The sequence below is a fragment of the Metabacillus herbersteinensis genome (genome assembly GCF_042433335.1).
In the GTDB taxonomy this organism is placed as follows: Bacteria; Bacillota; Bacilli; order Bacillales; family Bacillaceae; genus Metabacillus; species Metabacillus herbersteinensis.
Genome location: NZ_JBHLVO010000002.1, coordinates 173,015 through 288,357 on the forward strand (window position 1 = coordinate 173,015; position 115,343 = coordinate 288,357).

The following is a 115,343-nucleotide window of genomic DNA, read 5'->3' on the forward strand; positions in this document are numbered from 1 at the left end:
TATGTTTCTTGTGCGTCTGCTGATAGCTGTCTAAAAAATTCAAACACATCTAACCGGTACGACATAGTTGAATGAAGTGAAAACAGCGCAACTTCAATTTTACTCATTAAGTGTAGAAACATAACATCAAACGTATAATCAAATAACTTTGGAGCACCTTTGTGTATATCACCATCAGTAAAGCCAACTGGAATGACTGCTCCTGCTTGCTCGAAGAAGCTTCTAATTTGAATGACAGATTGGGCAGATAAATCATAACTTCTTTGTAACATTTGTTGTGTTTCTTCATTCTCAGTGTGTTCAAGAAAATGTTCCAGGAACTTCATTAACATGGTTTTTTCCTGATAAGCAAGCCACAGATTACCTAATTCTGACGAAACCAATTGTGTTTTGTTTGGAATTGTCATCAAATTTCCTCCTTTGAATTCCAGATACAGAATTTAAATTCACTTTTATCATTTCACGTATGTCCATTTTAGCTACCTTAATAAGCCAGTCCGGATTCTCTGGAATACTACATCCTTTAATCTATTTTTTTTTAGCTTGCGTTAAATCAAAAAAAGTATTCAAATTATGAAACTTTTTCCTATTGAAAACCGTCATACTGTGGTGATTATTCTGGCAATGAGGAATACGTATGAGGAACAGTAAAGGATTTTCGGGTATTTATTAATAGGAATTGGAGTACTCTTTTTGTTGCAATCATTAGGATTTATTGATGGTTTTTGGAGTTTTTCTTCTTTTTGGGCAGAAGTCTGATAAAAAAACAAACCGCAATATTTAAGAATGAAACGTGAGAGATAGGAAAATCTATTCTTGAAGTGGAATCCTTTCTCGAATCCTTTAGCCATTTCAACTCCCACTACTAGGAGGCAATGTAATGACACAGTCAAAGCGGCAAGAAGAACGTCAGTGGACGGTACGCAAAGAATCCCAAAATCCTCATGGTAAAGTGAAGTCATTTGATCAGTTGGCAGAGGAAGCTGGAAAAAACAAAAGCAACTCTTAAAGGACATTTAAAATCGACCGCATCTGGTCGGTTTTTTTGACATTGAGAAAGTATAAAATTTGATACTGAGTCTGCGTTTCTGAATCCAGCTCCAGCGCCTAGCCCCTCGAGGTCATAAGTCAATTCTAAATTGAAGGCAAAGAACGCCTTCAATTTAGAATCGCCTTATGCTTGTCGGGCCTGATCAAGGCGCTTGCGCTTTTTTTATATTGAAAAAAATAATGTAAAACCTACAATAGTTCTTTACCACGTTAAAGAGATTGAAGTAAAATAGAGAAAAAAGAGTGAAATGAGGAGAGAGACATGTATCGTTTTGAACCTTTTTTTAAGGAAGATGTAGGGGAACTTCTTAGCTGGATTGATTCTAAGCAACTTCTTTATCAATGGAGTGGGTCGCGTTTTCTTTATCCATTGGAGGAAAGTGTCTTTTTAAAGCATTATGCTGGATCAATTGGGGATCAGCCAGAGCGTTATCTATTTAAGGTTAACGATGGTGATGAGATGGTAGGCTACATCGAATTAAATAATGTAAATATAGCTCATCGTAATGCGATGATATCAAGGGTTTTAGTAAAGTCAACGAAACAGAACAAAGGTGTTGCTAGCTTTATGATGAAGGAACTTTTAAAGGTTGCTTTTGAAGAACTAGGAATACACCGAGTTTCATTAAACGTGTTTGATTTCAATGACTCGGCACGGAATGTCTATGACAAGCTAGGTTTTAAAGTAGAAGGGTTATTACGGGATACTTTGAAATGTGATGATGAGTATTGGAGTATTTATGTGATGAGTATGCTTGAGCATGAGTATAAAGATAGGGTAGAGGAACGTTGAGGCAGGCAATTTAGCCTTGCTCCTCTGACCCTTGTGCTTGCGCTTTTGTTCAAAGATAAGAAAGTATAAGTTTTTTGTACTTAGTTTTTGTGTCTAGCGCAAGGCGCCATCGGCTCGAGGTCATAAAATCCGTCCAAAAGGTTAAAGAACAACCTTTAGCCGGCTCGTCTTATGCTATGCCTAAGGCTGACCAAGGCGCTTGCGCTTTTTTTATTGCCTAGATCGAACAGTTCATGGTATAGTAGTTAAGTTAAAATTTTATGTAATTCTGAGCAAGCATTTAGTGTCTCAGGAGAGGTTCTAGCACAACCCTCTATAAAAAACTAAGGATATACTATATCAAATGGTATAGTTTTTTCATTAGGATTATAAACTTGCTAGACACCTCGATCTTTTTTTCGTAGGTGTCTTTTTTCGTCTATTAATTATACCTTTTATTTTTACAAGTAAGGAGATGAACGATATGAAGAATGAAAAAGCGATTGTTGTTTTCAGTGGTGGTCAAGACAGCACAACCTGTTTGTTTTGGGCGTTAAAGCAGTTTAAAGAAGTGGAGGCTGTGACCTTTAATTATAATCAGCGTCATAAGCTTGAAATAGATGTTGCAGAATCAATTGCGAAAGACCTAGGTGTTAAACATCATCTTCTTGATATGGCATTATTAAATCAGCTGGCTCCAAATGCATTAACTCGTGATGATATCGAAATTGAACAAAAGGATGGAGAGCTGCCGACTACTTTTGTTCCAGGACGAAATCTGTTGTTTTTGACATTTGCTAGTATTTTGGCGAAGCAAGTGGGGGCACGTCACGTCATAACAGGTGTGTGTGAAACCGATTTTAGTGGCTACCCTGATTGTCGTGATGTGTTCGTAAAATCATGTAATGTCACACTAAATCTAGCAATGGACGATCAATTCGTTCTGCATACGCCACTTATGTGGTTGAATAAGGCTGAAACATGGCAGCTTGCCGATGAATTGGGAGCCTTGGAATACGTTCGGAATGAGACATTAACATGCTATAACGGGATTATTGCAGAGGGCTGTGGAGATTGTCCTGCATGCGAATTAAGAAACAAAGGCCTTCATCAATACCTTGAGAGCAAAGAGGTGGGTGCTTGATGCTACAACAAATCTATCCACAGGTTCAACATGACTTTCAATATGAACTAAATAAAGACATGCATATCGCCGCTGCTCATTTTATACCAAATGATGAAGCGGGAAAATGTCGGTTTGTACACGGACATACGTATTTTGTTAACGTTACAATCGCAGGTGATGAACTAGACGACTCAGGTTTTCTCGTGAATTTTAGTAGAATTAAAAAAATCGTCCATGATCGCTTTGATCACACAGTATTAAATGATCACAAAGATTTATTTAATGAGAACGACTCGGATTTTTTTCCAACAACAGAGGTTGTCGCCCGTACGATTTGGGAAGTCGTGCAAAAGGAACTGGATGGTATGAAAAGTGCTCCGAAATGCGTTCAAGTATATGTAAGAGAAACGCCAACAAGCTATGTTGTCTTTCGTCCTAAGAAGCAGGTGGAGAAGGAATGAAAAAAATTCCGGTACTCGAGGTTTTTGGGCCTACCATTCAGGGTGAAGGAATGGTCGTGGGGCAGAAAACAATGTTTGTTCGAACCGCAGGCTGCGATTATTCATGTAGCTGGTGTGATTCTGCTTTTACGTGGGATGGATCTGCGAAAGATGATATACGCCAGTTAACTGCAAGTGAGGTTTGGAATGAGCTAAAGGAGCAAGGTGGAACCCGTTTTTCGCATGTAACGATTTCTGGTGGAAATCCCGCGCTGCTTGCTAATTTAGGCAAACTTATTGATCTCCTTAATGAAAAAAACATGAAGGTTGCCATTGAAACTCAAGGAAGTAAGTATCAGGATTGGCTAACGAAAATTGATGATTTAACGATTTCACCGAAGCCACCTAGTTCTAGAATGACGACAGACTTTGAAAAGCTTGATTTCATGATCGATACCCTGATTCAAGCGGGAAGACAGGGATCATTAAGCCTTAAAGTCGTTGTTTTCGATTCCGTGGACTTAAAATTTGCGAAAGACGTTCATAAGCGATATCCAAATGTAGCTTTTTATGTACAGGTTGGAAACGAGGATATTCATGAAAGCAATGATGCTAAATTAATCAAAGTCCTTTTAGATAAGTATGAATGGTTAATTGATCAAGTGATTGAAGAAGATGACATGAATGATGTTCGCGTATTACCTCAGCTGCATACTCTTGTCTGGGGGAATAAGCGTGGGGTTTAACTTAATTGAAGAAAGAGGTAGTAAACATGGCTGGAAGAAAAAAAGAAGAATTGAAAGATATAACATTACTTGGCAACCAAGGAACAGGCTATTTATTTACCTATTCACCAGATGTTTTAGAATCGTTTGATAACAAACATACGAATAGAGATTATTTTGTAAAGTTTAACTGTCCCGAGTTTACCTCGCTATGCCCAATCACAAATCAACCAGATTTCGCAACCATCTACATCAGCTATATCCCTGATGTAAAAATGGTTGAAAGTAAGTCACTTAAGCTTTACTTATTTAGCTTCCGCAATCATGGAGATTTCCATGAAGACTGCATGAACATTATTATGAATGATTTAATTGAGCTGATGGATCCACGCTATATTGAAGTGTGGGGTAAGTTTACGCCACGTGGTGGAATTTCGATTGATCCGTATACGAATTATGGTCGTCCGGGGACGAAATATGAGGAAATGGCTTCGTATCGTTTGATGAATCATGATTTGTATCCGGAGACTGTAACTAATCGATGAACTGATCTTCTGTTTAAAACTGTGACATTTAACAGGAGAATCCGTGGGAAATTTAGAGAAAATCGTGACATTTGGTTTTAATGATAACTAAATTAGATTTGAAAAACAGACAGGTATTTACTAAATACCTGTCTGTTTTTTTATCTTTAATTGGAGAAACCTGGAGGGTGCTGATCTAAAGCTATGCTCCTTCAGAACAGTTAACTTTGAAAGTAAGGCAAATTTATCAATGAGGAACTAGAAGTTTGTAAGGTAACAGGGGGCATTAATACTTAACACCTATAAATTTCAGGTTTTTCTTCTGATGTCTTTGTTCAGTAACTTTCATTATTAATTTTACTTGGGCAACTGCATCCAGAATACCATTGGCACTAATAATAAGTTCGCGTTGAAATTCATCAGAGTCAATAGTAAAGACATATTGTTTCAATGAATACACACCCCTTTTTAGAATTATTATAATTTCATATTAAGTTAGAAAAACAAATGACACTACTTGTTGGTTAGATTTTATTCCTTTGTTATTTTGTCGAAATTGGAAAGGGGAGTTGGAGTGGCCGATATAGTGGCAAAAGTGGCCGATATACCTCGGAAAGTCAACGCTGAAGTTGCAAAAGTGGATGATAGAACGGGATTAGGCCGATAAACATACGCTAATCGGCCTAAACAAACAAATCATTTAGCCAATTGAATGCTTTTGACTTTAGAAAACATTGTTAAATTGTAATAATGTCCGGCTACATGTTGGTAATCCTTCAATAATCCTTCATTTTCAAAACCCTGCTTCTCTAATAATTGTTGAGATGGCAAATTCTCAGGCCGTACCAAAGCACCAATTCGATGAAGATGTAGTTGCTCAAATCCATACTCACTCACAGCCTCTAATGCTTCAATTGCATACCCTTTTCGCCTATATTTAGGATGTATTTCATAACCTATTTCCGCTCGGTGGTGAGTTTTATTCCAATTGTGATAGCCAATCGTTCCGATGAACTGATCGCTTTCAGAGATGACAATTCCCCAGCGAATCGATGTACCGCTTTTAAATCCTTTTTGAAAAATCTCAACCAATGAAGTTGCTTCCTCTACCTCTTTCATCGGTAACATTCCGTAGTATTCTACAACTCTTGGATTTGAAAAATAAGAGTAAATAACTTCTGCGTCGCCACTATGGATTTCTCTTAATTGTAATCGGCTCGTTTCAAGCACTGGAAAAATCTTTTCACTCATTCTAATATCCTCCCCATATAATATTCATCAATATATGTATCTCTTATCTTCAAGGAATGCTTTTTAACTCCTTCAATTTCAAAGCCATGCTTACGGTATAAAGAGAGTGCTTTTTTATTATGTGACATGGCTGTTAGCTCGAAACGATGTAGGTCAATAATCTTTGCCCACTCATAAAGTGATGTAAAGAGTGAATGGCCAAGTCCACGGCCCTGATGCTCCTCGAGTATTCCAATCACGATTGACACAGAGTGTTTATTTCGTTGCACAGTTCCACCAAATGCAGCAATGAAACCTGCAAGTTCACCGTTTTCCACTGCTAGTAAAATCGTGGAATTCTCTTGTTGCAGTACATTTTGTATTCGTTTTTTCTGATCTTCAAACGATAGCTTTCGTTCCCCTGGCTCAAACAACATATACTCTGTTTCTGTATCTAATTTCCTGAGACAACTTAAAAAATCATGAGCATCCTCTTCCATGATCGTGCGAATAATCACCTGAAAAACTCCTCCTGAGAATATTTATTTCCTTATTCTATCATATTATGAAAATATTACTCATAACAGGTCCAAATGATGTACGACGATGGGTAAGAATTATGACATATTCTTCAAGTTTACTAGTCCTTCCGATTTGTTTTAACCTTCGTACACCTACAAAGAGCGTTATTAATCGAATGGTGTATTTGTAGCAAAAAATAAGGAGGAAAAGTATGAAGCGCAAACTATATGGCGTATTAGCCGCCGTCGTTTTATCAACAGGTGTTCTTTTTCCTGCCCAAGGAGAAGCTGCACTAGGTGATCAAACGTTAAAGACAGGGACAAGTCACCAGGATGTCAAAGAATTGCAAGACTATTTAATGGCAAAAGGGGATTTCCCATATCATGAGTCAACAGGATATTTCGGCCCAATAACAGATAAAGCTGTAGAGGATTTTCAATCTACAAATAAATTAAAGGTGGATGGAATCGCAGGTCCACAAACAAATCACAAAATTAAAGTGCTCCGCACAGGAGATATTGGAAAACCTGTTGCAGAACTACAAAGACTATTAAAGGCATGAGGAGTTTATCCTGGCACTGTTGATGGAATTTACGGTACCGGAACAAAACAATCTGTTTCAAAATTTCAACAACAAAAAGGATTGGCTGTGGATGGAATAGCAGGTCCTGGGACGAATAGCAAATTGAATGAAAAAGCAAGTGAAGTAGGCCAGAATGTTAAGGAAATCACTGTTTCTAGTACAGCTTATACAGCCAGCTGTGAAGGCTGTTCTGGTGTGACGAGAATGGGTGTGGATTTAAATAAATATGATGATGGAAAGGTGATTGCCGTTGATCCTAACGTCATACCATTAGGGTCTACTGTAGAGGTAGAAGGCTATGGAAAAGCAATTGCAGCTGATACTGGTGGGGCAATTAAAGGAAACAAAATTGATGTGTTTATCCCGGGTTTGAACGATGCAAAACAGTGGGGTAGGAAAGATGTAAAGATAACAGTTTATGAGTAACAATATAAAAGCAGTGGATTTTGTAGCTAAATCCACTGCTTTTTATATTGAAGAGGAATCTATTTAAGCCTTTTCATAATTAAGATCCCAAGTCACTCCAAACGGATCCTTTACTTTAGCAAACTTTGCTCCCCAGAACGTATCCTGAAGCTCCATTAGCACAGTACCCTTCTCACTTAAACGATCATAATAGCCCTGTATTTCTTCATCGCTTTCTAATTCTAGGACTAATGAAATGTTGTTGCCGATTTCAAATGTGTGATCACCAAATCCATCTGATACCATAAACACTAAATCTTCTTTTTTAAATTGAGCATGCATGATTCTTTCATCTGCCTCTGGAGGAGTTGGGTATTCAGCCTCTCCAAACGTTTGAATCCCAAGTACTTCACCTTGAAAAACCTCTTGATAATACTCTAAAGCTTCTCTTGCATTGCCGTTAAATGATAGATATGGTGTCGCTTGACGTTTCATCGATAACACTCCCATGTATTGTCATTTTATGGTCACTTAGTGCCTTACATCATTCATTATAATCAAATTACCTGAATTAAACAAGAACATATGTTTGTTTTTAGTGAATATTTTAAAAAGAAATTTTTCAAACTCATGATTGACCTGAAAATAGGAATATTATATAATGACAGCATCTAAGTTAACCGCTTAACCGGAGGCAGCATGAATCAGAAAATTACGATCCGTGACGTAGCAAGAATTGCTGGGGTTTCATCTGCAACTGTATCTTATGTCATTAACGGCGTAAACAAAGTGTCAGAGGAAACGAAAGCAAGAGTATTACAAACGATTGCAGAACTAAATTATCAACCAGATTTTACAGCAATCAGTTTATCTAAGAAAAAGTCGAATATGATTGGTGTTATGATACCACTAGTAGAAGGCTCACTAGCACCAATTTTTAGAGAAAATCATTATTATAGTGAGTTAATAAGTGGAATTGAGTTTGTATCTCGCAAGAATGGCTATGATTTTTTACTATCAGGGTTTGGAAAGCCAGAGGACTGCAAAAATTGGGTCATGAAAAGGAATCTTGATGGTCTTGTCTTTTTAGGTTCGTTTCCAGAATCTATTTATCAAGAATTGAAAGCGTTATCCATGCCGATTGTTTTAATTGATACGTATGAGGAATACGCAAAACATTACACGAATATTCGTATTGATGATGAGCGCGGTGGTTATTTAGCTACAAAGCACTTAATTGAATACGGTCATCGATCGATTGGATTTGTGTCACCAGGTCCTGTTAATAATCCAATTGATAGCTTGAGATTAAAAGGCTTCCAACAAGCACTAAAAGAAGCAAATCTACCATTTCAAGATGCGTTCGTTTTTGAAGGTAAAGACAGCTCATTCGAAAACGGATATCAAATCGGAAAAAACATTATCAAAGCAGAATTACCAATAACGGCTATTTTTGCAGCGGCCGATATATTGGCTCTAGGCATTATCAAGGCATTCAATGAAGCTGATAAAAAGGTGCCAATTGATTACTCGGTTATTGGCTATGACGACCTTCTTGTTAGCAGATATGCATCACCGAGCTTGACAACAATTAGTCAAGATGTGTTTAAAAAAGGTGCTATATCAGCTGAAATGCTAATTTCGACGATTGAAAAAAAAGAAACCGAATTCAAAACCTTTTGTCTACCAGTTGAGCTAGTGATAAGAGATTCTACTTCAAGAATACAATGTTAGGAGGTGAGAAAGTAATTTCCGTTAGCTATGTATAGTTAACCGGTTCACCGCTTTATTTATAAACATGACAATGAATGAACAAACTTCATGGCTAGAAAAATATAAATCTCAAACTTAAGAAAGCAAGGTGCTAGAACATGATTAAAGTAACCGTATGGAATGAAAACCGACACGAAAAGAAAAATCCAGTCGTTCGCGATCTTTACCCAGAAGGCATTCACGGCAAAATTGCAGGATTTTTGAAGAATGCAGATTATGAAGTGAAAACTGCGACACTTGATGAGGCAGAGCACGGACTTACAGAAGAAGTACTACATAATACAGACGTGCTAATCTGGTGGGGCCACATTGCACACGATGAAGTGAGCGACGAAATTGTAAAAAGAGTTCAACAGCGTGTACTTGATGGCATGGGATTAATTGTTCTTCATTCAGGCCATTTTTCAAAGATTTTCAAAGTATTAATGGGCACGAGCTGTGATTTGAAATGGCGTGAAGCAGATGAAAAAGAGCGTCTTTGGGTTGTCGATCCAAGTCATCCAATTGCAGATGGAATCGGTGAATACATCGAGCTTGAGAAAGAAGAGATGTACGGAGAGCACTTTGATATTCCGACACCTGATGAGTTAATTTTCACAAGCTGGTTTGAAGGCGGAGAAATCTTCCGAAGTGGCTGTACATTTAAACGTGGAAACGGGAAAATCTTCTACTTCCGCCCAGGTCATGAAACATATCCAACTTATGAAAATGAACAAATTCAACGTGTAATTGTAAATGGTGTAAAATGGGCCCAGCCTGCGGATCGAAAACGTCCTGTGTATGGCAATGCTCAACCATTAGAAAAAATTTCCGAGAAATCACTTTAATAATAGGGGGAAACGAACATGACTAAATTAAAAGTTGCAGTAATAGGATGCGGAAGTATTGCCCAGCATCGCCATTTACCTGAGTATGCAAGCAATAAAAATGTCCAGCTTGTTGCCGTTTGTGACATAGTCGAGGCACGTGCGAACGAAGTTGCTGAAAAGTATGGTGTGAAAGCTTTTACAGATTATAAAGAGCTTGTCAAAAGTGGAGAGATTGACGCAGTGAGTGTATGTTCACCTAACTATCTTCACGCTCCAATTTCGATTGAAGCATTAAGCAATGGTCTTCATGTGTTATGTGAAAAACCAATGGCTACTTCTCAAGAAGAAGCAGAGGCAATGATACAAGCTGCAGAAAAGAGCGGGAAAAAGCTAATGATCGCTCATAATCAACGCTTTGTTCGCTCACATCAAATTGCTAGAAAACTAATTGAAAACGGCGAAGTTGGAAAAATCTACAGCTTCCGTACAGCATTTGGACATCCAGGTCCAGAAGGCTGGAGTGTTGATGGCAAGAATAGTTGGTTTTTCGAAAAAGACAAGGCTTTCATTGGAGCAATGGGGGACTTAGGCGTTCACAAAACAGATTTATTACGCTACCTATTAGGTGAAGAAATTGTCGAGGTTGGTGCGTTTGTTGAAACAAGCTCAAAGGAATTCGCCGATGTAGACGATACAGCGGTGTGTGTGCTAAAAACAGAAAGCGGCACAATCGGTACCCTTGCTGCGAGCTGGTCTTTCACAGCAAGTGAAGATAACTCAACAATCATTTATGGCGAAAAAGCGACGCTACGTCTCGAAGATAACCCAACTTATTCATTAGTTGCTCAGTATACAAATGGAGAAGTTGTCAACTACGAACTCGGTAAAATTCAATCTAACGATAATGGTGGTCAAAAGAATACACATGTTATTGAAGAATTTGTCGGTGCAATTGTTGAGGATCGTGACGTTCCAATTTCAGGTACAGAAGGAATGAAATCGTTAGCAGTCATTCTTGCAGCATTGAAATCGAATGACACAAAAACGATTGTACGTGTTTAAGGAGGTTTTAAGTGATATGAGTAAATTACGAATAGGCATTATCGGGGTCGGCGGTATTGCACAAGATCGCCATATCCCAGCCTTTTTGCAGCTGAGTGATCAGTGTGTGATCGCGGCCATATCTGATTTAAATGCGACTCGAGCTCAAGAAGTCTCAGAAAGATTCAACATTCCAAACGTTTATGCGGATTATCGTCAACTGTTTGCTGAAGTGGATGCTGTCTGTATTTGTACACCGAATAAATTTCATGCCGAAATTACGATTGCTGCTCTAGAAGCTGGTGTACATGTACTGTGTGAAAAACCGATGGCGCTTTCAGGTGAAGAATGTGAAGCTATGGTTTCTGCTAGCAAAAAATCATCTAAAGTGCTAGCAATTGCCTATCATTATCGATTTATGAAAGAAGCACAAGCTGCTAAGAAATTGATGGAGGAAGTTGGCACACCTCTTGTTACAAGAGTGCAAGCACTGAGACGACGAAAAGTACCTGGCTGGGGAGTTTTTACAAACAAAGAGCTTCAAGGTGGAGGAAGCTTAATCGACTATGGCTGTCATCTTCTCGATCTTGCCATCTGGTTAATGGGTAATCCGAAACACGTTGAAGTATCAGGAAGCACGTACAATACATTAAGTAAAACGGCTAACTCTGTTAATCAGTGGGGAACTTTTGATCATGAAACGTTTGAAGTGGATGATCATGTGACTGCTTATATTAAGTTTGAAAATGGTGCTTCATTGTTACTAGAAACATCTTGGGCAGCCAATATTAAAGTTGACGAAGAGCATGTTAGTATTTCAGGTACCAGTGGCGGCTTAAGTGTTTTTCCTCCAGAGCTTTATACAGCGAAAAATGGGATGCTTTTTAATAGTCAAGCAGCATGGTTACCTGGTGATGACAATCCAGGGCTTGCACAAGCACAAAATTTTGTAGACGCCTGCTTAGGAAAAGCCGAACTAACTGTCAAACCTGAAGAAGCTCTACAAGTTTCACAAATTATTGATGCAATTTATTACTCTTCACAAAAAGAGGGGAGCTATACAAAATGAAATTAGGTGTATTTACGGTTCTATTCAATGATCATTCATTTGAAGAAATGCTAGACAAAGTAAAAGCTGCTGGTTTACATGCAGTGGAAATTGGTACTGGATGTTATCCGGGGAATAATCATTGTAAACTAGACGAGTTACTAGAAAATGAAGAAAAAAGAAATGTGTACGTTAAGGAAATCCAAGAACGCAACCTAACCATAAGTGCATTCAGCTGTCACGGTAACCCAATCTCACCAGAAGTTGAATTCGCGAACAATTCACATGAAACACTACTTAAAACAATTCAGCTTGCTTCTTTAATGAATGTCCCAGTCGTGAACTGTTTTTCAGGTACAGCTGGAGACCACGAAGGAGCAAAATATCCTAACTGGCCGGTTACTCCTTGGCCAAATGAATATGGGGATGTGTTGAAATGGCAGTGGGAAGAAAAACTAATTCCTTACTGGAAAGAAGTCGGTCAGTTTGCGAAAGATCATAATGTGAAAATTGGTCTTGAGTTACACGGTGGTTTTTTAGTACACACACCATATACACTTCTTAAGCTAAGAGAAGCAACGTGCGACGCAATTGGTGCCAACTTAGATCCAAGCCATCTTTGGTGGCAAGGTATTGATCCAGTAGCAGCCATCAAAATTTTAGCAAAAGAAAATGCGATTCACCATTTCCATGCAAAAGACACCTACATTGATCAAGAGAACGTGAATATGTATGGTCTAACTGACATGCAGCCATACGGAGAAGTACAGACGAGAGCATGGTCATTCCGTTCGGTAGGCTGTGGACATAGCTTAAAGGAATGGTCCGACATGATGAGTGCATTACGTACATACGGATATGACTACGTAGTTAGCATTGAACACGAAGATCCAATCATGTCCATTGAAGAAGGCTTTAAACGCGCAGTGACGAACCTGCAATCGGTATTAATTGAAGAAACACCTTCACAGATGTGGTGGGTTTAATTACTAGATAGTAACCCTTGGGTAGATTATAAATTCAAATTCCTAGTTATTAACAAAATGCTCTTTGAAATAAAGTTAAATCGAATAAAATAAGCTTGAACAAAAATCCCGTATTATTTTTTAATAGGGGTTTTTTGTTTTTGATTTTTTTAAGAATACTGTAGGGTTTTTAGAGCAAAATAAAGAAAGATAAAACTTATGGAGGAATATACAGTATGCCTGAAAAACCTGCCATCACATCGTCCGAACTCGGTGTCTTATGGCTTACTTACCAAGAAAAAACAATGATTTTGCGAATGTTAGAATATTTTATAGAAAAAGCTGACGACGATAAAGCCCTAAAAATCATGACGGATTTGTACAAAGATATCGACCTGTATGTTGGTAAAATAAAAATTATTTTCGAAGATGAAGGGGCTGCAATTCCAGTCGCATTTACCTCTCAAGATGTTAATAAAGATGTACCAAAGCTCTATGATAATGGCTTTGACATCATGTTTGTACGGTTGCTCAAAGAAATAAGTATGGGGTTGCATACACTCAATATAAACATGGCATATCGAGAAGATATCGTCATGCTCTTCAAAGATCTTACCGCCATTACCCAAGGCGCTTACAATTCTTGCACGCAATATTTGATTGAAAAAGGGCTGCTGGCACGCTCACCCTATGTTTCAATGCCAAAAACGGTTGAGTTTGTAAAAGAAAAAAACTATTTGGCAGGAATGAATCCCTTAACTAAACTTGGGAATAAACGAACATTAAACACAATAGAAGTGGCTTACATTTATCATGGAATTGAAGCAAATGTTTCTGGCTTACAAATGATTACTGGTTTTGCTCAATGTGCCAATAGTCCTGAAGTAAAGAAGTTTTTTAATAAAGGAGCAGAAATTTCAAAAAGTGTTGTAAAAGAGATGAGTGAAGTATTTCTTGAAGATGGTATTCAAATACCTACAACTTCAGGAGGAAATGCGACGCGTTCAACTGTTGCTCCGTTTTCTGACAAGCTGATGATGTACTGTACGAGTATGTTTTGCAGTTTTTCTATGGGTGGGAATGCTGTAGGAACTGCTTTTAGTTTACGGAATGACTTAGTTGCAAAAATGGGGGTTTTTACAAAAGATATCTTTGAATTTGCTCATGAAGGCGCCAAGATTATGATTAAGAACGGATGGATGGAAGAGCCACCACAGATGGCAGAACGAAAAGATATAATTGGAAAATAATACGACTGAAAATGGTGAGGAGTTATTAAACTCCTCACCGTTTTTTCAATATAATTGTTAGGGCTGAATAAGGCACTTCTGCTTTTGCTTTACTATTTAATAATTTTATAGTTTTTATGATTTACAACAGTACGTCGATCGAGATCAAGATCACCGAAATTATCCATGATCGTTAAGTCTACAATGACAGAGTTCTCATTTACTTTTTCAACAACACCTGTTAATCCATCTTTAAATTCGATAATATTCCCAACTTTTGCGATTTTCATTGCCTCTCTCCTTCTATTAAACTCGCCTTACAGAATTCTATTCTGATAGCTAATTGTAACTAGGCATTGGCCGGTGTCTTCCCGCATAGATGCGAAGGATGAAGGCGCTGTCAACAGATGTTGACAAGTTGGCGCTAACCAAGGTACATATGTACTAAAATTGGATGAAATAAGCATCCAACATAAAACAATAGATATAAAAATCTATTAGTCCCATTTTGCACTATTTATGTGATTAAGTAAAGACTTTCAGAAAAATCTGTGCTTTAGATTGGCTTCTTTTTAATTAGCGCTGAACCACTTTATAAATTTAAGATTTATTCAAAAAAACCGAATTGATTTAGTCAATTCGATTCTCTCATTTACCAAATGAAATAACTATCGGTAAAGCGATAAGGCTTCCACCAATCGTCAACATTATAAACACACTGACAAAAATTGATTCGTCGTTTTATGAGGTCTGATCGCGTAGTTTTGTTTAAAGAAGTCCTCGATATTTTTCGGTTCGCTAGTACTAGCATCCTTCATTAAATGAGTAACAATCTGCTTTTCAATCGTCTCTTCTTTTACTGATTGGGTGACACCATATTTTCACCTCATGAACGAAATAGGATCCTTAGGTTAATTTTCCCTTGAATAATGAAATACATGTATGAGTTTCCATGAAAGTAGCGAGTTAATCACATATGAGTGGGAGTTTAAGGTGTGTTATATTTAAATAAATAATAGATATAGAGGAGAGAAGGAATTGAACCAAGCTGGGTTAGTTTTAGAAGGTGGAGGGATGAGAGGTCTCTACACTGCAGGCGTATTAGAATATTTCATGGAAAAAGAATTATATTTTCCTTATGTGATCGGAGTATCTGCTGGTGCGTGTTTCGGAGCTTCCTATGTTTCAAGACAAAAGGGACGAAACCGAAAAGTAAACATCGATTATGTCACACACCCCAATTATTTGTCTTTTCGAAATGTGATTAAACATCGCCAGCTTTTTGGAATGGACTTTTTATTCGATGAAATACCAAATAAAATTGTTCCATTTGATTTTCAAGCATTTAATGAAGCACCTGAGAAATTCCTTGTTGCGACAACCGATTGCGAAACAGGAGAGCCAATTTACTATGATAAAAAAACCTATGGAAAGGATATTTTAACGATTATAAGAGCGTCAAGTTCTTTACCATTTATTGCGCCATTTGTTCAATATGATGGTAAAACCCTCCTCGATGGCGGAATCGTTGACTCGATTCCATTAAAAAAATCGGAAGCAGATGGAAATAAGAGAAATGTCGTTATCCTTACTAAGAACCTCGAATACCGTAAGAAAAAACCAAGTATGCAATGGCTAGTCCAAAGATCCTTTCAAAAGTACCCAAATCTTGTAAAAGCGATTCTTACGAGATATGAAATGTATAACTCTATTCAAGCATACTTAGAAGAGCGGGAAAAGAACGGAGATATCTTTGTGATTCGACCAAGTATGCCATTAGAGGTTGCGAGGATTGAACGAAATCCTATCAAGCTCGAACGTCTCTATCAACTAGGGATAGAAGATGCGAGGAATACCTTTTTGGATCTGCAAGATTGGCTTGCAAAAGAAGAAAATCCAAAAATTACGAGCTAGCAACAAATGCTCAAAGCGGACGCCTTAATCATAGGGAGAAAGGCAAAGTTCTCGGACGTCATGTCTTTAGGAGCCTTTCTGAGCTACATCCTGTCAAGTTCCACCTTTATGAGTCATCCTTTTTGGTATACATTCCTTTTTTTCTTAATAAATAGCAGTGTGACGATTAACACTCCAGCAACCAGTTAGGATAAATGGAAGAATGAGAAGGATAAGAACAACGATTAAGCCTTTTAATAGTAAACGTTTAATTTTGGTCACCATGATCTCCCTCACGATTTGATCTTAGAATTTTCACCTGCGCGAACCTCATTTTTCACACCTAAACCAGGTGTGCGCGTTTCCATTGCCCACCATGGTGCCCGAATAAATACATCCTTCCATCCTTCTTTTATTGCTGGAGAAACAGGAGAAAAATAGGGAACACCGAAAGATCGTAAGCTTACTAAATGAGTTAAACCAAACATCAAACCAACAAGTATTCCCATAAATCCAAAAAGACCAGCAAGTAAAAGCAATGGAAATCCACAAAGGCGAATGATTTGATAAAATGCATAATTAGGCAAAATAAACGATGTCAGAGCTGTAACTGAAATGACAACTGTCATAACGGGCCCAATAATTCCAGCCTGAACAGCCGCTTGTCCAATTAACACGAGACCAAAAATAGTAATCGCAGCATTCCCAAAGGTTTTAGGCATTCGCAAGCCTGCTTCGCGAACGAGCTCGTAAGTGATTACCATGAAAATGGCTTCGACAAGTACTGGGTATGGCAAACCTTCGCGACCGGCAGCTAATCTAATTAATAAAGGTGTTTGTAATAAGTCTTGATGAAATGTTGTCATCGCAACAAAAAAGGCAGGAAGAATGAGCGTGATGAACAATCCTAAAAATCTTACCCATCTTATTGTTGTCGCTACGATAGAGCTATTATAGTAATCATCGCTTGAGTGAAGAAACTCAACAAACAATGTGGGTGCCGTTAAGGCGTAGGGTGTTCCATCTGTAATAATCGCCACCTTACCATCTAAAAGACTTGCACATATTCGATCAGGACGTTCAGTACTATAAACAGTTGGAAATGGGGATAACCGGTTATCGTCAATCATTGATTCAAGATAATGACTATCTAAAATTCCATCTATTTGAATCTTAGCTAAACGGGAATTGAGCTCTTTTACAATTTCATCGTTGGCGATCCCTTTTATGTAAATTAGTGCAACCTCTGTTTTTGTTTGCTTTCCTATTTTTAAACTCTCTACTTTTAATGAAGGGGTTTTTATCCTTTTGCGTATTAAAGCAAGGTTAATGTCAATGTCCTCAACAAATCCGTCCTGTGGACCCCGCGCCGTTCGTTCAGTTGTTGGTTCACCAACTGATCTACCAGCTGAATTCGAGGATAAGCGTAGATTGATCTTCTAGCATGTGTAACACCTCCATATGGATAGTGTTACAAATAGTATCCTAATTATTTCTGATTAGAGCTATTTTGCATGATTAATGTTTTCTGCTTTTCAAAATAGGGAACATAAATAATAGACAAGCATTAGAAAGGTGATGGAACATGAATGTATTAATTGCAGGGGCAAATGGGAAAACAGGACCCAAAAAAACAATCGGGTCGACGAGGCAAAAAAACATGCTGTTAAACATTTTGTCATGCTGAGTTCAATGGAGCGGATATTCCAGAAGTGGCACCTGAAAGCATGATGATGTACTTACGAGCAAAAGCGATTGCTGATGAATACTTAAGCATGTCGGAAATTCCATTTACGATTGTTCGACCTGGTGCTTTAACAGATGATGAAGGTACAGGTAGCGTTCAAGCGTCAAAGTCCATAAAAGACAAAAGCCAAAGCATACTGAGAGAAGATGTAGCATCTGTGCTTATCGCCTCTTTAACATTACAAGAAGCAAAAAATCAAACCTTTGAGATCGTATCAGGCGATAAAAGGATAGAAGAGGCCTTAAACTTTATTCAATAGAATAAACTAAAAAGAACGTGCAGATTCCACTTGGGAAAATGCACGTTCTTAAAATACTAGCTTCTAGCTTCTTGGCTCTTTCATAAACTGATAAACTGTACTGCCACCTTGTTCTGCAATGCCTCGGAAATGCTTAAAATCTTCTCTTTTCACAAGAACTTGGCGAAAGGCTATAAATTGTTCATTGCTAACATGAAAGGAATCCAATTCACCATCACGTAGCTGATCCAAAATTTCTGTTACTGTTTGCTCATCCATTCCCATTCCTCCAATAGTATCTTTTCGTATCTCTTAGTCTACAAATGAGTAAGACGCCTGTCCACAACTATTAGTAACTTCATTAAAACTATCGTACGTGGTAATCAAAATGTACAGCTCTGATCCGTTTAATCGCTTCACGACGCCACGACTTTACTGCTGATACTGTAACATTTTCCTCTACTGCAATCTCACTAGGTGTTTTTCCATAAAGACAATAACCAATAAACCACTTTTTTTGTAATGGTGACAGAGTACGAGTTAAGTCCTCTACGATGCTCTTCATTTCAATATCATAGAAATCATTAACCATTATGGTTTCATCAATGGTGTCCGAAGAATCGAGAAGATCTTCCGTCCGCTTCGTGTGTTCACTAAGCTCTGACAGCATTCTCCCCTTCATGAATGGATAGAGATAAGCTGGGAATTGACCTTTATCTTCTATATAACTAAACATCGCTTCCCAAATTGCAATACAACCAACTTGATAAAATGCTTGATGATTTTCATAAATATTTAATCGTTTCATCATGTGATAAATCATTGGTTCAAATTGCTGTAGTAATTCTTCAAACGTTTTTTTGCTCACTTTTAAAGTACCCTTCAAAGAGCGCGCCCTTGCATATTCCGCGGTACCTTGATCGTATAAGGTTTTACTAAAAAGGTAAAAACGAGAAAAGCTACTTACTAGAGTGAGAGAGATCGGATAAATGAAGGTATATCAATGAGTTATCAAGGTTAATAGTTAGTTAGATGTGGATATAAGTGAAATAACGTAGTTTTTGAATAAATAAGAAAGCATATAAAATTTGATACTAAGTCTGCGTTTCTGAATCCAGCTCCAGCGCCTAGCCCCTCGAGGTCATAAGTCAATTCTAAATTGAAGGCAAAGAACACCTTCTATTTAGAATCGCCTTATGCTTGTCAGGGCTGACCAAGGCGCTTGCGCTTTTTTAATACGCTTAACTAAATTCTTTTTGACCGTACTTTGAAGCTTTTAAATCTGGTAATCTTGCCAAATATTGCAGGGTGTAATAGCTCTATGAAACTGTTAGGCTTGTTCTTGTAGGCAAAACAAACACTCTGGAAATGTTACTTACAAAAAATACGAACCGAATTCACAGGAGGTTACGTCGATGAGAAAAATGATTACAAAACTTGTTGCTGTTTCAACATTAGCTGTTTCACTTGTAGCCATACAAGGACCAGTTTCAGAAGCTAGTGCTGCAACAACACATCAAGTTAAAGCAGGAGATACTCTGTGGTTATTAGGAAAAAAATATGGTGTTTCTGCACAGGAATTACAATCTACTAACAAAAAAAGTTCACACTTATTATTTGTTGGTGAAAAATTAACGATTCCGGAAACGATTACAAATGCTGAAAAAGATTTACTTGCACGCATTGTTCATGCTGAAGCAGTTGGTGAACCATATGCAGGGAAAGTAGCGGTTGCAACTGTTATTTTAAACCGCGTTGATAGCAAGTTATTCCCTAATGACATCAAAAGTGTTATTTATCAAAAAGACCAAGGCTACTATGCCTTTACACCGGTTCAAAACGGAACAATTAATCAGCCTGCAGACGGTGAAGCTAAAGCAGCAGTTCAAGAAGCACTTGCATTCCGCGGCATGGGCAATGAATCGTTATACTTCTACAATCCGAAAACAGCAAAAGGTGATTGGATTCGCGCTCGTGAAGTAACGATAAACATTGGAAATCACCGTTTTGCGAAATAATAATAAATTTCTTATTTAATAGATAGAAACACACAAAAATGACGTGAGCTTTTTCACGTCATTTTTGTGTGGGAAGACTATTTTTTTCGAAATGGAACTGCTTAGAGTTAAAAATGATAGGTATGACGGTTAATGGTAAAATGAAATTCAAGTATAAAAAGAGGAGGAATATAATGACTCATCAAATACATGCAGATACTGAAATAGGGGAAGTGAAATTAAAGGTAAGCAATTTAGAGCAATCTCTAACTTTTTATCAAGATGTAATAGGATTCTCCCTTCTAAAAAGAAAAAATAAAGTGGTTGAGCTTACAACAGACGGTAAGAAACGTAGATTGCCCAACTTCGTCTGGAATGCCCACCTCCTATACTAGTCAAAAAAAGAGCCAATCCAAAAGAAAATCATGCTGATTATCACAATGACAGGACCAATTACAACCACACCGAACATTAAAGATCCTCCAGCCTCAAGAATGGTTCGGAAAAACCCGCTTTTTTTCGTCTCTCTTTCAGTAGCTGATTCCTTTTCAATTCTTTCCAGCGCCTCACGGATTCCTCGAAGTTCTTTTAATATTTCCTTATGAACATCTTCTGATTCCATTTAGTTTCCCCTTTTCATTTCCTTACTGCTTTAACCTTATCCAATTCTATAAACAAAGTACACCCCGTTTTTCAGGCTTTTCCGTAAATGGTGCATAATCCCAAATATGTGTTGGCACAATAAATGGAAGAGCTAACGGAATGTGTGGTGATGATATGCATAAAATGTACAAGGAAAATGGGGAATCAAAAGATTCGGTTCCTGAAATTTTTGCTGTGTTAAGAAAATCGTCGGACTTTATGCAGTACGAGTCAAGAACAAAGGACCATCCGATTTGGATTGCTTATTTCCGGACGCTCGTGGATATGAAAATACTTCATCAAAGCATCCTTCCGCAAGTGCAGGGAGATTGGAAGACTCTTGATGAATTGATAGGTCTTGTACCTATTGAAAATATCATCATTACAATTGATACAGATGTTATTAAGGAAAAGTTACTTGATGGTTATGTCTTAATAAACCTAGCTGAATATGGTTCAAATGTTGCACTCTTTCGGGCAACCTTAAATAAAGCACGAGAAGTATCTCTACCAGAAGTAGAATTTAGTGTAGTTGGACCAAAGGAAGCCTTTGTCGAGTCGATTGAATCAAACATCAATTTAATTCGGAAAAGAATTCCGATCGATAAGCTCCGAGTAAAAGAAATGAAAATTGGCGATCTCTCTCAGAGCAAGGTTGCCGTTTTATATGTGGATGGTGTCGCAAATGAAGAAAATGTCCACACCATTTGGGAACGGATGAAGGACATTCATTTTGATCAAATTTGTGATAGCTCCTACATTACTCAAATGATTTCTGATAATCATAACTCACCATTTCCGCAATTACTTGATACCGAGCGTCCCGATCGGGTGGCTGCCATTTTAGCTGAAGGTAAGGTTGCCATTATGGTCGATGGCTCACCACATGTGTTAATTGGACCAACGACTTTGGTTGAATTTTTCTCAGCTTTCGAGGATTACTCCCTAAATTGGATTTTGGCATCTTTTTTTCGACTTGTTCGCTTGTTTGCTGTAGCGTTTTCTATTTTGATAACACCAATATATGTAGCAGCATTAACGTATCATTATGAATTAATTCCTAAGGATTTATTAAACACACTCGTCTCGTCACGTAGGGAAATTCCGTTACCTCCAATTTTAGAGGCATTATTTTTAGAGTTAACGATTGAACTTTTGCGAGAAGCGGGAGCAAGATTGCCTACTAAGGTAGGCCAAACAATTGGTATCGTAGGCGGGATCGTTATCGGAACTGCATCTGTTGAAGCAGGCTTAACAAGTAACGTTCTGCTCATTATTGTAGCACTTGCTGCTCTAGGTTCCTTTACAACTCCAGTTTATGTAATGGGTAACACGATTCGTTTGCTACGATTCCCGTTTTTAATATTTGCGCAGATGTATGGATTATTAGGGATTGTTTTTTGTTTCTGCTTCCTGATTGCTCATTTACTTAAATTAACCTCTTTAGGAAGACCGTTCTTAGAACCAATTTTCCCACCACGTGTTGCTGATATGAAGGATGCGCTAATTCGATTGCCATTTTCAGTCATGTCAAAACGGCCATATGAAGTAAGAGCGAAAGAACCAAAACGCTTTTCAGGTAAAAAGGCTAAGCAAAATAAAGACATTGACGAGTAAACCAAATGTGAGGTGAATGTGCTTTGATAAAAATTCCAGAACGGTTTCAGGTATCACCTTTCTTAGTTTTTTACTTAATACATTCACTTCAGTTTGGAGTGGGTGTTTTAGGGTTTCAACGGGTAGTCGCAGAAAAGTCTGGCCATGACGCTTGGATTGCGGTAATTCTAGCGGGGGTACTTGTTCATGCAGCATTGTGGATGATTTATAGAATCCTCAAAGGTGCAAATGGAAACGTCATTACCGTTCATAAAGAGATATTTGGAAAATGGCTTGGAGGTTTACTAAGCATGGTCTTGACGAGTTATTTCTTACTGCTCGCAATCACCGTGTTAAGATCGTATTTAGAAATTGTCCAGGTCTGGATGTTTCCTGATATTAATCAAATGTTATTTACTTTCCTTTTTCTTCTACTTGTTTATTATATTATTTCGGGTGGCTTTCGAGTCGTAACAGGTGTTAGTTTTTTTGGTGTAATTTTGCCAAGCTATTTAATTTTTGCGTTTTTTTTTCCTCTTGAGTTCGCAGATTATCGAAGCATATTACCAGTCTTTGACCATTCAATTAAAGATATTGTAATCTCGACAAAAGATATGTCATTGACCATATTAGGAGTCGAAGCACTTCTTATTTATTACCCATTCTTGAAAAATGTTGAGAAGTCTCAAAAGTGGGCGCATTTTGGTGTAGCGTTTACGACAGTCCTTTATACGTTTATTTGTCTCGTCTCACTGGTTTATTTTAGTGAAGAGCAGCTTCAAAAAAATGTATGGGCTACTTTGACATTGTGGAAGATTGTAGAAATGCCTTTTGTTGAGCGGTTTGAATACATAGGAATTGCCAATTGGAATTTAGTCATTTTGCCAAACATCTGTTTAACGCTGTGGTGTGCGAGTCGAATCATTAAAGATGTTACAAAAATCAAGCAAAAATATACAGTCATTTTTGTATGTTTACTTGCTTTTATTAGCGTTAATTTTTTTCAGACGCGGGAGCAGGTAAATATGTTAAATGATATCGCCGGAAAAATCGGATTTGGGGTGTTATATATTTATATACCTGCTTTGTTTGCATTAACATTTGTTTTTAGAAAAATAAAGGAGAAGAAAAAATGAAAAAACTCTGTCTCATCTTTTTTTCACTTTTTTTTAGTACAGGTTGTGTGCAAGAAGAAATTCTTGATGATGTAAGTATTATAACAGTCGCAGGTTTTGATCAAGCGAAGGATGAGCAAGTCGAAGGAACGATTGTCATTCCAGAATACTTACAAGATCAGCCAGTAACAGGAAGAGTTCTTTCAGATACATCAATTCTAAGTAGAGATATTATTACTGATATGCAAAAAAAGGCATCAGATCCATTAGTACTTGGGAAAATTCAAATGGTACTGTTTGGTGAGGAACTTGCCAAAGGAACTGGAATCAATGATTTAGTTGACGCTCTTCAAAGAGATGCGTCGATCGGGTCAAGAGTTATTTTAGCTGTAACAAGAGGAGATTCAAAATCAATGCTAGAAGGAGATTATAGTAACGATGGAACAGCAACTTATCTTTCTAACCTGATCCTTCATAACCAGAAAGATCGTGATTTACCTAAAACAAATCTCCACTTATTTCTTCACCAATTTTTTTCAAAAGGCAAAGATTCATACTTACCAATTATTAAAGTAACTGAGAGTGGAAAAGATGTGGAGATTGATGGATTAGCAGTCTTTGACAAAGAAAGAGTAGCTAGTGAGCTTACGAATGAGCAGTTGTTTTTCTTTAAATTACTCACAGATGGGTACACAAAAGGTTCCTATATAGTCAAAATGCCTGATACTAAGGAAATAGTATCAATTAAAAGTATTGAATCATCTACAAAATTCACTTTAGTATCTGAAGATCCTTTGGAAGTTTTGTTTGAACTAAAAGTAGATGGAACCATTCGAGAGTTTACAGGTGACAAAATAACCCAAGAGAAAATAAATAAGTTTGAAAAGCACTTTGAAAAAATAATGGAAGATCGTTCGGTTGAAATGTTGGAACAATTTAAGGAGTTAAATATTGATCCAGTCGGTGTAGGAGACCAAATTAGCAGAAGATCACGGAAGTTTAAGGTTGAGGAATGGGACAAATATAAATCCAATTACAGTCTAAAAGTAAAAGCTGATGTGACGATTTCTGAAACAGGTGTTATTGACTAGATGCACTTTTAGGATAATAAAGGAGCATTAGGAATAGGTATAATGTAAGACGTTCAAAGAGGTGATGGCGTGAAAAAAGAAAAGGTTCTTCTTTTCTGTGATCCCGGCATTGATGATTCTGTTGCGATTATTTATGCCCTTTTGAATCCTAAGTTAGATTTAGTTGGCATTGTAACTGGCTACGGCAATGTTGACCAAGAACAAGCGACCAATAATGCTGCCTATTTGCTTGATTTGGCAGGAAGGAAGGATATCCCGCTTATAGATGGAGCAAAGGGTCCACTTTCCGGGGAAGTGAGCGTTTTCTATCCGGAAATCCATGGCGAAGAAGGACTCGGTCCAATTAGTCCTCCAGATACCATTGTTGGTGAACTCTTGAACTTTGATGAAATTTTTAAAATCGTTGAAAAATATGGGAACGATTTAGTTATTGTCGATGTTGGGAGATCCACTTCTCTCGCCATTAGTTTTATCCTAGGCGGAGAAGAGGTTATGAATTCTGCTAAAAGCTATCATGTGATGGGTGGTGCTTTCCTAATTCCAGGTAATGTTACCTCAGAAGCCGAGGCTAACTTTAATGGAGATCCCATTGCCGCAGATATTATTGTAACAAAAGCTGAAAAGCTCACTTTATATCCTTTAAACATTACGAATGAAGCGATCGTAACCGAAGAAGCGGTCAAGTATATAACCGACAATAGTCAGAACAACTTTGGTCCGTTATTTCAAGGGATTTATGACTACTACTATGATGCTTATAAAAAGCTAGTTCCTGGAATTGAGGGGGCACCCTTTCATGACGTTGTTGCACTAAGCGGTCTCGTCAATCCTGAAATTGTGCGAAATTCCGTTCGGAAAAAAGTACAAATTGAACGCTATGGAATTTCTGTTGGTGAAAGCATTGCAGACTTCAGGCCAATTCCCAAAGAAGATCAACCAGGCGTTAAATCGACGATACAGTTGAAATTAAATTATGAAGCGTTTATCAAGGATTTTATGAGAGTGATGACGTTACCTCAACAAAACAGTGGCTGATTGAGCCACTGTTTTGTTTTCCCCCTTGATTATTACCTTTCTTCTTAACCTGCAAAACGATAATAGATTAAAACCGTTGTTGCCAAGACGAAAATAAAATTTAAGAACACGAAAATCATTTGATCGGTTCGGCTTTTGTGAATTTTAATTGGTGGCTTATAGAACCCAACTCCTTCGATTACAAAGATGATCAAAACAACATGAATCATAAAGTGTCCGATCATTTCTGTAAAACCAAAAATCATGGTTGTCATGATAAATACCCCCGTTAATACCACAGATAGGAAGCGATTTAAGATTCCAACAACCAATGCATAACCTACCACAAATTCAATAAATGCACTGAGAATCACAAACATTTCAGGTGAAACACCAAACATTGGAACATGGTGTGTCTGAATAATCTCAATTGATAATGCTGGATAAACCCACTTTTCGACAGCAACCCAGCATAATGAAAGGCCAGTACCTAAATATAAAAATGGAAATCCTAAATTTTCAAATTTGGTTTTTCCTATTAAGAGAACACCTATAATAGCGAGATAAAAACCGTAATCAAGCATATGAAAAACGCCAACTGTTTGCATGACATCGATGAACAATCCAACTAAGAGTAATGCAGCTAATTTTGTTGCTAAATGATGTGGAACTAGCAATAATCCAATTGCCAGCCATATAAAAATGAGCTGAAATGTTGAATTTAGATGAAATTCAGGTGCAAAAAGAGTCCCAGATGTTACTTGAATCATCAAAGCAGCTGCCGTTCCATATTTGAGTATATATCGAGAATACTTACGCCAGCCGTCTAACGTTCCATCAAGGATTTTGGTTAGCTTGAAGTTTGCAAAGTAAGGAACAATTTGTGGCACAATGCTCAGGAATATCGCGATAAGGACTGAGAGTAAAATGAATAAAGGAGAAATTATCTCTTCTAAAGGTATTTTTATCGGTTCTTGCTCTGTGAACCATTTTACATGAGCATTTGCAAAAAAAGGTGTAAACAGAATGGTGATCAGTAAAAGACTAAATGAAGCTGTTTTCTTAAGAGTTGTCATCTGAATTTCCTCCAGGATAAATATGTGATGTATTTCACAATCTTTATACTTTTATCATACAGTATATTTGTTTTAATGAAAAGAGTTTGTGAAGCACTTCACATAAAGTTCATAATATCAGTAGTTATATAATTTCAGACTTAGTAAGCGTTTCTGAATCCAGCACCAACGCACAGGACGTGCTAGTGCAGTCAATGCGACAGGGAAGTCACTGCCTCGAGGTCATAAGTCAATTATAAATAGAAGGCATAGAACGCATAGAACGCCTACTATTTATAATCGCCTTATGCTATGCCTAAGGCTGATTAAGGCGCTTGCGCTTTTTTAATAATCAAAGCACGAACGCAGGTAACATGAGCACCGCTATTAATATTTTAACTACTTGTCTCATATATTGTTAGAAAGGTAGGTTGAATACGTTTAGTGGTGAGGAGAATATAGGGTGAATTCATTTTATAAGGGCACGGTGCTGTTGGTGGTTGCAGCTTTTTTTAGTGAGTGTTTAGAATTTTTTGTGAATATGATTTTAGCGAGGGAGCTTGGAGAGGAAGGAATGGGCTTGTACATGTCTATTCTTCCTGTCATTTTTTTAATTGTCGTTTTTGCTAGTTTGGAGCTACCAATCTCGATCTCTAAGTTTGTTGCTGAGAAAAAAAGAGAATTGCACTTTCATATGTTAAAACATACGTTGTTTTTGACGGTTTTATTTACGTTTGCCTTTGTCGCGGTTGCAATGGTTGTATTGCCATATTTTCCAGTGTTCCAAGATTATCACCCTCTTGTGATGTGGTTGTTTGTTTTACTGATTCCAATCGTTTCATTTTCATCAATTGCCCGAGGCTATTTTATGGGCGTGCAGCATATGGGGAAAATTGCTTTTTCTAATTTCATTCGAAAAGTGGTACAACTTGTTCTTTTGTTTTTCGTTTATCAGTCATTTCAATTTGATTTACAAATGGCACTTTTAATTGCTCTAGCAACATTAGTTGGGAGTGAACTGCTCGTCTGTGCTTATCTCGTTAGTGCCTACTTTATCCAGTTTCAAGTATTAAGTCGGGAGCCGAAGCATCATATTAAAGGGAAAACAATTCGTCAAAATTTAATATCTGTTTCGTTGCCAACAACAGGTTTGCGTTTATTTCACGCACTTACAAATGCTATTCAGCCCTTCTTAGTAAAAGGAGCCCTTATTGCTTCAGGATTTACAGGGACTATGGCAACCGAAAACTATGGGATGCTAGCTGGGGTAGCCATGTCGATTGGATTTTTTCCAGCGTTCATCGCTCATTCGCTCATGATTATGTTGATCCCTACAGTTTCAGAGGCCTATGCAAAAAATGATAATGAAAAAATGGTCAAGCTTCTTCAGCAAGCCATGTGGATTACGATGATTTATGGTGTTCCGAGTATGTTCATTATGTACATCTTCGCTGAACCGTTAACCCATTTGTTTTTTGACTCATCTGCCGCGGCTTTTTACTTAAAGATGCTATGGCCATACTTTTTATTTCACTTTTTCGTTGTACCAATGCAAGCCTATTTAATTGGACTGGGCTTAATGAAGGATGCTTTCTTTCATACAATCTGGTCACACGTTATCTCATTTGGAATGATGTATGTACTTGGTTCAATGGAGTCATTGCAAATGGAAGGAATTATTCTAGGCATGAACATGGGTGCTGTTTTGTTAGCGCTAATGCACTATTTTACGATATGCAAGAAAATCGGTGTGACTGTTTTTCTTGTGAGGGTGAGGACAGCTTGAATACTGGATTGTATGCGGAAGGAAGGGTTGGCGAATAGAGTAAAAGTCTTTATAAATAATATGAAAAGAGATGCTGAATTCAAATCAGCATCTCTTATTATACATTTAAATCTGACAAATAAGGAAAACTGTACTGGAATTGAGATAATTGCACGAGAATTAGATTAATTGCACGAGAGTTGAGATAATTGCACGAGAATTAGATTATATGCACGAAAATCAAATTACCTACCAAAAATCAAACTTTATCTTCATTACTAGCTGTTTTATCCTCAATCTCTTCTACAATTGGTTCCTCTTCTTTTTCCTGAATAAGCTGCTTAACTAATTCGCGATTTTTCTTTGATACCAACATATACAGGGTATCACCTGCAAAGATTTTCGTGTCGCCTCGTGGTGTTATCAATTTTTCATCTCGAATGACAGCGGTAATTAAGGAATCGGTAGGGAGTGAGATCTCAGTAAGTTCTTTACCTGATAGAGCTGCATTTTTACTTACGACTAACTCAATCATTTCATTATGCGTTTTTCCGATTGAGATAAGTTCAAGACTGTGTGGAACGATTTTCGTCTCTCCTTCTGATAATTTTAAATAGTTAGCCAGGGGAGTGATGGTTGCTCCCTGTAGCAAGGCAGAAGTAAGCACGACGAAGAAAACAACGTTAAAAATGAGACCATCATTTTCTATGCCTGCCATCATCGGATAGGTGGCAAGAACAATCGGTACAGCACCTCTTAGGCCAGCCCATGAGATAAAAAGCTTTTCATTGAAAGTGAATTTAGAGTTCAACAAACTCAAATAAACACCAATAGGTCTTGCCACTAACATTAGTAAAAAGGACAATGCAATTCCTTGCCATGCAATATGAACGAGTTCATTTGGGAACACGAGTAATCCTAATAAAATAAACATGAGGATTTGTGCCATCCATGCAAACCCTTCATTGAATCTTACTATAGCGTGTCGATAGGTTAAATCAGCATTTCCAATTAAAACAGCCATCACATACACAGCAAGTAGTCCGCTAGCATTTAGTAATGTTGTTGAACTATAGGCGAAAATCGCCAAAGCAAGTGATAGTACTGGGTACAAGCCTGATGAATCTAAATTGATTTTGTTGATAAACCAAACCGAACCCTTACCAATAAGTATTCCCATCAGTAGACCTAAGCCCATTTGCCAGAAAAAGCCAAGAATTAAGTTCATCAATTGAGCTTCGGGGTTTTGTATTAATTGGATAATGGCAACTGTCAAAAAAATGGCCATTGGATCATTGGATCCAGACTCAGCTTCTAAAGTAGTCGTAAGTTTCTGGCGGATGTTCTTTGTTCCGATAACCGCAAATACTGCAGCTGCATCGGTAGAGCCAACAATTGCTCCGAAAAGGAAACCTTCGAGCCAGGAAAGACCCAAAATGTACTTTGAAAAAATGCCAATGATGACGGTTGTCACAAGAACTCCGATTGTAGCTAGAGAAGCGGATGGAAGTAAAACCTTGCGAACGTTTTTCCATTTTGTTTGTACACCACCATCAAACAAAATAATAATGAGAGCAAGTATTCCGAAGGCTTGAGTTAGCTCTGCATTATCATAATAAATATAATGGCTTGCGATCATACCTACTGCAATGAACAAAACAAGTGAAGGTAAACCGAGTCTAGAGGAGAATTTGGCAGTGAGAACACCGATGATTAAAAGGATTGATAAGATAAAGATTGAACTGTCGATCGAAAATGTCACGAAACGTACCCCTCATTCTATTTTATTTTTTATAAAACATCTCCTTCCATCTACAGTTAATTATATCACTAAATGCATGTTTTCATGGGTTGTGGTGCCTTGAATGATTAGCGTTCTATTTTATAAAGAGACATAGGCAAGTATGTTTACTAAGGTAATAGCAAATTATATCAAAAAGGAGGTGTTTTATGAGCGGCTCAACAACTGCAAAACTTACAGCATCAGAAATAGCTTCTCTTTGGACAAGTTATTTAAACGACAGTATGGCAAAGTGCGTGCTGGGTCAATTTTTACAGCATATTGAAGATGAAGCGATTCGGTCGGTCGTTCAATTTTCATATGATTTGTCTGTAAATCATTTAGAAAGACTTAAAGTAATTTTTCATGAGGGAGATCTCCCACAGCCTATTGGCTTTACTGAGGAAGATGTTAATCTTGGGGCATCGCGATTATTTACAGAGATCTTTTGCTTGACCTATGTTTGTCATATGTCAAAGGTGGGTATGCTTGCCTATAGTGGATTTGTGTCAATGAGTGCAAGGGAGGATCTACGAGAATATTACATAGCTGGACTAATAGAATCGGCTAAGCTCTATAACGAGAGTACCGAAGTAGCTCTTTCTAAAGGAGTATTTGTCCGGTCACCATTTGTCGAGGTGGCAAAGCATATCGAATTTATTGAGGATAAGGGGTATATGAGTGGGTATAGTTTGTTAAAAAAACAACGGACACTGAATGCAGTGGAAACATCTCATTTATGGATTAACATTCAAACAAATTTAATGGGAATGAAGCTTGCTCTAGCATTTGCCCAGACTTCCACTAGTAAGAATATTCAAAATTACATGTTGAAAGGTAAAGATATATCTAAAAAACATATGAAGATTTTTTCATCGACTCTTCTTGATAGCAATATACAACCACCCATGCCTGCTGATATATCAATAACAAACTCAACAACCCAGACATTTTCGGATAAATTAATGATGTTTCACATGACATTGTTAAGTGCTGCTGGAACAGGGAATTACTCAACAGCTGCTGTTGCAAGTCAACGAAGTGACCTCGTCATAAACTATGAGCGATTAAGTGTTGAGGTTGCCCAATTCGCAGCAAGTGGAGCTAATATAATGATTAAAGAGAAATGGCTGGAACAACCACCAGGAATGTATGACAAAGAAAAAATGGCACAGTTGAAATATGACCCAGAGTGAGAATTCGTTCATTTGAAAGGGGAAGAGAATGAAAAAAATGTATCGTATCTTCTTATTTTTATTTGGCTTAGGTATCCTAATGTCAACGTTTGTTTCAGAGGTGAGTGCTGAAGTTACCGGTTCTGCAGAGGGAGATCTTGCACCAGAAATCGAGCTAAATACTCTGACTGGGGAACAAATAAAGCTTTCCTCTCTAAAGGGGAAAACAGTAATCGTGAACTTCTGGACAAGCTGGTGTACCTATTGTCAAAGTGAAGTCTCGGAGCTGAATTCTTTTTATGAGTCGACAAATCATCAAGAACTGGAAGTCCTAGGGGTGAACATTACCTCTTCTGAAAAAAGTATCCAGCAAGTTGATCAATTTGTGAAACAGTATAAAATGAACTTTCCTATTCTACTTGATAAACAAGGAGAAGTAGCAAAATCGTATCGAATTATAGGCATTCCTACGACCTTTGTCATTGATGGGAATGGTAGGATAAAACGAAAGCTCGTCGGTCCAATTACTAAAGAAATGCTTCAAACACTCTGACTCGCTGATAAGGGTCAGAGTTATTCTGTTTTAAAAATGGATTCGTTTTGCTTTCCAGTCCCTTTGCATGTGAAACATTTGAGGTTAACGGGGAATAGAGGAAGAGCTTTTATCTTTCCGGTTCCATTACACGACTTACAAATCACAACGATTGCCAAATCGCCCCCTCCTTTCTGATCATAAACGTTCTTCTGTTTATTTTCGGAAAGATTCCAATGTTTCATACCTATGTGGTTAGAAAAAGATAACGTACTTTGCTTTCTATCTATTTATGTCGGTTTTCGTGATTAGATGCACTTTTTTGGGTGAAATATTGTAGGGGCTTTTTCAAATAAAAAAGCGACGCTCGAAAGATGTGCACCACTTTTTACGCACTGTCGAGTATTTGCAATAAGTCCTCACATTTTGTCGAAACGTCGATAAAATGAAAATTTCGTAGATAAAACATCTTCACATCAAAAAAACGACATTCTAGCAATGGAAATTTCCACACAATGAGGAATAATCATGTGTAAAACCACGATCAGAGTGAAGAATTAGTATTTTTAAAAAAAACCGTTACTATCCTTTAAACGACAGCATTATTGGCTTTATCAACTACTTATGTACAACATTTTAAAAGGCAAAGAACACCTTCTATTTATAAGCGCATATGCTATGCCTAAGGCATTTCAAGGCGCCCTGGGCTTTTGTTATATCCCGAAATTTAACTAAGTGTTCTTTTAATGGAATCTGGTTTGCGTTACAGGTTCTTTTTTGTCGTTATCATGTTTATCCAGCCTCATTAAAAGGGAAGTCACTGTATAGAATGATTTTCATTATTAATAATAATAATTATCATTTACAAATTATAATTATTATTATTTGAAAATATACATGGATTTGGTATACTAATACATATAGTAATAGATATAGTGCTTGTGATAACGGATATAAAGGGGTTTGTGCTGCTTGTGAGTCGGATTTTTATAGTTTAGTAACCGTTTTGAATATGATTATAATTCTCAGTTAAGAGGTGGATAATGTGGGAGCTAATGTTAAAGTTATCAACGAAAATGAAATACATTCTCAACAGAGAAGTGCTTTTTTTGAAAAATTGAAAGAGCATGCAGAACTAATAGGAGCTCTGCTTTCTGGAGTTCTAATTTTGATCGGATGGGTTATACAGCGAGATGGAAGCGACATGTTATCCGTAGCTTTATTTATCACCGCTTTTCTAATCGGAGGCTATGCGAAAGCAAAGGAAGGCATAGAAGAGACGATATCTGAAAAAAAATTAAACGTCGAATTGCTGATGATTTTTGCAGCAATAGGTTCTGCAATGATTGGATACTGGGTGGAAGGGGCGATTTTAATTTTTATCTTTGCTTTAAGTGGTGCCCTTGAAACCTTTACAATGAACAAAAGTCAGCGGGAGCTTTCGGCGCTAATGAGCATTCAGCCTGAGGAAGCACTGCTTTTAGAAAATGGAAAAGAACGAATGATTTCTGTATCAGAACTACAAGTAGGTGATGTAATCTTAGTGAAGCCAGGAGAGCGGATCCCAACGGATAGTGTCCTTTTAACAGGACATACAAGTATAGATCAGTCCGCTATTACAGGGGAATCAATGCCTGTTGAGAAAAAAGTAGATGATCACGTTTTCGCAGGAACCGTCAATGGGAACGGTTCAATTACGTTAAATGTGACAAAGCTGAGCACCGAAACGCTATTTCAAAAAATTCTAGACCTTGTTCAATCCGCACAATCTGAAAAGTCTCCCTCGCAACAGTTTATCGAAAAATTCGAAGGAACGTATGTAAAAGGTGTCTTGGTCACAGTAGCTGTTATGATGGTTTTACCACACTTTGCACTAGGGTGGAGCTGGAGTGAAACCATTTATCGAGCAATGGTTTTAATGGTTGTTGCCTCACCATGTGCGCTAGTTGCGTCGATTATGCCAGCAACTTTGTCTGCTATTTCCAACGGTGCACGAAACGGACTGCTTTTTAAAGGTGGAGTTCACTTAGAACGTTTAAGTAAAACAAAGGTTGTTGCTTTTGATAAAACAGGGACCTTAACAAAAGGGGAGCCCGTAGTAACAGATGTCCTCATTGCAGATCGTGTTAATGAGAGTGAGTTTTTTGGGAATATTCTTTCCATTGAAAAGCAATCCAATCATCCGTTAGCAAAAGCCATCGTACAGGACATCGAAAAAAAACATCCAGATTTGACAGCTAAAATGATTTCTGTTAACGAAAAATCAGGATTCGGAGTAATTGCACGATTAAATGGAGAAGAATGGACGTTAGGTAAGGCAGATTTAATTGGACGGGATTTAACAGAATCTTTCCAAGAAAACATTGGCAACACGCTTGCTCAGCAAGGAAAAACGATCGTATATGTGAAGGATGAACAAGGAATTGTCGGCTTACTTGCTTTAAAAGATGTAGTACGCGAGGACACAATCAAGGCAATTCAAGAGCTTAAAGCTGCTGGAATTCGAACGGTCATGCTCACAGGTGATAGTGAGACAACAGCAACGGCAATCGCGATCGAATCTGGGATTGATGATTATGTGGCGGAATGTTTACCCGAGGATAAGGTAAAGCAAATTCAAGCACTTGAAAAAAAATACGGATCCGTCACGATGATCGGCGATGGAATTAACGATGCACCAGCACTAGCAACAGCAAACGTCGGAATTGCTATGGGTGAAGGTACAGATGTTGCACTTGAAACAGCTGATATTGTCTTGATGAAAAACGAACTAACAAAACTAACAAAAGCGGTGGAATTATCAAGAAAAATGAACAAAATTGTCAAACAGAACATCATCTTTTCAATGATCGTCATCTGTTTGTTAATTTGCTCAAACTTCTTACAAATCGTCGACCTCCCATTAGGAGTTATCGGACATGAAGGAAGCACGATTTTAGTCATTCTAAATGGATTACGGTTGTTGAAAGCTTAATTTTTTCTGTGGAGTTGTGATATTTTGGATAAAGTCAAAATTTAGCGTTTTTGTCAAGAAATCGATATAATACTAAATTCGAAGATAAAAGTGCTTAACCCGAAGAAAAAAGCCGTTTGATTTCAGGTTAGAAATCAAACGGCTTTAAATAATTTAGCCTTTTCTCACAAACCCTGGCAATTTTGTATGTCCCATTTCCCTTACATAGACAAAAAGACTACCTTTGTGGTGAATTTCGTGATCCATCGCTACTTGTAGTAAACCTCGGCCAGAAATTTTCATGCCAAAGATTGCTGTTAGATCAATGACTCTATCTAACTCTTCAACGGTTAAAGATTCTAGCAGATTTCTAGTTTCGCTCGTATAAAGCTCTGCCACAGCATTCAAGTCCGTCTCATCCACCTCAAGCTTTTCTCTCATAGGTGATGCGTCTCCTCGTTTTACAACCGCCACAAATTTTTGGAATGAAGACAACATATGTGTAACTAAAGCACGTGCTGGCATTGAAGTTTCAGTTGGTTTGTATTCAATATGTTCCTCTCCAATTTTTGAGATTAGTTCAATGGTTACGCTACGATGTGCCATAAAATAGTTAATGAATTTGCTTGTCTGACTCATTTTGATTCCTCCTTTTTGTACAGCCCTTATCATTAGTATTATTGATGTAGTTGCAAAATACCTTTAATTTAAAAAATCCCATCAACATAAACGGATGGGATTTCCTAAATTTCAGTTAATGGCTTGATTCTGGATGAGTATGTGTGTCATCGTCTTCATCGGGACGTCTACTTACGATAATGTACGCACTTATGAAACAGCAAAAACCAAGAATCCATCCGCATACTGAACTAAAGTAGAAATAATTGATTAAAGACATCCCTATAAAGGGCGAAATAATACCAAGTATGCAAAGTACGGCGATTGATTGCCGTTTAAACCAATGAAGCACGAAAAACACTCCTTAGCAAGTAGACAGAATATGTATGATTTTATTATACAAGAAAAAGTTCAATTGTCGAAAGAATGACTCGTATTTAACAAGAATTTAACAAGAATTTAAAACATTCCTCAGTTAAAGAGAGCCTTTTTAAATAAAATACGATCCGTCCATTTGCAAAATATCTTTTTCCATACTTCTCATTCTCAAAGAACAGAGATAGAATAATAGAAAGAATTAATTTTAAGTGGAGGGGTGGTTAAGTTGAAAAAGCTTTTTCCATTAGGCTATTTACTATCAATCGTTTTTATTATGATTGGCATTTTTTATTTTTTCGCATCCAATTGGCCGGGGTTTGATCGAATCGAACGGGTAGGTCTTTCAATTGGTTTGCTCTTATTCATTTATTTTATGAGCCTGATTTCGGGTAAATATTTAACCAATGAACCAAAGTTCCCTCGGTGGCTGTTAGTGGGTGCTGCTCTATCATTTGGAATTAGTGTTGCACTGATTGGGCAAATTTATAATTCACATGCTGACAGTTATATGCTATTTGCGATATGGTTACTTCCAACGCTTTGTTTAGCACTCATCACGACTTATACCCCATTTTTTCTACTCAGTTACGCTTTATTTCTCCTGACCTATTGGTTTTATATGAACCCCTCAACTGTGTTTATTTATCGAACAGAGCTTGAAGAGTGGGGAATTTATCTGGGAATGGTTTTAATCAATGGTGTCCTTTTTGCGTTAACCTATATAAAAGGATTTCAAATTAACACACTTCGCTACGTTTCATATGTAGTTATGCACGTTTTTTTAATTGTGTCGACGGGCTACAAGTTATTTGAACCTTATAGCTTTTGGATGAACTTTGTTTATTTGCTCTTCTTCGTTATCCTATTTGGCTGGCTCTTAAATAAATGCAGTGATCGCATCATTAGTCTTTTGACGTTTACAATGGCTGGTGTCTTTTTACTAGTCAAATATTTTGAGCTTGGCTATCGCGTCACAGAATTAATCGGCGAGCTTGGCTTTTATTTATTTTCAGCAGTAGGTGGGTTCCTCGTCTTAATCGGCGGAATATTCCTTGCGATCAAAATTTCAAAACAAAAAACGAATGAAAATTCTACGGCTGTCAAAGTGTTTAAACATAGCTTAATTGTGATTGTCACGTTAACGACTTCGATCATTTTCACGACCAGTATTGGTGGATTTCTGTATTTAGTGACTCAGTCAGCGTATAGTATCGTTTGGTTGAGTACGACGTTTTTAGTAGTCGGAGTGCTTTTGAAAAAACTGCCGCTTGCAGCCAGATATACATTATTGATAACAGGTTTCTTTTCTTCACTAGCAGGCGCTTTTTTCATAAACGAAGGGATCACACTTTTTTATGCAATTCTCTCGTTGGTTATTTTGGTTCGTGTAAAAGAAAGATTGCTGCAATTTTTCAGCTATACGTTGTTTATGCTCTGTACACTCGTTTTATTATTTGTACACTTAGAATTTAATGAGAACTTTCGACTAATCTTACTAGGAGTTTCGCTTTCCCAATTCATTGTTGTTTCGTTTGGGAAAGGATGGGTTTTGACCAGAAGCATTAAGCCTTTCGCATTTCTGTACGGATATTTATGTTTATATCCTACCGCATTTCTTGGTGGAACATGGCAAGAAACGATAGGTTTTCAAGTAATTTATCTCGTCATCGCAAGTCTTTATCTACTTGTATATACGAAAGAAAGCAATCGTTTGTATGGAGGGATAAGTTGGCTGTTTCTTGGCTTATTCTTTATTGGACTTTATTATGATTACGCATGGAAGCTACTCCATAAATCGCTGACTTTTGCCCTAGTTGGAATGCTCCTCTTTGTGATTGTAAAAGTGTTTGACCGTGATAAATTGGTCTCTGAAGCTATTTTTTCAAAAAAGAAATCGCTGTTAATCGGACTTGTTGCATGTTGTCAACTTCTTTTGCTCGGAGTACAAACGTATACGAATGAACAACATTTAAAAAATGGCAAAGAAATTGTTTTAGAGCTAGAACCGATTGACCCGCGCTCGGTCCTACAGGGAGATTATGTAAGACTAAACTATGACATCAGTAGTATACCTGAGCAAAAAGATATTCATAAAAACGGTTCGCGACTGACGCTGCTCCTAAAGAAAAACGATGAGGGAATTTATCAAAGCACCGGAAAAATCTTCGATGGTACTGTTGATGTAGAAAAATTAAATGTAGCAGACGATGAAGCGCTGATCACAGGCAAATATGATGGCTATCAGCAGCTGAACTTTGGGATTGAAAACTTCTTTGTAGAAGAGGGGACAGGAACTAAGCTTGAGCAGAATGCCAAATTGGCAACAGTGAAGGTATCGAAAAAGGGAGATGCGCTATTAGTGGATGTAGAATAGAGAAAAAGAAGCCCCTGTTACGATTAATTAGCGTAACGGGGGTTTTCTTATGGTTTCAAAATCACTTTAATACATTCATCCTCATGATCATTAAACATTTGATAAGCTTCACTCGCTTTATCGAGCGGTAGTTTATGAGTAATGATTTCGGTCGGATCGATCTCACCTTCAACAATTTTATCAAAAAGAAATGGCATATAGTGGATTACTGGTGCTTGACCCATTTTTATAGTAATGTTTCGTTCGAAAAAATAACCGAGTGGAAATCTGTTATACATGGAGCCGTATACCCCGGTTAGTTGAAGTGTACCAAATTTCCGGACTGCCTTTGTCGCAATTTGAATAGCACTTAATGTTCCACCTTGAAGTTTTAGCTTTTGCTCGATCGCTTCTGTGGTTGATTTCTTTCCGTCCATTCCAACGCAGTCGATGACAATATCCGTTCCACCGTTTGTTATTTCTTTAATATGTGCACCTGTATCATCTAGCTCAGCGAGGTTCAGTGTTTCAACATTGTTGATTTTTTTTGCATGATTGAGTCGGTAGGGAAGATAATCAACCGCGATGACTCGTTTGGCACCTTTCATCCATGCAAATTTTTGTGCCATCAAACCAACAGGACCGCAACCAAGAACAGTAACTGTATCGCCAGCCTTCACACCAGCATTGTCGACGCTCCAATAAGCGGTAGGAAGAACATCAGACATTAAAAGAAGTGCGTCATCCTCTAGTTCACATGATTCAGGAACGACAAATGGAACGAAATTACCGAATGGTACTCTTAAGTACTCTGCTTGACCACCAACGTATCCACCGTAGCGTTCAGTAAAACCTAGATATCCACCCATATCAACATGTGGGTTAGGGTTGGAATTATCGCATTGACTTTCTAAATCATGTTCACAATAAAAGCAATGACCACATGATATGTTAAAAGGAAGAACAACTCTGTCACCTTTTTTAACCTTTGTCACCTCAGGTCCAACCTCTTCGACGATTCCCATTGGTTCATGCCCAATCACATAATCCTTTGTCGCCTGTAATGCTCCTAGATAGATATGAAGGTCAGAACCACAAATTGCTGTTGAGGTAATTTTAACAATAATGTCATCTTTATTTTGAAGGGTTGGATCCTCTACTTGTTTGACTTGAATATTCTTTGCTCCCTGGTATGTAACAGCTTTCATACCGAACCTCCTAATGACTATGGAATTGTACCCATATACCCATTATTCTCTTTAAAATCTTCCTTTATTAAAATTGTTTTTCACCTGATCTTCATTTGTAGGTTCGTCCTTTCCATTCATACCCTGTTTTCTTTAGCGAGGCGAGCATGGAGGCGAACATAATTGCAATGAATGCTCCTGCGGAAAAAGAAATTGCCAGAGACACGAACAGGCTTTGCTTTGTTTGAAAATCAATATAGGCCTTTTGTAAAATGATAAGTAGCAATGACGAGAAAAATATCACGTTAAATGTTCCAAAAAAAAAGAAGAATAAGTGCACCATACAGAAAAAAGAAAACAGGAAGAATATAAAAGTTGACATAAAAGATGCAAAGAAAGACTGCAAAAAAAATCGGCCTCCCAAAACCAGGAAACACATTTTTCTTAAATCTATTCCAAACTTCGTGATTACTTTTGTAATTAAGCACCCTTTATAAATGAGGCAACTCAGCATGTGTCCTCAATCCACGTAAAAAAAGAAGTGGAATGAGTTTCTCCTAAAGTCGCCTCAATCAATTACCCAATGTTTCGCTTGAACTTCAATTCGTTTTCGAGAATTAAATCTGCTGTTAGCTGTCCTGATAACGTGACCATTGGGACGCCACCACCTGGATGTGTTGAGCCACCGACAAAGTATAGGTTTTGTAGAACACGACTTTTACTTGGGATTTTAAATCCACCATTTTTCTTGCGATCAGTGACAACTCCGTATATCGAGCCCCCGTTTGAACCATAAAGTTCCTTTATATCATTCGGTGTAAAGCTGTATTCGAACTCAATATTCTCTTTTAGATCTTTAAGTCCCATGCGTTCTAACTTATTTAGAATCACTTCTCTGTAGTCGTCCTTTTTCAACTCCCAAGATTCCCCTTCTTTAAGCGGAGGAACATGAGTTAAAACAAATAAGTTTTCTTTTCCATCAGGTGCTTGAGTGGCATCTGACTTCGAGGAGATTCCAACATATACAGTTGGATCATCAGCTGAAACGCCTTCGTTAAAAATTTGCTGAAATTCCTTTTTGGAATCTTCTGAAAAGAAAAAGTTATGATGTGTTAAATGGTGATATTTTTTATTCACACCTAGAAGCAAAACAAGACCAGAAACCGTTGGCGAGAATTTTTCAAGCTCTTTTTTACCTTGATTGATGTAGGAATACTCATTTAATAGTGTCTCATACGTTGGAATTGCTTCCAAATTAGAGACAACTAAATCAGCTTCAATTACGCGACCGTTTTCAAGCTCAACTCCAGTTGCTCTTGAGCCAATCGTGACAATTTTTTCAACCTTTGCACCAAGCTTAACGTCGACGCCTAATTCATGTAAAACCTTTGACATAGCTTCAGCGATTTTGTACATACCACCCTCAACGTAATAAATACCTAGCCCAAGCTGAACATGTGTTAATTGTGATAAAACGGCTGGTGCATGATAAGGGGAAGACCCAATGTACATGATTAGAAAGTTGAATAGCTGTTGGATTTTTTTATTTTTAAAATATTTTTTCGTGGATTGATCCATCGTTTTCATAGGATCCATGGCTAACAATTCTTTTACCGAATGCATTGGGCGCAAATCTTGAATCCCTGAAATGCTTGTTTTATAAACACTCTTGAGACTATATTCATACATTTTACTGCAATATTGCAAATAACTAAGCAATTCATTTGCGTCTTCAGGTGAAATGGCCTCTAACTGCTTGAGCATTTCAGGTAAATCACTCGTTAAATCAATTGTTGTTCCATCTTCAAAAAAAGTTCTCCAGCCTGGCTCAACTCGGACAATGCTCAGGTAGTCTGAGAGATTACGATTCGCACTTTGAAACAGCTTTTCTAGCACCCATGGCATTGTTAAAATCGATGGACCTGTATCAAAGGAAAATCCTTTGCCACCTCGTTTGTTAAGTTTTCCACCTAAGCGTTCACCTTTTTCTAAAAGGGTTACTTCGTAATTATCAGCTGCAAGCCGAATTGCAGCCGACATTCCACCTAGTCCTCCACCAATCACGACGACTTTTTTATTCATACTAAACTCCTCCTCTTATGAGATTTGCATTTTTTGACTAAACTGAGTTGTAAAAGTAGGGAGTGACTGAATGGAATTGTCCTACTTCAGCATTCCATTGTTCCCATCCTTTATCTTTCATAAAAGGAAACGCGATAATTATTGAAACGATCTAGAATGGTAAAAAAAGTGAAATGAATGGGTATTTTTATCGACAGGATGCGGAAAACACGCTAGATAACTTTATTGATAAAGGGGTTAAGAAAATGTATGTAATTATGGTCGGATTGTTAGTGGGAATCGGCTTAGTCTGGTATATTCCAACTTTAAATAAGTACCCACATCGAGAATTAATCGATCGATTACAAGAGGTATCGATAATCATCCCGGCAAGAAATGAAGAGAAGAATTTGGAGCAATTATTACCTTCAATTCTCCGCCAAAATGAAAAAATAAAAGAAATCTTAGTTGTAAATGATGACTCTACAGACTTAACTAGGGAAATTGCGATCAAGTATGGCGCCACGATCATTGATACTCCTACACTTCCAAAAGAATGGCTCGGAAAGTCTTGGGCTTGTTGGACAGGGGCTCAGCAGGCTAAGGGAGAGCTGCTTCTTTTTCTAGATGCAGATGTGACGTTAGAAAAAAATGGCTTAGTCCGGCTTGTTGATGCATTTGATCGCCAATATGAGCGTGGAATTCTTTCGATACACCCCTTTCATAAAATCGAACATTGGTATGAATCGCTATCGGCTTTATTTCATTTAGTTGTGTTTGCTTCGATTGGTGCCTTTCAAGTTTTTTCATCACAAATGAAGTCAAATGGTGGCTTTGGGCAGGTTTTACTCTGTAAAAAACGTGACTACGAAGCCTGGGGTGGACATGAAAGAATCAAGCAGGAAGTGGTTGAAAACATGGCTTTTGCACAACATGTCTCAGAGCAAGGTGAGCTAGTACGGTGCATGAGTGGTAAAGGCGCTGTATCGATGCGAATGTACCCAGACGGCTTTCAATCGTTAGTTGACGGGTGGAGCAAGAGCTTTGCATCTGGTGCAAACTTGACACACCGATCTTTCCTTCTTTTAATTGGTATTTGGATGATCGCATTGTTCTCATTCATCTCGAAAGTAGGAACTTTACTCACGCAGGAATGGTGGATTTATTGCGCGCTATATTTAGTTGCAGCTCTTTTGCTGTATCTAGATTTGAGAAGAATTGGGACCTTTAGATTTCTTGATACGCTAATTTTTCCAGTACATTTAGTCTTCTTTTTATATGTTTTTGTAAAATCATTGCACAGAACATTTTTCCAAAACAGAGTCGTATGGAAAGGCCGAGACATCACGATTCATGCTACACAGGAAGGAAAGGCAGATGATTGAGCTTAGCCCATCTCTCACAATTGCGTTGAATTTTTACGCGTGGTTGTTTATCCATCTTTTTGTTTCATACGGTTGTTTTCTAGCAAAATCAGTAAGGCTGTTTATTTTTATTCAGCGCTACAATCGAATTCGGTTAAAGAGAGTTGTTTTCAAGGAGAAGTTTAGCTGAGGATGGATTTGTTATCGAAGGCAGGTCTTTTCAAGTCGATTAACGATCGTGTGTAAAGGATTTGTGCTTATCGTCTTCGCTTGCTATCATTAAAGAAACAGCAACGAAGGACGTGACGAAAATGGAAAAACGTTTAGAACAGGTAACAAGCTGGCTTAAAGATCAAAATATTAATATGGCATTTATAAATTCAACTGAAAACGTATTTTACTTAACCAATTTTTATACAGATCCGCACGAACGGTTAATGGGTTTGTTTATATTTCAAGACAAAGAACCGCTATTTGTAGTCCCTAGTATGGAAGTTTCTCAAGCAAAAGAAGCGGGCTGGCACTCCGATATTTTGGGCTATGGTGATCACGAAAATCCATAGGAGCTTATCGCGAACGCCTTAGTAAAAAGACAAATAGGTAAGCTAGAAAAAGTGGCAATTGAAAAAGATACTTTATCTTATAGTCGGGCTGAAAGTTTGCTAGATTTATCAAAAGAAATTGAGCTAGTATCGCTTCAAGAAAAAATGAACGAATTGCGACTGATTAAAGATGACAGGGAAATTGCCATTTTAAAACAAGCAGCAGAGCTTGCCGACCTCGGTGTTCAAATTGGAGTGGAAGCATTAAAACAAGGTGTTTCGGAAATGGAAGTCCTTGCGACAATTGAGTATGAGCTGAAGAAAAAAGGGATCCGTGAAATGTCTTTCTCGACAATGGTTTTATTCGGCACTAAATCAGGTCAACCACACGGTAATCCAGGTTTAACTGAATTGAGTTCTGGTGATTTTGTCCTGTTCGATTTAGGTGTCGTCCTTGATGGATATTGCTCAGATATTACCAGAACGTTCGCTTATCAATCATGCTCTGACAAACAACGTGAAATGTATGAAACTGTCCTGCAGGCCGAACTAGCAGCTTTAGAAGCAAGTAAACCTGGAATTAGAATTGGTGACCTGGATTTAACCGCAAGAAAGATTATTACGGATGCGGGCTATGGTGAATTTTTCCCACACAGACTAGGACATGGACTTGGCATTAACGTCCACGAATTTCCTTCTATGAGTCACACAAATAATGGACTGCTAAAAGAAGGAATGGTCTATACAATCGAACCAGGAATCTACGTCCCAACTATCGGTGGAGTTCGAATTGAAGACGATGTCGTTATTACAAAAGAAGGTTATGAAACATTAACAAAGTATCCAAAGGAATTGCAAGTAATTAAATGATCACAATTAGGCGCCTGTTTTCCACCGCTTTAGCGAAGTGGGGAACAGGCATTTTGTTTGTTCTATTTTTATAATAAATTCAAAATTTAAAATAAAAGCGTTTACAAAAATAAGATTACTCGATATACTATGAATACGTATTCAAAAGAGGGGTGATATGTTGGAGAAATTAGCGGTAATAGGTTGTGGAACGATGGGGTATTCAATTACCTTATGCGCTGCTTGGGCAGGTATAAACGTCAAAATGCAAGGAATTAATGACGCTGACATTGACCGCGGGTTGTCAAATATCGATGGAAAATTAAAGGTACTCGTGAAGAATGGAATTGTTTCAGAAGCAGAAGTTGAAACGATTACCGAAAGAATATCAGTTACAACTTCACTTGAAGAAGCAGTTAACGAAACAACATTTATTATTGAAGCTGTCCCAGAAGACCTTAACTTAAAAAGAGATTTATTTAAAAGGCTAGATGGTTTATGTGAAAAAGATGTTATATTAGCAAGCAACACATCTGGACTAAGTCCTTCAGAGATTGCTGAAGAAACGAGTTTCCCAGAACGAACAGTTGTTACCCACTTTTGGAATCCTGCTCATCTTGTGCATCTTGTAGAAGTGGTGCGTGGGGAAAAAACGAATGATTCGACAGTCAAGCGTTCAATGGATTTAATGATTCAAATGAGGAAAAAACCGATAGAAGTAAAAAAAGAATCGCTAGGTTTTGTTGGTAACCGTCTGCAATATGCCCTTTTTCGAGAAGCACAATTTATTTTAGAAGAAGGAATTGCATCAAAAGAAGACATTGATGCAGCTGTAACATATGGAATTGGACGAAGACTTCCAGTAACGGGTCCACTTGCATCAGCCGACATGGGTGGTCTTGACGTGTTCAGTGCAATCTCTAATTATTTGTTTGAGGATCTTTGTAACGCTGACAAGTCTCTTCCTATTTTAGAGCAACTCGTAAAAGACGGAAGGCTAGGAGACAAAACGGGAGCGGGATTCTATTCTTGGGATGCTACTTTTTCTAAAAAAATGAATCATAAAAGAGAACAAGAGCTCATTCACTATTTAAAGCAAGATTTAGAACTTGAGAATTGATAGATTTTAAGGAAAAGAGGTTCACAGGTGAAGTACTTTCCAGACCTTGAAAATAAAAAAGTCATTGTTACTGGTGGAAGTAAAGGAATAGGGAAGGATATTGCTTTATCTTTTGCTGAACACGGTGCACAAGTAATCATTACTGGTAGAGATATAGACTCCCTTGAGCAAGCAACTCATGAACTCAGGAGATATCAACCAACATGCAAGTATGTTGCGGCGGATATCTCTAAAACAAAAGAAGTTTTCGAAATGATTGATACGGCTGCCGAGCACTTGGGGACAATTGATATTCTCGTGAACAATGCAGGATTGAATATTGCAAAACCCGCACTGGAGGTTACCGAAGAAGATTGGGATAAAGTACTTGATACGAATTTAAAAGGTGCTTTTTTTGCTTCACAACGTGCTGCTAAATATATGATTCATAATAAAGCAGGAAAGATTATTAATATCGCTTCACAGATGGCTTTTGTTGGCTACTTGAACAGAGCAGCCTATTGTTCGAGTAAAGGGGGAATCGTCCAGCAAACGAAAGCACTTGCCATTGAGTGGGCACCTTACAATATAAATGTTAATGCAGTAGCACCTACCTTTATAAAAACAGATTTTACCGAGAAAATGTTTGAAGATAAAGCATTTGAAAAGGATGTATATCAGCGCATACCACTGGGTAGATTAGCAAGCCCGCAAGATGTAACAGGTGCTGTTTTATATCTTTCTTCTAATCTAGCCAATTTTGTAACAGGCGAGACGATTAAGGTTGATGGCGGCTGGACCGCAATATAGTTTTTTTACCTATTTTTGAATACGTATTCAAAACCAAACTATAAAAACTAGGAGTGAACGACTATGGCTACATTTTTGAAAAAAGGCAAAAGTGAAATGGAAATTCAGGAAAATGATTCAAAGATTCAGCAAACAGTAAGCCAAATTATTAAGGATATTGAAGAAAAGGGCGATGAAGCAGTACGAGTGCTTTCCGAAAAGTTCGATAAGTGGTCACCAGAAAAATTTCGGTTAACTGAAGAAGAAATCCAAGAAATAGTAAGCTCAGTTCCAGAAAAAACGATTGAAGATATAAAATTTGCTCAACAGCAAGTGCGAAATTTCGCGACTCTTCAAAGAGAATCGATTCGTGATATTGAGGTAGAAACATTACCTGGAGTTTTCTTAGGACATAAAAACATTCCAGTGAATAGTGTAGGCTGCTATATTCCGGGTGGGCGCTATCCAATGGTTGCATCCTCACATATGAGTATACTGACCGCGAAAGTAGCTGGAGTAAAACGTGTAATTGCATGCACACCTCCAATTAATGGAGAAATCCCAGCAGCCTCTGTAACAGCTATGTATCTTGCAGGTGCAGATGAGATCTACCTTTTAGGTGGCGTTCAAGCAATGACGGCTATGGCAGTTGGAACTGAAACGATTGAACCCGTTGACATGCTTGTAGGTCCAGGGAATGCGTTTGTGGCTGAGGCGAAGCGCCAACTATTCGGAAGAGTGGGGATTGACCTATTTGCAGGACCAACAGAAACGCTAGTAATTGCTGACGAAACTTCGGATGCTGAAATGGTTGCGACTGATATTCTTGGACAAGCAGAACATGGACCAACATCTCCAGGTGCACTTATTACGACTTCAGAAGCACTAGCACATGAAACAATTAAGGAAATTGAACGCCAACTAGAAACGTTACCAACTGCTGATATTGCGCGCGTTGCTTGGGAAGATAACGGTTCAATCATTATCGTTGCCGATGAGGAGGAAGCGGTAATCGAAGCAAATAAACTAGCTTATGAACATGTTGAAATTCTTACGAAAGACCCTGATTATTTCCTTGAAAATATGACGAATTTCGGTGCTCTGTTCTTAGGACCTGAAACAAATGTTGCCTATGGGGACAAGGTAATCGGTACAAATCATACTCTTCCAACGAAGAAGGCTGCAAGATACACAGGTGGATTATGGGTAGGGAAATTCCTTAAAAACTGTACGTATCAAAGATGTACACCTGAAGCTAGTGTCATGATTGGTGAGTATGCAGAACGCCTTTGTGAACTAGAAGGGTTCATGGGTCACAAGGAACAGGCATCTTTACGCGTGAGACGTTACGGTAAAAAGGATCAATAATATGATATAATTTTCTTTTGCTTACGTAAGGTAGGAGGAATGTATCGTGGATAAGAAAAAGGTTACAGCACTGGATGTTGCTAAGATGGCAGGTGTATCACAGCCTACCGTATCTAGAGTGTTTGGAACAGGTGCAAATGTATCAGAGAAGAAACGAAAAAGTATCCTGGAAGCAGCTAAAGAATTAGGGTATCAGCCTAATGCAATTGCTCGAGGTTTAATTACAAATAAAACGAAGATCATTGGGATTGTTATGCGGAATGTTCAGAATCCGTTTTATCCTGAGGTTCTTGATCGATTTTATACTCAGTTAGCGAATAAAGGCTATTACTTACTTTTTATTAACTCGGAGAACGAGCAGATTCAAGAAAAAGAAATAAGCCAATTGATCGAATATAACGTTGAAGGTGTTATCATCACCGATGCTTCGTTATCATCTACAGCTGCTGATCGATTTGCGCGAAATGGAAAATCGGTTGTGCTTTTTAACCGGTATATAAAGGACACTCAATACAGTGCTGTATTCTGTGATAATTATTCTGCTGGATATGATATAGGGACGATGTTGGTTGAAAAAGGACATAAAAATTTAGCCTTTATATCAGGTCCACCGAATACATCAACAACTATTGATCGAAAAAAGGGGTTTGAAAAAGCTCTTTTAGCAGCAGGTATTACTAGCTTTCCGGTTGTAAATGGTGAATACAGCTATGAAGGTGGATTTAAAGCAGCTCAGAAGTTACTGCTCGAGCATAAAAACATAGATGGCATCTTTTGCGGAAACGATATATCTGCATTCGGGGTAGTAGATGCTGTTCGAAAATTAGGGTTTAAAATTCCTGAAGATCTCTCAATCGTAGGTTTCGATGATGTTAAGATGTCTAGTTGGTCTAGCTATTCGTTAACGACTTGGAAACAACCTATAAAAGAAATGGTTGAGGCAGCAGTCAGTATTTTACTGAACTCTATTAATAGTGGCCACGAAACACCTACTATTCAATCCTTAAAAGGCGAGCTTATCTTAAGAGATTCTGTTAGTGATCGAAGATAGAGATATGAGTTAGTTCGTGTAAAAACAGACGACTATCGTAACAAATGTCGTCTGTTTTATCACAATAGGGAGGGGAAAGAAATGATTAGCATGATTGGTCTAATTGGAGGTTTGGCGCTTCTTATTATCCTTACGATGCGAGGGATGAATCTTCTAATTGTCGCACCTTTATCGGCAATGTTTGTTGCTGTATTAAACGGTTTACCTTTATTCCCTCAGTTAGCAGCTGAAGGAGAGGCGAACTTTCTTACGAATTATATGGAAGGCTTTTCGGGATTTATTGCTTCGTGGTATTTAATGTTTTTAATTGGCGCAATATTCGGTAAGCTAATGGAAGATAGTGGATCAGCCGATAGTGTATCTAAGTGGATTACTGGTAAAATTGGAATCAAAAATGCCGCCTTAGCAATTGTTATTGCTTGTGCTGTGTTAACTTACGGTGGAGTTAGCTTGTTCGTAGTAGCTTTCTCGGTTTATCCAATGGCAATCAGCTTATTTAAAGAAGCAAACCTGCCAAGAAGATTTATTCCAGCAGCTCTTGGGTTTGGTTCGACTACATTCACAATGACATCGGCTGGATCACCTGAAATTCAGAACTGGATTCCAATTCAGTATTTAGGTACATCTCCATACGCTGCTTGGGAAGTTAGTATACTTGTTGCGGTATTCATGATGGTTTTTGGCTACTGGTGGTTAAAGCGAATGATTATGAAAGCGGTTAATAAGGGAGAACACTTTATAGCGCGAGAAAATGATCCGGAAAATAATCGAAAAGAATTACCTAACCCTTTCTTGAGTTTAGTTCCGCTATTAGTCGTATTAGTTCTATCATTTATATTTCACGATTCCCTGGCACAATCTGCATTGATTATTGCCCTATTAGGGGGAGTGATCTCAACTTATGTTCTTAATCGAAAATATTTTATCAATTTCTGGGATGCCGTTTCTGCGGGGACAATTGGAGCGCTAATTGCGATTGCTAATACTGCAGCTGTTGTAGGGTTTGGTGGGGTAGCTAAAGCAACTCCAGCATTTTCAGATACAGTTAACCTCGTAACAAGTATTCCAGGAAGCCCTTTAATTGGTGGTGCTATAGCCGTTTGTGTTATTGCGGGCCTTACAGGTTCAGCGTCTGGCGGTCAATCTATTGCGCTACCATTACTTGCGCCACACTATCTTGATATGGGAGTAAATCCTGATGCCTTACACAGAGTCGTTTCAATATCTTCAGGTGGTTTGGACTCACTACCACATGGTGGCTATGTTGTCACGACGATTCGAGCAATAGCTGGTGAAACACACAAAGATGCCTATCCGGCCTTTGGTGCTTTAACCGTTGTTGTTCCTATACTGGGAGTAATTGTGGCGATCATACTATTCTCACTTGGGCTATAAACTAAACTTTTGGTGCCTGTCTTCCTGCGTTTAAGAGCAGTGGGGACAGGCACCATTTATTTTTTTATGAGAAGTAAATATGCTATAACTTAGAAGCGGACAAAAATCAACTTTTCTGATAGGATGTAGAACAGAGAAAGAGATAGGATTGAAGGAGAGAGAAAAGTAGTGAAGGCAACTAAGTGGTTTACAGCCATTTTCTTTTGCATGCTCTTAACAGGGTGTGCTGAATTAGAAAATATTGAGACAACACAAGAAGATACAGAACGGAACCATAATCAAACAGAGGTTATACAATCACAGCTAGCTGAAAGTCTTAAATTAGAACTTATTACAGTGGGAAGAGTAATTGACGGAGATACATTCGAAACTTCGGATGGTAGGAAAGTTCGTTTGGTTGGTGTAAATACTCCTGAGTCCACATCTAAGGTTGAGGAATACGGAAAAAATGCTAGTAATTATACAGTTTCAAAACTAAACGAAAAACAGGTATGGATACAAAAAGATGTATCCGATACAGATAGATATAATCGTTCCTTACGTATTGTTTGGTTGGAAATTCCAACGGATGATATGGATGAAAATGAAATTCGAACCAAAATGTTTAATGCGGATTTAGTACTGAATGGCTATGCTGAACCTTCTTCGTATCCTCCTGATATAAAGTATAGTGATTATTTTGTAAAATTCGCAAGGGAAGCTAGACATGAAAACACTGGACTATGGGCTTTCGGAGAAGAGGGAACAACGAAGGGCGATTTGGATACTAAATTAGTAGATAGTAGCAATAATTCTAGCTCTTCTTCAGATTCAAATAGTGACTCTACTACAACTTCTAGCAAAACATATGTGTTTTACAAAAACTGCACTGCATTACGTGAAGTTTATCCTGATGGCGTCCCATCTTGGCATCCTGCGTACGCTTCTAAACACGATAGAGACAAAGATAATTGGGCTTGTGAACGCTAGGCTGCGTTTAAGTCAACTATTGATATAAGTGCTACATGATCTGCTATAAATAGTTGTAGTTGGAGCGTCGTATGCGATGAAGTCACACGTACGTTGCGAGCAGGGGAAAAAGGGGGAGATAACTTCAAACCCTTACCTATCTGTCATCAAGAAGAAAAAAGACAGAGAGTGTGTTTACACTCTCTAACTCAAATTATGACCCGTTTTTTAGATTCTTTAAAACCACAGGCATTTTCTTTTCCCCTGTTTTTTCCCTGTTTTGACCTTTGTTTTTATTAGTGTAACTTGATCTAAATCTTGCTTCATCCATTCCATCGATAATATTTGTCAATATATACACCTCCTTTCCGACGTTAGTATCCCTTTATTTAAATGATAATAAAATTCAATTTTGAATTTATAAAAAGTTTTTTGAAATAAATTAACGTACAGAACATGAAAATTAAAATCATTTCGCTTTTATGTTTAAAATGAATGGAAAGTAACAAAATAATAAATATAGGATATAGAAGATAAGGAGGTTTACAATGGAGAAAACTGAAATCATGGAGAAAATAAATAAAGTTAAAAACAAAGAATCTGATCACGAAACCTTTTATAAAGTAAGACCACCAGAGGAATTTGGTGATGCAGTGAAACTTTTTTTAAACAATGAGGAAAACACATATAGAGCTGTGGTTTTTGATCCAGATACACTTACTGAATTTTACGAAAAGACTTTAACAGACGAAAATCGTGCCTGTTCATTTATCTCACATACATTAGAAGGAAAAAGGGATGAAGCTGAAATAGAACATGAGTCAAGTCAACCAGAGTATGTCAATATTTACTGGGACGAATGGAAAGAGTAAATAAAAGTCTCGGGTGCGTCGCCTAAATATAGTGTTAGCACCTTTAATTAAAGCTGTAGCCGAAAACGTTGATCCATCAACCCTGTATAAAACTATCCATAAATGATAAAGAACGAACAAACGCCAAACCTATGTGTATCAAGGGTTTGGCGTTAGTGGTTACTTCCTAAAATTAGCTTTATGTTAATTGGCAATGAATATGGTATACATAGAGAAATAATCTAACCCCAACTTTACAGGGGAGCTTTTAATGATCGCCCTCTTACTTTTTGTTTGAGCCAAATAATGAGCAACAAGAGACAAGGAATAATAACCTGTAAAACTGGATGAATATAAACGTTCATAATTTCAAAACCTAACCAACGCTGAACCACGATATTTGGAAAAATAGTCATACTAAACCCTAATATACATATCCCAGCAGGCAGGATAATCCATTTGAGATTTTGAATACTAAATAATGATTGAATCAATAATACGGATGCATAAAAATTGAGCGTCATTTTGAAAAAACCCCCAATAAAGAAGGATATAACTACTAGTGCATCGATACGTAAATTCTCTGCCATTATTAATTCGCGAAGGGGAATGGTGGTAAAGGAGGTTAACTCCACTCCTAGTGTTGTGATCATCATGATTGATGCAATCATTAAAATGGTGCCTGAAATACTAACGGCTATTAGAGACGTTTTAAATATTCCTCTTTTAACATCTACATACTTCCAATAGACAAGAAAGACAATCACCTCACCAAAAGGAAAGCTTACAATTTGAGGAATAGCTGCATGAATAACAGGCATCATACCATTTTCTACTATCGGTTGTAAGCGACTAAATTCCGGTCGGCCCGATAGGATGACCAACACAAAAATTGAAACTAACAAAAAGAGGACGTAAGGAATGAAGATTTCACCTGTTCTCGCTATTACTTCGATTCCTAAAAAAACTGCATACATCATTACAATCAGGGTCACAACAAGGATCGGTGATAGAGGCGTTCCATCTAAAACCAGAAGAACTGTGGTATCCCCAAATTCCCAAAAATTAAACGAAGCATCAACAAAAAAATAAAGAGCATAAAGAAGGACTAAAGAACTCCCGATCCATTTTCCGCATACAGGCACAAAAATATTACCTAAATGTTGGTCTGGGTATGCTTGTTGAATTTGAGTATATATCCAAAGTAATCCCCATCCTACTATCATCGCTATTAAAATAGCAAGCCATGCATCTTGTTTGGCTTCGATCCCTAATGCATATAAAGTAGTACTGCCGATTTCATATAAAATAATAAGCGCTAATAATTGCCCTTTGCTGATTTTAACCATAGGAAGTAGTTCCTTTGTTGGGGAATTTATATATTTAACTATATATTTAGTTTGTATTATAACCTGATAATAGGAACTATATGATTTTCCAATGATTTGGATACGACAACTTCCTTATCGGATTTTACGTAAACATTTCGTAAAGGTAGATTGACTGTGAAAAACTGGAGATGATAATCGTGGTAACAATTGAGGTTTTTTTGAAGTTGGATATCCGTGTTGGTACTGTAACTAAAGCAGACAAGTGATTGATCCAGTCTCAGGAAACGCAGTTCACAATGGAGTACAAGTAGTTATTGAAAAAGTGATGTAAATATAAAAGAACAAGATGCTACAAAAAAACAGCCGTTTCTAATTAGGAAGCAGGCTGTTTTTTGTCGCTCGGGTTTAAGAAAAATATATTCCCCTTATTTCACACCATATTTTTTTAATCGATATTGTAAACTTTGTCGGCTCATTCCTAACGATTTGGCGGCTTTTGAAATATTTGAGTCATGTTGCTTCAAAGCTTTAACTAAGTATGCTTTTTCAGCTTCCTCCATATGTGATTCAAATGATTGAAAGTTGTCGTCTATTTTTTGTTCAACAAGTTGATTTTGACTTGAAGAGAATCCAGTTTCTTTAAAATGTGTCTTTTTTCTAAAGGGAATTGGTAGATGGGAAAACGTAATGGTATCCTCATAATCTAATAGGTTCATTGCGCCTTCAATAATGTGTTCAAGTTCCCTCACATTTCCAGGCCAGTCATATTCAAAAAACAATTCAAGCACATCTGTACTAATCCCTCTTATATTCATCTCAAATAAATCATTGTATTTCTCAATAAATGAGTCAACGAGTAAAGGGATATCCTCTTTTCTTTCTTGAAGAGGGGGAATAAAGATCGAAACAACCCCCAATCGATAATAGAGGTCTTTGCGTAAATTTCCATTTGCAATCGCATCTACTGGATCTTCATTAATTGTAGCAATAATACGGACATCGATTTTTTTATCTTGGATATCTCCAACTCTACGAATCGTTTTCTCTTGAATTGCACGTAAAAGCTTTGCTTGTAAAGCAGGGTTTAACGAGTTGATCTCATCAAGTAAAAGTGTTCCACCATGTGCTTGCTCGAATAAACCAGGTCGCTCAATTGATCCAGTAAAAGCACCTTTTTTCGTACCAAATAACAATCCTTCTATTAAATTGTCTGGAAGTGCTGCGCAATTTTGGCTGATAAATGGTTTGGATGAACGCTGACTTCCGTTATGGATACTTTGAGCGAATAGTTCTTTACCAGTTCCTGTTTCTCCGATGATCAATACTGATGAAGAAGTTCTTGTTGCTCGCTTACTATTTTCAATCACTTCAAAAAGAGCTTCGCTATGACCAATTATGCTATCAAATGTGTACTTGGTATCTCCTTTTAGGAGGATATTTTCACGAATAATCCGTTCAAGCTTTGTAATATCCTTCGCAATTTCTATCGCACCAATTACTTGATTTTCATCATTATAAATAGGAAATGTTTCATTAATAGTCGTTATCTCTTGTCCTTTATTATTAAAATACGTTTGTTTTGTATTTTTTGTAACAGTACCATGGAGAAGTGCTTGTAAGAGCGTACTATCTTTCTCTTCTGGAAACATAAAGACTTCTAGCAAAGACTTATTAATCACATCTGCCTCACACATTTCCTCAATTTCCGTCATTTTCCGATTATAGATCATTGTTTTTCCACTCGTATCTATGGCATGTACACCGACGTCAATAACATCTAATAGTGTTTGATACATAGGTTCGTTATCATGTTTTAGAGCTTTTTTCTGTTTACTCAATGTAAAAGCACCTCTATTCGAACAAGTTAACTTCTAGTGTAGGATATTGAGTAAAAAGGTGCAATGTATTTTTGCACATTTGACTTATTAAAATAAAATAAGTGCAAAATATCCTTGCTTCATCTTGGTTGGATTCCCATAAAAGCTTTATTTAATAGTTGGCATGGATCTTGCTTATATATAGATGTAAACAATTTTAAAAGGGGTTGAATAGTTTGGTCCAATCATATAAACATGAACCATTTTGCGATTTTTCAAATCAGAGGAATCAAAAAGAATTCGAAGCAGCACTACAAAAAGTAGAAACTGAATTAGGGAAGAATTATCCCCTTATTATTGGTGGAGAAAGAATATTTACTGAAGACTCAATTATATCTGTTAATCCTGCAAATAGAGAAGAAGTGGTTGGCCGTGTTTCAAAAGCTACACAAGAGCTTGCTGAAAAAGCGATGAAAGTTGCAGATCGCACATTTCAAACTTGGCGAAAATCTAGGCCGGAAATGCGAGCAGATATTTTATTCAGAGCTTCTGCTATCGTACGTCGTCGGAAGCACGAGTTCTCTGCGATTTTAGTGAAAGAAGCAGGTAAACCTTGGAATGAAGCAGATGCTGATACGGCTGAAGCCATTGACTTTATGGAGTATTACGCTCGTCAAATGCTGAAACTTAAAGATGGTATTCCTGTTGAGAGTCGTTCAATGGAATACAATCGTTTTAATTATATCCCACTCGGAGTTGGGGTCATTATCTCTCCATGGAACTTTGCGTTTGCTATCATGGCTGGTATGACAACTGCAGCATTAGTTACCGGAAATACAGTGTTACTTAAACCCGCAAGTACAACACCTGTGATTGCTGCGAAACTTATGGAAGTATTAGAAGAAGCGGGATTGCCTGCGGGTGTTGTGAATTATATTCCTGGAAGTGGTGCCGAAGTAGGAGACTATTTGGTCGACCATCCACGAACACGTTTTATTAGTTTTACTGGGTCTCGTGATGTTGGATTGCGAATTTATGAGAGAGCATCTAAATTAAGTACTGGTCAAATTTGGTTAAAACGAGTGGTTGCTGAAATGGGTGGAAAAGACACAATCGTCGTGGATAAAGAAGCTGATTTAGAGTTAGCATCGCAATCAATCGTTGCATCAGCCTTTGGTTTCTCAGGACAAAAATGTTCTGCCTGCTCAAGAGCGGTTATTCTAGAAGATGTTTATGATCAAGTGTTAGATCGTGTTGTTGAGTTAACAAGAGAGTTAACAGTGGGAGATCCTTCAAAACAATCGATTAAGATGGGTCCTGTAAATGACCAAGGTGCCTTTGATAAAATCATGAGCTATATTGCGATTGGAAAAGAAGAAGGAAAGTTAATGTTCGGTGGTGAAGGTGAAGACGGAAAAGGCTGGTTTATCCAACCAACAATCTTTGCTGATGTAGATGAAAATGCACGAATAATGAAAGAAGAAATTTTTGGACCTGTTGTTGCGTTTTGTAAAGCAAAAGATTTTAACCATGCTATTGATATTGCAAACAACACAGAATATGGGTTAACAGGAGCTGTGATCACAAATAATCGTGAAAACATAGAGAAGGCTCGTGAAGATTTCCACGTTGGTAATCTTTACTTTAACCGTGGCTGCACAGGAGCAATCGTAGGGTATCAACCATTTGGTGGATTTAATATGTCTGGAACAGACTCTAAAGCCGGAGGACCAGACTACTTATTACTTCATTTGCAAGGAAAAACAACGTCTGAAACGCTTTAAATAAGAAACGGTATATATAGGAGGAATAATAAATGACAACAATGACAGAAGGTCTAATTGAGCAAACAGAAAAGTACGGTGCAAAGAATTATCATCCCCTACCAATTGTCATTTCAAAAGCAGAAGGTGTATGGGTAGAAGATCCTGAAGGGAACAAATACATGGATATGTTAAGTGCATATTCAGCAGTAAATCAAGGACATAGACATCCCAAGATCATCAAAGCCCTAAAAGATCAAGCAGATCGAGTAACTCTTACGTCAAGAGCATTTCATAACGATCAATTAGGTCCATGGTATGAAAAATTAGCAAGGATTACAAAAAAGGAAATGGCACTTCCGATGAACACTGGGGCAGAGGCCGTGGAAACAGCAATTAAAACGGTTAGACGTTGGGGCTATAATGTAAAGGGAATTGCTGAAAATCAAGCAGAGATTATCGCATGTACTGGAAACTTTCATGGCAGAACAATGTCAGCGGTATCACTTTCTTCAGAGACAGAATATAAGAAAGGCTTTGGTCCAATGTTACCGGGAATTAAACTAATTCCCTATGGTGATATCGAGGCATTACGCGTGGCAATTACTCCTAATACTGCGGCATTTTTGTTAGAACCTATTCAAGGTGAGGCAGGAATTGTTATTCCACCAGCTGGTTATCTAAAAGAAGCAGCTCGTTTATGTAAAGAACAAAATGTTTTATTTGTGGCAGATGAGATTCAAGCAGGACTTGGACGATCAGGTAAAATGTTTGCATGTGATTGGGAAAATGTCATACCGGATATGTATATATTAGGGAAAGCACTTGGCGGCGGTGTATTCCCAATATCATGTGTTGTTGCAGACAAAGAGATTTTAGGTGTATTTAATCCTGGATCCCATGGTTCTACTTTTGGAGGAAATCCAATGGCTTGTGCTGTTTCGATCGCTTCGCTTGATGTGCTTGAAGAAGAAAAACTTGCTGAGCGTTCATTGGAACTCGGAAACTATTTCGTTGAACGTTTAAAAGAGATTAATAACCCGATGATCAAGGATATTCGTGGAAGAGGTTTATTTATTGGTGTTGAACTTCATGAAGAGGCGAGACCATATTGTGAAGCATTGAAAGAAACTGGTCTTTTATGTAAAGAAACCCATGATACTGTCATTCGGTTTGCACCACCACTCGTTATCACAAATGAGGAGCTAGATTGGGCAATCGAACGTATTCAACGCGTGTTATCTAACTAATGGTCAAGGGGGCCAATCATGAGTGCAGTTGTTAAAAATGTCCAGGAAGAATCTTTAAATTTATTTACTTCAACTCAGATCGTCATTAAAGAAGCATTAGAAAAACTTGGGTATTCGGATGAACTATTTGAACTATTAAAAGAACCTCTTAGAATGATGACGGTACGAATTCCTGTCAGAATGGATGATGGGTCAACAACAGTATTTACTGGATATCGCGCTCAGCATAATGATTCGGTTGGTCCGACGAAGGGTGGAATTCGCTTCCATCCTGAGGTAGATGAGGAGGAAGTAAAGGCACTTTCTATGTGGATGAGTCTAAAATGCGGCATCGCTGATTTACCATATGGTGGAGGTAAAGGGGGAATCATTTGCGATCCAAGGAAGATGTCCCTAAACGAATTGGAACGACTTAGTCGGGGGTATGTTAGAGCCATTAGTCAGATTGTAGGACCATCAAAAGATATCCCAGCACCTGATGTATACACAAATTCACAAATCATGGCTTGGATGATGGATGAATATAGCCGGTTACGTGAATTCGATTCACCTGGATTTATTACTGGTAAGCCTCTCGTACTCGGGGGATCACATGGTAGAGAAAAAGCGACTGCACTTGGTGTAACCATATGTATTGAAGAGGCAGCTGCAAAAAAGGCAATTCAATTAAAGGGTGCACGCGTCGTCATTCAGGGGTTTGGTAACGCTGGTAGCTTTTTAGCGAAATTCATGCATGATGCAGGAGCAAAAGTAATTGGGGTATCTGATGCTTATGGTGCTTTGTATGATCCAGCTGGATTAGATATCGACTATCTACTTGATAGAAGAGATAGCTTTGGAACAATTACGACACTTTTTGAACATACGATTTCAAATGAACAATTATTAGAACTTGATTGTGAGATCTTAGTTCCTGCGGCAATCTCAAACCAAATCACAGCTCAAAATGCCCATAATATTAAAGCATCAATTGTAGTTGAAGCAGCAAATGGTCCAACAACTTTGGAAGCAACCAAGGTTTTAACAGAACGTGGCGTACTTCTTGTACCCGATGTACTTGCTAGTGCTGGTGGTGTTACCGTTTCTTATTTTGAGTGGGTGCAAAATAATCAAGGTTATTATTGGCCTGAAAAAGAAGTTATTGAAAAACTTAACAAGGTTATCGTTGAATCTTTTAATCAAGTTTATCGTGTTTCACAAGACAGAGACGTCAATATGCGCTTAGCTGCTTATATGGTCGGTGTTCGAAAAATGGCAGAAGCATCACAATTCCGAGGATGGATTTAATTTAATCCAGTGGTTTCATAGAATTTACAAGGGGTGAAGAATGTGATTCAACGATATCATACAATTGAGAGTCCATATGATGGAATAATTGATAAGGTGTACATTAGCGAAAATTGCCATGTCTATGAATGGGAAAATCTTTTCTTAATCAAAACAGCTTCAGGAAAGATAGAGGAAATTTCAGTTGGTGCAAGTGGACACATAACCTCCCTCGAAGTAAACCAAGGGGATCATGTAAAGCGGGATATGTTATTAGCTTCTCTAAAGGATGATTTTAGTATTACAGGGTCTGATTGATTTGAATGTTTACTAGTAAACAGGCTTGGCAAAATCCAAGCCTGTTTTTCTATATTATCATTCCTAATCTAACAAAAAAGAAAGCTATAAAACAATCGCAATTGCTCCACAGTCCTTCCTCCTTCAACCGTTACCTTGATGTTTCCATTTTTTTAGTTCTTCATTCTATAGATCTAGAAATAGATGAGCTCAATAAAAATAGGCTGCCGAGTACTCTCCGGCAGCCTGAGGTAGGGAGATCCTGATGAACCCCTTATAATAAATAAGTTAAAAAATAATATGAGCCATTAAAACAATTATAGGTAATGTAATAATTGTGCGCTGTAGGAAAATGATAACTAATTCAAAGAAATGAACAGGAAGTTTTGAACCTAATAACAGTCCACCTACTTCTGACATATAAATTAATTGTGTGACAGATACACAGCCAATAACAAAGCGGGTTAGTTCGCTTTCAATTGAACTGCCAATAATAGCTGGTAAAAACATATCAGCAAAACCTACAACCATCGTTTGAGAAGCTGCTGCTGCTTCTGGCACCTGCATGAGGGTGAGAATTGGAATAAATGGCATTCCTAGGTACTTAAAGACTGGAGTGAATTCGGCAATGATTAGTGCTACGGTTCCGATTGCCATGACGATCGGAATAACTCCCATCCACATATCTAGTACGTTTTGGATTCCTCCTTTTAAAACAGTCGCATAACTTTTATTTTTCTTGGCTTGTTGAATCGCTTGGTCCATACCCCAAGCAAAAGGTGTCGTGTTTTTTGGTAAATTTTCATCTATCCTTTTTTCAGCATGTTCATAGTAAGTGTCTGGCTTTCTAGATAATGGTGGAATTCTTGGACATATAAATGCTGCTACAAGGCCAGCTATTACGATCGTAAGATAAAATGGTCCAAAGACATTTTGAAGATTTAAGTACGAGATGACGACGATTGTAAAAGTAATCGAAACGACAGAAAAGGTGGTTCCGATAATAACTGCTTCTCTCTTTGTATAATATCCATCTTCATATTGTTTATTGGTTAATAGAACGCCAATCGTACCATCACCTAACCACGATGCTAAACAGTCAATGGATGAACGACCAGGCAATTTAAAGAGTGGTCTCATTACTTTTGTTAACATGGCACCACATAATTCAAGTAGTCCAAAGTCCAGTAACAGCGGTAAAAGTAAACCTGCGAAGAGGAAAACTGAAAATAATACGGGAATTAAGTCATATAGTAACAATCCACCAGTATTTTCAGACCAGATCCAGCTTGGACCCATCTGAAAAAAAGTCATAATAGCAAAGATCATCCCTAGTACTCTTGCGATAAGCCATACGGTAGATACATTAAATAACTTTGTTAGAAAGGGAGACCGTTCAACAAGAGTAGGTTTTGAGAACTTAACAATTAAAGAGATTATTGCTGTCAGAACAATAATACCTGTCACAATATCAGGAAGAACACTTGCGAAATTGGTTTGTACTAATTTTGCTAATATTGCAACAGAAATCGTAATTTCACCATTGAATGGAAAAGGAATGACAAATAGAAGAATACCAATAAAACTAGGAAGGAAAAACTGTAAATATTCTTGCATGCTATACGATCGTTTTGGTACCGGTATCTCTGATTCTTGAATCTTTTTTTGACGAAGCTGGTTTTCCAAAGAATTCACCTCAATTATTTCATTGTTTTCATTTCCAAGTATTTGAAAGCGCTTTCCGATATTGTAAAAAAAATAGGCTCCTCTCTTTTCTTGTTTACAGTAGAAACTTTTTAAATAGACTAATAATTACTGCACAACTACAATTAATGCAACTTTTGTGCCAACATAAAATTAATGAAGTCCTTATTTTATCACACTTAATTAAGGTTTTTCGCAAAGGAATTTTGCACTACATGCAAATAATTCGTATTTGTGCAAAAACCTCAAACCCTTACCTATCTGTGTGGAGAAGGAAGTTCTCCACTATAGGCTAATTTTCTCTATTTTCATTAAATATTTAATACTATATGCTATGATATAAGCAAATTTAGATATTTAAGAGGGATACAATGAATAAATCGGGACAAATAATTCTGGTGTTAATATCGATCTTATTTACCACCTACCAAAAGATTGTGAATCATGAGTCTTTTTTTACGATAGACTTTTTTATATTTACACTTATTGCTTGGCTTGTTGGAAGGCAATATGATAAAGCTCGATACTATGAAAAAAAGGCACGTGCTAGCGAAGAAAGCTATAAGCAATTGATTGATTCATTGCCTGAATCGGTTATTATCCACCGGGATTATAAGATGGTTTATGTAAATAAAGCTACTGTTTCTATGATTGGAGCAGCCAGTAAGGAAGAAATGATCGGTAAATCCATATTTGATTTTATTGATCCTGAGTATGAAGATCGTATACTGGAACGCATAAAGCAGGTAAAGAAAGAGAAACGGCCGTTAAACAGTATCGAACACAGAATAAAACGTTTGGATGGATCGATGTTTTTCTTTGAAGTATCTTCTTTGTATATCGTATTTGGTGAAAAAGAAGCTGTGCTTTCAATTGGAAAGGATATCACTGTTAGAAAAGCACAAACCGATCGTCTGCTCCAAAAGTCTGAAAAACTGGCTCTGTTGGGCCAAATGGCAGCAGGTATTGCCCATGAAATCCGTAATCCTCTAACTTCAATCAAAGGATTTATACAGCTATTGAAGTCCAACGATCTAAAAGAAGAATACTTTGATATTATATTTTCAGAGCTTGAACGGATAAATTCAATCGTAGGGGAATTCCTCGTTCTTGCCAAACCAAGCGCTTCTATTTTTGTCGAACAAGATGTTAAAGTATTGATAAAAGATGTAGTAACCTTAATTAATACCCAGTCAATTTTAAACAATGTTCAGATATTCGTTGAGTTTGACAGTGATTTGCCGATGGTCAGCTGCGAGAGAAACCAGTTAAAGCAGGTTTTTCTAAATCTTCTTAAGAATTCAATCGAAGCCATGCCTAAAGGTGGAAGTATTGATGTTAAGGTTAAGGAAAAAGAAGAAGGTAAGATTTCTATCCAAATTATTGATCAGGGTGTCGGAATTCCGAAAGAACGTATACCTACACTTGGAGAGCCTTTTTATACAACAAAGGAAAAGGGAACTGGTCTGGGACTAATGACCTGCTTTAAAATTATCGAAAGTCATAACGGTAAGTTAACAATTCAAAGTAAATTAAATGAGGGAACCACTATAGAAATTATTTTGCCTACCATCACCCAATCGTTATTGAAGATGGACCGGGTGCGTTAGTGGAAGGTGGAAATGCCTAATTTCAGTACCAATATAAAAGAAAACCATTAAAAAACTCGCCAAAATGGACGGGTTTTTTTGTGTTTTGATATACTTAGAAATTTATATTGAACTCTATAGTAAGAATGCGTATAATTCAACTTATGATAATGATTATCAATGTCGCTGAAAATGGGCGACCTGATATAGAAATAGAAAATAAGAAAAAGGCATCTCGTCCTTTAGTTGCTTCACTTGTTTTCGTACTAAGTCTTGTCAGTCTATTTTTTTCATTAGGAGCTTCGGTGCAAGGGATGACACGTAATCCACTTGCAGAACCTTCTATCCTTGGGGTGACGTCTGGTTCTTCGTTTATGATTGCAATTGCGTGTGCTTTTTTTCCTGGAGTTACTTATTTAGGGATCATGATTATTCTATTGCCGCTTGCGATCTACAAAGCGAGATTCTTGAATGTTCTAAATCTGGGTGACAATGTCGCAACAGGGCTTGGAACAGCTGTCGAAAAGGAACGGAGAATTCTTCTTTTCCTCGCGGTTGCACTTGCTGGTGCATGTGTCTCGGTTGCAGGAGGAATTGCGTTTCTAGGCTTAGTTGCTCCACATTTGGCGAGACGAATTGTTGGACCAAAGCATCAAATTCTGATTCCAACTACTGCACTTATGGGTGCGTTGCTTCTATTAGTCTCAGACACTATTGGGCGGAACTTGCTATCTCCATCTGAAATCCCAGTTGGTATCGTCGTTTCAGCTTTAGGTTCACCATACTTTATTTATCTATTAATCAAATCAAATTAAGAGGTGATTAAATGAATAATTTTTTATCTACAGAAAATTTAGCGATTGGCTACAATGATCGAGAAATTGTTAAAGGTCTAAATTTAGAAATTCCAAAGGGGAAGGTTACGACAATCATCGGCCCTAATGGATGTGGGAAATCAACGATTCTAAAAACATTGGCACGAATATTACAGCCTAAAGCAGGGGTTGTCCATTTAGATGGTAAGATTATTCACTCTCAAACGACAAAAGAAATCGCAAAAAAAATGGCTGTTTTGCCTCAAACACCTGAAGCACCTAGTGGATTAACAGTCTCTGAACTAGTAAGCTACGGCAGATTTCCTCATCAAAGAGGATTTGGAAGATTAACAGAAGAAGATAAGAAAATTGTCAGATGGGCTCTAAAGGTAACAGGATTGAGTGAATTCGAACATCGTCCAATTGATGCATTATCAGGTGGACAAAGACAACGAGTCTGGATTGCGATGGCGTTAGCACAAGAAACGGATTTATTATTACTTGATGAACCTACAACATACCTGGACTTAGCTCATCAGCTTGAAATTCTTCAGCTGCTGCAATCGCTAAATAAGGAGCAGGGACGAACGGTTGCGATGGTGATTCATGACTTGAATCATGCTGCCCGTTTTGCCGATTACATGGTTGCGGTTCGTGATGGAGCGATTGTTAAGGAAGGAACCCCTTACGAAGTCATGACAAGGGACGTCTTGCATGAAGTATTTCGAATTGATGCAGAAATTGTCACCGATCCTCGTACAGGTAAGCCGGTTTGTCTGACATATGACTTAGAGAATACAAAGCAACTCAAAGAAGCTAAATTGGTGTTAGTTTAGAAGAATCAATGAAAAAAGGTAAACGGGAGTGATCCTGTTTACCTTTTTTTTGTTAAAATTTGGCTCATAAAAAACCAAAAAACAGGTTTCAATAAAGTGAAATAGAAGTGGGTTTTTCTAAGTATGTAGGACTCTTGCTTGGCTGCTCAATAAAATAACCTTGTGCTAAATGGATACCGATTGATTGAAGATAATCATATTCCTCTTTTTCTTCTATTCCTTTAGCTATCACTTTAATGTTTAAGGCTTTTGCTAGTAAAATACATTGCTCTAAAAAACGTTGGTTTTCTGGATTTATGTGACAGTTCTGAATGTAGTTACTGTTGATTTTGATGATGTTAGGTTGAAGTTTGCTAAGAACATCCATTGTGGCATACTTTGGCCCAACATCGTCCAATGCTACGATCATTCCACATTCACGATAAGACTGCAACAAAGAGCTCAGTTGCAGGAGTTCTGTAACTTTTTCAGTATCCACTACTTCAATCACTACATCATTTGGGGCTATATTATTATTTTTTAGTAACTTCAAGGTATGTTTTAAGCCAAATTCAGAGTTTGTAATGGTAGCAGGGGAGAAGTTGATAAAGGTTTTAATGCCTGCTGGAATTCTGTTAATTCTTGCATTTATTGCTTCCGTACGAGCCCGTTTATCAAGTATGTAATGTAGATCTGTTTTTTTTGCCACTTCAAATAATTGACTCGGTAAAATAGTTTGATTTTCAATGTGTAATAAAGATACATAACCATACACTTCTTTGTTTTTTAGATCAATAATAGGTTGTAGAAAACTGATGAGCGGTGCGTTAATAATCATATCGATAATTTCTTCATGGAAGGTGTGTTCATAAATCGTGTTAAGAGAGCATAGCTCATGGAGTGAGGGGATGTCACATTTATGAAGACACCCTTCGAAGCAGTGGAATTCTAGGAGTTCACTATGTAAATAGGATAGAAGTTCTTTCAACTGAGCTTTATTTTCATAATAAGTCCGATAATGATTCGTAGAAATTGCAGAAAAATGTAAGTTGTTTAGAACCTCTATCATTCTGTTTCCTGCATCACAGCTGGTAATAAAAATAGATAAGTAGCCTTTATTTTCTATTTTTAACGGTTGAAAACAAGACTTGTATGAGTGATTCATCATATCCCTCATTTCTTTTTTATTGGCGCTGTATGACCATGGTAGTGAGATGCAGTTTTAAATCATATAATAATATAAATGTTAACAGCTCTTGTAAATTTACGCAACATTTACAATTTTCACGCTTTGTATAAGTGTGTTTTTTTGAAGCTTTGTTGGAATTCGATTTCTTTTGACCAAAAGTAGGGAAATATGGTGTACAATGAAATTTTTTTTATACGTTTGCTTTGTTGTTCATTCGGTTATGCATTAAATTTACCATATGATGAGAAAATAGAAAGTGAATTGCTTTAAAATTTAATCTCACTTACATACGGATAGACAAGTAATGTGCTCATAATGCGAACATTTTAGGAGGGTTTTCTATTAAAAAAATAGCTGTTTTAACAAGTGGTGGAGATTCACCTGGAATGAATGCTGCAGTTCGCGCGGTTGTGAGAAAAGGAATTTTTCATGAGATGGATGTATACGGTGTTTATCAAGGATATGCCGGGTTAATGGAAGGAAATATGAAAAAATTAGAGCTTGGTTCTGTAGGTGATATTATTCATCGAGGTGGCACAATCCTCTACACAGCAAGATCTGAAGAGTTTAAAACAGACGAAGGACAAAACAAGGCGCTCACCCATCTACGTAACAATGGAATAGAAGGGCTTGTTGTCATTGGGGGAGACGGCTCGTATCGCGGTGCAGGCAAGTTAACGGAAAAAGGATTTCCTTGTATCGGTCTTCCTGGCACGATTGACAATGACATCCCTGGTACCGATTTTACAATCGGCTTTGATACAGCATTAAATACAGTAGTGAGCGCTATTGATAAAATTCGAGACACAGCTACATCTCATGATCGAACGTTTATTATAGAAGTGATGGGCCGTCATGCAGGAGATATTGCCCTATGGTCTGGTCTTGCTGGTGGTGCGGAAACCATTTTGATTCCTGAACGAAAGCATGACTTAAGTGATGTGATGGTTCGCTTAAAAAAGGGAATTGAAAGAGGAAAAAAGCATTCAATTATCGTGCTTGCAGAAGGTGTCGGGAGTGCGGATGAATTAGCAAGTAAGTTAAAAGATCAATTTAGCTTAGAAACGCGCATCTCGGTGTTAGGTCACATTCAAAGAGGAGGAACTCCAACAGGTCTGGATCGTGTTTTAGCTTCAAGACTTGGAGCCAGAGCCGTTGAACTTTTATTTGATGGCAAAGGTGGTCGAGCAGTAGGTATGCAAAATCAGAAAATTATTGATCACGACATTATTGAAATTTTAAAACACAAAGACCAAGTTGTTGAGGGACTTTATACGTTGTCACAGCAATTGTCAATATAAAGACTAAAGGGGTAACTCAATGGCTGAGTTACCCCTTTAACGCGAATTTCTATCTCGAATTGAGCAATACGGTTGTATTTGAGGAACTATAAACATATTTTTCGAGGTAGGAATTCTTCTATGATGCTTTTTTCGTTTGAAAATAAATAATTACGATTCGGAGCATAAAACCTACAGCTAGTCCTGGTAGTAACGATAACATAGGAAAAAAAACAGGACCGAGTAACACATTGAATAGTTTAATTTTCGAGGAGAGCATCAACCCAACTGTGACAAAATAAGCTCCAAACACGAAAGGCAGAAATGCGTAATCATGAGTTTTTCCTTGACCAAATTTATAGGCATCATACATTGCGTACATATATACACATGGATAAAACATTAGCCATTCATAATCGAGGACTTTCATTGCATTAAGGATGTCACCATTAAAGCTATACATAATAGAAGTGTTAAACTGACTGAATACATTAATTAGAAATTCCAGTATGATAAAAACGATACCCTTTACGATCTGGCCATTAAGTAGTTGACCAAAACCAGGTAAAGCAATGCTCCATAATACTGCTTCAAGTTTTGTTGTTTTCACAATTGACCAATTCCATTTCTCTACTTATGTCTTTAAGTGGCTTTTGTTATTTTCTGTCATCATCATCGAATTCATACAAAGAATTTTTTTAAAAAGGAAAATTGTATAGAAACAAAAACCTTTTGACCATCCTATACAGATAGAATATAAAAACATTTACATACCATTAGAGTAGAATTCATAGGGGATAGGGGAGCGTACAGTGGATATTTACAGTGATCTTAAGCAAGGTGAACGTGGAGCATGGCTAAGTATTGGTGCTTATCTAATACTCTCAAGCTTAAAGCTAACAGTTGGATACATGTATTCCTCTCAAGCTCTTCTAGCCGATGGGCTTAACAACAGTACAGACGTCGTTGCTTCTGTAGCGGTGTTACTAGGCTTAAAAATATCTCAAAAACCACCAGATCATGATCATCCATATGGACATTTACGTGCAGAGACAATTTCAGCACTCGTCGCTTCTTTTATTATCATGACAGTTGGAGTACAGGTCTTATTCGAAGGCTTCAAATCAATCCTAGAAACGAAGGAAGAGTCACCAAACATCATTACTGCATGGGTTGCGCTGGCCTCTGCAATTGTCATGCTAGGTGTCCATCTTTACAATCGACGGTTAGCAAAAAAAACCAATAGCAAAGCATTGTTTGCCGCATCCCAAGATAATCGTTCAGACGCCTTTATAAGTTTAGGGGCATTTATCGGAATTCTGGCGTCACAATTTGGATTTGCATGGGTTGATACAGTCACAGCCATTACAATTGGTCTAATCATTTGTAAAACAGCATGGGATATTTTCAAAGATGCAACCCATTCCTTAACAGATGGCTTTGATATGAAGATACTAAAAGAGTTTCAAGAAACCATAGAAACAACCCCTGGTGTAGAAACACTAAAGGATATAAAAGCGAGGTATCTAGGAAGCTCTGTTTTAGTTGACGTCGTGATTGAAGTTGACTCAGGGTTAAGTGTCACTGATAGTCATGACATTACCGATCAAGTGGAGGAAAGAATGAAAAGTGAGCACAATATCTCACATGTGCATGTTCATATTGAGCCAGTATAGAAATATAAAATAGAAAAAGAGGCAAATTCAACGATTATATTCGCTGAGTTTGCCTCTTTTGGCTAACTATCTTTTTTTATATTAAGAACTCTTAATCCGTTCATTTTTTACTTGCTTGAAGAAAAAGAGTTTTTAAACAACTGGGATAATGATTAACGTTAATAATGTAGAAGATGTTAATCCTCCAATAACTGTGATTGCTAAACCTTTTGAGATAAGTGTTCCAGATGATGTGGTCAATGCTAAAGGAATTAATGCTGCAATTGTCGCTAATGCCGTCATCAAAATTGGACGTAATCTTGTTTTACCAGCCTCAATTAGTGACTCCCGTATGGCCATTCCTTTTTGCTCACGGTTCTGGCCAATTCGGGTCAACAAGCACAATTGCATTAGTCGTGACAATTCCAATTAACATAAGCAATCCAATCATTACACTAACACTCATTGGCTCCCCAGATAATAAACAAAGTATGAGCATTAATTCATTTATAGTCGTGTATCTTCATACAGATATTGTATCGAAATATGGCTAAAGATCTTCGTAATAAAAACAAGGTGAAGCGTACAAAAAAAGAGAATATAACAGTAAGAGCATATAATCATGCTAAATTCTTTTATACTTCATACGTTATACAAAGGGGGAATGTTTTGTGGCGGAGAGAGACCAAGTCCAGAGAATTAAGGATATTTCTGAGGATATTGTTCGGAAAGTATTAAGAGATGATTACATTGAAAGTCAACAAGATATGAAAAAGACGATAGAACTACTTGCCAGGTCAGTTTATGATTTTTCGGTTATTCACTTAGACCCAGCTTGTAATAAGGAAGAAACACTAAAAGGAACACTATCAAAGGTGAAGATATCTCATAATACGGTATCTAAAATAAATAAACAGCAAGTTTTGCCGAACACTTAATTGTGTTCTTTTTTTATATCACCAGAATTTATATAATTCTAAGACACAGTAAGCGTTTCGCAAGTCCAGCTCCAGGCGCCATCGGCTCGATGTCATAAGCCAATCCGTCCAAAAGGTTAAAGAACAACCTTCCAGCCGGCTCGTCTTATGCTTGTCGCCGATAAGCGGGCGCCTTGCGCTTTTCTTATTTTTTAGGAAATTATAAAATTCTTGTACTATGGATAACGTTTCTGCATCCAGCTCAAGCGACTAGCCCCTCGAGGTCATAAGTCAATTCTAAACTGAAGGCAAAGAACGCCTTCTATTTAGAATCGCCTTATGCTATGCCTAAGGCTGTTCAAGGCGCTTGCGCTTTTGTTCTTATATAGGATTATATAACCAAAACGCAAACACACGTTCCGTTTTGTGAGCTTTTTATGATATACTAGACATGCAGTCGTAAGTTCTAAAAAGTGATGATCGGATACTCCCGTAGCGAAAGGGGGTGGAGCATTGCTGTCAGTTTTTGAAAGTTTTATTATTATGTTTACGTTTGCGTCGTTAGTAATCGCGATTTTGACTTTTAATCAAAAAAAATAGTCCTTCACTATACAAGGACTAAGTCGAATTCTTATTTAACAATCGATTTCACTTTGAATGGAACGGCTGTTGGCTGTGGATGCGGCAACATCCACGGTCGTTAACCACTATTATTATACCATAACAAGAATATTTAGAGTGTGAAACTAAAAAGTTGATTGAAAAAAGCTCAGGCAACCCTGAGCTTTTGTTACTATGTAAAACTATTTTTGATTATCTTGATTTTTCTTTGCTTTTGGAGCATTCATTTCTTGTGCAAATTCAGCATCTTGTTGTTGGTTTTGTTGATTTTGCTGATTTTGCATTTGTTGTGCTCTACTGTCGTTGTTTTTGTTTGGCATTTTTTTCACCACCTGTTTCTTTTTTTCACTACGAAAGTTAGTTTAACCATTCCATTCTGTTCTATACATGAAATCACTCGATTTTTGTCATAATTTATACAATACTCTTGTTTAGTTCAAGTACTTTTTCTATTGCTTCAGAGACAGAGCTTACAACATAGGCTGCTTCTTTTTTTACTTGAGGTAAAGCAATATCCATCGCAAAACTATGCGGTGTTAATTGAAACATCGGAATATCGTTAAATGAGTCTCCGATACAAGCAATTTCATCTGTCTTAATTCCTAAGTGTTCCATCAACACCATCAGGGCATTACCTTTGCTTATATTTTTCGGTAGAACGTCCAAACAATGTTCGTCAGATATATATGTTTCAACTTCATCAGAACGGCATTCGACTAACTGCTTTTGAAATGCTGATAGATCTTCATATTCTCCTAAAATTGAGATCTTTGAAGGGATAATGGACTGACCTAATGCAGTTAACAGCTCGATATTTTCTTCGATCGGTGCGAACATTCGCGATTCTAACTGTACGATGAGTTCGTCACGCTTTTCTGTATAATTTTTTTCGTAATCTGCAATTAGTGTAATAAAAGGCATATTTCGAACTTTTTCAAAGATTTCTTTTGCAAGCTGATATTCAAATGTAAAGGAATGAAGAGACTGATGATCTTTCGTCCGAACAAATGCACCATTTTGGCTAATTCGATGATACGTTTCGCCAATCATTTTTAGAACTTCTGCAATCTCAATGTCCATTCTCCCTGTAGCTAAACAAATATCAACGTCACTTTCCTTGAGCTTTTTTAAAGATTGTATATCAGTTGGTGATACCTCTTTTTTTAGATTTAATAATGTACCGTCTAAGTCACTAACAAAAAGTTTTATCATGAACAGTTCCTCCTCAGGTGATCCCATGTCCATGGTAAGTCAATTTCAATAGACAATCAAATGATTTGAAGAGGCTATCATTTAGTCAATTAAGATGAAAACGGTTGCAAATGAAGAGCCGAGCCAACGTTGAAGGTCAGCCTACAACTCTAAGGTTTCTATTCATCTGCAGGATCAGTAACCTCAAGTTCTTTTAATAATTGTGTAAGATCATTCTTAACATCAAAAAACATCGGTTTATTTTCATCTGTGAACAGGATGATTTTCTGTGGGACGTTGGTTGCAGGACTGTACACAATAATCACTTCATTTACGATTTCATCAAACCATTTATTTTTTACTTTGAAAGATTTTGTTAAAGGTACCTTTACAAGATAGCCTTTTTTAGGTACTGGATTTGCTTCAATCGTGATGGTAGTGATTGATTTAATAATGGATAACACTTCTTTTTCAAGTGTTTCTGTCATTGCCTTTTCCTTTATGATTTCACCAGACTCTATATCCATGACCTTAATTGGTTCAGTTGCCTGTACGGAAATAGAAACTAATAATGATAGGGAAAGCGAAAATATAAAAAATAATTTTGTCGTAGAAATTGTCATTAATAATCACCTCATCTATAACTTTCCCCAAAGATTCAATGTTAAAAATAGAACTAATAACCAATTGCATTAGAATAAAGTGCAGCCCCGAAGGCATTCTAATCGGTAAATAGGGGGCGGCATTAGTGATAAAACGAGTAGCACTTTTACTATTTTCAACTCTTCTTTTCGGTTGTCAGCAGGATGAAAGAGTTGTCTCCGTTTGGTGGCAATTCTTTTCTAGTCTTTAGGACTTACCTTGATTTTTTTAGACAGTATTCGACATTTGTCATTGACGTAGAGGCATTTCGTTATGTACGATATGAGAGGATGCGATTACAAAGGAGTTGTGGATTTCGTGAAGGAGTCCTTTATTATAAAAAAAGTACTAAATAACAATGTGTTAATTGTTCAACATCAGTCATTTGGAGAACTTGTTTTAATAGGAAAAGGGATAGGGTTTGGTAAACAATCAGGAATGCCTATTCAAAAAAATTCTTATGAAAAAATGTTTGTGCTTACAAATGAAAAGGAGCAAGAGCAATATAAAACGCTACTTAGACATATTGATGAAGATAAAGTGGAAGTTGTTCAGGACGTGATTCATTATATATCCGAACGTGTCGAGCTCCCTTTAAACGAGCATATTCATATTGCATTAACCGATCATATTACATTTGCATTAAAGCGTTTACAACAAGGAATGGATATTAAAAACCCTTTTTTAATTGAAACAAAATCTCTTTATCCTAGTGAATATGAAGTAGCAACAGAAGTTGTTGACCTCTTAAACAAACGATTAAATGTGGCGCTTCCAGAGGGTGAAATTGGATTTATTGCCTTACATATTCATAGTTCGTTGACAAATAAACCTATTTCAGAGGTTAATCAGCATTCTCAGCTAATTAATAAGTTAATGAATATAGTCGAGGACTCATTGAAGGTAACGATCGATCGAGAAAGCATTAATTATCTACGATTGATTCGTCACTTAAGATACACGATAGACCGGGTTCGCGTAGGTGAATCTGTTAATGAGCCAGAGAAGTTAGCATTACTGTTGAAAAATGAATATCCTCTATGCTATAATACTGCTTGGAAAATGATAAAAGTGATGCAACAGGCATTGAAGAAACCTGTTTATGATGCAGAAGCCGTTTACTTGACGATGCATTTATATCGATTAACTAACAAATAACGTAACTTTCACGTGTTACTGATTCGATCAGGCATGAGTGAACAAGTTGTTTTAAAAGCTTTCTTAAGGGTAGTATACCTAGTAGAAGTTTTTAAAGTCTTGTTTCACCATGCCTTTTTTGTTGTTCATTAACTGATTGATACATCCTAAATAAATAGTCAAATTGTAAACGTTTTACAGGCTATGAAATGTGAATTTTGTTAGAAGATCATTTAATTGGGTCTTATGGGTTGAAATCATAGGCAATGATTTTTTTGCTAGTTGTATACACACACTATTCTTAAGGAGGTTTTATACATGTTCAAGAGTTTATTTGGAGTTCTCCAAAAAGTTGGACGAGCGCTTATGTTACCGGTAGCACTTTTACCAGCAGCAGGTCTATTATTAGCAATAGGCAACGCTTTGCAAAACCCTACTTTAACTGATATCGCACCATTTTTAACAAATGAATGGGTTGCTTTAATTGCAAGTGTAATGGAGCAGGCTGGTAACATTGTATTCTCAAACTTACCTGTATTATTTGCGGTTGGAGTTGCCATTGGGTTAGCGAATGGTGATGGGGTTGCAGGAATTGCGGCACTTATTGGATATTTAATTATGAACGTCACAATAAGTGGAATATTAAAAGGTGTAGGAACACTACCTACTGAGGCACATGAACTTGCTGACTTTTTACAAGCTAATGGAGCCGCTTACGGAAATGTTCTAGGAATACCTACTCTTCAAACTGGAGTTTTTGGCGGGATAATCGTAGGTATCCTGGCTGCAACAATGTACAACAAGTTCTTTAGAATTGAATTACCACAATACTTAGGCTTCTTTGCAGGAAAACGCTTTGTTCCAATCGCAACAGCAGCGTCTGCATTAATTTTAGGAATTGTAATGTATTTTATCTGGCCGCCAATTCAAGTTGGGTTGAATGCATTCTCAACAAACTTATTAGATGCTAACAGAACGATGGCAGCATTTATTTTCGGAGTTATTGAACGTTCTCTAATTCCGTTTGGACTACATCATATCTTCTATTCACCATTTTGGTTTGAATTTGGAAGCTATGTAGATGCGGCTGGAAATACTGTCCGCGGTGACCAAACGATTTTCTTTGCACAAATTAGAGATGGTGTAGAAAACTTAACTGCTGGAACGTTCATGACAGGAAAATACCCGTTCATGATGTTCGGATTACCGGCTGCAGCATTAGCGATTTACCATGAAGCACGCCCGGAAAACAAAAAGCTTGTTGCTGGTTTAATGGGTTCAGCTGCTTTAACTTCTTTTCTAACAGGTATTACAGAACCGCTTGAGTTCTCATTCCTTTTTGTAGCACCTGTATTATTTGGTATCCATGCCTTTTTTGCTGGTCTATCTTTCATGACCATGCATTTATTAGATGTAAAAATTGGGATGACCTTCTCAGGTGGCTTGATTGACTTCTTACTGTTTGGGGTTTTAAATCAACAAACTAACTGGTGGCTAGTAATTCCAGTTGGCTTAGTATTTGCAGTGATTTATTATTTCGGATTCCGTTTTGCGATTCGTAAATTCAATTTGAAAACACCAGGCCGTGAGGATGCTGATGTGGAAACAGATGATGATACGAATGGCAATCCACAGGTTGTTGGGGATCTTCCATTTAACATCTTAGAAGCTTTAGGTGGTAAAGAAAATATAAAGCATCTAGATGCTTGTATAACTCGACTCCGCGTAACAGTAAATGACAATAAAGAAGTAAATAAAGATCGTCTAAAAAAATTAGGTGCTTCTGGGGTACTTGAAATAGGAAATAACATTCAAGCGATCTTTGGACCTAAATCAGACAACTTGAAAACACAAATTCAAGATGTAATGGCAGGTAAACGTCCAATAGCTACGAAGCCTCACTCTACCGATCAAGAAATTAAAGAACAAGTAGAAGACGTCGTATCAGATGGTTTAAAAAATGATGTAAGTGAAGAATCGTTCATTTCACCGATCACAGGTGAGTTGAAAAGCATAACAGATGTTCCAGACCAAGTGTTTTCAGGAAAAATGATGGGTGATGGATTCGCAATTTTACCAAGCAATGGGACAGTCGTTTCTCCTGTTAATGGAAAAATACTCAATGTTTTCCCAACTAAGCATGCAATCGGCCTTGAATCTGACAATGGAAGAGAAATTCTTATCCATTTTGGTATTGATACCGTAAACTTAAAAGGTGAAGGCTTTGAAGCGTTTGTTAAAGAAGGCGATGTTGTTGAGCAGGGTCAAAAGCTTCTCGAAGTGAATCTTGACTTTGTGAAAGCAAACGCTCCGTCTATCATTACACCAATCGTTTTCACTAATTTAAAAGAAGGCCAAGAAGTGAAAATTGAAAAGCTTGGTAACGTTAGTGCAAAAGATGTGAACATCATTTCTATTGGTTAAAATATACATTTCCTAAAGAAGATACGTTCCGCTTGTCTTATGATTAGCGGGACTGTTATCATTACGTATTGTGTTTAAATTCATTTAAAAAAGAGGAGTTTGATTAATTATGGCAGAGAAAACGTTTAAAGTAACAGCAGATTCAGGTATTCATGCACGTCCAGCGACAGTATTGGTACAAGCTGCAAGTAAATTTGATGCAGATGTTAACTTAGAATATAACGGAAAAACGGTAAACTTAAAGTCAATTATGGGCGTAATGAGTCTTGGAATTGCTAAAGGATCTCAAATTAAAATTAGCGCATCTGGTTCTGATGAAAACGAAGCGATCACAGCAATCGAAGAAACACTGAAAAATGAGGAGCTAGGCGAATAATGCAAAACCTTAAGGGAATTGGAGCATCCGCGGGGATCGCGATTGCTAAATCATATCGACTAGAAGAACCAGAACTTAAAATAGAAAAAAGAGAAGTTGCAGATAAGGAAGCTGAAAAGCTTCGACTTGACGACGCACTGCAAACATCGAAGGCAGAATTAGAAAAAATTAAGGAACACGCTAATCGAGAATTAGGTGCAGATAAAGCAGATATTTTTGCGGCTCACTTGCTCGTGTTAAGTGACCCAGAACTAATAAAACCCATTAAAGATAAAATTGAGCAAGAAGCGACAAATGCTGAATTTGCTTTAAAGGAAACAGCCGATATGTTCGTGTCTATGTTTGAAGCAATGGACAATGAATATATGAGAGAACGAGCGGCAGACATCCGTGATGTAACTAAACGAGTAATTGCTCACTTACTTGGCGTGCAAATTCCTAACCCGAGTTTAATCTCAGAAGAAGTTATTATCATTGCAGAAGATTTAACTCCTTCAGATACAGCTCAATTGAACCGTCAGTATGTAAAAGGTTTTACAACCAATATCGGAGGCCGTACATCTCACTCAGCAATCATGGCTCGTTCTATGGAAATTCCTGCAGTAGTAGGAACAAAACAAGCTACATCTTCGATTGAAAATGGAGTAACTGTTATTGTTGATGGTATTGATGGAGATGTTATCATTGATCCTTCTGAAGAGGTAATTGCTAGGTACAAAGCGAAGCAGGAAAATTATGAAGTTCAAAAAACCGAATGGGCCAAGCTTGTAAATGAGCCAACTGTCTCAAAAGATGGTCATCATGTTGAGTTAGCCGCAAATATCGGAACACCAGAAGATGTTAAGGGTGTGCTTGAAAACGGTGGAGAAGGTGTAGGACTTTATCGAACAGAGTTTTTATACATGGGACGAGATCAGCTTCCAACAGAAGAAGAACAATTCCAGTCATATAAAGCTGTTCTCGAGCGCATGGAAGGAAAACCTGTCGTTGTTCGTACCTTAGATATTGGTGGCGACAAAGAATTACCTTACTTAAACCTACCAAAAGAAATGAACCCATTCTTAGGTTTTAGAGCGATCCGATTATGCCTTGAGGAGCAAGAGATTTTCCGTACACAGCTACGTGCTTTATTAAAAGCAAGTCCCTACGGTAACTTAAAAATCATGTTCCCAATGATTGCAACGCTTCAAGAATTCAGAGAAGCTAAAGCCGTTCTTCTCGAAGAAAAAGAAAAATTAACTTCAGCTGGTGTACAAGTATCAGATAAAATTGAAATCGGAATTATGGTTGAAATTCCATCAACAGCTGTTTTAGCTGATCAGTTTGCAAAAGAAGTTGATTTCTTTAGCATTGGAACGAACGACTTAATTCAGTACACAATGGCAGCGGATCGAATGAATGAACGTGTGTCATACTTATATCAACCATACAACCCTGCAATCTTACGTTTAATTACACTAGTAATTGAAGCGGCTCATAAAGAAGGTAAATGGGCTGGTATGTGTGGTGAAATGGCTGGAGACTCTATCGCGATCCCAATCCTACTCGGACTAGGACTGGATGAGTTCTCCATGAGCGCAACATCGATCTTACCTGCTCGAACTCAAATAAAAGGGTTATCTAAAGAAGAAGCACAAAGCTTTAAAGAAACAATTCTCTCAATGAGCACAACGGAAGAAGTTGTATCGTTTGTGAAAGAGACTTTTTCGATTAACTAAATAGGATATATTAGAACGACGTTGCTAGATTGGACGTCGTTTTATTTCATATGACGTGTAAAACAGTAATAAAAGGACAAATTACGACAAAAAACACTAGATAATAGGACTATATTCCTGTATATTTCATAATAAGGATTTATGAAGGGATGCCTCACTATGAATGTGTTTCAAGGAATGTTTGCAAATATAGCAATCGTTATTGCTTTCATTTTTTTAGGAAATCAGTTTGTTAGAGAAAAAAGTCTGTCACCACGAACCGATCTGAAAACAAAAATTGCCCTCGGTCTACTTCTTGGAATTTTGGGATTAATATTGATGACCTACCAAGTTCCGATTACAGATGTAATGTTTATCGATTTACGTTACTTACCCATTGTCATTGCAGCAATTTATACAGGATTTCTATCTTCAGTACTTTCTTCACTTTGCATTGCTTTTGGCCGGTTATTTATGTTCGGAGTTTCAGATACATCGATTAAATCATTTGTCTTTTTATTACTGTTAGGACTATTAATAGGAATTCTTTCAAAGATGATACAAAATCAGTCTTTTTTCAGAAAATGGTTTCTATTAAATGTAATTAGCCTTGTCTTTGCAATTCTTAACTTTTGTATTCTCCAAATTACTTGGGTTTTTTTAGCGTATTATTTAATTGCTTATATAATTGCCGCAAGTCTGATCTATTATTGTTTAGTGTATGTTAGTCAGCTTAACGGACAATATCGCTATTTTAAAACACAATCAATGAAGGATCATTTAACAGGCTTATACAATCATCGCAAATTTGCTGAGCTCATTGCAGAGGAAAAGGCAAATGCACTAGAACAATCAGACCAGCCGTTATCTCTACTTGTTATCGATATTGATCATTTTAAAAAAGTGAATGACACTTACGGACACTTATTTGGAGATCAAGTTCTTCATAACCTAAGTAAATTGCTCGTTTCTTCCATCCGAAAAGAAGATAAAGTTTCTCGGTATGGAGGAGAAGAATTTACGGTAATTTTGCCAAATACTACAATCGGTGAAGCAAGCTCTGTTGCAGAAAGTATTAGAAGGTTCATTGAAACAGAAATCTTTTTCATCGAGCAAAAAGAACTATCCATAACCGTGTCAATAGGTGTAGCTTCTTATCCTGAAACGGTGACAGACGTTCATACATTATTTGAAAAAGCAGATGAAAATCTATATAAATCAAAAACAAGTGGTCGTAATAAAGTATCTATTTAAGAAAAGACTTGATAGTAAAAAACAATACACTGGGCACGATAAAAATGGATCAACAAGAGAAAGGTCGTGCTAAAAGTGGATTTTAAACTTGGTGAAACTGTGTATGTTATCTATCGAAATCCTCACGCTGCCATTGTAGCAAATATCCTTTCTGCTGAGATTGTTCAGCATCCAATAAATGAAAATGAATTTGCCCTTTTTTTGCATGACTCCTATCACCCTTTATCTGATGATGACGCTGTATTTTCGTCCTTCGACGAGGCGGAAAGATTGTATAATGAATTATTTGATTATGGACAATATCATTAGAATCATAATAAAAATAAAAACAGCAACGACTGAGACATGGTCGTTGCTTTTTTTATTTTTTAACACATTAATAAGTAGGATAACCATTAGTGCAAATGCAGACTCTAAGAAAGCAAAGTGCTAATGAGGATGTGATTGTTATGATAAAACCTTTCGTACCTCAGCTCGTTTACATTGAACCAAGAGCATTAGAATATCCTCTTGGAGTTGAGTTGAAAAATAAATTTGAAAAAATGGGGCTTGAAATAAGAGAAACAACTTCTCACAATCAGGTTCGTAATATTCCCGGTAAAAATCATCTCCAGCAATATCGTACCGCAAAGTCAACACTTGTTGTCGGTGTAAGGAAAACATTGAAATTTGATACATCGAAACCATCTGCTGAGTACGCAATACCCCTAGCAACAGGATGTATGGGTCATTGTCATTATTGTTACTTACAAACCACGATGGGAAGCAAACCTTACATTCGTACCTATGTAAATGTGGAAGAGATACTTGGGCAAGCCGGGGAATATATGGAGGAAAGAGCCCCACAAATAACAAGATTTGAAGCTTCCTGTACTTCAGATATTGTCGGAATTGATCACCTGACACACTCCTTAAAAAGAGCGATCGAATTTTTCGGTGATAAAGAAATGGGCAGACTTCGGTTTGTTACAAAGTTTCATCACGTTGATCATCTGTTGGATGCTAAACACAATGGGAAAACACGATTTCGCTTTAGTATCAATGCTGATTTTGTAATCCGCAATTTTGAACCAGGAACATCAGCTCTTGATCAACGAATTGAAGCTGCTGTAAAAGTTGCAAAAGCAGGGTACCCGTTAGGCTTCATTGTCGCACCCATTTACATTCATGACGGATGGCAGGAAGGTTACAAGGAATTATTTGAAAAACTCGACCATTACCTGCCCGAAGAAGTGAGAAGGGATATTACCTTTGAAATGATTCAACATCGATTTACAAAACCAGCAAAACGAGTAATCGAAAAGAATTATCCCAAATCAAAACTAGAATTAAACGAAGAAGAAAGACGCTATAAATGGGGCCGTTATGGCATAGGTAAATACATTTATCCAAAAGATCAAGAACAAGAACTGCGAGATACATTGGAAGACTATATTGATCACTATTTCCCTAATGCAAAAGTTGAATATTTTACATAGAGCTGATCTTTTACAGCTCTGTTATTTTTTAAAAAAAGCACTATACCTATTATCTAAGTTATAGTGCTTTTTTAGTAATATCAGAAAGAATAAAATTTGATACTAAGTCTTCGTTTCGCAAGTCCAGCTCCGACGCACAGGAAGTGCTAGTGCGGTCGAAGAGACAGGACGTTGCGAACTTAGCCTTTCTTCCTCTAACAAGGCGCTTGCGTTTTTAATGTTAGTCCACTTCCACTAAGTCTTCAACTGCCACTTGCGTTCTTTCTTCAAGTGGACCTCTTAAATGGACGGTAACCAATTTTCCACTTTCGTGTAGTTCATCTATCCAAACAGAAGCCCCATTGTACAACACATTAATGTCTGCAGAAGAAGATAATATTTGCTTTACTCGGTTTACGTCCATGTTGTTTCCTCCCTAAAAATAATCGCTTTAGTATGTGAAAGAAAGCGAGTAGATATACCCCTAATTCTACTTCTTTTGAATTTTTTGCACTTTTAAGCTTTTATGGCCTAAAGATTTGTCGTTTCTTGACGATAATACCTGTATACAAAGAGAATTCGTGGGGGAATTAATTATGTTTAAAAAACTGCAATTTAAAATCACATTTTTCCTAGCATTAATTATTATTTTATCAATGATTTCAGTTCAACTTTTTTCATCGCTCTATCTTCAGAGTGCAATGAAGGGTGATGCTGAGATAAGCGGAGCAAGCATTGTTACACAACTAGAAGGTAACATTGAACTCAGCTTAAAGGATTATGAGAAAAGCTTACTCAGATTTGGTGCAAACAATCAAGTTGTCGGGTTGTTGAATGATCAAAGCGAGCAAAACAGTTCAAACGTTGTCCAAGAGTTTAAAACATTTCTAGAAACAAATGATCGAGTAAGCTTGATTTATGTTGGAAGTGAAAATAAACAGCTATTCATTGAACCAGAGGTTGAATTACCTGCTGATTTTGACCCAACTTCTCGACCTTGGTACGAGCTTGCGAAGCAAACTCCAGACGAGGTTGTTTGGACGGAGCCATACGAAGATGCAACAAGTGGAAGTTACACGGTTACTGGAGCTAAAGCAGTGACTGAAAATGGACAAGTAGTCGGTGTTGTTGCTTTTGATCTCTCTCTTGAAGCGATTAATGAAATAGTCAATGATGTTACAGTAGGCTATGGTGGATATTCATTTTTAATGGATCAAAAGGGAATTGCCCTTTCACATCCAACAGAGCATGGAAATGACTTATCAAAACTATCTTTCATGAAACCTGTCCTAAAAGAGAGAAATGGGTTAATTGAATATAGCTATGAAGGTGAAGATCGAATGCTTCATTTTGAAACAATTGATGGGTTAGATTGGAAAATTGGAGCTGTTTACAAAAATTCAGACCTAATGGCTACAGCGAATACAGTGACACTTATTAGTATCGTTGTTTCAGGTATTGCTTTAATTATCGCAATAATTGTTGGTATTTTTGTTTCAAGATCGATTGCTCGACCAATTATCCACATTGGTGAAAAGGCAAAAGCAGTCGCCAGCGGAGATTTATCAGTTCAAGCAATAGTTAAATCGAAGGATGAAGTTGGTCTATTAGCAGAAAACTTTAATTCGATGGTTGAAGAAATGAATAAAATGATTCAGCAAGTTAATCACTCTGTTGTGAAATTATCCGATTCAGCAGAAAGTTTAAGTGCAGTTTCAGAAGAAACGATGGCAGCTAGTGAGCAAGTAGCCAATGCAATTGAAGACATTGCTAGAGGAGCGACTGAGCAAACAAATGATGTTGAAAGTATGAATGATCGAACTAGGCAACTATCTGAAAAAATTAGCAAAGTCAATGATTCGATCACACATATTCAATCACTGTCAACCGGGTCTGAAGATGCAAGCTATCAAGGACTTGATAAATTAAATATCTTACAACTAAAATCGACTGAAGCAAATAGTGAACTAGGATCTGTAGAACAAGTATTAACAGGTCTTGCAGTAAAAATTAAAAAAATAGAAGAGGTTGTTACGGCCATTTCAGCAATTTCAGATCAAACCAATTTACTTGCTCTAAATGCAAGCATCGAAGCAGCGCGTGCTGGTGAAAGTGGAAAAGGATTCGCTGTGGTTGCCGATGAAGTCAGAAAACTAGCTGAGCAGTCTGCTAGAGCAACTGGTCAAATCAGTGAAACAATCCACGGTATTCAAAAAGAGTCTGAAAAAGCGGTTGAAGCTATGGGCCGTACGAAGGAAATGAACGACGAGCAAAACGTTGCGGTCCAAAATACAGGTGAAGCATTCCAGATTATCGCTGGCATGATGGGAGACTTAGCAAAGTCGATTTCAACTGTGACAAGAGATATGGAGGTAATGAATCAACAAAAAGACAGTGTTATGGAATCAATCCAAAGTATCTCTGCCATATCAGAGCAATCTGCTGCAGCAGCAGAGGAAGTCAATGCATCTACAGATGAACAGCTCAGAGCACTTGAAACAGTTGCACATTCAGCTGAAGAATTAAACGATGCGAGTAAAGAGCTTCAAGTACTTGTTAGTAAATTTAAGATTTAAATAAAAACACGTATTATCCCACTGTGCATTTGTGCGGTGGTTTTTTTTACAAAAAAAATAACATTGAAACGTTCTTTAACTTGTTTTAAGCTTATTAGTTACATTAACCGAATCTGACATGCTACAATAATAGCAAAATCATGTACTTGGGAGAGGATGTAACTCAATGCAATTAGGCTTAAACGGAAAATCGGCTCTTGTTATTGCATCAAGTCAAGGCTTGGGCAAAGCAATTGCACGAAAGCTTGTAGAAGAAGGTACGAACGTGATGCTTACGAGTCGTGACCCAGAAAAACTATTTAGAGTGAAAGATGAACTAATGCAGCTAGGTGGTGGCATCGTTGAATGTAAGCGTTGTGATATCACAAACAAGCAAGATATTATCGATCTAGTAAATGCAACGGTTGAGCGGTTTGGGACAATTGATCTGCTGGTTAATAATGCCGGGGGACCTCCTGCGGGTAGCTTTGAACAAATGACAGATGAAGATTGGCAAAAAGCATTTGAATTGAATTTATTAAGCTATATCCGAGTCATTCGTGAAGTGTTACCACTAATGAGGGGGAAAGGTGGAAAAATAGTCAATATCGCCTCCTCATCTGTGAAAGAGCCGATACCTGGACTCATTCTCTCAAATACATTTCGAACAGGAATTGTTGGCTTAACGAAAACTCTCGCTACAGAGTTTGCACCTTATCGTATTTTAATTAACACTGTCGCTCCCGGACGAATCGCAACAGATCGAGTGGCATTTCTTGATACAGTCAATGCAGATAAACAAGGTATTTCAAAAGAAGAAATGGAAGAAAAGGTAAAATTATCAATTCCACTAGGTCGATACGGAGAACCAGAGGAATTTGCAAATTATGTCACGTTTCTTCTTTCAAATGCGAATAGCTATATGAGTGGACAAACGTTTTTAGTAGATGGTGGACTTGTGAAGTCGATTTAATTAAATCATTTTTTTACAGAACCGAGGGCAGACTCCCGGTTCTTTTTTTTGAGAAAAATAAACTAAGATTGACGATCATTGTGCACATATTCCTCTAATGCTACCTACAACTATCGTTCTTTTTCGCATAAATCTAATAAAATAGATAAACAATAGAAGATAGAATCTATGAAGGTGGCATTACATAATGGCAATCATTCTCGCTGTAGTTTTTACTTGGCTTTTTATAGGGTTAATGGTGTTGATTCCTAAAGGCATGAACATTCTTGAATCGCTGTTTGTCTTTTTCATAGTTTCAATCGCAAATAATCTCTTTTGTTCTTATATGATGGCGAATTTAGAATGGGTAGAGGTCTTTGAAACGCCTACTGCAAAAACTGTCATTATGATGTGAATGATAAGCCTGAAAATGAAGTGATGGATATCGTTTATTATTGTATGTACGGCTTTTCAGGTTACTTTTTTCTCTATTTTTATGTGCATTGGAAATTGAGCGGGATTCTAACGTTAGTTTATATTGTTCTGTGGTCATTGTTTGCTTATTTATATGAGTTGGCTGCCCAGGCTGTAGATATTTTTGATTTTAGTAAAGGCTATGATAGGATTTATTCTTTTCCTATTTACCTGTATATTCAGTCCTTTTTTATCCTCTTTTTTCATTTCATCACAAAAGAATATGGTAAACTTAAACAAAAGTTTTAGGGGGATGGGAGATGTGAATATGGAGAAAGTGATTGGGTTTATTGGGATTGGTGTTATGGGCAAAAGCATGGCATCAAACTTACTAAAAGCTGGGTATACGGTGAATGTATATACAAGAACAAAGTCGAAAGCTGATGAACTAGTGGGCCTCGGTGCCAGTTGCTACAGTTCTATTAAGGATCTTGCAGTTGCATCGAATATCATTATCACAATGGTTGGGTATCCAAAGGATGTTGAAGAAGTGTATCTGAGTGAGAGTGGGGTCTTGGGTCATGCAAAGGCTGGTACATATGTAATTGATATGACAACTTCAAAGCCATCTTTAGCTGAAAAGATTTATAAAGTTGCTAAGGAAAAAGGAATTTTTGCACTCGATGCTCCGGTTTCAGGTGGAGACGTTGGTGCGAAAGAGGCACGATTAGCAATTATGGTTGGTGGCGATGAGGAATCGTTTAATGCCTGTCTACCTATTTTTGAAGTGATGGGTCAAAACATTGTTCTACAAGGAAAAGCAGGAGCAGGACAGCATACAAAAATGTGCAATCAAATTGCGATTGCATCGGGAATGGTTGGCGTTTGTGAAGCAGTAGCTTATGCAGCTAAATCTGGATTGGATCCCGAAAATGTAATAAAAAGTATTAGTTCTGGTGCAGCGGGAAGCTGGTCATTAAATAATCTTGCGCCAAGAATGTTAGCAGAAAATTTTGATCCAGGATTCTTTGTCAAGCATTTCATTAAAGATATGAGCATTGCATTAGAAGAAGCAGAAAACATGGGACTCACAACACCGGGCTTAGAACTAACAAAGAAATTATATGATCAACTAGCTGCCGAAGGTGAAGAAAATAGTGGCACTCAAGCACTATATAAGCTATGGAACTAAAAGGGCTTGAGATTAAGCCACTTGACTGGAATGGAGCCGTTCCTTACTCTTTACTCTTAGAAGCAGATCCTTCACGTGAAAAAGTCGATTCCAATCTTCAAAAAGGGGATTGCTATGTTGCGGTTATCGAAGAAAGAACAGTAGGAGTGGCTGTTTTAGTTCCAATTAATGAAAACGAAACGGAACTGGTCAATCTAGCAGTTTCTGAAGAATTTAGAGGTAAAGGAATTGCCAAAAAGTTGATCTTCTTTTGTTTGGATGTTTGTAAGAATAAGCAGATAGCTGAGGTTTTTGTAGGTACAGGAAACTCGAGTCTTTCACAGCTCGGATTATACCAGAAATGTGGTTTTCGAATGGATCATATTTTAAAAGACTATTTCATTGAGCATTATCAAGATGAAATAGTTGAAAACGGCATACAGTGTCGAGACATGATTGTGTTAAAACAAAGCATTAAAATGCCTGTTCCCACAGCGTTTAGGCGGTGGGAACAGGTATAAACAAATTATTTACCAATAAACATTTGAGTCCAATAGTTTCCTTGTGCTACATGTCCTACACCGATGTGTGTGAAGTCGCTGCTCATAATGTTTTTGCGGTGACCTTCACTGTTCATCCAAGCTTTGACAACTTCCTCAGGCGAACGTTGCCCCATGGCAATATTTTCACCAGCTGCTCGATAATCGATGCCGTACTTTTTCATCATGTCAAAAGGTGAACCGTACGTTGGGCTCGTATGTGAGAAATAATTATTACGTTGCATATCACTCGATTTTTCACGTGCTACTTTACTTAATTCTGTATCTAGTTGAAGCGGTTTAAGACCTTGCTTCTGACGTTCAACATTTGTTAATTCAACGACTTTCTGCTCAAATGCACTCACACTTGATTGTACTTGGTCAGTACTTGGCTTTTCAGCCGGCGGTGTTGATGGCTGCTGGGCTGGTTTTGGTGCCGGAGCAGGTGCTTCAGCTTTTGGTTGTTCTGGTGCATGCGTAGCTTCCTCTTGCTTTGGTGTTGCTTGCTTAGGTTCTTCATATTTATATGCATTAAACTGTGAGTTCGCTTGGTCAAAATGTTGACCAAATAATTGTTGAAGTTGGTTTGAATCAACCTGTTTTAAGATATTGTTCATGTCTTCATTAGAGAAAGTAAAGCTTTTCCCTGTAGCTTGTTCAATTTTATTTTGCAGATCCTCTTTTGTTAGTTGCGTGGCATCAGCAGATTGTCCATTAAAAGTAAAGATTGTAGCGGCTGCTGCTACTGATAATAGAATTGATTTTTTCATAAATAGTTGCCCCCTATAAGGAATTATTTGGCTAACATCGCATAGCCGTCCTTCGCAATTTCATCGTATCACACGTTTTTTGTCATAATCCCTCCATCGTTTACCATTGACAAATCTGTTAATATATCATTTTCGCTTTTTCTTTTAAAAGTATTATGAGAATAGGTTTTTTCTCACTATAAAAATACTTTTCTAGGGAAATAGTTCCCTGTTTATTTTTCCACTATTATCCTTAAATTCTAAATATTTCACTGGATTTTATCTTGACAGTGTTTTTAAGCATAGAAGTATATAACATCTGTTACATAAGTGTTACAATATTATCAGAAAATGTAATTGAAAAGTCGAATGTACGTTAAGTGAAAGGGGAAAACGCGGTGACAGAGCAAGGTTCAAGCAGAGAAGAGCAGCGCAAGCTAAAAAAACCCGGCATATTCGGATTAATGTGTTCTTTTTCTTTGTATTTATGCTGTTTGTAACGTTGATTGTTCGTTTAGGTGTTGTCCAAATTGTTCAAGGGGAAGAATTTTCAAAGGAAGTTTCTAAAACCGAATCCGATTATGCGTCATTTCCTGCACCACGAGGGAAAATGGTCGACCGTTATGGCAGGGTGTTAGTTGACAACAAGGATGTTCCTGCTATTACTTATACAGTTGATAAAACAACAAAGGCATCAGAAAAAATAGATACGGCCCAAAAGCTAGCGAATCTTATTAAGGTTCCGACCGATTTTCTACTCGAAAAAGATCGTGATCTACAAGACTATTGGTTGGCGGCAAATCCGGAGGAAGCAAAGGAACTGCTTAGTGAGAAAGAAATAGAGGATTTAAAGCCAGCTGATACCTATAAACTCCAGATAAAAAGAGTACCTAAAAAGGAACTAACAAAAATTAGGAACGACGAATATGAACTAGAAGTCGCAGCGATTTATACACGATTCTCATCTGGTTATTCATATGAGCCACAGATTGTAAAATCAACAGAATTAACCGATAAAGAAGTATCAATCGTAGCTGAAAATCTCGAATCTTTACCTGGTATTGATGTTATCACTGACTGGGACAGAGTCTACCCATATGAGGCAACATTACGACCACTATTTGGAAGTGTAACAACACCAGAACAAGGAATTCTTCAGGAGCGTAGTGAGTACTATACTTCAAGAGGATATGCAAGAAATGATCGTGTTGGGAAGAGTTATTTAGAGTATCAATATGAAGATTATTTAAACCCTCGTAAAGCCAGAGTTGAATATATCTCGGATAATAGTGGTAATATTATCTCTGAAAAGGTCATTGATGAGGGAGAACGTGGACATGATTTAAAGCTTTCTTTTGATGTTGAGCTTCAAAAAAGAGTTGACGAAATTGTTGAAGGTGAGCTTCGGTCTGCACGTAGCAGAAGTACTTTATCTGATCGCGCTTTTGCCGTTATGATGGATCCGAATGAGGGCGACGTGCTCGCAATGGCGGGGAAGCAAATCAATTATGATGATCCCTCAGGTGAAATGCTTGATTTTTCTTATGGAGCTTTTGCAACACAGTATGAAATGGGCTCATCGGTAAAGGGTGCTACTGTTTTAGCAGGGTATCAGAATGGGATGCCACATGGACAAGGATACTATGATAGGAAGCTAAACTTTAAAGACACTCCAGAAAAGGGTTCCTATAAAAATTTAGGCTATGTAAGCGATTATACAGCTCTTCAAAAAAGTTCAAACGTGTATATGTTCTTCGTTGCAATGAGAATTGCGGACTTTAACTATGTGGAAAACGGTCCAATAAATATTAGTGACGATGATTTTCGGCGCTTGAGAAATTATTACAGCCAGTTTGGATTAGGTGTTAAAACTGGTATTGATTTACCTCAAGAATCAGCAGGTCTCATTAATGATCCTGATCAAGGTGGTAAAATCCTTGATATTGCGATTGGACAGTTTGATACCTACACAACCTTACAACTAGCACAATATGTATCAACTATTGCAAATGGTGGCTATCGGGTTGAGCCACGTGTTGTAACAAGTGTTCATGCACCTGTTGAGGAAAGTAGCTTAGGCCCAGTAGTTAAAGAACACACATCTAAAGTATTAAATCGTGTGAATAACACTCCTGAGGATATCGAGAGAGTACAACATGGATTTAAACTAGTTACTTCAAGTGGAACGGCAAAGAATATATTTAACCATGATGTTTCTGGAAAGACGGGAACAGCTCAAGCACTCTACTATGGACCTAATAAAAATCAATGGGGGAGAGAAGTCAATAACCTAACATTTGTTGGCTATTACCCTTCAACAAACCCAGAGATAGCTTTTAGTGTAGCTGTACCTTGGGCAATTAACGACCAAGAACCTTACGCAAAAAACATCGCAAGTAAAATCGTCGATGCATATGTAGATCTTCAAAATCAATACAAAAATGGCACTGATTTAAAAGCAACCACTACAGACCAAGAATCTACAGAAGAAAAATCCGAAGCAGAAGAGCAATAACGCTCTCCTGCTTTTTTTGTTTAACCAAACCTCTAAACGAGAATAATAAGGTAGATACATGAAAGCGAGGGGTTTAATTTGGCTGACAATCTCTACCCAAAAGATAATATCTATCTGATGAAAAAATTTCCAGACCTTGCACCAGAGATTTATGCTTCATATGTAGCATTCAGCAAAGCAATTCTTCAAGACGGACACTTAACAAGAAAAGAAAAAGAAATCATTGCGGTTGCTGTCTCACATTCAACAGAGTGTCCATATTGCATAGATTTTCACACGAAAAAAGCGAAGAAGCATGGAGCATCGCTTGAAGAGCTTTTTGAAGCAGTGATGGTAACAGCGGCACTGGAAGCTGGAGGAGCATATGCTCATCGAATTCATATGCATAACAGCTATGAAGACAAAAACAATGAAGCCCTTTACAGCCGGGTCAATCTCCACAACCTAAACGAACTAACCGACTTGAGTACAGAGGTTTTACATACAACAAAAGCATTCTTTGCAGCTGCGGCCAAAGCGGGTAAACTAACCGCTAAGCTCAAACAATTAATTTCCGTTGCAGTTGCACATACAACTGAATGTCCCTATTGTATTGAAAGTCATACGAAAAAAGCAAAAAATGAAGGAAGTTCAAAAGAAGAACTAGCAGAAGCAATTATGGTCGCTGCACTCCTTCGATCTGGTGGAGCTGTCACACATGCTACCAATATGGTCAAAGCTTATCAGGAAGAATAATGCATTCATATAAATTAAGTTTCCTCCACAAACTAATGTTGACTATTCTTAAGGAGTGAAACAACATGGCAAAACGTACAAAGAAAAATGATGCAGAACAAAAAAACAAAAAGGGCTTTAACTCGAGCGTAACCGACGCTGAATTCAGTCAAGAATTAGGAAGTGCGGCGGCAAACAAAGTTCATAAAGATAAAGCGAAGAAAGAAAAAGCTTCAAAAAATAATGGGCAATATAAAGGAAACGAATAACAGAATATCGCTTTAGTAAAGAAGGACGAGCTCAACAATAGGCTTGTTCTTCTTTTTTATTGCTATAGAACGTAAATGAAGTGCTTAGAGACCAATAATTATGCGATATCGCATTATCGGCAGGGAAGTTTAATATATAGGCCAAAACACGCGTTTTATCGGCGAAACCAAGAAATGGGTGGTCTGCCCAAATTCAGGTGAACCAAGAATTATTTAGAAAAATCTTTTTTACTATTTTTAGAATTTTTTGAAAAATAGTTGAATAATTCCTTCGAAACGTTATATGATAGAGGTAGATTTACATACTAACCGGTTAGTTTGTGTGGGCGGTATATTTAACAACAAAAAAAGGGAGTGGAGAATATGAATTTTTCTTATTCAGAAAAGGTAGTGGCTCTACAGAAAGAACTAACAGAGTTTATGGAAGAACATGTTTACCCAAGTGAAAAAACATACAAACAGCAGTTAAACGAACAAGAAACAAGATGGTCTGATATTCCGCCTATTATGGAGGAATTAAAGGAAAAGGCAAAGAAAGCGGGACTATGGAATTTATTTTTACCAGAAAGTGAATTGGGTGCAGGTCTTACCAATTTAGAGTATGCTCCACTTTGTGAAATTATGGGACGTTCCGCCATTGGTCCTGAAGTATTTAACTGTGCAGCACCAGATACAGGAAATATGGAAGTATTAGTTCGTTATGGAAAAGAAGAACATAAGGAAGAGTGGCTGAGACCATTACTTGACGGCAGAATTCGTTCTTGTTTTTCAATGACTGAGCCCGATGTAGCTTCATCAGATGCAACGAATATCTCTGCGAGTATCGTAAGAGATGGTGATGAATATGTAATTAATGGACGTAAATGGTGGTCTTCAGGAGCAGGTGATCCTCGTTGTAAAATTTCAATCGTCATGGGGAAATCTGATCCAAATGCGCCCCGTTATGAGCAGCAATCTATGATTCTAGTTCCATTAGACACTCCGGGTGTGAAAATTGAGCGTATGCTACCTGTATTTGGCTATGATGACGCACCACACGGACATGCAGAGATTACGTTTGAAAATGTACGCGTTCGGGCTTCTAATATTCTTTTAGGAGAAGGAAAGGGATTTGCTATCGCTCAAGGTCGGTTAGGGCCAGGCAGAATTCATCACTGTATGCGTCTAATCGGAGCTGCAGAACGAGCGCTTGAGTATTTATGTAAGCGTGTTCAAGAACGTAGTACATTTGGAAAACCATTATCAAATCAAGGTGTTATTCAAGAGTGGATTGCCGATTCACGAATTGAAATCGAACAAGCAAGGCTTTTAACGTTAAAAGCAGCTTATATGATGGATACAGTTGGAAACAAAGCAGCAAAAGCAGAAATTGCGATGATCAAAGTAGTCGCACCAAATATGGCACTGAAAGTAATTGATCGCGCTATCCAAGCATTTGGTGCTGCAGGTGTTAGTGACGATTTCCCATTAGCTTCTTCATGGGCAAGTGCAAGAACGTTACGACTAGCAGATGGACCTGACGAAGTACATCGCGCACAAATCGCTCGGTTAGAACTGAAAAAACATGATGTATCATTACAAACGGTTTAAGAGGAGGGAATTAACATGCATGTAAAAGAACTATTCGACTTAAGAGGACAAACTGCCATTATTACTGGTGGCGGTCGTGGTTTAGGTGAGCAAATTGCTGAAGGTTTTGCAGAAGCGGGTGCAAATGTTGTGCTGTGCTCTAGAAAAGTTGAGGCTTGCGTTGAAGTTGCAGAACGGTTAAAAGCTCTCGGAGTAGAAACACTTGCATTGCAATGTGACGTGACAAATCAAGAGGACGTGCGAAAGGTAGTAGAAGAAACGATGAATCGATTCGGGAGAATTGATATTTTAGTAAACAACAGTGGCGCAACTTGGGGGGCACCAGCTGTTGATATGCCTTTAGAAGCATGGAATAAGGTTATGAATGTGAACGTAACAGGAACTTTCCTTATGAGCCAAGAAGTAGGAAGAAAGATGATTGCCCAAAATAGTGGAAATATCATTAATATTGCGTCTGTAGCAGGTCTTGGTGGATCAGATCCACGCTTTATGGATACGATTGGCTACAACACAAGTAAAGCGGCAGTGATCAACTTTACAAAGGATTTAGCGGTTAAATGGGGACAACACAATATTCGGGTCAATGCAATTGCACCAGGATTCTTTCCAACAAAAATGTCAAAAGGACTTATCGCGCATGGAAAGGATCGCTTCTTAGAAAACACACCACTTCGTCGATTTGGTAGTGACAGTGATTTAAAGGGTGTTGCTTTATTTTTAGCAGCGAGAGCTTCTAACTTTGTTACTGGAGATATTCTCATCGTTGATGGTGGCTCCCACGCATCTTAATTGAATGTAAAAAATAAGATTACTATTCTAGGAGGAAACAATCATGAACCGAGATGCTGTCATCGTATCAGCTGTTCGAACACCCATTGCACGCCAAGGTGGATCATTATCAAGCCTAGACGCACATGAATACGGTGCAGAGGTTATCAAGGAAGCATTAAAGCGAGCAAAAGTAGACGCTGACTCAGTTGAGGATGTCTTTTTTGGAAATGTGCTGAGTGGTGGAGGGAACATCGCTCGATTAACCGCCTTACAAACTGGGTTATCACTCTCGATTCCAGGATTAACAATAGATCGTCAATGTGGATCTGGTTTAAATGCCATTAATCTTGCAGCGATGGCAATCGCTGCGGGTGAAGGGGATATTTATGTAGCTGGCGGGACGGAAAGTATGTCACGTGCCCCGTATTTAATGGATAAGCCTGGTAAGCCATTTAGCCCAGCACCACCTAAATTTCGATCGTCAAAGCTTTCACCTAAACAAATCGGCGATCCTCCAATGGGAATCACGGCAGAAAATCTTGTTAAAAAATACGAGATTAGTAGAGCAGAACAAGATGAGTATGCTCTAGAAAGTCAAAAACGAATGGCTGTAGCGGTTGCAGAGGGACGTTTTGAAGAACAAATCCTTCCGATTTCAGTTCCGCAAAGAAAGGGAGAACCTTATCTGTTTGCTGCAGATGAGCACCCTCGCCCGAACACAACGCTAGAAGGGTTAGAAAAATTACATCCAGCATTTTTAGAAAATGGTACTGTAACTGCTGGAAGTAGCTCAGGACTTAATGATGCGGCAAGTGCCGTTGTTGTGATGTCTAGAGAAAAGGCAACTGAGTTAGGCTTACAGCCGCTTGCGACGATCAAAGCGTATGCAGTTGCAGGTGTTGATCCGAACATCATGGGAATAGGACCTGTACCAGCAACGAAAAAAGTTCTTGAAAAGGCAAAACTATCATTAGATGAAATTGATATTATCGAATTAAACGAAGCCTTTGCATCACAGGTACTCGCATGTGATCGTGAACTTCAATTTGATCATAGTAAGTTAAACGTCAATGGTGGAGCAATTGCTCATGGTCATCCACTTGGAGCTACTGGAGCCATTTTGATGACAAAAGCTGTGTATGAGTTACAAAGAAGTGGTGGCCGTTATGCATTGATTACTGCTTGTATCGGTGGCGGTCAAGGGATTGCAACGATTATCGAGCGGGAGGCATAAGCATGAAGCTGCAAGATAAAGTTTGCATCATTACAGGTGGTGCAGGGGGAATTGGGCGAGCGACTTCCATTCTTTTTGCAAAAGAAGGAGCGAAAGTCATCGTTTCCGATGTTGAAGAAGAAAAGGGCTTGGAAACCGTTTCCCTGATCAAAGACAATGGCGGAGAGGCTCACTATATTCACGCAAATGTATCCGATGCACAGCAGGTTGAAAACCTAGTCAATGAAACGATTTCCCACTATGGGAAGCTTGATATTTTGTTTAATAATGCTGGAGTCGGCAATTCTGAATTAAAGCTAGCAGATCTGAGCGTCGAAGAATGGGACCGAGTGATTGATATTAATCTCAAAGGTGTGTTTTTAGGAATGAAATATGCCATTCCTAAAATGATTGAAAACGGTGGCGGCGTGATTGTAAATACGTCAAGTATGTTAGGTTTCAAAGGTAAAAAGTATGTTGGACCCTATAATGCGTCAAAAAGTGGCGTTATCTTATTAACTCAAAATGCGGCCCTCGAGTATGGGAGACAAAACATTCGAGTGAACGGAATTGCACCAGGTGTCATTGACACCGCGATCATTGAAGGCTGGAAACAAGATGATCGAAAATGGGGCATTATTAGCCAAGCAAATGCGCTTGGTAGGATCGGGAAACCGGAAGAAGTAGCAAAAGCTGTTCTCTTTTTAGCAAGTGAAGATGCTTCTTTTGTTACTGCTACAACACTGTTAGTTGATGGTGGAACGCTGGCTTATTAAAGGATGTTCAAAGAACTACAATTTTAACATTCTTAGTCACATAAATTAGTTTAGGCGACAATATTAGGGGGATTTAAATGGAGAATACTAGTCAATGGTATGCAAAGTATCCAGAACATATTTCACATGATCTTGAAATACCGAATATATCGCTTCCTGAGATGCTACAACAAACCGTTAAAACCTATGGTACACATGAGGCTATTTCATTTTATGGAAAAACCTTTTCGTATGAACATGTAGCAAAAATGGTTTTCGCTTTTGCATCCTCCCTGCAACAAATTAACGTTCAAAAAGGTGACCGTGTCGCAATTATGCTTCCGAACTGTCCTCAATATGTGGTCGCTTATTATGGATCACTTACTACTGGAAGTATTGTCACTCAAATTAACCCTATGCTTGTTGAAAGAGAACTTGAGTACATCCTGAACGACTCAGGTGCAGAAACAATTGTTGTCTTTGATGCTTTATATCCTCGGGTAAAAGCGGTTCAAGCAAAAACAAAACTAAAAAATGTGATATCGGTGAGCTTGCAGACTGGTGTTGCTCCGGCGGAACCAGACTCTACATTTGAAAGTTTCTTAGCAAAACAAACTGGAAATGTAGCACCTGTTTTAATTGACCCAGAACACGATGTTGCTGTTTTACAATATACAGGTGGCACAACAGGTCGTTCAAAAGGAGCAATGTTAACGCATCGTAACTTAGTAGCAAATGTTGTTCAGTCCTATGAGTTTTTCAAGGAAGATCTAAAGCTTGGAGAGGACAGATGTTTAACTGTTATTCCATTGTTCCATGTTTTCGGGATGACATCATGTATGAACTTTGCTGTGTTATGTGGAAACGCTATGGTCATGTTGCCGAGATTCGATTTAGAGGAAGTTTTACAAACAATTAAACGTGAACAGCCTTCGATTTTTCCAGGGGTTCCAACGATGTATGTTGCTCTTACGAATCATCCAAAAGCAGATGAATATGGTCTAGATTCGATTCGTACATGTAATAGTGGAAGTGCGCCAATGCCTGTTGAATTACTAAAGGAATTTGAAGGGAAAACAGGTGCAAATATTTTAGAAGGCTATGGTCTATCAGAGGCGGCTCCAACGACACATTGCAACCCGGCATTCGCTGAAAGGAAACCAGGAACTGTTGGACTTGGATTTCCGCAAACTGCATATAAAATTGTCGATGTCGCAACAGGAACAATTGAACAAAAACCAGGTGAGCTTGGAGAAATTATCGTCAAAGGCCCTCAGGTGATGAAAGGGTATTGGAATATGCCTGAAGAAACGGCCGTTACTCTTCGTGATGGTTGGTTGTATACAGGTGATATTGCACGTGTTGATGAAGAGGGATATTTATCAATTGTGGATCGTAAAAAAGATATGATCATCGCAAGTGGATTTAATGTATATCCACGTGACATTGAAGAAGTCCTTTATGAACATCCTTCAGTCCAAGAAGCAGTTGTAATTGGTGTTCCTGATCAGTATCGTGGTGAAACTGTTAAGGCATTTGTTGTAAAAAAAGCAAACAAAACTGCAACAGGTGAAGAAATAATCACGTATTGTCGCGGGCAATTATCTTCCTACAAAATCCCAACTCAAATTGAGTTTAGAGACGAATTACCGAAAACAAATGTAGGGAAAATCTTAAGACGTGCACTACGTGAAGAAGTGGTTCCTAAACAATAATTCCTCACTCTTATGCTATAATTTGATAATAGAATGAAGAATAGATTGAGAGGAATTCACAAATGAAAGAGAGAATTAGAGAGCAGAGCATCCAACTGTTTGCCAAAAAAGGCTTCAAAGAAACGTCCATCCAAGATATCGTCGATGCTCTCAAAGTGACAAAAGGTACATTTTACTACTACTTTTCTACAAAAGAACAGCTTTTAAACGATATCCATCTACAATATATTGACGACTTGTTGAATAAGCAGGAAGACATTATTAATCATCCTTCAAAAAACAGTAAAATGAAGCTTCACGAAATTGTTTATATGCTCATTTCTGATATTGAAAAGCAAGGTCAAAGTGCATTGGTATTTTTTAGAGAAATGCGAAATTTAAGTGAAGAAAACTTAAAATTAATTGTTCCTAAACGAGATCAATTTCGCTTAAATATTCAACAGCTTATTGAACATGGAATTGAAAAAGAAGAGCTTCGCAGTGACCTGCCAGTGGATATTGTGACGCTTAGCATTTTAGGAATGACGAACTGGAGTTATTTCTGGTTTGATCCGAACGGTCGTGTGAACGATAAAGAAGTTTCAGAAATCTTTTTGAAGATTGTGTTAGAGGGGTTAGAAAAGTAGTTAGGTGTTAATCTAACGTGTTAAACCTAGTAACTTGGGAAATAAAGTTGTAGGTCTGGCACAATGATTCACCTTTTCTTTTCAAGCTCTAACATACTGACTGGTTAGTTAGCGATAAACAAAGGAGGAATACATATGTCAAATCAAGAGATTCAAAGAATTAGTGTCATCGGTGCAGGGCAAATGGGGCATCAAATTGCCATGCTAAGTGCTTTAGGTGGCTTTACGACTGCAATTCAAGATGTAAATGAAGCTTCATTAGAAAAAGCTAAATCAACGCTTGAAGGAATAATGAACAAATGGGTAGCAAAGGGAAAACTCACTGAGGATGCAAAAGAAGCTGCTTTTCATCGCCTAACCTTTACTACGGATTTAGAGAAAGCAGTAAAGGATACGGATTTTGTAATTGAGGCAATCGTTGAAAAGCTAGAAGTGAAAAGAGCGGTGTTTCAAGAACTTGATAAACTTGCTCCTGATCATGCCATTTTAGCATCGAATAGCTCGACGATCGTCAACTCTTTAATTGCAGAAGTCACAAATCGCCCTGAAAAGATTGTCAACATGCACTTCTTTTTCCCACCACTTGTCATGGATTGTGTTGAAGTCGTTGTTAGTGAACAAACATCAGAAGAAACAGCGGAGCTAACGATGCAGGTAAGTAAAAAGATGAACCGAACAGCTGTGTTATTAAAAAGAGAGATTTCTGGTTTTATCGCAAACCGAATTTTAGGAGCATTGCAACGTGAAGCGGTTTACCTTTATGAAAACGGCTACGCAGATTATCAGGACATTGACATCATTTGCAAAAAAGCATTAAACCATCCAATTGGGCCGTTCGAGCTCATGGATCTCTCAGGACTTGATGTTGGGTATTATGTAATGCAGCAGCGCTATGCCGAATCAGGTGATCCAGCCGACAAACCATATGCATGTGTAGAGGAAAAAGTCCTTGCAGGTGACTTAGGTAGAAAAACGGGCCGTGGTTGGTATGAGTATACAAAAAAAGCGTAAGCGCCTTGTTCAGCCTTAGGCATAGCATAAGGCGATTCTAAATAGAAGGCGTTCTTTGCCTTCAATTTAGAATTGACTTATGACCTCGAGGCAGTCAAGAACGCGACGTCCTGTCGCATTGTCTGCACTAGCACGTCCTGTGCGTCGGGGCTAGGCGCTGGAGCTGGATTCAGAAACTGGGACTTAGTAACAAATTATATACTTTCTATTTTTTACAAAAAAAGGAGTGAAGAGCTAATGGGAATTTTTTTAAAAGTTGAGAGAAAAGAAAAGGTTGCGGTTGTTACAATCAATAACCCACCATTAAATGTCATGAATCACCAAGTGGTGAAAGAGTTAAAGGAAGTGTTTGAAGAACTTGAACATGACCAAAGCATTGTGTCAATAATTTTAACTGGTTCAGGAGATCGTGCATTTATGGCTGGAGCTGACATCAAGGAGTTTCCACAGTTAATCGGTCAACAAGGAATCAAATCAAATTTTATGGAAAACCATCAGATCTTTAATGCAATCGATGACTGTTCAAAGCCAACGATCGCGGTATTAAATGGAATTACGTTCGGCGGCGGGTGTGAGCTTGCTTTAACATGTGATCTCCGAATTGCTGAGGATCATATTCAAATTGGCTTGCCTGAGATTAAGCTAGGCTTGTTCCCAGGTGGAGGTGGAACACAACGCTTACCACGAGCAATTGGTGAGGCGAAGGCAAAAGAACTAATGTTTACAGGAGACCCTATTGATGCAGAAAGAGCAGAGAGAATAGGCCTTGTTAATTATGTCGTACCAAAAGGTGAAGGCTTGGAAAAAGCACTTCAACTTGCTGTAAGAATTAGTCGTCATTCCTTGCCTGCTCTTTCTCGCATCAAAAAAGCAGTAGATGAGGGTCTAAACAAATCCCTATATGATGGCGTTGAACTAGAGGCAGAGCTTTTTGAAGAAGTGTTTCAAACAGATGATATAAAAGAAGGCGTCCAAGCGTTTATTGAAAAAAGAAAACCTGCCTTTACTCATAAATAAGGAGGCTTCCTAACGTGATGTATGAAACAAGTGTGAGAGTGCGTTTTGGTGAAACCGATGCATTGGGCCATGTAAATAATACGAGTTACTTTATTTATCTAGAGGATGCAAGGGTGCAATTTTTTGAAAAGCTAGGCTATAGCATGGACTCAAATAATTGGCAGTTCATCCTCGCATCAACGAAATGTGATTTTGTCGGTCAAGCGTACTTTAATCAAAGATTGCGGACGACCACATCAGTTTCTAAGATTGGGACAAAGAGTTTTACACTCGAACATTCCATTATTGATGAAAAAACTGAAAACATCATCGCAACAGCAAATGCAGTGATTGTTTATTTTAATTTCGAGACACAAAAAAGTGAGGCCATTCCTGAAACACTGCGAGAATCCCTGGAAAGCCACTTTTGTAAAGTTTAATTTTTTTAAAAAAGGGGGATTTAGTATGAGTCTTACAATTCCTGTTCGCAAGGGTGAAGAGCTCAATCAAGCAAAGCTTCATTCTTTTTTAACCGAACACTTCCCAAATTTACCTGAATGGGGGCCGTTATCGATCAGCCAGTTTGGCACAGGTGCTTCCAACTTAACTTATGAGCTCAAAGTTGGTGAATGGGAGGCAGTTCTAAGAAGACCTCCTCTTGGACCTGTTGCACCTAAAGCACACGATATGGAGAGGGAACATGCTATTTTGGCTGATTTGAACCCGTTATTCCCATTAGCACCAAAGCCGCTCGTTTTCTCAAAGAATGAAGACATTGTTGGAAGTCCATTTTTTATTATGGAACGTAAGCATGGAGTCCTTCTTGATACTGATTTTCCAGAAGGGATTACAGCTACGGAAGAGCTAGGTAAGCAAGTTTCTGAAGTAATGGTCGATACTCTTGTTGCTCTTCATAATGTGCCGTACCAGGGTACAGCACTTGAAAAATTGAGCAAGCCTGAAGGATTTATGGAGCGACAAGTGACAGGATGGATTGGGCGTTACCACCGTGCAAAAACTGACGAAATAGGCGAAGTGGATTTACTGACAAAGTGGCTAGAAACACACATCCCACATTCTGGTGCACCAACGGTCATTCATTATGATTTTAAGCTGAACAATGCCTTATTCACTCCTGAATTAACTGAAATTTCTGGTTTGTTTGATTGGGAAATGACAACTGTCGGAGATCCTCTAGCCGACCTGGGTGCTGCAATGGGTTATTGGACAGAAAGTGATGATCCAGAATTGTTTCGACGTGGTTTTGGAAAACCTTCAGTTACGACAAAGCCAGGTTTTTATACAAGAAAACAATTTATTGAAAGCTATGCGAAGAAGAGTGGTCGCGATGTATCGGATATGCATTTTTACCTTACATTTGCCTATTTTAAGCTTGCAGTTATCTGTCAGCAAATTTATTACCGTTTTCGCAAAGGGCAAACGAATGATCAGCGTTTTTTAAGATATGGTGCATTTGTCGAAATACTCATCCAACATGCACTCACGGTAGCAAATGAAAAATGAGGTGTTGTAAGTGACTAAGCTTCATGTGCTAATGAAAAAAGAAGAAATTGATGAAGAAAAAATAATTGATAAAGTAGCCGTCGTTTTTGACGTATTGCTTGCAACCTCGACAATTACAACAGCTCTTCATTATGGAGCAGCAGCGGTCATTCCTGTTTTAAATGGTGAAGAGGCGAGAAAAGTTTCAGGCGATTATCCAAATGAAGAGACTTTGTTAGTAGGCGAGTATGAGGGGAAAACAATTGAAGGCTTTCTTGACCCTAATCCGACTGCGCTAAAAGAAGTAGTCGACGGAAAAACGATGATTCTGTCAACAACAAATGGCACGGTTGCAATAAAAAAGTCGAGTGAAGCAAAAAAAATTTATATTTGCACGCTCCTTAATGGTGAGGCAGTTGCAAATAAAATTGCCACCGAGCATCAAGATGAGACAATTGTCGTCGTTTGTTCCGGGTCATCTAATCAATTTTGCCTGGAGGATTTTTACGGAGCGGGTCATTTAATTGACTCTCTTACGAAGAAACTAGTTCTCGATCTTACTGATTCTGCTCGTGCTGCACTGCTTTTTTATCAAGGTCATCGTGAAACAGGAGAAGACTTACTTTCACTTTCGAGAGTAGGGCAAATGCTCACCACTTACGGCTTTAGTGAAGAAGTATCATTTATCAGTCAAAAAGATTGTTTTTCGATTGTGCCTTATTTTGACGGTGAGAAGGTCTTGATCTAGTAGTTGTACAATACGTTAGTTAGAGGAGGTCTAAGGTTTTGAGCAAAACACAAACAGTTGTAAAAGGTGGTAGCTTCATGCATCAAGCACTGTCTTCCACAACTTTTACTCCAGAAGATTTTACTGATGAACATAAAATGATTGCCGCAACAGCGAAACAATTCATTGAAAAGGAAGTTGATCAGTTTTCTGAGGAAATTGAACAACAGAACTTTGATATAGTCGTAAATTTGTTAAAAAAAGCTGGAGATCTTGGTCTTTTAGCCCATAGTGTTCCCGAAGCGTACGGCGGTTTAGGCCTTGATAAGGTTAGCAAAGGCTTAGTCGGTGAAATTATCGGCAGAACTAGCGGCTATGGGGTTGCACATTCTAATCACACGTGCATTGCTACACTGCCGATTACGTATTTCGGAACAAAGGAACAAAAGGAAAAATACTTACCAAAGCTTGCAAGTGGCGAATATCTCGGAGCGTATTGTTTAACAGAACCTGGCTCAGGATCTGATGCACTTGCCGCGAAAACAAACGCAAAGCTTAACGCTGACGAAACACATTATCTATTAAACGGTACAAAGCTTTATATAACAAATGCTGTATTTTCTGATACCTTTATTGTTTACGCAAAAGTTGATGGAGTTAAGTTCACAGCGTTTATCGTTGAAAAGGATTTTCCTGGTCTAACACTCGGGCCTGAAGAAAAGAAAATGGGGATTAAAGGATCTTCGACGAGATCTGTTATTTTAGAAGATTGTCTTGTACCTATTGAAAATCTCCTTGGAGAAGTCGGAAAAGGACATGTAATCGCCTTAAACGTCTTAAACCTTGGCCGCTTTAATCTTGGATCTGCTTGTATGGGCGGAGCTAAATTCGCTTATAAGCTTGCGTTAACGTATACGAAAGAACGAAGTCAATTTAATCGAAGAATTGCAGATTTTCCAGCAACTAAGGAGAAAATTGCCAAGATGGCAGCAAGACTGTATGCAGCCGAGTCCATTCAGTATCGAACAGCAGGACTTTTGGAAGGTGCGTTAGGGGATCTTTACGGATGTGAAGACCACAAATTAATTGGCAGGCAGATGATGGAATTTGCAATTGAGTGTGCAATTTGTAAGGTTTATGGCTCAGAAACACTCGATGAAATTGCAGATGAAGCGCTTCAGTTACATGGAGGAGCAGGTTTTATAAGCGAATACAAAGTGGAACAAATTTACCGTGATTCACGAATTAATCGAATTTTTGAAGGAACAAATGAAATTAATCGCTTACTGCTACCGACTCACTTTTTCCGGAGAGCATTAAAAGGGGAATTTTCCTTAGAAGAAATTGTCCAAAAAGCTCTACATGATCTGACTCTTAAGCCCCGACACTTCGAGAGTTTACTAGATAAAGAGAAAGCAACAACACAGGCAATCCGGAATGTGCTGCTTGCATGTATGGGTGTTGCGTATGAAACATGTGGTGAAAAGCTAGTCGAAGAACAAGAAACGCTCATGAAACTATCCGATTTAGCGATGAATTTGTTTGCAGTAGAATCTTGTGTGGCGAGAACAGATCAGGCACTAGCTCGTAATGAAAGAAGCAATTTACGTGAACAGTTAACGAGTGCAGTTGTCAATAATGCCCTACTAGAGTGTGAATATATAGCTAAGAAGCTAGTAAATGGGATTCTTTCAGGCGAAAAGAGAAAACAATTGCTAACGTTGTTCTCAAATCACCTTCAAGCCTTTGAACAAGAAGGTACAGTCGAACGCAATCGTTCCATTGCAGATGCACAGTTAGAAGAAGAACAATATATCTGTTCATAAAGGAGGGGAAAAAGATGAGGTTTCAAAGTAAAATTGCGGTAATCACTGGTGCAGGAAGTGGAATTGGCGAAGCGACTGCACATAAGCTTGCAAGTGAAGGTGCAAAAGTGATTTTGGTTGGTCGGTCCTTAGAAAAATTAGAAAAGGTAGCAGCTGCTATTAATGAAAACTGTTCAAATGAAGTAGCTTTTCCGTTTTCAGCGGATGTGACCAAAGAAGGAGATGTGATTAATCTAGCTAGCTATGTTCGAGAAACACATGGAGATCTGCATGTTTTAGTGAACAATGCTGGTGGGTCAGTTAAATCACAAATATTTGAAACAACATTAGAACAGTGGGACTACGTCCAAGATGTGAACTTGAAAAGTGTGTTCTTAGTTTCAAAGTTACTCGGTGAAGTGATGAAGGAAAGAGTTGACGCCCAAAGTCGGGCGATTGTAAATGTTGCCTCATTATCGGGACACAAAGCGGGTGCACAAATTCCACATTATAGTTCAGCAAAAGCCGGCGTTATTAATTTTTCAAGAGCATTAGCATTGGAGCTGGCACCATCTGGCGTTCGCGTAAACTCCGTATCACCGGGATTTGTTGAAACACCTTTAACCGAAAAGGGCTTAGAAAATGAATCCTTTGTTAAAGCAATCGAACGAAACACCGCACTAAACCGTGTCGGTCGACCAGAAGAGATTGCGAGTGTCATTGCTTTTGCTGCCTCTGAGGATGCATCTTACATGACGGGTTCTGATTTATTGATCGATGGTGGTTGGTTAATTAAATAATGGGAGGTAGTAAAAATGAGTGATTTGCTAATTGAAAGAAACGGTCCGGTATTGTCTTTGGTATTAAATCGTCCAGAAAGCCTGAATTCGTTTAGTCCTGAAATGATTTTAAATTTGACAAAAGCTGTCAAAGACGCCCAACATGATGAAGAAGTTCGCGTTGTTGTCTTAAGTGGGGCAGGACGTTCGTTTAGTGCTGGTGGAGATGTAAAAACAATGGGGCAAGCAAATGGTACTCAAGTTTATGAGCATATTGGCCGTTTAAATGAGCTAATCAAAGCGATGAGTACACTCGAAAAACCAATTATTGCCGCAGTGCATGGGTTTGCTGCAGGAGCTGCGTTCAATCTAGCACTCGCATGTGACCAAATTTTCGCATCAGAAGATAGCAAATTTGTAATGAGCTTTTCACAAGTAGGTCTTATATCTGATGGGGGTGGTCTATACTTCTTACCTCGCATTATCGGTCCTTATCGAGCGAAAGAGTTGTTTTTTAACGCTGAACCAATTACTGCTGTGGAGGCGCATAAATATGGGATCGTAAATCGCCTTGTCGCTGTAGATCAGTTAAGGGATGAAGTGATGAGCTATGCAATGAAGTTATCACAAGGTCCAATTAAATCCTATGGAATGATGAAAAAAATTATCAATCAATCTCAGAACTTCTCGCTGGAGGATGTGTTAGAAGAAGAACGAATTACGCAAACATACATGATTTCTACAGAAGATCATTTAGAAGGTGTAAGTGCATTTAAAGAGAAGCGCCGTCCAGTCTTTGGAGGGAATTGAGAGGAGTGCCTGATCATGAAAGCTATTCAATTTAAAGAGTATGGCGGACCAGAGGTATTACAGGTCGTGAGTTTAGAAAAACCAGTTCCAGGCAAAAACGAGGTCATCATCAAGATTGAGGCGATCGGAGTAAACTATGCTGACACTGCTAGGCGTGAAGGCAATTATGTAGTGCCTACCCCACTACCTTATGTTCCAGGTGCAGAGGTCGCTGGAACGATTGAGGAAGTTGGTGAGGATGTACTTCATGTTCAAAAAGGAGACCGCGTTGTCACCCTTCTTGGTTCAAAAAGAGCCACTGGGTACGCGGAATTCACAGCAGCAGACAGCCGTGCGCTTATACCATTGCCTGCAGGAATTGAAGCGGAGGTAGCAGTAGCTCTTCCATTACAAGGATTAAGTGCCTATCATATCTTGAAGACAATGGGACGTATAGAACCAGGTGAAACAGTACTCGTCCATGCTGCAGCAGGCGGAGTAGGAACGATTGCTGTTCAACTCGCAAAGCTATTTGGGGCAGGAAAAGTCATTGCAACAGCAAGCTCTGATGAAAAACTAGCTCTAGCAAGTGAAATGGGAGCAGATGTGTGTATCAATTACACGCTAGAAGGTTGGGAAAAACAAGTCCTAGAAGCAACAGATGGAAAAGGTGTAGATGTTGCACTTGAGATGGTTGGGGGGGGATATATTCCGAAAAACAGTCGAGTTTTTAGCACCATTTGGGAGACTCGTCATCTATGGCGTGGCAAGTGGAGAGCAAGCCCGCATGTATCCTTCCTCACTTATGGGTCAAAATCTAACAGTGACTGGATTTTTCCTACCAGGAATTATGAGAAAAAGAGAGTTATTTATGAATAGCTTGCAAGAACTACTAACCTATGTTGAAAAAGGTCAACTTAAACTAACTGTCGGCGGCGTTTACCCTCTGGAGCAAGCAGCAGAAGTGCACCGACTTCTGCAAGGGAGAAAAACAACAGGGAAAATCGTACTTGTTCCTTGATTTAAATGGATTTAGATGTGCAAATGTAAGGAAAAGCGGAGAGAATTCATTCTTTCTGCTTTTCTAAAATGTTCTTGATAGTGGGATTGCTCGAGAATTGGGATATATGCACGAGAACCGGGATAATTGCACGAGAACCAGGATATATGCACGAGAATCACACCATCTGCCTAAGCTCCAAACCTATTCCCACCAACACAACCATAGAAGTTTGTCGGACTTTCGCGAACGATATATTGCATCTTTTAGCAGGGTTTAGCATCTGATTCTAGAAAGGTAACTGTAAGCGTTTTCAAATATAAGCAGAAGAGGTGTTAGTAGTTGCTCACAAAACATTTTGATCATTGGCCAACAAGAGTTTCCACTTCGTTAACTGTTCCTGAAACCACTTTATTTGACAATTTAGCTGTAACCGCAAAGCGTTACCCAGGTAAAAAAGCGATTACTTATTATGGAGCAAGTTTAACGTATGCTCAGCTGCTTGAAGAAGTTAATCAGCTTGCTGGGTTTTTACAAGAAAAATTAGCAGTTAACAAAGGCGAACGCGTGATGCTTTATATGCAAAACTCTCCACAATTTGTGATTGGCTATTATGCAATTTTAAGAGCAAATGCGATTGTCGTGCCAATTAATCCAATGACCACAATGGAAGAAATGCGGTTTTATGTAAACGACTGTGAAATAAGAAATGCACTAGTAAGTCAGGAACTTTATAGCAAGATTGAACCACTCCTTACCACAACTTCTCTTGAGCAACTAGTTGTCGCTGCCTATTCGGATTATCTTGAATCTTCAAATCTAGAAAGAATTCCAGATGAAGTAAAACAACCAAGAATGGTTATTACAAAAGAAAATCACTATCTATGGAAAGAAGCAGTAAGCGCAAACTATTCTCCAAAACCAGATGAAGGTCTTGCTGACGATCTAGCTGTAATGCCCTATACATCAGGAACAACTGGTTTACCTAAAGGGTGTATGCATACCCACCGCACTGTCCAAGCCAATACATATGGGGGCTATCATTGGCATAATGCGACCTCAGATGCAAACTGCTTAGCAACACTACCGTTATTTCATGTAACTGGGATGGTCCATAGTATGCATATTCCAATCTTGTCTGGTGCAACGATTGTGATGATGACGAGATGGGATCGTGAATATGCTAGACAAATAATTGCAGAGTCTGGCATTACTCATTGGGTCAATATTAGTACAATGCTGATTGATTTTCTAGCAAATCCTCTCCTACAAAAAGAACACCTTTCAACGCTTATGAGTATTTCAGGCGGCGGGGCACCACTTCCGGCAGCAGTCGGTGAAAAACTATTCAATTTTACAGGATTGCGCTTTGTGGAGGGCTATGGGTTAACCGAAACAATCGCACAAACTCATTTCAATCCGCCAGATCGTCCAAAACTACAATGCTTAGGTGTTCCTTCATTTGATGTTGATGCAAGAATCATTGATCCAAACACAGGACACCAACTTGGCTTGGGCCAAGAAGGCGAAATCGTCGTGAATGGCCCACAGGTATTTGTCGGCTACTACAATCGGGATGAAGACAATCAGCAATCGTTTATAGAAATAGAAGGGAAACAATTTTTCAGAACAGGTGATATTGGTCGTTATGATGATGAAGGCTATTTCTTTATAGTTGATCGTGTAAAACGAATGATTAATGCTTCGGGTTATAAAGTATGGCCAACAGAAGTAGAGAGCTTGCTATACAAGCACCCTGCTGTTCTCCAAGCATGCGTTGTCGGTGTCCCAGACGTCAGAAGAGGCGAAACAGTTAAGGCCTTCATTATCCTGAGCGGAGAACATATCGAGAAAACTAGTGCGGAAGAGATTATTGAGTGGTCGAAGGAACAAATGGCTGCGTACAAATATCCGAGACAAATCGAATTTAGAGAAAGCTTCCCAACAACCATGAGCGGGAAAATTCTTTGGAGAAAATTGCAGGAAGAAGAGCGCCAAAAGGCGTCGGAGGTGAGCAAATGAGTTCATTCGTAGAAACGGTTACTGGCCCAGTTGCAACAGACCAGTTAGGAAAAACACTAATTCATGAACACTTTTTATTTGGATACCCAGGTTTTCAAGGTGACGAAACACTTGGTCCATTAGATTCGAAGGAAGCAATTGAAATAGGTGTGACGATTGCTTTAGGACTTATGAGTTACGGTGTTCAAACCGTGGTTGATCCAACTCCAAATGAATGTGGAAGAAATCCTGAAATTTTAAAAGAGATCTCCGAACGAACAGGATTGCAAATCATCTGTGCAACCGGTTATTACTATGAAGGAGAGGGTGCTCCTCCGTATTTTAAATTCCGTCAAGCGTTAGGAACTGCTGAAGAAGAGATTTATGAGATGTTTATGAAGGAATTAACAGAAGGTATTAGAGACACCGGGATAAAGCCAGGAATTATCAAAGTCGCTTCAAGTAAAGGTAGAATTACTCCTTATGAGATCATGTTCTTTAAAGCGGCAGCAAGAGCTCAAAAAGAAACAGGCGCTGTTATTCTTACACATACTCAAGAAGGGACAATGGGGAAAGAGCAAGCAGAATTGCTGATCACATACGGAGTTGATCCAAAAAAATCGTGATTGGACATATGTGTGGTAATACAGACCCTCTCTATCATAAAAAGGTATTAGATACAGGTGTGTTTATTGCCTTTGATCGCTTTGGTATTCAAGGGATGGTTGGAACGCCAACAGATGAAGAGAGAATTAGTACACTTCTACATCTACTAAAGCAGGGATATGAACATCAAATTATGCTATCACATGACACGGTTAATATTTGGCTTGGAAGACCACTTGTGCTCCCAAAACCCGTACAGGAAATGATGAAAAACTGGCACCCAACCCATATCTTTGAAAATATTATACCGATGCTACGTGAAAATGGTGTGTCAGAAGACATTTTTGAAACAGCCTTTATATGTAATCCGCAACACTTATTCAAGGCTCGTAAAAATGTGAACGTTTCACATTCACACTAAAGTAGTAGAGTGGGACTTTTCCAAATGCATTAGCCTTTGGAAAAGTCCCTTTATTTGTATGATGGTTTAATAATAAAATTAAAGAAAAAAATGGATAAAAAAAGGAGGTTTTTTAACTAATTGCTCGAATACGTAAAAGAGGAATCCATATTTTTATTAGAATTAAACTCACTTTTAAGATTTACTAATTTATAGTTGAAAGCACACTCAAAGATTGTCTTTCCACTATTGTTCTCTTAAGATAATTCTAGGTTAATAAGACGGAGATGAAAGGCCGAGATTAGTACAAGCCACTTTACTCGTTTTGTAAAAAAAGGGGGGGAAGCTATGTTTCATAAAACAGATAATGGAGAAAAACAGAGTGTAGAAATCGATATGTATGCCGTCATTTCATCGAATGGACGCTTCCAGTATATTTCTTCTAATTCCATAGAATATCTCGGTTTTACCAATACAGAGTTAATCGGAAAGTATTTTAAAGATTACATACATACAGAAGAGCTATTTTTAGTCGAAAGTTATTTTTATAATGAGCATCATTTATATCCTTGTAGCTTTCGTTTTCAAAGTAAATCTGGAGCTTACATATGGCTAGAAACAACTGTTGATTTTATCAAAAATAAAATCAATAAAGAAGAACAAGAAGTTATCCTTAAAATGAAGACTTGTGATGTCCCAAACATTCAGAGAGAGAAAGATGATTTTTTTGTGAATGAGCCGATCGAGCAATTCAAATTTTCTTCGATCGAGTACGATGCAAGTCACTTGATTGAAGATTTACCCTGCCCAGTATTTATCTCGATTTCAGGTAAAGTTCGCTATGCAAATACAGCGTTTAAAGAACTGATCGGAGCAGAATCAGAATACGAATTAATTGGAAAACATTCATATGAATTTGTGAATGAGGATTACCATGATATTTTAAAAAACAGAATACAGCGGATGCAAAATGGTTCGCACGTAGGAATGATTGAACAAACTTGGAAACGATTAGATGGATCGACTTTTGATGTTGAAGTAAAATCTGCACCGACAACCTATAACGGTGAAAAAGCAGAACTTGTCGCACTTATTGATATTTCATCAAGGAAAAAATTCCAAAAAATTCTCCAAAAGAGTCGAGAAAGATATCAGCGTTTAATACAAAATTCTATTGATACAATAGCTGTTATTCACCAAGATAAATGGGTATTTATGAACGAATCAGGAATTAAACTTTTTGTAGCATTAGACTATCCAGACATGCTCGGGAAAAATATTTATGGATTATTGGATTCTAAAGACCATGATCGTATGAAAGAATCATTACGGAAAGTTTTATCAGGTCAATCAGAAGTGGAGATTACGAAACAAACCTGGTTTACCTCAGAAGATAAAAGAATCTTTACAGAAATGGTTTGCATTCCGACAACGTATTTCGGGGATCCTGCTGTACAAGTTATTTTACGTAATATTTCAGATCGTAAACGAGCAGAAGAACTAATGATCCAATCTGAAAAATTGTCTGTTGCTGGACAGCTAGCCGCCGGAATTGCTCATGAAATTCGTAATCCCTTAACAGCTATTAAAGGATTCTTGCAAATAATGCAGCCAGAACGTGAAGAAAAAGGGCACTATTTTGAAATAATCTTTTCAGAGTTAAACAGAATTGAATTGATTCTTAGTGAATTGTTAATGTTAGCAAAGCCTCAAGAAATCATGTTCAAGACAGCGAACATTATCTCACTCCTCCAAGATGTTGCAACCCTTCTTGAAACACAAGCGAACTTAAATAATATTCTCGTTGAACAACAGCATGAAGAGAGTGAGCTGCTTGTTAACTGTGACCAAAACCAGATTAAACAAGTATTTATCAACTTTGTTAAAAATGCTATTGATGCGATGCCAAAGGGTGGTAAAGTTACAATTTCCTCCAAAAAGGAACAAAACTCCGTTAAGATCATTGTAAAGGACGAAGGAGAAGGAATCCCAGAAGAATTGTTAAAACGCATTGGTGAACCTTTCCTTACAACAAAGGAAAATGGCACAGGTCTAGGATTAATGATTACATATAATATTATCGAAAATCATAACGGCACAGTTCAAGTTCATAGTGAAGTTGGCAAGGGTACAACATTCACTGTTTTATTTCCATGTATCTAAAGCTCCACAAAAAGACAACGACGATATAAACACCGCCGTTGTTTTTTTTATTCAACATTCTTAACATATTTTTCAATCCGGTCCATGGCTACTTCTAATTGCTCAAGTGAATAAGCAAAGGAAAGTCTTACATATCCTTCTCCATGGGAAGAAAATGCGCTACCAGGAACGAGGGCTACCTTTGCATGCTCCAATAGAGATAAGGCAAAATCAAAAGAGCTTTGATTGAACTGTTTAATGGACGGAAATAAATAAAATGCTCCGTCTGGTTTTACGACATCAAAGCCCATATTGGTTAATCGTTGATAAACAAAATTCATTCTCTTCTCATACTCATTCCTCATGACAATCGCATCATCAATTCCATTTGCTAATGCTTCATAAGCCGCTTTTTGAGAAATAGATGAAGCACATGAAACATTGTATTGATGAACTTTTATGATGTGTTTTGCAATTACTTCCGGTGCGAATAGTAAGCCAACTCTCCACCCCGTCATGCTATGTGATTTAGACAAACCATTGATAACGATGGTGTTTTGTGGAGCAAACTCTGCAATTGAGCAATGCTCACCGCTAAAATTCAGCTCACTATATATTTCATCTGATAGCACAAAGAGATTTTTTTCCTTCGCTAATTCAGCAATTTCTCTTAGTTCTGTTCTTGTTAGAGAAACGCCAGTTGGGTTAGAAGGATAAGGTAATACAATACATCTTGTTTTTTCAGTCAAATGCGGTCGAATTAAATCAGCTGTTAACCGGAATCCATTCTTTGTTGTATCAATATGGATTGGGGTAGCACCGACCAATTGGATTAACGGCTCATAGCCAGGATAAATAGGACCAGGCAGAAGAACCTCGCTCCCTTCTTCAAGAATGGTTCGAAACGTACAATCAATCGCTTGACTCGCTCCCACGGTAACGATTACTTCAGTTTCAGGTGAGTATGTGAGCCCATATTTACTTTTTAGAAAGTTTGCTGCAGCGACTCTGAGCTCATAAAACCCTGCATTATGTGTGTAAGAGGTGAAATTCTCATCAATTGCTTGAGATCCAGCACCTTTGACATGCTCAGGAGTTGTAAAATCGGGCTGTCCAATTGTTAAAGAAACGACATCGTCGTATTGTGCGACCCTATTAAAAAACTGGCGAATACCAGAGAGTTCAATTTTTTTTACACGAGAATTTACTAAATGTTCCATTCGATTATCTTGTCCTTTCTAAAGGAAGAATTAACAATTAGTTTACCATTTAAAGGGTCACAATTGGTATTTTTTTAAGCCGAGGTTTATCACCGTAGGTATCAGGGAATAGTTGAAAGGATAAAGAGATAGAAAGTAGTGGGAAAATGATTCGAACAGTTGCAGTTACAACAGAAAATGAGGTTGTTTATGATCTTCCTTTAAAGCATTTAAAAAAACAAGACATCCAATGGTATTGGGTCGATTTTGCCGAACCTACAAAGGAAGAAATTAATCTGTTAGGTCGTTTTTTTCACTTTCATCCTTTAGCGATTGAAGATTGTATTGAGTTTGTTCAAAGACCAAAGATGGATTTCTATGACTCTTATTTTTTTGTAGTCCTTCACTCGATTCATCAAAAAACCAATGAAGTTGACGAAGTAGATTTATTTTTAGGCAGTAATTTTATCGTGTCATTTCACGAAAAGCCAATTAGAGATTTAAACAATTTATGGCTTCAAATGAAAAAAAGTGAGGCATTAGCAGCCAGTCCATTGCAGGTCATGTATCAATTAATGGATCATCTAGTGGATGCCTATTTCCCACCTGTTTATAAATTAGAGGATTTAATAAATGAAGTTGAGGATAACACAAAAGACCAAACAATTAGCGAGCTTATGGAGCAAGTATTTGATATAAGGTCGGATTTAAATCAATTAAGAAGAACGATTATTCCCATGCGTGATTTATTGTATCGAATTATTTCTTCATCAAAGCTCAATCAATTAAAAGAAAAAGAAGTATATTTTCATGACATTTATGATCATCTTCTAAAATTGGTTGAAATGATTGATGCTAACCGTGAGTTAACAGCTGATATTCGAGATAGCTATTTGTCGATAAGCTCTGATCGTATGAATAGGGTCATGATGACCTTGACTGTCATGTCATCAATTTTTTTACCCTTAACCTTTATCGCAGGATTATATGGGATGAACTTTCAGTACATGCCAGAATTAGCAGGAAGATATAGCTACTTTATTGTACTTGGTGTCATGAGTGGAATTGTATTTACTATGGTGTACTTTTTTCACAAGCTGGGCTGGTTTAGGTATCATAAAGGAACAAAATTATAACGAACCCACATAAATAATTAGTTCAATGCGAACTATATCATAGTGAATCTAAGAAACGATTATCATTTCAAAAGAAGGTGAAGTGAAAAGATGAAAGTGGATGAATCCATACTAACCGATGAAGAAGTCGTACTAGTTCAAAAGCTTAAGAATGAAATGTTTTCTGCACTTACATTAGATCACATGCACTTTTATAAAAAAGAATTGAATCAAATCATCTCACAAGCAAAAAGAAGAAATCACTTTATACATACACATACACAAGTTAACTAGGCAACCTCTTAAATGAAGGTTGTTTTTTGTTTTCTACAGTTACAGAGAGTTTACAAAAAAAATACAGCTTAGACGCAAAATTCCTCTCATTACAATGTAAAGTCATCGTAATTCCACTAATGAGCTGACAAAAGATCACTAAAGCGAGAAAAACCCGCTACAATACTTAATAACGGGCTTTTTATCAGACCAAGAACTATTAAGTTCTAGGCTTTGTTTTCTCTGCTTTTGGATTGTTATTGTGTGAAAGCTCTTTTGACATTTCGGGATCTGTTACTGCTTTGGCTGTCTGTAGTCCGGATTTAGTTTTTCGATTTCTTTTTGTCATTATGGTCCCTCCGAGTATGAAAAAATTTGTTTCCCCTGTATTATTTGCAAATTGATTCATTTCTATTTAGAGAGTGCACGAATCTCCATGTATAATAAAGGAAAGTGATTTAATTTGGGAGGGCCTTTATGAAACGCATCGCCGTTATTGGTCAATCAGGTGACATATCAGAGGAAGTTCGAATTGTCGCGGAAGAAGTTGGAGCAGAAATTGCAAAACGTGGAGCTGTTCTTTTAACTGGAGGTGGAAGTGGTGTAATGGAAGCTGCTTCAAAAGGTGCGAAAGAAGCAGGAGGACTTGTTATTGGCATTTTAGCAGGTGATGAGACAAATGTTTCGAATGATTATCTTGACGTTCCAATTACAACTGGATTGACGTTTGATTATCGCAGTTTAGTTCTTGTTCACTCATCTGATTCAATTATTATGATATGTGGTGGAAACGGAACACTTGGTGAATTATCTGCAGCATATATGAACAAAAAGCCCGTAGTGGTTATTGAAACGACAGGAGGATGGGCAACAAAGGTAAAAGAAATTGCCTTTGAAGGCAGCTATCTTGATGAAAGAAGAACGGTTGAAATCCATTTTGCGGATACGGCAAGAAATGCTGTGGAACGTGCATTTGATCGAATTCAACAACCATTAGACTTTACCAAGAATACTGGTGAAGTGGGAGATTAATGAAATAAATACATGCGCCTTGAGGCATATGAGGAATTCTGTAACTAGATCTTCCTATTGATCAAGGCGCATCCGCTTTTGTTCTACACCAGAATTTATTTAATTCTAAGATTCAGTATGCGTTTCGCAAATCCAGCTCCAGCACCTAGCCCCGACGCACAGGACGTGCTAGTGCAGTCAATGCGACAGGATGTCGCGTTTTTGACTGCCTCGAGGTCATAAGTCAATTCTAAATTTAAGGCAAAGAACACCTTCTACCCTAGAATCGCCTTATGCTATGCCTAAGGCTGACCAAGGCGCCACGCACTTTTTTATTACCTACAACTAAACGAACGAATGCTATCTAAGTCAATTCCAAAGTAAACCCAACGGAATTGGCGTGGGCGCCAGCGATATCCAGCGATTGAATTACGTCCTACAAATGTTGGAAAATACCAAAATGATCTTCCGTTGTTTAGGCGAATAAACGTGAAGTTGTATAAGCAACCACGAATTCCTCCTGGATCTACTGCATACGCACCAAAGCCTTGTTGTTCTGGTGGAATGGTACTTGGTGGTGGTCCAATAGGTGGTTGGCCTTGACCAAAACCGCCTGGCCCTTGTGGTGTTCCACCTGGTATAAAGGGTGGAAATCCTCCTGGTTGCTGAAATTGCCCACCTCCGAATGGTGGAAACCCGGGAAATTGACCGGTAAATTGACGATAATAAGGGTCCATGTAAAATCTCTCCTCCTCATAAGCCTACTACATTGCTACGATATGCAATTTGCTTTGTCTAGGTGAATAGGATAGGAAAGCGGTCGAAAAAATGATCTTTCAGCTTTATTAGAGAAAAGGTCTATTCGATGCTTTACTTATTTAGTAAAATAGTGAAGGTGTAAAATATTGGTGATAAATGTAAAGAGGAGGTACTGCATGGAAACAAATATAATTGAACAAAAAGAAGTTGTAGAAAAGAAACAGTCTCTTGCTGGGGTTGGCACTCGTTTTTTGGCGTATTTACTTGATAGTTTGTTTATAGGAATCCCATTAAATGTCTTGGTTGTTGTCCTTATGTTTTTAATTTTTGGAACCTCAGAATCAATGGAAATGCTTTTATATTCGGAAACAGCTGAGACCGAGTTAACAGATGCACAAGCTGCAGAATTTTTAGGTCGTATAGTATTATTCGTAGGATTAACCTTTATAATTGGATTCGCCGGTGCCATTGCCTATTACGCAGGTATGCATAGTAGCAAATGGC

The 115,343-nt window shown here is 37.9% G+C and carries 109 protein-coding genes, 8 pseudogenes and 1 riboswitch (2 of these 118 running past the window's edge); of the genes and pseudogenes, 87 read left to right on the forward strand and 30 right to left on the reverse strand.

All coding sequences use genetic code 11. The features are described from left to right. Positions 1 to 407, reverse strand: partial view of a DUF3231 family protein gene (locus ACFFIX_RS03850; protein ID WP_378930713.1) — the start only. 601 nt of this gene lie to the left of the window's left edge; the window shows 407 of its 1,008 coding nt (coding positions 1-407); the start codon lies at positions 405 to 407; the stop codon falls past the left edge of the window. 247 nt (positions 408 to 654) lie between these two features. Between ACFFIX_RS03850 and ACFFIX_RS03855 the strand changes: the two genes are divergently transcribed. From ACFFIX_RS03855 to queF, 7 genes are all read left to right on the forward strand, one after another. Further along, positions 655 to 759 (forward strand): hypothetical protein, encoded by a 105-nt coding sequence (locus tag ACFFIX_RS03855; RefSeq protein WP_378931158.1) that lies wholly within the window; start codon positions 655 to 657, stop codon positions 757 to 759. Between the two features lie 121 nt (positions 760 to 880). After that, complete coding sequence (locus tag ACFFIX_RS03860) at positions 881 to 1,009, forward strand: DUF6254 family protein (RefSeq protein ID WP_378930715.1); 129 nt, start codon at positions 881 to 883, stop codon at positions 1,007 to 1,009. A gap of 303 nt (positions 1,010 to 1,312) precedes the next feature. Beyond that, positions 1,313 to 1,843 carry a GNAT family N-acetyltransferase gene (locus ACFFIX_RS03865; protein WP_378930717.1) on the forward strand — a complete coding sequence of 177 codons (531 nt, stop codon included), beginning with the start codon at positions 1,313 to 1,315 and terminating at the stop codon, positions 1,841 to 1,843. A gap of 288 nt (positions 1,844 to 2,131) precedes the next feature. Beyond that, positions 2,132 to 2,176, forward strand: a riboswitch (PreQ1 riboswitch). Between the two features lie 130 nt (positions 2,177 to 2,306). Beyond that, complete coding sequence (queC, locus tag ACFFIX_RS03870; protein WP_378930720.1) at positions 2,307 to 2,966, forward strand: 7-cyano-7-deazaguanine synthase QueC; 660 nt, start codon at positions 2,307 to 2,309, stop codon at positions 2,964 to 2,966. Continuing rightward, a complete protein-coding gene (gene queD / locus ACFFIX_RS03875) occupies positions 2,966 to 3,409 on the forward strand; it encodes a 6-carboxytetrahydropterin synthase QueD (RefSeq protein WP_378930722.1) in 444 nt (147 codons plus the stop codon). The genes queC and queD overlap by 1 nt, the downstream gene beginning before the upstream one ends. Next, a complete protein-coding gene (gene queE, locus ACFFIX_RS03880) occupies positions 3,406 to 4,134 on the forward strand; it encodes a 7-carboxy-7-deazaguanine synthase QueE (RefSeq protein WP_378930724.1) in 729 nt (242 codons plus the stop codon). Before queD ends, queE begins: the two co-directional genes overlap by 4 nt. 26 nt (positions 4,135 to 4,160) lie before the next feature. Then, positions 4,161 to 4,658, forward strand: a complete 498-nt coding sequence (gene queF / locus ACFFIX_RS03885; protein WP_378930725.1) for a preQ(1) synthase — start codon at positions 4,161 to 4,163, stop codon at positions 4,656 to 4,658. 265 nt (positions 4,659 to 4,923) lie between these two features. Here queF and ACFFIX_RS03890 read toward each other — a convergent pair whose 3' ends face one another. From ACFFIX_RS03890 to ACFFIX_RS03900, 3 genes are all read right to left on the reverse strand, one after another. After that, complete coding sequence (locus ACFFIX_RS03890) at positions 4,924 to 5,088, reverse strand: hypothetical protein (RefSeq protein WP_378930726.1); 165 nt, start codon at positions 5,086 to 5,088, stop codon at positions 4,924 to 4,926. Positions 5,089 to 5,333: 245 nt separating this feature from the next. Continuing rightward, positions 5,334 to 5,888 (reverse strand): GNAT family N-acetyltransferase, encoded by a 555-nt coding sequence (locus tag ACFFIX_RS03895; protein ID WP_378930727.1) that lies wholly within the window; start codon positions 5,886 to 5,888, stop codon positions 5,334 to 5,336. Further along, positions 5,885 to 6,385, reverse strand: coding sequence for a GNAT family N-acetyltransferase (locus ACFFIX_RS03900; RefSeq protein WP_378930729.1), 501 nt, complete (start codon positions 6,383 to 6,385; stop codon positions 5,885 to 5,887). The genes ACFFIX_RS03895 and ACFFIX_RS03900 overlap by 4 nt, the downstream gene beginning before the upstream one ends. Positions 6,386 to 6,600: 215 nt before the next feature. Here ACFFIX_RS03900 and ACFFIX_RS03905 point away from each other — a divergent pair, with 215 nt between their 5' ends. From ACFFIX_RS03905 to ACFFIX_RS03915, 3 genes and pseudogenes are all read left to right on the forward strand, one after another. Continuing rightward, entirely contained in the window at positions 6,601 to 6,951 is a 351-nt protein-coding gene (locus ACFFIX_RS03905) for a peptidoglycan-binding domain-containing protein (RefSeq protein ID WP_378930731.1), read from the forward strand. A gap of 12 nt (positions 6,952 to 6,963) precedes the next feature. Then, a pseudogene (locus ACFFIX_RS03910) lies at positions 6,964 to 7,065 on the forward strand (peptidoglycan-binding domain-containing protein); the annotation flags it as partial. Positions 7,066 to 7,110: 45 nt separating this feature from the next. After that, positions 7,111 to 7,398, forward strand: a pseudogene (locus ACFFIX_RS03915) (3D domain-containing protein); the annotation flags it as partial. Positions 7,399 to 7,461: 63 nt separating this feature from the next. Here the strand turns inward: ACFFIX_RS03915 and ACFFIX_RS03920 are convergent. After that, positions 7,462 to 7,872 carry a VOC family protein gene (locus ACFFIX_RS03920; RefSeq protein WP_378930733.1) on the reverse strand — a complete coding sequence of 137 codons (411 nt, stop codon included), beginning with the start codon at positions 7,870 to 7,872 and terminating at the stop codon, positions 7,462 to 7,464. 204 nt (positions 7,873 to 8,076) lie between these two features. Between ACFFIX_RS03920 and ACFFIX_RS03925 the strand changes: the two genes are divergently transcribed. From ACFFIX_RS03925 to ACFFIX_RS03950, 6 genes are all read left to right on the forward strand, one after another. Next, a complete protein-coding gene (locus tag ACFFIX_RS03925; protein WP_378930735.1) occupies positions 8,077 to 9,111 on the forward strand; it encodes a LacI family DNA-binding transcriptional regulator in 1,035 nt (344 codons plus the stop codon). Positions 9,112 to 9,248: 137 nt separating this feature from the next. Beyond that, positions 9,249 to 9,977, forward strand: a complete 729-nt coding sequence (locus ACFFIX_RS03930; RefSeq protein ID WP_378930737.1) for a ThuA domain-containing protein — start codon at positions 9,249 to 9,251, stop codon at positions 9,975 to 9,977. An 18-nt stretch (positions 9,978 to 9,995) separates the two neighbouring features. After that, positions 9,996 to 11,021, forward strand: a complete 1,026-nt coding sequence (locus ACFFIX_RS03935) for a Gfo/Idh/MocA family protein (protein WP_378930739.1) — start codon at positions 9,996 to 9,998, stop codon at positions 11,019 to 11,021. A gap of 16 nt (positions 11,022 to 11,037) precedes the next feature. After that, positions 11,038 to 12,069, forward strand: coding sequence for a Gfo/Idh/MocA family protein (locus ACFFIX_RS03940; protein ID WP_378930741.1), 1,032 nt, complete (start codon positions 11,038 to 11,040; stop codon positions 12,067 to 12,069). Further along, positions 12,066 to 13,034, forward strand: coding sequence for a sugar phosphate isomerase/epimerase family protein (locus ACFFIX_RS03945; protein WP_378930743.1), 969 nt, complete (start codon positions 12,066 to 12,068; stop codon positions 13,032 to 13,034). The genes ACFFIX_RS03940 and ACFFIX_RS03945 overlap by 4 nt, the downstream gene beginning before the upstream one ends. 215 nt (positions 13,035 to 13,249) lie before the next feature. Beyond that, complete coding sequence (locus ACFFIX_RS03950) at positions 13,250 to 14,263, forward strand: DUF3231 family protein (RefSeq protein WP_378930745.1); 1,014 nt, start codon at positions 13,250 to 13,252, stop codon at positions 14,261 to 14,263. A gap of 92 nt (positions 14,264 to 14,355) precedes the next feature. Here the strand turns inward: ACFFIX_RS03950 and ACFFIX_RS03955 are convergent, their stop codons facing one another. Beyond that, positions 14,356 to 14,532 carry a YkvS family protein gene (locus ACFFIX_RS03955; RefSeq protein WP_378930748.1) on the reverse strand — a complete coding sequence of 59 codons (177 nt, stop codon included), beginning with the start codon at positions 14,530 to 14,532 and terminating at the stop codon, positions 14,356 to 14,358. A 748-nt stretch (positions 14,533 to 15,280) separates the two neighbouring features. On the opposite strand from ACFFIX_RS03955, the gene ACFFIX_RS03960 reads away from it, so the two are divergent. Continuing rightward, positions 15,281 to 16,156 carry a patatin-like phospholipase family protein gene (locus ACFFIX_RS03960; protein WP_378930751.1) on the forward strand — a complete coding sequence of 292 codons (876 nt, stop codon included), beginning with the start codon at positions 15,281 to 15,283 and terminating at the stop codon, positions 16,154 to 16,156. A gap of 272 nt (positions 16,157 to 16,428) precedes the next feature. On the opposite strand, the gene ACFFIX_RS03965 is transcribed toward ACFFIX_RS03960, so the two are convergent. Next, positions 16,429 to 17,571 carry a spore germination protein gene (locus ACFFIX_RS03965; RefSeq protein WP_378931160.1) on the reverse strand — a complete coding sequence of 381 codons (1,143 nt, stop codon included), beginning with the start codon at positions 17,569 to 17,571 and terminating at the stop codon, positions 16,429 to 16,431. A 276-nt stretch (positions 17,572 to 17,847) separates the two neighbouring features. Between ACFFIX_RS03965 and ACFFIX_RS03970 the strand changes: the two genes are divergently transcribed. After that, positions 17,848 to 18,141, forward strand: a complete 294-nt coding sequence (locus tag ACFFIX_RS03970) for an NAD(P)H-binding protein (protein ID WP_378930752.1) — start codon at positions 17,848 to 17,850, stop codon at positions 18,139 to 18,141. 63 nt (positions 18,142 to 18,204) lie between these two features. Here ACFFIX_RS03970 and ykzS read toward each other — a convergent pair whose 3' ends face one another. Beyond that, positions 18,205 to 18,399, reverse strand: a complete 195-nt coding sequence (gene ykzS, locus ACFFIX_RS03975; protein ID WP_378930754.1) for a protein YkzS — start codon at positions 18,397 to 18,399, stop codon at positions 18,205 to 18,207. A gap of 88 nt (positions 18,400 to 18,487) precedes the next feature. Then, entirely contained in the window at positions 18,488 to 18,988 is a 501-nt protein-coding gene (locus tag ACFFIX_RS03980; RefSeq protein WP_378930756.1) for a sigma-70 family RNA polymerase sigma factor, read from the reverse strand. 547 nt (positions 18,989 to 19,535) lie between these two features. On the opposite strand from ACFFIX_RS03980, the gene ACFFIX_RS03985 reads away from it, so the two are divergent. Next, positions 19,536 to 20,138, forward strand: a complete 603-nt coding sequence (locus tag ACFFIX_RS03985) for a cell wall hydrolase (RefSeq protein WP_378930758.1) — start codon at positions 19,536 to 19,538, stop codon at positions 20,136 to 20,138. Between the two features lie 173 nt (positions 20,139 to 20,311). Beyond that, complete coding sequence (locus ACFFIX_RS03990; RefSeq protein ID WP_378930760.1) at positions 20,312 to 20,512, forward strand: VOC family protein; 201 nt, start codon at positions 20,312 to 20,314, stop codon at positions 20,510 to 20,512. Here the strand turns inward: ACFFIX_RS03990 and ACFFIX_RS03995 are convergent. After that, positions 20,509 to 20,739 (reverse strand): hypothetical protein, encoded by a 231-nt coding sequence (locus ACFFIX_RS03995; protein WP_378930763.1) that lies wholly within the window; start codon positions 20,737 to 20,739, stop codon positions 20,509 to 20,511. The two genes, ACFFIX_RS03990 and ACFFIX_RS03995, sit on opposite strands and share 4 nt — an antisense overlap. Before the next feature lie 164 nt (positions 20,740 to 20,903). On the opposite strand from ACFFIX_RS03995, the gene ACFFIX_RS04000 reads away from it, so the two are divergent. From ACFFIX_RS04000 to ACFFIX_RS04015, 4 genes are all read left to right on the forward strand, one after another. Continuing rightward, complete coding sequence (locus ACFFIX_RS04000) at positions 20,904 to 22,376, forward strand: spore germination protein (RefSeq protein ID WP_378931162.1); 1,473 nt, start codon at positions 20,904 to 20,906, stop codon at positions 22,374 to 22,376. A 23-nt stretch (positions 22,377 to 22,399) separates the two neighbouring features. Continuing rightward, complete coding sequence (locus ACFFIX_RS04005) at positions 22,400 to 23,491, forward strand: GerAB/ArcD/ProY family transporter (RefSeq protein ID WP_378930765.1); 1,092 nt, start codon at positions 22,400 to 22,402, stop codon at positions 23,489 to 23,491. After that, complete coding sequence (locus ACFFIX_RS04010) at positions 23,488 to 24,561, forward strand: Ger(x)C family spore germination protein (protein WP_378930767.1); 1,074 nt, start codon at positions 23,488 to 23,490, stop codon at positions 24,559 to 24,561. Before ACFFIX_RS04005 ends, ACFFIX_RS04010 begins: the two co-directional genes overlap by 4 nt. Positions 24,562 to 24,630: 69 nt before the next feature. Further along, positions 24,631 to 25,596 (forward strand): nucleoside hydrolase, encoded by a 966-nt coding sequence (locus tag ACFFIX_RS04015; RefSeq protein ID WP_378930769.1) that lies wholly within the window; start codon positions 24,631 to 24,633, stop codon positions 25,594 to 25,596. Between the two features lie 44 nt (positions 25,597 to 25,640). On the opposite strand, the gene ACFFIX_RS04020 is transcribed toward ACFFIX_RS04015, so the two are convergent. Continuing rightward, positions 25,641 to 26,651: a DoxX family membrane protein gene (locus tag ACFFIX_RS04020; protein ID WP_378930771.1), complete on the reverse strand. Its 1,011-nt coding sequence runs from the start codon at positions 26,649 to 26,651 to the stop codon at positions 25,641 to 25,643. A gap of 442 nt (positions 26,652 to 27,093) precedes the next feature. On the opposite strand from ACFFIX_RS04020, the gene ACFFIX_RS04025 reads away from it, so the two are divergent. Further along, the gene (locus ACFFIX_RS04025; protein WP_378930773.1) at positions 27,094 to 28,416 is read left to right on the forward strand and encodes a polysaccharide biosynthesis protein; all 1,323 of its coding nucleotides are present in this window, start codon (positions 27,094 to 27,096) and stop codon (positions 28,414 to 28,416) included. A 238-nt stretch (positions 28,417 to 28,654) separates the two neighbouring features. Here ACFFIX_RS04025 and ACFFIX_RS04030 read toward each other — a convergent pair whose 3' ends face one another. Further along, entirely contained in the window at positions 28,655 to 30,157 is a 1,503-nt protein-coding gene (locus tag ACFFIX_RS04030; protein WP_378930776.1) for a potassium/proton antiporter, read from the reverse strand. A gap of 188 nt (positions 30,158 to 30,345) precedes the next feature. Between ACFFIX_RS04030 and ACFFIX_RS04035 the strand changes: the two genes are divergently transcribed. The 3 genes from ACFFIX_RS04035 (at position 30,346) to ACFFIX_RS04045 (ending at position 34,856) form a co-directional block, all read left to right on the forward strand. Then, on the forward strand, positions 30,346 to 31,371 hold the full coding sequence (locus ACFFIX_RS04035) for a DUF3231 family protein (RefSeq protein ID WP_378930779.1): 1,026 nt from the start codon (positions 30,346 to 30,348) through the stop codon (positions 31,369 to 31,371). A 28-nt stretch (positions 31,372 to 31,399) separates the two neighbouring features. Continuing rightward, positions 31,400 to 31,903: a TlpA family protein disulfide reductase gene (locus ACFFIX_RS04040; protein WP_378930781.1), complete on the forward strand. Its 504-nt coding sequence runs from the start codon at positions 31,400 to 31,402 to the stop codon at positions 31,901 to 31,903. Positions 31,904 to 32,927: 1,024 nt separating this feature from the next. After that, complete coding sequence (locus ACFFIX_RS04045; RefSeq protein ID WP_378930783.1) at positions 32,928 to 34,856, forward strand: heavy metal translocating P-type ATPase; 1,929 nt, start codon at positions 32,928 to 32,930, stop codon at positions 34,854 to 34,856. 153 nt (positions 34,857 to 35,009) lie between these two features. Here the strand turns inward: ACFFIX_RS04045 and ACFFIX_RS04050 are convergent, their stop codons facing one another. Next, positions 35,010 to 35,474, reverse strand: a complete 465-nt coding sequence (locus ACFFIX_RS04050; protein ID WP_378930785.1) for a DinB family protein — start codon at positions 35,472 to 35,474, stop codon at positions 35,010 to 35,012. A gap of 583 nt (positions 35,475 to 36,057) precedes the next feature. Here ACFFIX_RS04050 and ACFFIX_RS04055 point away from each other — a divergent pair. Beyond that, positions 36,058 to 38,205 (forward strand): GDYXXLXY domain-containing protein, encoded by a 2,148-nt coding sequence (locus ACFFIX_RS04055; RefSeq protein ID WP_378930787.1) that lies wholly within the window; start codon positions 36,058 to 36,060, stop codon positions 38,203 to 38,205. Positions 38,206 to 38,252: 47 nt separating this feature from the next. On the opposite strand, the gene ACFFIX_RS04060 is transcribed toward ACFFIX_RS04055, so the two are convergent. After that, positions 38,253 to 39,392 carry a zinc-dependent alcohol dehydrogenase gene (locus ACFFIX_RS04060; protein ID WP_378930788.1) on the reverse strand — a complete coding sequence of 380 codons (1,140 nt, stop codon included), beginning with the start codon at positions 39,390 to 39,392 and terminating at the stop codon, positions 38,253 to 38,255. Between the two features lie 555 nt (positions 39,393 to 39,947). Continuing rightward, positions 39,948 to 41,453 carry a phytoene desaturase family protein gene (locus ACFFIX_RS04065; RefSeq protein ID WP_378930790.1) on the reverse strand — a complete coding sequence of 502 codons (1,506 nt, stop codon included), beginning with the start codon at positions 41,451 to 41,453 and terminating at the stop codon, positions 39,948 to 39,950. A 173-nt stretch (positions 41,454 to 41,626) separates the two neighbouring features. On the opposite strand from ACFFIX_RS04065, the gene ACFFIX_RS04070 reads away from it, so the two are divergent. The 8 genes and pseudogenes from ACFFIX_RS04070 to ACFFIX_RS04105 all read left to right on the forward strand — a co-directional run bounded on the left by ACFFIX_RS04070 (position 41,627) and on the right by ACFFIX_RS04105 (position 50,858). Next, entirely contained in the window at positions 41,627 to 42,817 is a 1,191-nt protein-coding gene (locus ACFFIX_RS04070; RefSeq protein WP_378930792.1) for a glycosyltransferase family 2 protein, read from the forward strand. A 290-nt stretch (positions 42,818 to 43,107) separates the two neighbouring features. Next, a pseudogene (locus tag ACFFIX_RS04075) lies at positions 43,108 to 44,208 on the forward strand (M24 family metallopeptidase). 157 nt (positions 44,209 to 44,365) lie between these two features. Then, positions 44,366 to 45,307, forward strand: coding sequence for a 3-hydroxyacyl-CoA dehydrogenase family protein (locus ACFFIX_RS04080; RefSeq protein WP_378930795.1), 942 nt, complete (start codon positions 44,366 to 44,368; stop codon positions 45,305 to 45,307). A gap of 27 nt (positions 45,308 to 45,334) precedes the next feature. Then, on the forward strand, positions 45,335 to 46,096 hold the full coding sequence (locus ACFFIX_RS04085; RefSeq protein WP_378930797.1) for an SDR family NAD(P)-dependent oxidoreductase: 762 nt from the start codon (positions 45,335 to 45,337) through the stop codon (positions 46,094 to 46,096). A 63-nt stretch (positions 46,097 to 46,159) separates the two neighbouring features. Beyond that, positions 46,160 to 47,443, forward strand: coding sequence for a histidinol dehydrogenase (gene hisD, locus ACFFIX_RS04090; RefSeq protein ID WP_378930799.1), 1,284 nt, complete (start codon positions 46,160 to 46,162; stop codon positions 47,441 to 47,443). A 46-nt stretch (positions 47,444 to 47,489) separates the two neighbouring features. Beyond that, on the forward strand, positions 47,490 to 48,494 hold the full coding sequence (locus ACFFIX_RS04095; RefSeq protein ID WP_378930802.1) for a LacI family DNA-binding transcriptional regulator: 1,005 nt from the start codon (positions 47,490 to 47,492) through the stop codon (positions 48,492 to 48,494). Between the two features lie 81 nt (positions 48,495 to 48,575). After that, complete coding sequence (locus ACFFIX_RS04100; RefSeq protein WP_378930804.1) at positions 48,576 to 49,889, forward strand: GntP family permease; 1,314 nt, start codon at positions 48,576 to 48,578, stop codon at positions 49,887 to 49,889. Positions 49,890 to 50,057: 168 nt separating this feature from the next. Continuing rightward, a complete protein-coding gene (locus ACFFIX_RS04105; protein ID WP_378930806.1) occupies positions 50,058 to 50,858 on the forward strand; it encodes a thermonuclease family protein in 801 nt (266 codons plus the stop codon). Between the two features lie 193 nt (positions 50,859 to 51,051). On the opposite strand, the gene ACFFIX_RS04110 is transcribed toward ACFFIX_RS04105, so the two are convergent. Next, positions 51,052 to 51,189: a hypothetical protein gene (locus ACFFIX_RS04110; RefSeq protein WP_378930808.1), complete on the reverse strand. Its 138-nt coding sequence runs from the start codon at positions 51,187 to 51,189 to the stop codon at positions 51,052 to 51,054. A 196-nt stretch (positions 51,190 to 51,385) separates the two neighbouring features. Here ACFFIX_RS04110 and ACFFIX_RS04115 point away from each other — a divergent pair, with 196 nt between their 5' ends. Next, positions 51,386 to 51,709, forward strand: coding sequence for a hypothetical protein (locus ACFFIX_RS04115; RefSeq protein WP_378930811.1), 324 nt, complete (start codon positions 51,386 to 51,388; stop codon positions 51,707 to 51,709). Between the two features lie 233 nt (positions 51,710 to 51,942). Here the strand turns inward: ACFFIX_RS04115 and ACFFIX_RS04120 are convergent, their stop codons facing one another. Beyond that, a complete protein-coding gene (locus ACFFIX_RS04120; RefSeq protein WP_378930813.1) occupies positions 51,943 to 53,037 on the reverse strand; it encodes a GerAB/ArcD/ProY family transporter in 1,095 nt (364 codons plus the stop codon). 407 nt (positions 53,038 to 53,444) lie between these two features. Continuing rightward, positions 53,445 to 54,815, reverse strand: coding sequence for a sigma-54 interaction domain-containing protein (locus ACFFIX_RS04125; protein WP_378931164.1), 1,371 nt, complete (start codon positions 54,813 to 54,815; stop codon positions 53,445 to 53,447). Positions 54,816 to 55,072: 257 nt separating this feature from the next. Here ACFFIX_RS04125 and pruA point away from each other — a divergent pair, with 257 nt between their 5' ends. Genes pruA through ACFFIX_RS04145 form a run of 4 tightly spaced genes read left to right on the forward strand, consistent with a single transcriptional unit; the run spans position 55,073 to position 59,433 of the window. Next, entirely contained in the window at positions 55,073 to 56,620 is a 1,548-nt protein-coding gene (gene pruA, locus ACFFIX_RS04130) for an L-glutamate gamma-semialdehyde dehydrogenase (RefSeq protein ID WP_378930815.1), read from the forward strand. Positions 56,621 to 56,652: 32 nt separating this feature from the next. Further along, positions 56,653 to 57,849 (forward strand): ornithine--oxo-acid transaminase, encoded by a 1,197-nt coding sequence (locus ACFFIX_RS04135; protein ID WP_378930817.1) that lies wholly within the window; start codon positions 56,653 to 56,655, stop codon positions 57,847 to 57,849. Positions 57,850 to 57,867: 18 nt separating this feature from the next. Continuing rightward, the gene (locus ACFFIX_RS04140; protein ID WP_378930819.1) at positions 57,868 to 59,136 is read left to right on the forward strand and encodes a Glu/Leu/Phe/Val family dehydrogenase; all 1,269 of its coding nucleotides are present in this window, start codon (positions 57,868 to 57,870) and stop codon (positions 59,134 to 59,136) included. Between the two features lie 42 nt (positions 59,137 to 59,178). Next, on the forward strand, positions 59,179 to 59,433 hold the full coding sequence (locus ACFFIX_RS04145) for a biotin/lipoyl attachment domain-containing protein (protein ID WP_378930821.1): 255 nt from the start codon (positions 59,179 to 59,181) through the stop codon (positions 59,431 to 59,433). 267 nt (positions 59,434 to 59,700) lie between these two features. On the opposite strand, the gene ACFFIX_RS04150 is transcribed toward ACFFIX_RS04145, so the two are convergent. After that, on the reverse strand, positions 59,701 to 61,029 hold the full coding sequence (locus ACFFIX_RS04150; protein ID WP_378931165.1) for a YjiH family protein: 1,329 nt from the start codon (positions 61,027 to 61,029) through the stop codon (positions 59,701 to 59,703). 458 nt (positions 61,030 to 61,487) lie between these two features. Here ACFFIX_RS04150 and ACFFIX_RS04155 point away from each other — a divergent pair, with 458 nt between their 5' ends. The 4 genes and pseudogenes from ACFFIX_RS04155 to ACFFIX_RS04170 all read left to right on the forward strand — a co-directional run bounded on the left by ACFFIX_RS04155 (position 61,488) and on the right by ACFFIX_RS04170 (position 64,356). Then, positions 61,488 to 62,726: an ATP-binding protein gene (locus tag ACFFIX_RS04155; RefSeq protein WP_378930823.1), complete on the forward strand. Its 1,239-nt coding sequence runs from the start codon at positions 61,488 to 61,490 to the stop codon at positions 62,724 to 62,726. Positions 62,727 to 62,875: 149 nt separating this feature from the next. Then, positions 62,876 to 63,097: pseudogene (locus ACFFIX_RS04160) on the forward strand (iron chelate uptake ABC transporter family permease subunit); the annotation flags it as partial. 33 nt (positions 63,098 to 63,130) lie between these two features. Continuing rightward, positions 63,131 to 63,520 (forward strand): annotated as a pseudogene (locus ACFFIX_RS04165) (FecCD family ABC transporter permease); the annotation flags it as partial. Positions 63,521 to 63,531: 11 nt separating this feature from the next. Continuing rightward, the gene (locus tag ACFFIX_RS04170) at positions 63,532 to 64,356 is read left to right on the forward strand and encodes an ABC transporter ATP-binding protein (protein ID WP_378930825.1); all 825 of its coding nucleotides are present in this window, start codon (positions 63,532 to 63,534) and stop codon (positions 64,354 to 64,356) included. Between the two features lie 88 nt (positions 64,357 to 64,444). On the opposite strand, the gene ACFFIX_RS04175 is transcribed toward ACFFIX_RS04170, so the two are convergent. Then, a complete protein-coding gene (locus ACFFIX_RS04175; RefSeq protein ID WP_378930827.1) occupies positions 64,445 to 65,500 on the reverse strand; it encodes an EAL domain-containing protein in 1,056 nt (351 codons plus the stop codon). Positions 65,501 to 65,865: 365 nt separating this feature from the next. Between ACFFIX_RS04175 and pfkA the strand changes: the two genes are divergently transcribed. Beyond that, positions 65,866 to 66,825, forward strand: coding sequence for a 6-phosphofructokinase (gene pfkA, locus ACFFIX_RS04180; protein WP_378931167.1), 960 nt, complete (start codon positions 65,866 to 65,868; stop codon positions 66,823 to 66,825). A 118-nt stretch (positions 66,826 to 66,943) separates the two neighbouring features. On the opposite strand, the gene ACFFIX_RS04185 is transcribed toward pfkA, so the two are convergent. Further along, positions 66,944 to 67,414 (reverse strand): hypothetical protein, encoded by a 471-nt coding sequence (locus tag ACFFIX_RS04185; protein WP_378930829.1) that lies wholly within the window; start codon positions 67,412 to 67,414, stop codon positions 66,944 to 66,946. A gap of 202 nt (positions 67,415 to 67,616) precedes the next feature. Here ACFFIX_RS04185 and ACFFIX_RS04190 point away from each other — a divergent pair, with 202 nt between their 5' ends. Then, positions 67,617 to 68,480 carry a cation diffusion facilitator family transporter gene (locus ACFFIX_RS04190; protein ID WP_378930832.1) on the forward strand — a complete coding sequence of 288 codons (864 nt, stop codon included), beginning with the start codon at positions 67,617 to 67,619 and terminating at the stop codon, positions 68,478 to 68,480. A gap of 132 nt (positions 68,481 to 68,612) precedes the next feature. Here ACFFIX_RS04190 and ACFFIX_RS04195 read toward each other — a convergent pair. After that, positions 68,613 to 68,934 (reverse strand): annotated as a pseudogene (locus ACFFIX_RS04195) (efflux RND transporter permease subunit); the annotation flags it as partial. A gap of 196 nt (positions 68,935 to 69,130) precedes the next feature. Here ACFFIX_RS04195 and ACFFIX_RS04200 point away from each other — a divergent pair. Beyond that, on the forward strand, positions 69,131 to 69,397 hold the full coding sequence (locus ACFFIX_RS04200) for a hypothetical protein (protein WP_378930834.1): 267 nt from the start codon (positions 69,131 to 69,133) through the stop codon (positions 69,395 to 69,397). Between the two features lie 782 nt (positions 69,398 to 70,179). Here the strand turns inward: ACFFIX_RS04200 and ACFFIX_RS04205 are convergent. The 3 genes from ACFFIX_RS04205 to ACFFIX_RS04215 form a co-directional block, all read right to left on the reverse strand. Continuing rightward, positions 70,180 to 70,317, reverse strand: a complete 138-nt coding sequence (locus ACFFIX_RS04205; RefSeq protein ID WP_378930836.1) for a hypothetical protein — start codon at positions 70,315 to 70,317, stop codon at positions 70,180 to 70,182. 94 nt (positions 70,318 to 70,411) lie between these two features. Then, complete coding sequence (locus tag ACFFIX_RS04210; RefSeq protein WP_378930838.1) at positions 70,412 to 71,209, reverse strand: Cof-type HAD-IIB family hydrolase; 798 nt, start codon at positions 71,207 to 71,209, stop codon at positions 70,412 to 70,414. 158 nt (positions 71,210 to 71,367) lie between these two features. Further along, entirely contained in the window at positions 71,368 to 71,811 is a 444-nt protein-coding gene (locus tag ACFFIX_RS04215) for a hypothetical protein (protein WP_378930840.1), read from the reverse strand. 337 nt (positions 71,812 to 72,148) lie between these two features. On the opposite strand from ACFFIX_RS04215, the gene glcT reads away from it, so the two are divergent. The 7 genes from glcT (at position 72,149) to splB (ending at position 80,196) form a co-directional block, all read left to right on the forward strand. Beyond that, on the forward strand, positions 72,149 to 72,988 hold the full coding sequence (gene glcT / locus ACFFIX_RS04220) for a glucose PTS transporter transcription antiterminator GlcT (protein WP_378931169.1): 840 nt from the start codon (positions 72,149 to 72,151) through the stop codon (positions 72,986 to 72,988). Positions 72,989 to 73,285: 297 nt separating this feature from the next. Further along, on the forward strand, positions 73,286 to 75,391 hold the full coding sequence (gene ptsG / locus ACFFIX_RS04225; protein ID WP_378930842.1) for a glucose-specific PTS transporter subunit IIBC: 2,106 nt from the start codon (positions 73,286 to 73,288) through the stop codon (positions 75,389 to 75,391). Between the two features lie 109 nt (positions 75,392 to 75,500). Then, complete coding sequence (locus ACFFIX_RS04230; protein WP_378930844.1) at positions 75,501 to 75,767, forward strand: phosphocarrier protein HPr; 267 nt, start codon at positions 75,501 to 75,503, stop codon at positions 75,765 to 75,767. Then, complete coding sequence (gene ptsP, locus ACFFIX_RS04235; RefSeq protein ID WP_378930846.1) at positions 75,767 to 77,485, forward strand: phosphoenolpyruvate--protein phosphotransferase; 1,719 nt, start codon at positions 75,767 to 75,769, stop codon at positions 77,483 to 77,485. The genes ACFFIX_RS04230 and ptsP overlap by 1 nt, the downstream gene beginning before the upstream one ends. Before the next feature lie 159 nt (positions 77,486 to 77,644). Further along, positions 77,645 to 78,718, forward strand: a complete 1,074-nt coding sequence (locus ACFFIX_RS04240) for a GGDEF domain-containing protein (protein ID WP_378930848.1) — start codon at positions 77,645 to 77,647, stop codon at positions 78,716 to 78,718. A 75-nt stretch (positions 78,719 to 78,793) separates the two neighbouring features. Further along, a complete protein-coding gene (locus tag ACFFIX_RS04245) occupies positions 78,794 to 79,027 on the forward strand; it encodes a transcriptional regulator SplA domain-containing protein (protein ID WP_378930850.1) in 234 nt (77 codons plus the stop codon). 140 nt (positions 79,028 to 79,167) lie between these two features. Then, complete coding sequence (splB, locus tag ACFFIX_RS04250) at positions 79,168 to 80,196, forward strand: spore photoproduct lyase (protein WP_378930853.1); 1,029 nt, start codon at positions 79,168 to 79,170, stop codon at positions 80,194 to 80,196. Positions 80,197 to 80,416: 220 nt separating this feature from the next. Here splB and ACFFIX_RS04255 read toward each other — a convergent pair whose 3' ends face one another. After that, complete coding sequence (locus ACFFIX_RS04255; RefSeq protein ID WP_378930855.1) at positions 80,417 to 80,599, reverse strand: small, acid-soluble spore protein, H family; 183 nt, start codon at positions 80,597 to 80,599, stop codon at positions 80,417 to 80,419. Positions 80,600 to 80,771: 172 nt separating this feature from the next. Between ACFFIX_RS04255 and ACFFIX_RS04260 the strand changes: the two genes are divergently transcribed. From ACFFIX_RS04260 to ACFFIX_RS04285, 6 genes are all read left to right on the forward strand, one after another. Beyond that, entirely contained in the window at positions 80,772 to 82,751 is a 1,980-nt protein-coding gene (locus ACFFIX_RS04260; RefSeq protein WP_378930857.1) for a methyl-accepting chemotaxis protein, read from the forward strand. Between the two features lie 166 nt (positions 82,752 to 82,917). Beyond that, positions 82,918 to 83,703, forward strand: coding sequence for an SDR family oxidoreductase (locus ACFFIX_RS04265; RefSeq protein WP_378930859.1), 786 nt, complete (start codon positions 82,918 to 82,920; stop codon positions 83,701 to 83,703). Between the two features lie 187 nt (positions 83,704 to 83,890). After that, a complete protein-coding gene (locus ACFFIX_RS04270; protein ID WP_378930861.1) occupies positions 83,891 to 84,097 on the forward strand; it encodes a hypothetical protein in 207 nt (68 codons plus the stop codon). Next, positions 84,094 to 84,405, forward strand: coding sequence for a hypothetical protein (locus ACFFIX_RS04275; protein WP_378930863.1), 312 nt, complete (start codon positions 84,094 to 84,096; stop codon positions 84,403 to 84,405). The genes ACFFIX_RS04270 and ACFFIX_RS04275 overlap by 4 nt, the downstream gene beginning before the upstream one ends. Positions 84,406 to 84,424: 19 nt before the next feature. Beyond that, a complete protein-coding gene (locus ACFFIX_RS04280) occupies positions 84,425 to 85,288 on the forward strand; it encodes an NAD(P)-dependent oxidoreductase (protein ID WP_378930865.1) in 864 nt (287 codons plus the stop codon). Next, a complete protein-coding gene (locus tag ACFFIX_RS04285) occupies positions 85,279 to 85,788 on the forward strand; it encodes a GNAT family N-acetyltransferase (protein WP_378930867.1) in 510 nt (169 codons plus the stop codon). The genes ACFFIX_RS04280 and ACFFIX_RS04285 overlap by 10 nt, the downstream gene beginning before the upstream one ends. Positions 85,789 to 85,793: 5 nt before the next feature. Here ACFFIX_RS04285 and ACFFIX_RS04290 read toward each other — a convergent pair whose 3' ends face one another. Next, a complete protein-coding gene (locus tag ACFFIX_RS04290; RefSeq protein WP_378930869.1) occupies positions 85,794 to 86,576 on the reverse strand; it encodes a CAP domain-containing protein in 783 nt (260 codons plus the stop codon). Positions 86,577 to 87,042: 466 nt separating this feature from the next. On the opposite strand from ACFFIX_RS04290, the gene ACFFIX_RS04295 reads away from it, so the two are divergent. The 21 genes and pseudogenes from ACFFIX_RS04295 (at position 87,043) to ACFFIX_RS04395 (ending at position 110,503) form a co-directional block, all read left to right on the forward strand. Next, entirely contained in the window at positions 87,043 to 89,070 is a 2,028-nt protein-coding gene (locus ACFFIX_RS04295; RefSeq protein ID WP_378931171.1) for a peptidoglycan D,D-transpeptidase FtsI family protein, read from the forward strand. Positions 89,071 to 89,187: 117 nt separating this feature from the next. Then, positions 89,188 to 89,805, forward strand: coding sequence for a carboxymuconolactone decarboxylase family protein (locus tag ACFFIX_RS04300; RefSeq protein WP_378930872.1), 618 nt, complete (start codon positions 89,188 to 89,190; stop codon positions 89,803 to 89,805). Between the two features lie 65 nt (positions 89,806 to 89,870). Continuing rightward, the gene (locus tag ACFFIX_RS04305; protein WP_378930874.1) at positions 89,871 to 90,053 is read left to right on the forward strand and encodes a hypothetical protein; all 183 of its coding nucleotides are present in this window, start codon (positions 89,871 to 89,873) and stop codon (positions 90,051 to 90,053) included. 363 nt (positions 90,054 to 90,416) lie between these two features. Beyond that, positions 90,417 to 91,643 carry an acyl-CoA dehydrogenase gene (locus ACFFIX_RS04310; protein WP_378930876.1) on the forward strand — a complete coding sequence of 409 codons (1,227 nt, stop codon included), beginning with the start codon at positions 90,417 to 90,419 and terminating at the stop codon, positions 91,641 to 91,643. Between the two features lie 15 nt (positions 91,644 to 91,658). After that, entirely contained in the window at positions 91,659 to 92,432 is a 774-nt protein-coding gene (locus tag ACFFIX_RS04315; protein ID WP_378930878.1) for an SDR family oxidoreductase, read from the forward strand. A gap of 43 nt (positions 92,433 to 92,475) precedes the next feature. Further along, a complete protein-coding gene (locus tag ACFFIX_RS04320) occupies positions 92,476 to 93,648 on the forward strand; it encodes a thiolase family protein (protein WP_378930880.1) in 1,173 nt (390 codons plus the stop codon). A gap of 2 nt (positions 93,649 to 93,650) precedes the next feature. Continuing rightward, complete coding sequence (locus ACFFIX_RS04325) at positions 93,651 to 94,403, forward strand: SDR family NAD(P)-dependent oxidoreductase (protein ID WP_378930882.1); 753 nt, start codon at positions 93,651 to 93,653, stop codon at positions 94,401 to 94,403. A 77-nt stretch (positions 94,404 to 94,480) separates the two neighbouring features. After that, positions 94,481 to 96,097, forward strand: coding sequence for a long-chain-fatty-acid--CoA ligase (locus ACFFIX_RS04330; RefSeq protein ID WP_378930884.1), 1,617 nt, complete (start codon positions 94,481 to 94,483; stop codon positions 96,095 to 96,097). Between the two features lie 62 nt (positions 96,098 to 96,159). After that, the gene (locus ACFFIX_RS04335) at positions 96,160 to 96,723 is read left to right on the forward strand and encodes a TetR/AcrR family transcriptional regulator (protein ID WP_378930886.1); all 564 of its coding nucleotides are present in this window, start codon (positions 96,160 to 96,162) and stop codon (positions 96,721 to 96,723) included. Between the two features lie 135 nt (positions 96,724 to 96,858). Then, positions 96,859 to 97,734, forward strand: a complete 876-nt coding sequence (locus ACFFIX_RS04340; protein WP_378930888.1) for a 3-hydroxyacyl-CoA dehydrogenase family protein — start codon at positions 96,859 to 96,861, stop codon at positions 97,732 to 97,734. 237 nt (positions 97,735 to 97,971) lie between these two features. Then, positions 97,972 to 98,751 (forward strand): enoyl-CoA hydratase, encoded by a 780-nt coding sequence (locus tag ACFFIX_RS04345; protein WP_378930890.1) that lies wholly within the window; start codon positions 97,972 to 97,974, stop codon positions 98,749 to 98,751. Between the two features lie 17 nt (positions 98,752 to 98,768). Next, a complete protein-coding gene (locus ACFFIX_RS04350; protein ID WP_378931173.1) occupies positions 98,769 to 99,170 on the forward strand; it encodes an acyl-CoA thioesterase in 402 nt (133 codons plus the stop codon). Positions 99,171 to 99,195: 25 nt separating this feature from the next. Continuing rightward, positions 99,196 to 100,254 (forward strand): phosphotransferase family protein, encoded by a 1,059-nt coding sequence (locus ACFFIX_RS04355; protein ID WP_378930892.1) that lies wholly within the window; start codon positions 99,196 to 99,198, stop codon positions 100,252 to 100,254. A 10-nt stretch (positions 100,255 to 100,264) separates the two neighbouring features. Next, positions 100,265 to 100,981, forward strand: a complete 717-nt coding sequence (locus ACFFIX_RS04360; RefSeq protein WP_378930894.1) for a 2-phosphosulfolactate phosphatase — start codon at positions 100,265 to 100,267, stop codon at positions 100,979 to 100,981. Positions 100,982 to 101,019: 38 nt separating this feature from the next. Beyond that, positions 101,020 to 102,786: an acyl-CoA dehydrogenase FadE gene (locus ACFFIX_RS04365; protein ID WP_378930895.1), complete on the forward strand. Its 1,767-nt coding sequence runs from the start codon at positions 101,020 to 101,022 to the stop codon at positions 102,784 to 102,786. 14 nt (positions 102,787 to 102,800) lie between these two features. Next, the gene (locus tag ACFFIX_RS04370; protein WP_378930898.1) at positions 102,801 to 103,565 is read left to right on the forward strand and encodes an SDR family NAD(P)-dependent oxidoreductase; all 765 of its coding nucleotides are present in this window, start codon (positions 102,801 to 102,803) and stop codon (positions 103,563 to 103,565) included. A gap of 15 nt (positions 103,566 to 103,580) precedes the next feature. Beyond that, positions 103,581 to 104,354: an enoyl-CoA hydratase/isomerase family protein gene (locus tag ACFFIX_RS04375; RefSeq protein WP_378930899.1), complete on the forward strand. Its 774-nt coding sequence runs from the start codon at positions 103,581 to 103,583 to the stop codon at positions 104,352 to 104,354. A 15-nt stretch (positions 104,355 to 104,369) separates the two neighbouring features. Next, a pseudogene (locus ACFFIX_RS04380) lies at positions 104,370 to 105,354 on the forward strand (quinone oxidoreductase family protein). Between the two features lie 321 nt (positions 105,355 to 105,675). Beyond that, positions 105,676 to 107,355 carry a long-chain fatty acid--CoA ligase gene (locus ACFFIX_RS04385; RefSeq protein ID WP_378930901.1) on the forward strand — a complete coding sequence of 560 codons (1,680 nt, stop codon included), beginning with the start codon at positions 105,676 to 105,678 and terminating at the stop codon, positions 107,353 to 107,355. Further along, a pseudogene (locus ACFFIX_RS04390) lies at positions 107,352 to 108,361 on the forward strand (phosphotriesterase family protein). Before ACFFIX_RS04385 ends, ACFFIX_RS04390 begins: the two are co-directional and overlap by 4 nt. Before the next feature lie 327 nt (positions 108,362 to 108,688). Continuing rightward, positions 108,689 to 110,503, forward strand: a complete 1,815-nt coding sequence (locus tag ACFFIX_RS04395; RefSeq protein ID WP_378930903.1) for a PAS domain S-box protein — start codon at positions 108,689 to 108,691, stop codon at positions 110,501 to 110,503. Between the two features lie 47 nt (positions 110,504 to 110,550). Here ACFFIX_RS04395 and ACFFIX_RS04400 read toward each other — a convergent pair whose 3' ends face one another. After that, entirely contained in the window at positions 110,551 to 111,702 is a 1,152-nt protein-coding gene (locus ACFFIX_RS04400) for an aminotransferase A (protein WP_378930905.1), read from the reverse strand. 146 nt (positions 111,703 to 111,848) lie between these two features. On the opposite strand from ACFFIX_RS04400, the gene corA reads away from it, so the two are divergent. Both corA and ACFFIX_RS04410 read left to right on the forward strand, forming a co-directional pair. Then, the gene (gene corA / locus ACFFIX_RS04405; protein ID WP_378930907.1) at positions 111,849 to 112,817 is read left to right on the forward strand and encodes a magnesium/cobalt transporter CorA; all 969 of its coding nucleotides are present in this window, start codon (positions 111,849 to 111,851) and stop codon (positions 112,815 to 112,817) included. Positions 112,818 to 112,907: 90 nt separating this feature from the next. Beyond that, positions 112,908 to 113,090 carry a hypothetical protein gene (locus ACFFIX_RS04410; RefSeq protein WP_378930909.1) on the forward strand — a complete coding sequence of 61 codons (183 nt, stop codon included), beginning with the start codon at positions 112,908 to 112,910 and terminating at the stop codon, positions 113,088 to 113,090. Positions 113,091 to 113,289: 199 nt separating this feature from the next. Here the strand turns inward: ACFFIX_RS04410 and ACFFIX_RS04415 are convergent, their stop codons facing one another. Then, on the reverse strand, positions 113,290 to 113,418 hold the full coding sequence (locus ACFFIX_RS04415; RefSeq protein WP_378930912.1) for a hypothetical protein: 129 nt from the start codon (positions 113,416 to 113,418) through the stop codon (positions 113,290 to 113,292). Positions 113,419 to 113,546: 128 nt separating this feature from the next. Between ACFFIX_RS04415 and ACFFIX_RS04420 the strand changes: the two genes are divergently transcribed. Further along, a complete protein-coding gene (locus ACFFIX_RS04420; protein ID WP_378930914.1) occupies positions 113,547 to 114,101 on the forward strand; it encodes a TIGR00725 family protein in 555 nt (184 codons plus the stop codon). Positions 114,102 to 114,415: 314 nt separating this feature from the next. On the opposite strand, the gene ACFFIX_RS04425 is transcribed toward ACFFIX_RS04420, so the two are convergent. Then, the gene (locus ACFFIX_RS04425; RefSeq protein ID WP_378930916.1) at positions 114,416 to 114,817 is read right to left on the reverse strand and encodes a transporter; all 402 of its coding nucleotides are present in this window, start codon (positions 114,815 to 114,817) and stop codon (positions 114,416 to 114,418) included. Between the two features lie 198 nt (positions 114,818 to 115,015). On the opposite strand from ACFFIX_RS04425, the gene ACFFIX_RS04430 reads away from it, so the two are divergent. Beyond that, positions 115,016 to 115,343, forward strand: the 5' portion of a protein-coding gene (locus ACFFIX_RS04430) for an RDD family protein (protein ID WP_378930918.1). It continues 209 nt past the right edge of the window; 328 of the gene's 537 nt are visible here — the first part of the coding sequence; its start codon is at positions 115,016 to 115,018; its stop codon lies off the right edge, out of view.

Bases quoted from the DNA above. Each gene is read 5' to 3' on its own strand.
- ACFFIX_RS03985 (WP_378930758.1), top strand. From the start codon at position 19,536: ATGAGAAAAATGATTACAAAACTTGTTGCTGTTTCAACATTAGCTGTT.
- ACFFIX_RS03955 (WP_378930748.1), bottom strand. From the start codon at position 14,532: ATGAAAATCGCAAAAGTTGGGAATATTATCGAATTTAAAGATGGATTA.
- ACFFIX_RS04255 (WP_378930855.1), bottom strand. From the start codon at position 80,599: ATGGACGTAAACCGAGTAAAGCAAATATTATCTTCTTCTGCAGACATT.
- ACFFIX_RS04410 (WP_378930909.1), top strand. From the start codon at position 112,908: ATGAAAGTGGATGAATCCATACTAACCGATGAAGAAGTCGTACTAGTT.
- ACFFIX_RS04310 (WP_378930876.1), top strand. From the start codon at position 90,417: ATGAATTTTTCTTATTCAGAAAAGGTAGTGGCTCTACAGAAAGAACTA.
- ACFFIX_RS04300 (WP_378930872.1), top strand. From the start codon at position 89,188: ATGAAAAAATTTCCAGACCTTGCACCAGAGATTTATGCTTCATATGTA.
- ACFFIX_RS04350 (WP_378931173.1), top strand. From the start codon at position 98,769: ATGTATGAAACAAGTGTGAGAGTGCGTTTTGGTGAAACCGATGCATTG.
- ACFFIX_RS04285 (WP_378930867.1), top strand. From the start codon at position 85,279: ATGGAACTAAAAGGGCTTGAGATTAAGCCACTTGACTGGAATGGAGCC.
- ACFFIX_RS04295 (WP_378931171.1), top strand. From the start codon at position 87,043: ATGCTGTTTGTAACGTTGATTGTTCGTTTAGGTGTTGTCCAAATTGTT.
- ACFFIX_RS04340 (WP_378930888.1), top strand. From the start codon at position 96,859: ATGTCAAATCAAGAGATTCAAAGAATTAGTGTCATCGGTGCAGGGCAA.
- ACFFIX_RS04135 (WP_378930817.1), top strand. From the start codon at position 56,653: ATGACAACAATGACAGAAGGTCTAATTGAGCAAACAGAAAAGTACGGT.
- ACFFIX_RS03895 (WP_378930727.1), bottom strand. From the start codon at position 5,888: ATGAGTGAAAAGATTTTTCCAGTGCTTGAAACGAGCCGATTACAATTA.
- ACFFIX_RS04035 (WP_378930779.1), top strand. From the start codon at position 30,346: ATGAGCGGCTCAACAACTGCAAAACTTACAGCATCAGAAATAGCTTCT.
- ACFFIX_RS04175 (WP_378930827.1), bottom strand. From the start codon at position 65,500: ATGAATCACTCATACAAGTCTTGTTTTCAACCGTTAAAAATAGAAAAT.
- ACFFIX_RS03925 (WP_378930735.1), top strand. From the start codon at position 8,077: ATGAATCAGAAAATTACGATCCGTGACGTAGCAAGAATTGCTGGGGTT.
- ACFFIX_RS04115 (WP_378930811.1), top strand. From the start codon at position 51,386: ATGGAGAAAACTGAAATCATGGAGAAAATAAATAAAGTTAAAAACAAA.
- ACFFIX_RS04290 (WP_378930869.1), bottom strand. From the start codon at position 86,576: ATGAAAAAATCAATTCTATTATCAGTAGCAGCAGCCGCTACAATCTTT.
- ACFFIX_RS04240 (WP_378930848.1), top strand. From the start codon at position 77,645: ATGAATGTGTTTCAAGGAATGTTTGCAAATATAGCAATCGTTATTGCT.
- ACFFIX_RS04370 (WP_378930898.1), top strand. From the start codon at position 102,801: ATGAGGTTTCAAAGTAAAATTGCGGTAATCACTGGTGCAGGAAGTGGA.
- ACFFIX_RS04155 (WP_378930823.1), top strand. From the start codon at position 61,488: ATGAATAAATCGGGACAAATAATTCTGGTGTTAATATCGATCTTATTT.
- ACFFIX_RS03950 (WP_378930745.1), top strand. From the start codon at position 13,250: ATGCCTGAAAAACCTGCCATCACATCGTCCGAACTCGGTGTCTTATGG.
- queC (WP_378930720.1), top strand. From the start codon at position 2,307: ATGAAGAATGAAAAAGCGATTGTTGTTTTCAGTGGTGGTCAAGACAGC.
- ACFFIX_RS04335 (WP_378930886.1), top strand. From the start codon at position 96,160: ATGAAAGAGAGAATTAGAGAGCAGAGCATCCAACTGTTTGCCAAAAAA.
- ACFFIX_RS04080 (WP_378930795.1), top strand. From the start codon at position 44,366: ATGTTGGAGAAATTAGCGGTAATAGGTTGTGGAACGATGGGGTATTCA.
- ACFFIX_RS03935 (WP_378930739.1), top strand. From the start codon at position 9,996: ATGACTAAATTAAAAGTTGCAGTAATAGGATGCGGAAGTATTGCCCAG.
- ACFFIX_RS04280 (WP_378930865.1), top strand. From the start codon at position 84,425: ATGGAGAAAGTGATTGGGTTTATTGGGATTGGTGTTATGGGCAAAAGC.
- ACFFIX_RS04265 (WP_378930859.1), top strand. From the start codon at position 82,918: ATGCAATTAGGCTTAAACGGAAAATCGGCTCTTGTTATTGCATCAAGT.
- ACFFIX_RS04040 (WP_378930781.1), top strand. From the start codon at position 31,400: ATGAAAAAAATGTATCGTATCTTCTTATTTTTATTTGGCTTAGGTATC.
- ACFFIX_RS04420 (WP_378930914.1), top strand. From the start codon at position 113,547: ATGAAACGCATCGCCGTTATTGGTCAATCAGGTGACATATCAGAGGAA.
- ACFFIX_RS04065 (WP_378930790.1), bottom strand. From the start codon at position 41,453: ATGAATAAAAAAGTCGTCGTGATTGGTGGAGGACTAGGTGGAATGTCG.
- splB (WP_378930853.1), top strand. From the start codon at position 79,168: ATGATAAAACCTTTCGTACCTCAGCTCGTTTACATTGAACCAAGAGCA.
- ACFFIX_RS04415 (WP_378930912.1), bottom strand. From the start codon at position 113,418: ATGACAAAAAGAAATCGAAAAACTAAATCCGGACTACAGACAGCCAAA.
- queE (WP_378930724.1), top strand. From the start codon at position 3,406: ATGAAAAAAATTCCGGTACTCGAGGTTTTTGGGCCTACCATTCAGGGT.
- ACFFIX_RS04100 (WP_378930804.1), top strand. From the start codon at position 48,576: ATGATTAGCATGATTGGTCTAATTGGAGGTTTGGCGCTTCTTATTATC.
- ACFFIX_RS04020 (WP_378930771.1), bottom strand. From the start codon at position 26,651: ATGACAACTCTTAAGAAAACAGCTTCATTTAGTCTTTTACTGATCACC.
- ACFFIX_RS04305 (WP_378930874.1), top strand. From the start codon at position 89,871: ATGGCAAAACGTACAAAGAAAAATGATGCAGAACAAAAAAACAAAAAG.
- ACFFIX_RS04320 (WP_378930880.1), top strand. From the start codon at position 92,476: ATGAACCGAGATGCTGTCATCGTATCAGCTGTTCGAACACCCATTGCA.
- ACFFIX_RS04400 (WP_378930905.1), bottom strand. From the start codon at position 111,702: ATGGAACATTTAGTAAATTCTCGTGTAAAAAAAATTGAACTCTCTGGT.
- ACFFIX_RS04010 (WP_378930767.1), top strand. From the start codon at position 23,488: ATGAAAAAACTCTGTCTCATCTTTTTTTCACTTTTTTTTAGTACAGGT.
- ACFFIX_RS04395 (WP_378930903.1), top strand. From the start codon at position 108,689: ATGTTTCATAAAACAGATAATGGAGAAAAACAGAGTGTAGAAATCGAT.
- ACFFIX_RS04125 (WP_378931164.1), bottom strand. From the start codon at position 54,815: ATGTATCAAACACTATTAGATGTTATTGACGTCGGTGTACATGCCATA.
- ACFFIX_RS04205 (WP_378930836.1), bottom strand. From the start codon at position 70,317: ATGCCAAACAAAAACAACGACAGTAGAGCACAACAAATGCAAAATCAG.
- ACFFIX_RS04210 (WP_378930838.1), bottom strand. From the start codon at position 71,209: ATGATAAAACTTTTTGTTAGTGACTTAGACGGTACATTATTAAATCTA.
- ACFFIX_RS04270 (WP_378930861.1), top strand. From the start codon at position 83,891: ATGGCAATCATTCTCGCTGTAGTTTTTACTTGGCTTTTTATAGGGTTA.
- ptsG (WP_378930842.1), top strand. From the start codon at position 73,286: ATGTTCAAGAGTTTATTTGGAGTTCTCCAAAAAGTTGGACGAGCGCTT.
- ACFFIX_RS04060 (WP_378930788.1), bottom strand. From the start codon at position 39,392: ATGAAAGCTGTTACATACCAGGGAGCAAAGAATATTCAAGTCAAACAA.
- ACFFIX_RS04330 (WP_378930884.1), top strand. From the start codon at position 94,481: ATGGAGAATACTAGTCAATGGTATGCAAAGTATCCAGAACATATTTCA.
- ACFFIX_RS04150 (WP_378931165.1), bottom strand. From the start codon at position 61,029: ATGCAAGAATATTTACAGTTTTTCCTTCCTAGTTTTATTGGTATTCTT.
- corA (WP_378930907.1), top strand. From the start codon at position 111,849: ATGATTCGAACAGTTGCAGTTACAACAGAAAATGAGGTTGTTTATGAT.
- ACFFIX_RS03865 (WP_378930717.1), top strand. From the start codon at position 1,313: ATGTATCGTTTTGAACCTTTTTTTAAGGAAGATGTAGGGGAACTTCTT.
- queF (WP_378930725.1), top strand. From the start codon at position 4,161: ATGGCTGGAAGAAAAAAAGAAGAATTGAAAGATATAACATTACTTGGC.
- ACFFIX_RS03990 (WP_378930760.1), top strand. From the start codon at position 20,312: ATGACTCATCAAATACATGCAGATACTGAAATAGGGGAAGTGAAATTA.
- ACFFIX_RS04215 (WP_378930840.1), bottom strand. From the start codon at position 71,811: ATGACAATTTCTACGACAAAATTATTTTTTATATTTTCGCTTTCCCTA.
- ACFFIX_RS03930 (WP_378930737.1), top strand. From the start codon at position 9,249: ATGATTAAAGTAACCGTATGGAATGAAAACCGACACGAAAAGAAAAAT.
- ACFFIX_RS04355 (WP_378930892.1), top strand. From the start codon at position 99,196: ATGAGTCTTACAATTCCTGTTCGCAAGGGTGAAGAGCTCAATCAAGCA.
- ACFFIX_RS04000 (WP_378931162.1), top strand. From the start codon at position 20,904: ATGTACAAGGAAAATGGGGAATCAAAAGATTCGGTTCCTGAAATTTTT.
- ACFFIX_RS03945 (WP_378930743.1), top strand. From the start codon at position 12,066: ATGAAATTAGGTGTATTTACGGTTCTATTCAATGATCATTCATTTGAA.
- ACFFIX_RS03940 (WP_378930741.1), top strand. From the start codon at position 11,038: ATGAGTAAATTACGAATAGGCATTATCGGGGTCGGCGGTATTGCACAA.
- ACFFIX_RS04070 (WP_378930792.1), top strand. From the start codon at position 41,627: ATGAATGGGTATTTTTATCGACAGGATGCGGAAAACACGCTAGATAAC.
- ACFFIX_RS04230 (WP_378930844.1), top strand. From the start codon at position 75,501: ATGGCAGAGAAAACGTTTAAAGTAACAGCAGATTCAGGTATTCATGCA.
- ACFFIX_RS04375 (WP_378930899.1), top strand. From the start codon at position 103,581: ATGAGTGATTTGCTAATTGAAAGAAACGGTCCGGTATTGTCTTTGGTA.
- ACFFIX_RS04120 (WP_378930813.1), bottom strand. From the start codon at position 53,037: ATGGTTAAAATCAGCAAAGGGCAATTATTAGCGCTTATTATTTTATAT.
- ACFFIX_RS03920 (WP_378930733.1), bottom strand. From the start codon at position 7,872: ATGAAACGTCAAGCGACACCATATCTATCATTTAACGGCAATGCAAGA.
- ACFFIX_RS03995 (WP_378930763.1), bottom strand. From the start codon at position 20,739: ATGGAATCAGAAGATGTTCATAAGGAAATATTAAAAGAACTTCGAGGA.
- ACFFIX_RS03860 (WP_378930715.1), top strand. From the start codon at position 881: ATGACACAGTCAAAGCGGCAAGAAGAACGTCAGTGGACGGTACGCAAA.
- ACFFIX_RS04050 (WP_378930785.1), bottom strand. From the start codon at position 35,474: ATGAGTCAGACAAGCAAATTCATTAACTATTTTATGGCACATCGTAGC.
- ACFFIX_RS04315 (WP_378930878.1), top strand. From the start codon at position 91,659: ATGCATGTAAAAGAACTATTCGACTTAAGAGGACAAACTGCCATTATT.
- ACFFIX_RS03905 (WP_378930731.1), top strand. From the start codon at position 6,601: ATGAAGCGCAAACTATATGGCGTATTAGCCGCCGTCGTTTTATCAACA.
- queD (WP_378930722.1), top strand. From the start codon at position 2,966: ATGCTACAACAAATCTATCCACAGGTTCAACATGACTTTCAATATGAA.
- hisD (WP_378930799.1), top strand. From the start codon at position 46,160: ATGGCTACATTTTTGAAAAAAGGCAAAAGTGAAATGGAAATTCAGGAA.
- ACFFIX_RS04325 (WP_378930882.1), top strand. From the start codon at position 93,651: ATGAAGCTGCAAGATAAAGTTTGCATCATTACAGGTGGTGCAGGGGGA.
- ACFFIX_RS04260 (WP_378930857.1), top strand. From the start codon at position 80,772: ATGTTTAAAAAACTGCAATTTAAAATCACATTTTTCCTAGCATTAATT.
- ACFFIX_RS04345 (WP_378930890.1), top strand. From the start codon at position 97,972: ATGGGAATTTTTTTAAAAGTTGAGAGAAAAGAAAAGGTTGCGGTTGTT.
- ykzS (WP_378930754.1), bottom strand. From the start codon at position 18,399: ATGGATGAGCAAACAGTAACAGAAATTTTGGATCAGCTACGTGATGGT.
- ptsP (WP_378930846.1), top strand. From the start codon at position 75,767: ATGCAAAACCTTAAGGGAATTGGAGCATCCGCGGGGATCGCGATTGCT.
- ACFFIX_RS04170 (WP_378930825.1), top strand. From the start codon at position 63,532: ATGAATAATTTTTTATCTACAGAAAATTTAGCGATTGGCTACAATGAT.
- ACFFIX_RS04425 (WP_378930916.1), bottom strand. From the start codon at position 114,817: ATGGACCCTTATTATCGTCAATTTACCGGTCAATTTCCCGGGTTTCCA.
- ACFFIX_RS04140 (WP_378930819.1), top strand. From the start codon at position 57,868: ATGAGTGCAGTTGTTAAAAATGTCCAGGAAGAATCTTTAAATTTATTT.